This is a genomic window from Scytonema hofmannii PCC 7110, from assembly GCF_000346485.2.
GTDB classification, from domain to species: domain Bacteria; phylum Cyanobacteriota; class Cyanobacteriia; order Cyanobacteriales; family Nostocaceae; genus Scytonema; species Scytonema hofmannii.
Window position 1 is genome coordinate 7,479,625 of record NZ_KQ976354.1, and the last position, 115,343, is coordinate 7,594,967.

At 41.3% G+C, this 115,343-nt stretch carries 111 protein-coding genes, 1 tRNA gene and 6 pseudogenes (2 of these 118 only partly in view); 73 read left to right on the forward strand and 45 right to left on the reverse strand.

Annotated features, from left to right (window positions below):
- The 5 genes and pseudogenes from WA1_RS31320 to WA1_RS31335 form a co-directional block, all read left to right on the forward strand.
- A protein-coding gene (locus WA1_RS31320) for a WecB/TagA/CpsF family glycosyltransferase (RefSeq protein ID WP_017740356.1) crosses the window boundary here: on the forward strand, positions 1-796 show its 3' portion. The gene continues 47 nt to the left of window position 1, outside the view; 796 of the gene's 843 nt are visible here — the last part of the coding sequence; the start codon falls outside the window, past its left edge; its stop codon occupies positions 794-796.
- Between the two features lie 1,237 nt (positions 797-2,033).
- Positions 2,034-2,729 (forward strand): acyltransferase, encoded by a 696-nt coding sequence (locus WA1_RS31325; protein WP_017740354.1) that lies wholly within the window; start codon positions 2,034-2,036, stop codon positions 2,727-2,729.
- Positions 2,730-2,837: 108 nt separating this feature from the next.
- Positions 2,838-3,542, forward strand: coding sequence for an acyltransferase (locus WA1_RS31330; RefSeq protein ID WP_017740353.1), 705 nt, complete (start codon positions 2,838-2,840; stop codon positions 3,540-3,542).
- Positions 3,526-3,666 (forward strand): annotated as a pseudogene (locus WA1_RS53490) (IS607 family transposase); the annotation flags it as partial. The gene WA1_RS31330 and the pseudogene WA1_RS53490, both read left to right, overlap by 17 nt.
- 66 nt (positions 3,667-3,732) lie before the next feature.
- Positions 3,733-4,416 carry an acyltransferase gene (locus WA1_RS31335; RefSeq protein WP_017740352.1) on the forward strand — a complete coding sequence of 228 codons (684 nt, stop codon included), beginning with the start codon at positions 3,733-3,735 and terminating at the stop codon, positions 4,414-4,416.
- Positions 4,417-4,524: 108 nt separating this feature from the next.
- Here WA1_RS31335 and pirA read toward each other — a convergent pair whose 3' ends face one another.
- Positions 4,525-4,680 carry an arginine synthesis PII-interacting regulator PirA gene (pirA, locus tag WA1_RS58285; protein ID WP_017740351.1) on the reverse strand — a complete coding sequence of 52 codons (156 nt, stop codon included), beginning with the start codon at positions 4,678-4,680 and terminating at the stop codon, positions 4,525-4,527.
- Between the two features lie 144 nt (positions 4,681-4,824).
- Here pirA and WA1_RS31340 point away from each other — a divergent pair, with 144 nt between their 5' ends.
- The 7 genes from WA1_RS31340 (at position 4,825) to WA1_RS31370 (ending at position 12,431) form a co-directional block, all read left to right on the forward strand.
- Entirely contained in the window at positions 4,825-5,601 is a 777-nt protein-coding gene (locus tag WA1_RS31340; protein ID WP_017740350.1) for an SAM hydrolase/SAM-dependent halogenase family protein, read from the forward strand.
- A gap of 91 nt (positions 5,602-5,692) precedes the next feature.
- Positions 5,693-6,352 carry a DUF2301 domain-containing membrane protein gene (locus WA1_RS31345; protein ID WP_017740349.1) on the forward strand — a complete coding sequence of 220 codons (660 nt, stop codon included), beginning with the start codon at positions 5,693-5,695 and terminating at the stop codon, positions 6,350-6,352.
- 338 nt (positions 6,353-6,690) lie between these two features.
- Positions 6,691-7,332: an IS607 family transposase gene (locus tag WA1_RS31350; RefSeq protein ID WP_017740348.1), complete on the forward strand. Its 642-nt coding sequence runs from the start codon at positions 6,691-6,693 to the stop codon at positions 7,330-7,332.
- Positions 7,333-8,940 (forward strand): IS200/IS605 family accessory protein TnpB-related protein, encoded by a 1,608-nt coding sequence (locus WA1_RS31355; protein WP_017740347.1) that lies wholly within the window; start codon positions 7,333-7,335, stop codon positions 8,938-8,940.
- A 226-nt stretch (positions 8,941-9,166) separates the two neighbouring features.
- The gene (dprA, locus tag WA1_RS31360) at positions 9,167-10,285 is read left to right on the forward strand and encodes a DNA-processing protein DprA (RefSeq protein WP_017740346.1); all 1,119 of its coding nucleotides are present in this window, start codon (positions 9,167-9,169) and stop codon (positions 10,283-10,285) included.
- Between the two features lie 218 nt (positions 10,286-10,503).
- Positions 10,504-11,394: a DUF4394 domain-containing protein gene (locus WA1_RS31365; RefSeq protein WP_017740345.1), complete on the forward strand. Its 891-nt coding sequence runs from the start codon at positions 10,504-10,506 to the stop codon at positions 11,392-11,394.
- A gap of 443 nt (positions 11,395-11,837) precedes the next feature.
- Positions 11,838-12,431, forward strand: a complete 594-nt coding sequence (locus tag WA1_RS31370) for a DNA methyltransferase (RefSeq protein WP_017740344.1) — start codon at positions 11,838-11,840, stop codon at positions 12,429-12,431.
- Between the two features lie 102 nt (positions 12,432-12,533).
- Here WA1_RS31370 and psb28 read toward each other — a convergent pair whose 3' ends face one another.
- The 8 genes from psb28 to WA1_RS31410 form a co-directional block, all read right to left on the reverse strand.
- Positions 12,534-12,902: a photosystem II reaction center protein Psb28 gene (gene psb28 / locus WA1_RS31375; protein ID WP_017740343.1), complete on the reverse strand. Its 369-nt coding sequence runs from the start codon at positions 12,900-12,902 to the stop codon at positions 12,534-12,536.
- A gap of 13 nt (positions 12,903-12,915) precedes the next feature.
- Positions 12,916-14,529, reverse strand: a complete 1,614-nt coding sequence (locus tag WA1_RS31380) for a serine hydrolase (protein WP_017740342.1) — start codon at positions 14,527-14,529, stop codon at positions 12,916-12,918.
- Between the two features lie 141 nt (positions 14,530-14,670).
- On the reverse strand, positions 14,671-15,441 hold the full coding sequence (locus WA1_RS31385; RefSeq protein ID WP_017740341.1) for an RNA methyltransferase: 771 nt from the start codon (positions 15,439-15,441) through the stop codon (positions 14,671-14,673).
- A gap of 669 nt (positions 15,442-16,110) precedes the next feature.
- Positions 16,111-16,398 carry a Mo-dependent nitrogenase C-terminal domain-containing protein gene (locus WA1_RS31390; protein ID WP_017740340.1) on the reverse strand — a complete coding sequence of 96 codons (288 nt, stop codon included), beginning with the start codon at positions 16,396-16,398 and terminating at the stop codon, positions 16,111-16,113.
- Between the two features lie 610 nt (positions 16,399-17,008).
- Positions 17,009-17,368, reverse strand: coding sequence for a hypothetical protein (locus tag WA1_RS31395; protein ID WP_148662800.1), 360 nt, complete (start codon positions 17,366-17,368; stop codon positions 17,009-17,011).
- Positions 17,369-17,726: 358 nt separating this feature from the next.
- Positions 17,727-18,041, reverse strand: a complete 315-nt coding sequence (locus WA1_RS31400) for a helix-turn-helix domain-containing transcriptional regulator (RefSeq protein ID WP_017740338.1) — start codon at positions 18,039-18,041, stop codon at positions 17,727-17,729.
- Positions 18,013-18,357, reverse strand: coding sequence for a type II toxin-antitoxin system RelE/ParE family toxin (locus WA1_RS31405; protein WP_026134348.1), 345 nt, complete (start codon positions 18,355-18,357; stop codon positions 18,013-18,015). Before WA1_RS31405 ends, WA1_RS31400 begins: the two co-directional genes overlap by 29 nt.
- A 340-nt stretch (positions 18,358-18,697) precedes the next feature.
- Positions 18,698-19,813, reverse strand: coding sequence for an A/G-specific adenine glycosylase (locus tag WA1_RS31410; RefSeq protein WP_017740335.1), 1,116 nt, complete (start codon positions 19,811-19,813; stop codon positions 18,698-18,700).
- Between the two features lie 222 nt (positions 19,814-20,035).
- Here WA1_RS31410 and WA1_RS31415 point away from each other — a divergent pair, with 222 nt between their 5' ends.
- The 11 genes from WA1_RS31415 to WA1_RS31465 all read left to right on the forward strand — a co-directional run bounded on the left by WA1_RS31415 (position 20,036) and on the right by WA1_RS31465 (position 29,823).
- Positions 20,036-20,707 (forward strand): hypothetical protein, encoded by a 672-nt coding sequence (locus WA1_RS31415; protein WP_017740334.1) that lies wholly within the window; start codon positions 20,036-20,038, stop codon positions 20,705-20,707.
- 320 nt (positions 20,708-21,027) lie between these two features.
- Positions 21,028-21,699 (forward strand): hypothetical protein, encoded by a 672-nt coding sequence (locus tag WA1_RS31420; RefSeq protein ID WP_017740333.1) that lies wholly within the window; start codon positions 21,028-21,030, stop codon positions 21,697-21,699.
- Positions 21,700-22,310: 611 nt separating this feature from the next.
- On the forward strand, positions 22,311-22,991 hold the full coding sequence (locus WA1_RS31425; protein WP_017740332.1) for a histidine phosphatase family protein: 681 nt from the start codon (positions 22,311-22,313) through the stop codon (positions 22,989-22,991).
- A gap of 298 nt (positions 22,992-23,289) precedes the next feature.
- Positions 23,290-24,315 (forward strand): glucokinase, encoded by a 1,026-nt coding sequence (locus WA1_RS31430; RefSeq protein WP_017740331.1) that lies wholly within the window; start codon positions 23,290-23,292, stop codon positions 24,313-24,315.
- A 30-nt stretch (positions 24,316-24,345) separates the two neighbouring features.
- A complete protein-coding gene (locus tag WA1_RS31435; RefSeq protein WP_017740330.1) occupies positions 24,346-24,948 on the forward strand; it encodes a hypothetical protein in 603 nt (200 codons plus the stop codon).
- A 194-nt stretch (positions 24,949-25,142) separates the two neighbouring features.
- Positions 25,143-25,694, forward strand: a complete 552-nt coding sequence (locus WA1_RS31440; protein ID WP_017740329.1) for a thioredoxin family protein — start codon at positions 25,143-25,145, stop codon at positions 25,692-25,694.
- A gap of 68 nt (positions 25,695-25,762) precedes the next feature.
- Entirely contained in the window at positions 25,763-26,491 is a 729-nt protein-coding gene (pyrH, locus tag WA1_RS31445; RefSeq protein ID WP_017740328.1) for a UMP kinase, read from the forward strand.
- A complete protein-coding gene (frr, locus tag WA1_RS31450; RefSeq protein ID WP_017740327.1) occupies positions 26,478-27,026 on the forward strand; it encodes a ribosome recycling factor in 549 nt (182 codons plus the stop codon). Before pyrH ends, frr begins: the two co-directional genes overlap by 14 nt.
- Positions 27,027-27,169: 143 nt before the next feature.
- A complete protein-coding gene (locus WA1_RS31455) occupies positions 27,170-28,294 on the forward strand; it encodes a geranylgeranyl reductase family protein (RefSeq protein ID WP_017740326.1) in 1,125 nt (374 codons plus the stop codon).
- A gap of 7 nt (positions 28,295-28,301) precedes the next feature.
- Complete coding sequence (cbiE, locus tag WA1_RS31460) at positions 28,302-29,582, forward strand: precorrin-6y C5,15-methyltransferase (decarboxylating) subunit CbiE (protein ID WP_017740325.1); 1,281 nt, start codon at positions 28,302-28,304, stop codon at positions 29,580-29,582.
- Positions 29,583-29,667: 85 nt separating this feature from the next.
- Positions 29,668-29,823: a hypothetical protein gene (locus WA1_RS31465; protein WP_017740324.1), complete on the forward strand. Its 156-nt coding sequence runs from the start codon at positions 29,668-29,670 to the stop codon at positions 29,821-29,823.
- Between the two features lie 316 nt (positions 29,824-30,139).
- On the opposite strand, the gene WA1_RS31470 is transcribed toward WA1_RS31465, so the two are convergent.
- The 6 genes from WA1_RS31470 to WA1_RS31490 all read right to left on the reverse strand — a co-directional run bounded on the left by WA1_RS31470 (position 30,140) and on the right by WA1_RS31490 (position 32,543).
- On the reverse strand, positions 30,140-30,568 hold the full coding sequence (locus WA1_RS31470) for a type II toxin-antitoxin system VapC family toxin (RefSeq protein WP_017740323.1): 429 nt from the start codon (positions 30,566-30,568) through the stop codon (positions 30,140-30,142).
- Positions 30,565-30,780, reverse strand: a complete 216-nt coding sequence (locus WA1_RS31475) for a hypothetical protein (protein WP_017740322.1) — start codon at positions 30,778-30,780, stop codon at positions 30,565-30,567. The genes WA1_RS31470 and WA1_RS31475 overlap by 4 nt, the downstream gene beginning before the upstream one ends.
- A 115-nt stretch (positions 30,781-30,895) precedes the next feature.
- Positions 30,896-31,120 carry a hypothetical protein gene (locus WA1_RS31480; RefSeq protein ID WP_017740321.1) on the reverse strand — a complete coding sequence of 75 codons (225 nt, stop codon included), beginning with the start codon at positions 31,118-31,120 and terminating at the stop codon, positions 30,896-30,898.
- A gap of 290 nt (positions 31,121-31,410) precedes the next feature.
- Positions 31,411-31,530, reverse strand: coding sequence for a type II toxin-antitoxin system HicA family toxin (locus tag WA1_RS61865; protein ID WP_419183599.1), 120 nt, complete (start codon positions 31,528-31,530; stop codon positions 31,411-31,413).
- A gap of 28 nt (positions 31,531-31,558) precedes the next feature.
- Positions 31,559-31,792 (reverse strand): type II toxin-antitoxin system HicB family antitoxin, encoded by a 234-nt coding sequence (locus tag WA1_RS31485; RefSeq protein WP_017740320.1) that lies wholly within the window; start codon positions 31,790-31,792, stop codon positions 31,559-31,561.
- Between the two features lie 211 nt (positions 31,793-32,003).
- Complete coding sequence (locus tag WA1_RS31490) at positions 32,004-32,543, reverse strand: hypothetical protein (protein ID WP_066613070.1); 540 nt, start codon at positions 32,541-32,543, stop codon at positions 32,004-32,006.
- Between the two features lie 225 nt (positions 32,544-32,768).
- Between WA1_RS31490 and WA1_RS31495 the strand changes: the two genes are divergently transcribed.
- Complete coding sequence (locus tag WA1_RS31495; protein WP_051076993.1) at positions 32,769-34,235, forward strand: NB-ARC domain-containing protein; 1,467 nt, start codon at positions 32,769-32,771, stop codon at positions 34,233-34,235.
- Between the two features lie 429 nt (positions 34,236-34,664).
- Here WA1_RS31495 and WA1_RS60450 read toward each other — a convergent pair whose 3' ends face one another.
- Positions 34,665-35,030, reverse strand: a complete 366-nt coding sequence (locus tag WA1_RS60450; protein ID WP_017740318.1) for a hypothetical protein — start codon at positions 35,028-35,030, stop codon at positions 34,665-34,667.
- A gap of 39 nt (positions 35,031-35,069) precedes the next feature.
- Entirely contained in the window at positions 35,070-35,270 is a 201-nt protein-coding gene (locus WA1_RS31505) for a hypothetical protein (RefSeq protein ID WP_017740317.1), read from the reverse strand.
- 274 nt (positions 35,271-35,544) lie between these two features.
- Here WA1_RS31505 and WA1_RS31510 point away from each other — a divergent pair, with 274 nt between their 5' ends.
- The 4 genes and pseudogenes from WA1_RS31510 to WA1_RS60455 all read left to right on the forward strand — a co-directional run bounded on the left by WA1_RS31510 (position 35,545) and on the right by WA1_RS60455 (position 36,669).
- The gene (locus WA1_RS31510; protein ID WP_017740316.1) at positions 35,545-35,787 is read left to right on the forward strand and encodes a type II toxin-antitoxin system Phd/YefM family antitoxin; all 243 of its coding nucleotides are present in this window, start codon (positions 35,545-35,547) and stop codon (positions 35,785-35,787) included.
- The gene (locus WA1_RS31515) at positions 35,784-36,179 is read left to right on the forward strand and encodes a type II toxin-antitoxin system VapC family toxin (RefSeq protein ID WP_017740315.1); all 396 of its coding nucleotides are present in this window, start codon (positions 35,784-35,786) and stop codon (positions 36,177-36,179) included. Before WA1_RS31510 ends, WA1_RS31515 begins: the two co-directional genes overlap by 4 nt.
- Before the next feature lie 164 nt (positions 36,180-36,343).
- Positions 36,344-36,478 (forward strand): annotated as a pseudogene (locus tag WA1_RS31520) (type II toxin-antitoxin system RelN family antitoxin); the annotation flags it as partial.
- A 59-nt stretch (positions 36,479-36,537) separates the two neighbouring features.
- A complete protein-coding gene (locus WA1_RS60455) occupies positions 36,538-36,669 on the forward strand; it encodes a hypothetical protein (RefSeq protein ID WP_272819265.1) in 132 nt (43 codons plus the stop codon).
- Between the two features lie 156 nt (positions 36,670-36,825).
- On the opposite strand, the gene WA1_RS31525 is transcribed toward WA1_RS60455, so the two are convergent.
- The 3 genes and pseudogenes from WA1_RS31525 to WA1_RS31535 form a co-directional block, all read right to left on the reverse strand.
- On the reverse strand, positions 36,826-37,587 hold the full coding sequence (locus WA1_RS31525) for a Uma2 family endonuclease (protein WP_017740313.1): 762 nt from the start codon (positions 37,585-37,587) through the stop codon (positions 36,826-36,828).
- Positions 37,588-37,983: 396 nt separating this feature from the next.
- Positions 37,984-39,200, reverse strand: a pseudogene (locus WA1_RS31530) (ISAs1 family transposase).
- 97 nt (positions 39,201-39,297) lie between these two features.
- Positions 39,298-39,630 (reverse strand): DUF1016 N-terminal domain-containing protein, encoded by a 333-nt coding sequence (locus WA1_RS31535; protein WP_066613073.1) that lies wholly within the window; start codon positions 39,628-39,630, stop codon positions 39,298-39,300.
- A 190-nt stretch (positions 39,631-39,820) separates the two neighbouring features.
- Here WA1_RS31535 and WA1_RS61870 point away from each other — a divergent pair.
- The 6 genes and pseudogenes from WA1_RS61870 to WA1_RS31565 all read left to right on the forward strand — a co-directional run.
- A pseudogene (locus tag WA1_RS61870) lies at positions 39,821-40,231 on the forward strand (DUF4351 domain-containing protein); the annotation flags it as partial.
- A 425-nt stretch (positions 40,232-40,656) separates the two neighbouring features.
- Positions 40,657-40,884, forward strand: a complete 228-nt coding sequence (locus tag WA1_RS31545) for a hypothetical protein (protein ID WP_051076992.1) — start codon at positions 40,657-40,659, stop codon at positions 40,882-40,884.
- A complete protein-coding gene (locus WA1_RS31550; protein ID WP_017740308.1) occupies positions 40,881-41,315 on the forward strand; it encodes a type II toxin-antitoxin system VapC family toxin in 435 nt (144 codons plus the stop codon). The genes WA1_RS31545 and WA1_RS31550 overlap by 4 nt, the downstream gene beginning before the upstream one ends.
- A 191-nt stretch (positions 41,316-41,506) precedes the next feature.
- Positions 41,507-41,779 carry a hypothetical protein gene (locus WA1_RS31555; RefSeq protein WP_017740307.1) on the forward strand — a complete coding sequence of 91 codons (273 nt, stop codon included), beginning with the start codon at positions 41,507-41,509 and terminating at the stop codon, positions 41,777-41,779.
- Between the two features lie 32 nt (positions 41,780-41,811).
- Positions 41,812-42,144: a clan AA aspartic protease gene (locus WA1_RS31560; protein ID WP_272819266.1), complete on the forward strand. Its 333-nt coding sequence runs from the start codon at positions 41,812-41,814 to the stop codon at positions 42,142-42,144.
- Positions 42,145-42,272: 128 nt separating this feature from the next.
- On the forward strand, positions 42,273-42,878 hold the full coding sequence (locus WA1_RS31565) for a Uma2 family endonuclease (protein ID WP_017740305.1): 606 nt from the start codon (positions 42,273-42,275) through the stop codon (positions 42,876-42,878).
- Between the two features lie 70 nt (positions 42,879-42,948).
- Here the strand turns inward: WA1_RS31565 and WA1_RS53510 are convergent.
- The 8 genes and pseudogenes from WA1_RS53510 to WA1_RS31600 all read right to left on the reverse strand — a co-directional run.
- Positions 42,949-43,131, reverse strand: a pseudogene (locus tag WA1_RS53510) (DUF2887 domain-containing protein); the annotation flags it as partial.
- 295 nt (positions 43,132-43,426) lie between these two features.
- Positions 43,427-43,780: pseudogene (locus tag WA1_RS31570) on the reverse strand (AAA-like domain-containing protein); the annotation flags it as partial.
- A 26-nt stretch (positions 43,781-43,806) separates the two neighbouring features.
- Complete coding sequence (locus WA1_RS60460) at positions 43,807-44,133, reverse strand: PIN domain-containing protein (RefSeq protein ID WP_017740303.1); 327 nt, start codon at positions 44,131-44,133, stop codon at positions 43,807-43,809.
- A complete protein-coding gene (locus WA1_RS60465; RefSeq protein WP_272819267.1) occupies positions 44,130-44,510 on the reverse strand; it encodes a UPF0175 family protein in 381 nt (126 codons plus the stop codon). Before WA1_RS60465 ends, WA1_RS60460 begins: the two co-directional genes overlap by 4 nt.
- 4 nt (positions 44,511-44,514) lie before the next feature.
- Positions 44,515-45,564 (reverse strand): c-type cytochrome biogenesis protein CcsB, encoded by a 1,050-nt coding sequence (gene ccsB / locus WA1_RS31585; protein ID WP_017740301.1) that lies wholly within the window; start codon positions 45,562-45,564, stop codon positions 44,515-44,517.
- Positions 45,565-45,656: 92 nt separating this feature from the next.
- A complete protein-coding gene (locus WA1_RS31590; RefSeq protein ID WP_017740300.1) occupies positions 45,657-47,396 on the reverse strand; it encodes a DUF3352 domain-containing protein in 1,740 nt (579 codons plus the stop codon).
- 145 nt (positions 47,397-47,541) lie between these two features.
- Positions 47,542-48,171, reverse strand: coding sequence for a chorismate lyase (locus WA1_RS31595; protein ID WP_026134345.1), 630 nt, complete (start codon positions 48,169-48,171; stop codon positions 47,542-47,544).
- A 239-nt stretch (positions 48,172-48,410) separates the two neighbouring features.
- Positions 48,411-48,491, reverse strand: a tRNA-Leu gene (locus WA1_RS31600).
- Positions 48,492-48,821: 330 nt separating this feature from the next.
- On the opposite strand from WA1_RS31600, the gene accC reads away from it, so the two are divergent.
- Positions 48,822-50,171 carry an acetyl-CoA carboxylase biotin carboxylase subunit gene (gene accC, locus WA1_RS31605; RefSeq protein WP_017740298.1) on the forward strand — a complete coding sequence of 450 codons (1,350 nt, stop codon included), beginning with the start codon at positions 48,822-48,824 and terminating at the stop codon, positions 50,169-50,171.
- A gap of 181 nt (positions 50,172-50,352) precedes the next feature.
- On the opposite strand, the gene WA1_RS31610 is transcribed toward accC, so the two are convergent.
- Entirely contained in the window at positions 50,353-50,643 is a 291-nt protein-coding gene (locus WA1_RS31610; RefSeq protein ID WP_017740297.1) for a YggT family protein, read from the reverse strand.
- 267 nt (positions 50,644-50,910) lie between these two features.
- Between WA1_RS31610 and psbX the strand changes: the two genes are divergently transcribed.
- The 5 genes from psbX to WA1_RS31625 all read left to right on the forward strand — a co-directional run bounded on the left by psbX (position 50,911) and on the right by WA1_RS31625 (position 53,889).
- A complete protein-coding gene (psbX, locus tag WA1_RS53520; RefSeq protein ID WP_081402975.1) occupies positions 50,911-51,030 on the forward strand; it encodes a photosystem II reaction center X protein in 120 nt (39 codons plus the stop codon).
- Positions 51,031-51,265: 235 nt separating this feature from the next.
- On the forward strand, positions 51,266-52,195 hold the full coding sequence (locus WA1_RS31615; RefSeq protein WP_026134344.1) for a Ycf66 family protein: 930 nt from the start codon (positions 51,266-51,268) through the stop codon (positions 52,193-52,195).
- A gap of 311 nt (positions 52,196-52,506) precedes the next feature.
- Positions 52,507-52,644, forward strand: coding sequence for a ribbon-helix-helix protein, CopG family (locus WA1_RS53525; RefSeq protein WP_081402976.1), 138 nt, complete (start codon positions 52,507-52,509; stop codon positions 52,642-52,644).
- A 115-nt stretch (positions 52,645-52,759) separates the two neighbouring features.
- Entirely contained in the window at positions 52,760-53,323 is a 564-nt protein-coding gene (locus WA1_RS31620; protein WP_017740295.1) for a TolB family protein, read from the forward strand.
- Positions 53,324-53,370: 47 nt separating this feature from the next.
- A complete protein-coding gene (locus WA1_RS31625) occupies positions 53,371-53,889 on the forward strand; it encodes a TolB family protein (RefSeq protein WP_017740294.1) in 519 nt (172 codons plus the stop codon).
- 135 nt (positions 53,890-54,024) lie between these two features.
- Here WA1_RS31625 and WA1_RS31630 read toward each other — a convergent pair whose 3' ends face one another.
- Positions 54,025-55,032, reverse strand: a complete 1,008-nt coding sequence (locus WA1_RS31630) for a succinate dehydrogenase/fumarate reductase iron-sulfur subunit (RefSeq protein WP_017740293.1) — start codon at positions 55,030-55,032, stop codon at positions 54,025-54,027.
- 909 nt (positions 55,033-55,941) lie between these two features.
- Between WA1_RS31630 and WA1_RS60470 the strand changes: the two genes are divergently transcribed.
- The 24 genes from WA1_RS60470 (at position 55,942) to WA1_RS31750 (ending at position 85,360) form a co-directional block, all read left to right on the forward strand.
- On the forward strand, positions 55,942-56,073 hold the full coding sequence (locus WA1_RS60470) for a hypothetical protein (RefSeq protein WP_272819268.1): 132 nt from the start codon (positions 55,942-55,944) through the stop codon (positions 56,071-56,073).
- Positions 56,074-56,269: 196 nt separating this feature from the next.
- Positions 56,270-56,740, forward strand: coding sequence for an AbrB family transcriptional regulator (locus WA1_RS31635; protein WP_017740292.1), 471 nt, complete (start codon positions 56,270-56,272; stop codon positions 56,738-56,740).
- A gap of 293 nt (positions 56,741-57,033) precedes the next feature.
- Positions 57,034-57,927: a CPBP family intramembrane glutamic endopeptidase gene (locus WA1_RS31640; protein WP_017740291.1), complete on the forward strand. Its 894-nt coding sequence runs from the start codon at positions 57,034-57,036 to the stop codon at positions 57,925-57,927.
- Between the two features lie 447 nt (positions 57,928-58,374).
- Positions 58,375-59,592 (forward strand): glycosyltransferase, encoded by a 1,218-nt coding sequence (locus WA1_RS31645; protein ID WP_017740290.1) that lies wholly within the window; start codon positions 58,375-58,377, stop codon positions 59,590-59,592.
- 101 nt (positions 59,593-59,693) lie between these two features.
- Entirely contained in the window at positions 59,694-60,884 is a 1,191-nt protein-coding gene (locus WA1_RS31650; protein WP_017740289.1) for a glycosyltransferase family 4 protein, read from the forward strand.
- A gap of 82 nt (positions 60,885-60,966) precedes the next feature.
- Positions 60,967-63,093, forward strand: coding sequence for a GumC family protein (locus WA1_RS31655; RefSeq protein WP_017740288.1), 2,127 nt, complete (start codon positions 60,967-60,969; stop codon positions 63,091-63,093).
- A 2-nt stretch (positions 63,094-63,095) separates the two neighbouring features.
- Entirely contained in the window at positions 63,096-64,520 is a 1,425-nt protein-coding gene (locus tag WA1_RS31660; RefSeq protein WP_017740287.1) for an O-antigen ligase family protein, read from the forward strand.
- Positions 64,513-65,049, forward strand: coding sequence for a serine acetyltransferase (locus tag WA1_RS31665; protein WP_017740286.1), 537 nt, complete (start codon positions 64,513-64,515; stop codon positions 65,047-65,049). Before WA1_RS31660 ends, WA1_RS31665 begins: the two co-directional genes overlap by 8 nt.
- 56 nt (positions 65,050-65,105) lie before the next feature.
- Positions 65,106-66,107 carry a glycosyltransferase family 2 protein gene (locus WA1_RS31670; protein ID WP_017740285.1) on the forward strand — a complete coding sequence of 334 codons (1,002 nt, stop codon included), beginning with the start codon at positions 65,106-65,108 and terminating at the stop codon, positions 66,105-66,107.
- Positions 66,108-66,146: 39 nt separating this feature from the next.
- Positions 66,147-67,520, forward strand: a complete 1,374-nt coding sequence (locus WA1_RS31675; RefSeq protein WP_148662801.1) for a glycosyltransferase family 4 protein — start codon at positions 66,147-66,149, stop codon at positions 67,518-67,520.
- A 469-nt stretch (positions 67,521-67,989) separates the two neighbouring features.
- Positions 67,990-68,937 (forward strand): glycosyltransferase family 2 protein, encoded by a 948-nt coding sequence (locus tag WA1_RS31685; protein ID WP_017740282.1) that lies wholly within the window; start codon positions 67,990-67,992, stop codon positions 68,935-68,937.
- Positions 68,938-69,186: 249 nt separating this feature from the next.
- Positions 69,187-70,032 carry an ABC transporter permease gene (locus tag WA1_RS31690; protein WP_017740281.1) on the forward strand — a complete coding sequence of 282 codons (846 nt, stop codon included), beginning with the start codon at positions 69,187-69,189 and terminating at the stop codon, positions 70,030-70,032.
- Between the two features lie 20 nt (positions 70,033-70,052).
- Positions 70,053-71,360: a glycosyltransferase family 4 protein gene (locus WA1_RS31695; RefSeq protein WP_017740280.1), complete on the forward strand. Its 1,308-nt coding sequence runs from the start codon at positions 70,053-70,055 to the stop codon at positions 71,358-71,360.
- A 102-nt stretch (positions 71,361-71,462) separates the two neighbouring features.
- Entirely contained in the window at positions 71,463-72,824 is a 1,362-nt protein-coding gene (locus tag WA1_RS31700) for a glycosyltransferase family 4 protein (protein WP_017740279.1), read from the forward strand.
- Positions 72,825-72,915: 91 nt separating this feature from the next.
- A complete protein-coding gene (locus WA1_RS31705) occupies positions 72,916-74,196 on the forward strand; it encodes an ABC transporter ATP-binding protein (RefSeq protein ID WP_017740278.1) in 1,281 nt (426 codons plus the stop codon).
- Between the two features lie 38 nt (positions 74,197-74,234).
- Positions 74,235-75,191 carry a hypothetical protein gene (locus WA1_RS31710; RefSeq protein ID WP_017740277.1) on the forward strand — a complete coding sequence of 319 codons (957 nt, stop codon included), beginning with the start codon at positions 74,235-74,237 and terminating at the stop codon, positions 75,189-75,191.
- Positions 75,192-75,595: 404 nt separating this feature from the next.
- Positions 75,596-76,579, forward strand: coding sequence for a glycosyltransferase family 4 protein (locus tag WA1_RS31715; RefSeq protein WP_272819269.1), 984 nt, complete (start codon positions 75,596-75,598; stop codon positions 76,577-76,579).
- Positions 76,580-76,645: 66 nt separating this feature from the next.
- Positions 76,646-77,377, forward strand: coding sequence for a class I SAM-dependent methyltransferase (locus WA1_RS31720; RefSeq protein WP_017740275.1), 732 nt, complete (start codon positions 76,646-76,648; stop codon positions 77,375-77,377).
- Positions 77,378-77,518: 141 nt separating this feature from the next.
- Positions 77,519-78,469 (forward strand): glycosyltransferase family 2 protein, encoded by a 951-nt coding sequence (locus WA1_RS31725; RefSeq protein WP_017740273.1) that lies wholly within the window; start codon positions 77,519-77,521, stop codon positions 78,467-78,469.
- A 192-nt stretch (positions 78,470-78,661) separates the two neighbouring features.
- Complete coding sequence (locus tag WA1_RS31730; RefSeq protein ID WP_017740272.1) at positions 78,662-80,485, forward strand: glycosyltransferase; 1,824 nt, start codon at positions 78,662-78,664, stop codon at positions 80,483-80,485.
- A 63-nt stretch (positions 80,486-80,548) separates the two neighbouring features.
- Positions 80,549-81,673: a UDP-galactopyranose mutase gene (gene glf, locus WA1_RS31735; protein WP_017740271.1), complete on the forward strand. Its 1,125-nt coding sequence runs from the start codon at positions 80,549-80,551 to the stop codon at positions 81,671-81,673.
- A 35-nt stretch (positions 81,674-81,708) separates the two neighbouring features.
- On the forward strand, positions 81,709-83,007 hold the full coding sequence (locus WA1_RS31740; protein WP_033334554.1) for an ABC transporter ATP-binding protein: 1,299 nt from the start codon (positions 81,709-81,711) through the stop codon (positions 83,005-83,007).
- Between the two features lie 600 nt (positions 83,008-83,607).
- Positions 83,608-84,771: a hypothetical protein gene (locus WA1_RS31745; RefSeq protein WP_017740269.1), complete on the forward strand. Its 1,164-nt coding sequence runs from the start codon at positions 83,608-83,610 to the stop codon at positions 84,769-84,771.
- Between the two features lie 310 nt (positions 84,772-85,081).
- A complete protein-coding gene (locus tag WA1_RS31750) occupies positions 85,082-85,360 on the forward strand; it encodes a hypothetical protein (RefSeq protein WP_017740268.1) in 279 nt (92 codons plus the stop codon).
- Positions 85,361-85,606: 246 nt separating this feature from the next.
- Here WA1_RS31750 and WA1_RS31755 read toward each other — a convergent pair whose 3' ends face one another.
- Entirely contained in the window at positions 85,607-86,218 is a 612-nt protein-coding gene (locus WA1_RS31755) for a CPBP family intramembrane glutamic endopeptidase (protein ID WP_148662802.1), read from the reverse strand.
- 95 nt (positions 86,219-86,313) lie between these two features.
- On the opposite strand from WA1_RS31755, the gene WA1_RS31760 reads away from it, so the two are divergent.
- The 3 genes from WA1_RS31760 (at position 86,314) to WA1_RS31765 (ending at position 87,555) form a co-directional block, all read left to right on the forward strand.
- A complete protein-coding gene (locus WA1_RS31760; protein WP_017740266.1) occupies positions 86,314-86,871 on the forward strand; it encodes a response regulator in 558 nt (185 codons plus the stop codon).
- Between the two features lie 200 nt (positions 86,872-87,071).
- Positions 87,072-87,203, forward strand: a complete 132-nt coding sequence (locus WA1_RS60475) for a hypothetical protein (RefSeq protein WP_272819270.1) — start codon at positions 87,072-87,074, stop codon at positions 87,201-87,203.
- Between the two features lie 133 nt (positions 87,204-87,336).
- Entirely contained in the window at positions 87,337-87,555 is a 219-nt protein-coding gene (locus tag WA1_RS31765; RefSeq protein WP_272819271.1) for an AAA family ATPase, read from the forward strand.
- Positions 87,556-87,674: 119 nt separating this feature from the next.
- On the opposite strand, the gene WA1_RS31770 is transcribed toward WA1_RS31765, so the two are convergent.
- Positions 87,675-89,606 carry a sensor domain-containing diguanylate cyclase gene (locus WA1_RS31770; protein ID WP_017740263.1) on the reverse strand — a complete coding sequence of 644 codons (1,932 nt, stop codon included), beginning with the start codon at positions 89,604-89,606 and terminating at the stop codon, positions 87,675-87,677.
- 579 nt (positions 89,607-90,185) lie between these two features.
- Here WA1_RS31770 and WA1_RS31775 point away from each other — a divergent pair.
- On the forward strand, positions 90,186-90,899 hold the full coding sequence (locus WA1_RS31775; RefSeq protein WP_017740262.1) for a hypothetical protein: 714 nt from the start codon (positions 90,186-90,188) through the stop codon (positions 90,897-90,899).
- A 163-nt stretch (positions 90,900-91,062) separates the two neighbouring features.
- On the opposite strand, the gene WA1_RS31780 is transcribed toward WA1_RS31775, so the two are convergent.
- The 4 genes from WA1_RS31780 to leuS all read right to left on the reverse strand — a co-directional run bounded on the left by WA1_RS31780 (position 91,063) and on the right by leuS (position 98,480).
- Positions 91,063-92,184 (reverse strand): pentapeptide repeat-containing protein, encoded by a 1,122-nt coding sequence (locus WA1_RS31780; protein ID WP_017740261.1) that lies wholly within the window; start codon positions 92,182-92,184, stop codon positions 91,063-91,065.
- A 410-nt stretch (positions 92,185-92,594) separates the two neighbouring features.
- Positions 92,595-93,554: a hypothetical protein gene (locus WA1_RS31785; RefSeq protein WP_017740260.1), complete on the reverse strand. Its 960-nt coding sequence runs from the start codon at positions 93,552-93,554 to the stop codon at positions 92,595-92,597.
- Positions 93,555-93,804: 250 nt separating this feature from the next.
- On the reverse strand, positions 93,805-94,689 hold the full coding sequence (locus tag WA1_RS31790; protein ID WP_017740259.1) for a UTP--glucose-1-phosphate uridylyltransferase: 885 nt from the start codon (positions 94,687-94,689) through the stop codon (positions 93,805-93,807).
- Positions 94,690-95,900: 1,211 nt separating this feature from the next.
- The gene (leuS, locus tag WA1_RS31795; RefSeq protein WP_017740258.1) at positions 95,901-98,480 is read right to left on the reverse strand and encodes a leucine--tRNA ligase; all 2,580 of its coding nucleotides are present in this window, start codon (positions 98,478-98,480) and stop codon (positions 95,901-95,903) included.
- A 196-nt stretch (positions 98,481-98,676) separates the two neighbouring features.
- Between leuS and WA1_RS31800 the strand changes: the two genes are divergently transcribed.
- The gene (locus WA1_RS31800) at positions 98,677-99,096 is read left to right on the forward strand and encodes a gamma-glutamylcyclotransferase family protein (RefSeq protein ID WP_017740257.1); all 420 of its coding nucleotides are present in this window, start codon (positions 98,677-98,679) and stop codon (positions 99,094-99,096) included.
- A 40-nt stretch (positions 99,097-99,136) separates the two neighbouring features.
- Here the strand turns inward: WA1_RS31800 and WA1_RS31805 are convergent, their stop codons facing one another.
- Both WA1_RS31805 and WA1_RS31810 read right to left on the reverse strand, forming a co-directional pair.
- Positions 99,137-99,748 carry an anti-sigma factor family protein gene (locus tag WA1_RS31805; RefSeq protein ID WP_017740256.1) on the reverse strand — a complete coding sequence of 204 codons (612 nt, stop codon included), beginning with the start codon at positions 99,746-99,748 and terminating at the stop codon, positions 99,137-99,139.
- A 158-nt stretch (positions 99,749-99,906) separates the two neighbouring features.
- Positions 99,907-100,566, reverse strand: a complete 660-nt coding sequence (locus tag WA1_RS31810; protein WP_017740254.1) for a sigma-70 family RNA polymerase sigma factor — start codon at positions 100,564-100,566, stop codon at positions 99,907-99,909.
- Between the two features lie 650 nt (positions 100,567-101,216).
- Between WA1_RS31810 and WA1_RS31815 the strand changes: the two genes are divergently transcribed.
- Complete coding sequence (locus WA1_RS31815) at positions 101,217-101,849, forward strand: L,D-transpeptidase (RefSeq protein ID WP_017740253.1); 633 nt, start codon at positions 101,217-101,219, stop codon at positions 101,847-101,849.
- Between the two features lie 63 nt (positions 101,850-101,912).
- Here the strand turns inward: WA1_RS31815 and WA1_RS31820 are convergent, their stop codons facing one another.
- The 3 genes from WA1_RS31820 to WA1_RS31830 all read right to left on the reverse strand — a co-directional run bounded on the left by WA1_RS31820 (position 101,913) and on the right by WA1_RS31830 (position 104,242).
- Positions 101,913-102,446, reverse strand: a complete 534-nt coding sequence (locus WA1_RS31820; RefSeq protein WP_026134340.1) for a late competence development ComFB family protein — start codon at positions 102,444-102,446, stop codon at positions 101,913-101,915.
- Between the two features lie 113 nt (positions 102,447-102,559).
- A complete protein-coding gene (locus WA1_RS31825) occupies positions 102,560-103,462 on the reverse strand; it encodes a M23 family metallopeptidase (protein ID WP_017740251.1) in 903 nt (300 codons plus the stop codon).
- Between the two features lie 210 nt (positions 103,463-103,672).
- A complete protein-coding gene (locus tag WA1_RS31830) occupies positions 103,673-104,242 on the reverse strand; it encodes a Uma2 family endonuclease (protein ID WP_017740250.1) in 570 nt (189 codons plus the stop codon).
- A 203-nt stretch (positions 104,243-104,445) separates the two neighbouring features.
- Here WA1_RS31830 and WA1_RS31835 point away from each other — a divergent pair, with 203 nt between their 5' ends.
- Positions 104,446-106,785, forward strand: coding sequence for a cation:proton antiporter domain-containing protein (locus WA1_RS31835; protein WP_017740249.1), 2,340 nt, complete (start codon positions 104,446-104,448; stop codon positions 106,783-106,785).
- A gap of 27 nt (positions 106,786-106,812) precedes the next feature.
- On the opposite strand, the gene WA1_RS31840 is transcribed toward WA1_RS31835, so the two are convergent.
- The gene (locus tag WA1_RS31840) at positions 106,813-107,028 is read right to left on the reverse strand and encodes an Hfq-related RNA-binding protein (protein ID WP_017740248.1); all 216 of its coding nucleotides are present in this window, start codon (positions 107,026-107,028) and stop codon (positions 106,813-106,815) included.
- Positions 107,029-107,160: 132 nt separating this feature from the next.
- Here WA1_RS31840 and dapF point away from each other — a divergent pair, with 132 nt between their 5' ends.
- The gene (gene dapF, locus WA1_RS31845; RefSeq protein ID WP_017740247.1) at positions 107,161-108,003 is read left to right on the forward strand and encodes a diaminopimelate epimerase; all 843 of its coding nucleotides are present in this window, start codon (positions 107,161-107,163) and stop codon (positions 108,001-108,003) included.
- A 135-nt stretch (positions 108,004-108,138) separates the two neighbouring features.
- Here dapF and WA1_RS31850 read toward each other — a convergent pair whose 3' ends face one another.
- Positions 108,139-111,090, reverse strand: coding sequence for a lamin tail domain-containing protein (locus tag WA1_RS31850; RefSeq protein ID WP_017740246.1), 2,952 nt, complete (start codon positions 111,088-111,090; stop codon positions 108,139-108,141).
- 942 nt (positions 111,091-112,032) lie between these two features.
- Between WA1_RS31850 and bicA the strand changes: the two genes are divergently transcribed.
- Positions 112,033-113,718, forward strand: a complete 1,686-nt coding sequence (gene bicA, locus WA1_RS31855; RefSeq protein ID WP_017740245.1) for a bicarbonate transporter BicA — start codon at positions 112,033-112,035, stop codon at positions 113,716-113,718.
- A gap of 127 nt (positions 113,719-113,845) precedes the next feature.
- Here the strand turns inward: bicA and WA1_RS31860 are convergent, their stop codons facing one another.
- Entirely contained in the window at positions 113,846-114,583 is a 738-nt protein-coding gene (locus WA1_RS31860) for a class I SAM-dependent methyltransferase (RefSeq protein ID WP_017740244.1), read from the reverse strand.
- Between the two features lie 201 nt (positions 114,584-114,784).
- Positions 114,785-115,343 carry the 3' portion of a glutathione S-transferase family protein gene (locus tag WA1_RS31865; protein ID WP_017740243.1) on the reverse strand. The gene runs 101 nt beyond the window's last position, so 559 of the gene's 660 nt are visible here — the last part of the coding sequence; its start codon lies off the right edge, out of view; the stop codon is at positions 114,785-114,787.

Consider the following 115,343-nt stretch of genomic DNA (forward strand, 5'->3'; position numbering starts at 1 on the left):
ATTGCTTAATGTAAACATACATAACATTACCCTTGAGGAGCTATTAAAAAAGCTTCGATTTGGTGGGCTTGTGTTTACTCCTAATGTAGACCACGTTATGAAGTTGCAGACAAATCGGGAATTCTATCGTGTTTATCAAGAAGCTGACTACAGAGTTTGCGACAGTCAAATATTAATGTATGCATCTAGACTTTTAGGTAACCCCATCAAGCAGAAAATTTGTGGTTCGGATTTGTTTCCAGCATTTTACAACTATTACAAACACAATAAGAACATCAAGATTTTTTTACTAGGTGGATTGGGAGATGTCGCACAAAGAGCACAGCAAAACATTAATTCCAAGGTAGGTCGGGATATAGTTGTCGCCACTTATGCACCTAGCTTTGGGTTTGAGAAAAATGAAGAGGAATGCCAAAAGATTGTCAATCTGATTAATGTATCAAAAGCTACAGTTTTAGCGATTGGTGTGGGCGCTCCAAAGCAGGAACTATGGATTTCTAAATATAGAAATCAATTAAAGAAAGTTAAAACGTTTTTCGCTATTGGTGCAACCATCAACTTTGAGGCTGGAGACGTGGAGAGATCTCCTAAGTGGATGAGTGAGGTAGGTTTGGAGTGGTTCTATAGACTTATAAGTGAGCCGAGGCGACTTTGGAAAAGATATTTGCTTGATAGTATTCCCTTCTTTTGGCTGATTGTCCAACAGCGATTTCACCTTTACAAAGATCCGTGGCTTGTTGAAACGACTTACGATCTTAGAATTCAAGAAGAAAGCAGATCCAATCTCTTAAATTGACTCAGGAGGTACATAACTGAGGATTTTGATTTCCAACGCAAATTATCTTGGAACACAGTAGCAAGAGCATTTGACCAAGCTCCCAAGCTGTAAAGACATTTTTCATAAGTCAAGCCGTTGAATCCCCCATTTGAACTCGAATTCGTCTGATTGCTTGAAACTTTTGCATAAAGTTGGTTAGTAGTTAGTGGTTAGAGCCAATGACAAATGGCAAATGACCAATAACCAAGCAAAATCAACTTTGAAAAGTTTGTTTGTATTAGCTGATATTTCCTATATTAAGATTAGTTGACCTTTAGTTACAACATTGTTGTAACTATTTTTACTTGAGGATAATTGATAACTAGAGTTCCGTAACATTTAGGGATTTTTTCTCAAAAATTGTATTAAAAAATACTTTTTTAAGAATTTATTTATAAATTCAGCTAAAAATTTATAAAGATTCTGCATGCTTTATATGAAATTTCTATTAAATATGTCAAAATTTAGCGATTTTCGGCTTGTAATGCATTAGGCTGGAAACCAAATACCTAAAGTTATAGTGTAAAAGCAAGTTGTCAAGTAGTGAGTTTGTGCAGAAAAGAGCGCAACTCTGAATTAGAAACTAGCAGGTTATTTGTATGTTCGGGCTAAGTTTTATTCTATCAACCCTCCAAACTCACACTCAGCAACCACTGCTGAAGGGTAAACTTTTTTTAGGATATAAGCTCGTACTTAAGATAGTTCCTGCTGTACGAATACCTGGTGGTTTGACTCCACCTTAGTTTAATAGATTTGAATTGCTCTCCTGGTAGATATTAAAGGCACGATTTTATACTATCCGTATCTTGCAGGAGAGATTATATATTTGAGTTTTGTTTCTTGGCTAACAAGATTCAGAAGTCTTTAGCGAAACCTGAGTTGATAGTGAAGTTATTACCTGAGTTCTTGAAGTAGCAGTATAAACTAAGGTTAGCTGCTATGCCAGAATCTGCGTTGGCAGCCTTTTCTCCCATACACTAGAGAACTTAAGTCTTCAAGGCTTTGCCCTTGATTGATTTAGTTGAAATATATGGACTCGGCATTTCTAGATTTTTTAGGACTGCCTCACTAACCCACTGCCTCACGTTTTGGCTAAAAAAGCCATTTTTTGATGTTGTGACGGTATGAAACGCGCTCAGATAACGAAGCTAAACAACAGTTTTCCAGAAATATTCTCAGGCTTAATTAACAGCATCCTTATTTAAAGGGAGTATACATGAATTCCGAACTTTTTGGTTCAAAATGGATACGTCTGCAAGAAGTTATAGTCGCTAGTTTACTAGGAGGTCTTCCAACAATTGCGTTGGGACCAAAGTTGCGAAATTTATTGTATCGTAGTACTTTCGCCCATATAGGCAACACTGTTTATATTCAAGAGGATGTTGAATTTCTTGGTACTTCTTGTATTGAAATAGGGAATGAGGTGTATATTTTCAAAGGTGTTCGTATAGATGGAAGAGGACACCAAAACAATCGAATTTCTCTGGACAATGCAGTCGCTATTGAGCGGAACACGACTATAGGTTGCTTGAACGACTCTTATATACAAATAGGTCAAGAAACTTTCATCGGTCCTGATGTATGTATTGCTGGACCTGGAGATATCAAAATTGGCAAGCGGTGTCTAATAGCTTCATACACAGGAATATTTGCCAATAATCATAATTTTACAGATCCTATAGAACCAATCAAATACCAAGGCATTTCTCGTAAGGGAATTGCGATCGAGGATGATTGTTGGCTGGGTCACAAGGTAACTGTATTAGATGGAGTAACTATCGGAGAGGGTAGTGTCATCGGTGCAGGAGCCGTCGTGACTAAAGATATTCCCCCTTATTCCGTTGCTGTGGGCGTTCCTGCACGGGTAATCAAAAGCCGAATTGGCAAGAAACTGGTCAATTCTAGTGACTAAGAAATTAGAAATGATGAATGATAAAATATAAAAATTTTTTATTATTCATATTTCATCATTTCCTCTAAGAAAACTTTTAGTAAGTCATCTATTTAGCGTAACCTCATCATGAAGCACCAACAATCTTTATCAAAGTGGAAGCGTATACAACAAAGTTTTTTAACTAACTTATTAGGTAATATCCCCACAAGGTTTGTGGGTGGTAACTTACGCAATCTACTGTATCGTACTATTTTTACCCGTGTTGGTAATTCAGTTTATATTCAACACGGCGTTATGTTTCTTAACACTTCTGGCATTGAAATTGGCAATGGGGTGCAAATTTTACAAGGCGCTCGTATAAATACAATCGGACACCCAAATAATAGAATCTATCTTGGAGATAGATGTGTCCTTGAGCATGGTGTTGACATTAGGGCAATGAATGATACTTGCATCCATATTGATGAAGGTACGTATATCGGTTCCTATGTTTGTTTAGCAGGTTCTGGAAACATCAAAATCGGTAAAAACTGTTTAATTGCAGCGCAAGTAGGGATATTTGCTAACAATCACATTTTTGATGACCCTATGCGAAATATTGAAGACCAAGGTGTCACTCGCAAGGGAATTGCGATTGGGAATGACTGTTGGCTAGGTCATGCGGTGACTGTATTAGATGGAGTGACTATCGGTGAGGGTAGTGTTATCGGTGCCGGCTCAGTTGTGACTAAAGATATTCCTTCCTACTCAGTTGCTGTAGGTATACCCGCACGAGTCATCAAAAGCCGAAAGTCCAAGGAACTTGTAAATTCTGGTAGTTATTATCAATAAAACCAATGAAGAAATCACTTTTGAGCAAGAGTTAGTACAAGACATGATTGAACTTATCACTGTGTTCTCAGCACGTTTATACGGTTCTCGTAGTAAGAAAAACAAGAAGTTAATTGACGGTTAAGTCATTAATTAAGAAACTGAACCTCATTGAGATTGCGTCCATCTACCTAGTAAAAAGTAAACAACTATGACAGTTCAAGAAGATCTCAACATTAACCAGCTGCCGTCTACCTCACCTACAGTTTTGTCACGGATAATAGAGTTGGCTGTAACTAATCTGATCGGATGGATTCCTCGTCCACTTGGTGTTCTGCTGCGACGACTGGCTTACCGTTTAATACTTGCTCGCGTGGGTCGGGGTCTTTATATTCAGATGGGAGTTGAGTTTCTTGGAGGCTGTTTAGTTGAGATTGGCGATGATGTTAAAATTATGCGAGATGTACGCTTTGACATGAGAGCGCCACACAGCTTACTACGTATTGGTAATAGAGTTTGTATCGATCGCGGTGTTGATATCAGAGCAACTGTTTCTCATTGCTCGATCTCAATTGGTGATAGTACCTACTTAGGACCTTATATCTGTATGTCCGGACCTGGTGATATAAAAATTGGCAAGGAATGCCTAATTGCATCCCATACAAGCATTTACGCCAACAATCACAGAGAGCATGGATTAAGCCGTGAAGGAATTGAAATTCAGGACAATGTTTGGATAGGTTCTGGAGTCAGGATTTTAGATGGAGTGACTATTGGTAAAGGAAGTGTAATCGGTGCTGGAGCCGTTGTTACCAAAGATATCCCTCCCTTTTCCATCGCAGTTGGAGTCCCTGCAAAAGTTATTAAAGCTAGTAAGGGAGTTGGCAGAGCTTGATGGTTTAGAATGGTCACTGGTTACTGGTCACTGTTAATAAACACGAAAACCCGCCTTGGCGGGTTAACACACAACAAAACTATGAACTAAAACAATAAAACTTTATTTTTAACTGAAATAGTTCATTTCAGCTTCCAATTGGCGAACTAAATTTTCATCGCCTTTGTCTCTGGCTACTTTTAAGCGATGCTCTAAAGTTCTTTTAATATTTAGCCTGTGCGTTTCTCGTGCTTGTTTTACGGATTCCAATCTGTTCCTGCTCATTTTAACCAATGTGCCTCTTTAATTTCTCCATTAAATGTCTGACTTTCCTAACATAGCAAATTTTTCGTAACTTTTGCTACAGAAAAACAAACTTAATATATATTATTAAGCGGCAATATCTTGCTGTGGAAGCTTTACAACCCCATGCTTACCTTGCTAACCGATTTTGGAACCCGTGATGTTTACGTTGGGGCAATGAAGGGAGTTATTGCCCAAATCAACCCACAACTTACAGTGGTAGACTTGACACATGAAGTTCCACCACAAGACATCGCGGCGGCTCGGTTCTGCTTAATGGATGCTTACCTCTATTTCCCAGTTGGTACAGTGCATCTGGCTGTTGTCGATCCTGGTGTAGGAAGTATGCGACGAGCGATCGCAGTCCAGTTTGCCAAAGGTTACCTAGTGGGACCCGATAACGGTATATTCGGTGGAGTTTTGAGTGAAAGCACAGCGATAGCAGCAGTAGAACTGACAAACTCCAAGTACTGGAGAACCCCTCAACCCAGCAGAACTTTCCATGGAAGGGACATTTTTGCACCAGTTGCAGCTTATCTTTCTTGCGGAGTACCCCTCAAACAGCTAGGTGAGCCAATCGCTCCAACAACTCTAGTACAATTGGATATCGCCAAATGTACGGCAACGGAAACTGGTATAAGTGGTAGTATTCAATATATTGACCATTTTGGTAACTTAGTGACTAACATTCCAGGAAGTGATGTGCTGGGCAGAAACTGGAATATAGAAGTTGCGGGAATAACTATTCCCAACTGTAGCACTTATAATGAAGTTAACGTTGGTGAAGCGATCGCACTTGTGGGCAGCCATGGTTGGGTGGAAATTGCTGTGAACAATGGGAATGCGCGCTCGCAGTTGCAGATAGAGTTGGGTGTAGTGGTGGTAGTCTATTTTGATTGTTGAAGAATTGAACCGCACCCTTAACGCGGATGTACGCGGATAAAATAGGATAGGGATAATTGGCAGTTATTTAAAATCTCGGATTTCAATTGCTATGGCTCAGCAAACTTTATCTGCACCGTCCGTTTATCAAGGTCAATTTGGGGAGTTTACGATTACTCAGAGCGATCGCACGGGTGTCATTGTCTACCGTACTGGGCTTATGGTAGCTGCACTCAGCTTTGCCACGGGTAGTGCTTTAGTTCTATTTAACCAGAACCCAGAAATTTTCCAAGTACTTACACCTTTATATGCCTGTTTCAGTCTGGCATTAGGTGTCAGCTTACTTACAATACATATATATATGGCAGTGCTGCACCGACTTTTACAAGTTTTTTGGGCAATTGGTAGTGTTGCTGCTATGGTACTAGCACTATATAGTATTGAGCCTTTAGCGGTAACTGTTTACACTCAACCATTGACTTTACTGGGAGTAGGCTTTACCTTTGTAGCGCTGACAGGAATTTATTTTAAAGAAGCGTTTTGCTTTAATCGTTTTGAGACTAAAATACTAACGCCAATAGTACCGTTGCTTCTGCTAGGACATTTAGTTGGGGTGTTGCCAATTTATGGGGAAAAAGTTTTATTAGGTATTTGGGCAACTTTATTCGTGGTATTTGCTGTGCGGAAGGTTGTGCAATCCATTCCTCCAGATATCGGGGATAAATCCGTGTTTGAGTATCTAAAAACTCAGCGATCGGCGCAACTTTCTTGACAGCTGATTCAACCTTTCCCAGAAAAATCCTGGGCGTTGCATAAAATGGGGATGAAGAATGAACCGCCAAGACGCCAAGAGCGCCAAGAATTAAGTTTTTCAACTGACAGAGAAAATAAAATCATCCCGCAAATATGCAACGCCAATTTTTGTTTAAGACCTACTAGTTAACTTTAATAGTACTGGAAAGGACAACACGAATGCCGGACTCTGTTCTACAAGTACTCTCCATATCCGAGTGCATGGGCTTGAAACTGTAAGATAATTATTAGACAAATATTGACATTGTTTCCGAAATAGGTAACTATAGAGGGGTAGTCTATATCAGTTGAGTTGATATGGAGAGTACATCAGAAGTGACGATTAGTATTGGAGATGCTGCAAAAGAATTAGGCGTTTCCACGAAGACTTTAAGACGTTGGGCTGATTCAGGAAAGATAAAGAGTGAACGTTCACCCACAGGTCAAAGAAGATTTTTTCTGGCTGATATTAAACGCATTACGCCAAGAGATCTAAAACAGCTAGATGAACGTATAACCATTAACTATGCTAGAGTTTCAAGCCACGACCAGAAAGCAGATTTAGTTCGTCAATCTCAAGTTTTAGAGGCTTTTAGCAGTGCTAATGGTTGGCAGTTTGAAACCATTCAAGATTTAGGATCGGGTCTGAACTACCAGAAAAAAGGACTTCAAAGACTTCTCAAACGCATAATGCAAGGAGATGTCAGCCGCCTTGTACTGACGCACAAAGATAGGCTATTGAGATTTGGTGCCGAGCTTGTATTTGCTATGTGCGAAGAATTTGAAACTGAAGTGGTCATTATTAATAAGACCAATGAAGAAATCACTTTTGAGCAAGAGTTAGTACAAGACATGATTGAGTTGATTACAGTATTTTCAGCCCGGTTGTATGGCGCTAGAAGTAAGAAGAATAAAAAATTAATCGAGGGAATATCTAATGTAATTGAGGAGGTGAAGTAAATGCCTCAAGTTTATCAAACATATGTGACTCAGATTGACAATAATTTAACGAATGAAACACACACGCTTGAGATGTTAGAACAGTTCTCACCAGTTGCAGCCCAGATGTCCCTTGTGGCGTTAGAAGGTTTACAAAGTGATATGAAAAAGGAGAAGTTAAACTCCCTAATTCAAAACACTTTTAAAGTAAACAAGCGTCATGCCAACAGTGTCATTAATTTTGTTACAGGTGAGTTGGAATCGGCTAAGGAGTCCCATAAAAGACATCTAAATACACTAGACGCCAAAATAAAATCAGTTAAGTCAGAAATTGAAAGGTTGAACAAACGACTGAAGAATCACAGGGAATATGCCCAAGCCGTAGAGAAACATAATTTAGCCATCAAATATCCTCAAAAAACTCAAGCTAGAAAACTGAAAAAAGTTCCTGTACTTAAGAAATTCCCTGAGTTTGATAACGCTTGTCCGATTAACGGTAAACCTCACGGTAAGACTTATTTGCAACTAGCTAAACAGCAATTACATCAGAAAAAGCGCCAATTGAAGATGTACTTAGACCGTAGAGCTAAAGTAATCCAACGAGGGGTCAAAGTAAATCTGGGGAACGTAGGAAAGGTAACATTTGTTGGGAGTACTAACGAAACTAACAGCAATCAAATATGTCAGCTAACACCTGATGTTATCCCAAGTCTAAGAATACGTGTCCCTTACTTTTTAGAGGCAACGTATGGAGAATATCTGACCTTACCACTTTACAAAATTAACAAGCAAGGATACAACAATATAGTTACCGCTTGGGCATTAAACAACGCTCTCACTTATGTATTTAGCAAAAATAAAAAAGGGAAGTGGGTAGTCGCTATTACTTGTTTAGTTGACTTTTCTATTACCAGTCATGATAAATATGCAGGTTGTATTGGTTTAGATATTAATCCCGGTTCTATAGGCTGGTGTGCAACCAACCGTCACGGCAATCCTGTAGCTTGGGGAAAAGTTAATTTAGATCTACACTCTTGTTCAACAGAACAAACAGAAGCAAGATTAGCTGATGCTATTACAGAACTGACATCTAGAGCGCTAGCTACTAAAAAACCAATTGTTATTGAGAAATTAGACTTCTCTCAAAAGAAGAAACAACTTCATAGCGGGCGCAAATATAATCGGATGTTATCAGGTTTTGCTTATGCCAAGTTCAAAGAATTGTTAAAAGCTAGATGCTTAAAACTCGGCATCAAAATTATTGAGGTAAGTCCCAAATATTCTAGCCAAATCGGCGTTGTCAAATATATGAAACGCTATGGTATGGGAAGCGATAGCGCCGCCGGTCTAGTTTTAGCGCGTCGCGGGATGAATATTTACTATGAGAAACTGCCAGCGAGATACGCCTTTCAGAGTTCGATTCAAACCGAACCTCGTCAGCACGTCTTTGCACACTGGCAGCGTTTCCATAAGCATTACTTGAAGCTAGGTTCTCGTAATGCTTGGTTCGGTTTACCTACTCTCACAGGGTCTGCGGGTGACGGCTTGGTGAACACCGGTTTTCTTGGGTTTCCAAAGCTTCAGCACAAGCATGGGAGTCCAACTCCTCATCCGTCTGTGAAGGTGTGAATCCTTCAAGGTAGGAGGAATTGACCGCTATTCCTCTGGTTTGTCCAACATTATCCACTTGTGGGTAACTTTGGGTAAACGTGATCGAGCGGCAAGGTATTACTATAACCCTGATGATGACCCCGATCTAACAGATGTGCAACGTCGTAGATTAAAAACTCCTAGTTTTTATCCCTGAGTCCTTTTTGGGAACAATAAACCCAGAGATGATGAGGATGGGCAATTGGTGGGACAAGAACGTGCGTATTGGGTAGCGTGGTCGCAAATTTCTGGAGTTGGTCCTATCCTGTTAGGACGGTTACAACAACATTTTGGCTCACTAGCAAGAGCTTGGGAAGCAACCGAAGCTCAGTTGAAAAAGGTAGAAGGTTTTGGTTTTCAAACATTATCTAAGGTTATACAACAGCGATCGCGATTGCACCCAGAAACATTTCTCGAACAACATCAACAGCAAAACCCTCATTTTTGGACACCAGCCGATCCAGAATATCCTCGGTTGCTGCTAGAAATTCCTAGTCCGCCCCCTGTTTTGTACTATCGCGGCGAAGTTGATTTGCTGGAAAATATTGGACAGAAACCAACAGTTGGTATTGTTGGAACACGCCAACCCTCAGAGTATGGTTTGCGTTGGACTCGTCAAATTAGTATAGCTTTAGCTAAAAACGGTTTCACAGTTGTTTCTGGTTTAGCAGACGGAATTGATACTGAAAGCCATAGCGCTACTCTTAAAGCCGGAGGACGTACACTAGCAGTCCTCGGTACAGGCGTAGATGTTGTTTATCCATCTAAAAATAAAGAACTTTACAAACAGATTTTGCCTAATGGGTTAGTTTTGAGTGAATATCCCTCAAAAACTCCACCCGATCGCACCCACTTTCCTCGTCGCAATCGGATCATAGCTGGTTTGAGTCGCGCTGTGTTTGTTATGGAAGCACCAATCAGATCGGGTGCTTTGATTACTGCTAGTTATGCCAATGAATTTGGACGAGATATTTACGCATTACCAGGAAGGTTAGATGACTACCCTTCCCAAGGCTGTTTAAAACTTATTAGCCAAGGCGCTGTTCCCATTCTTAAAGAATTAGACGAATTACTAAAAATGCTGGGAGCAATACCGGAACTTGATTCTGTTGAAGCAACCTCGCCACCTCAGCAGTTAAGTCTACCAGATTTGTCCCCAGAACTTCAACAGGTTATGAATGTGCTTTCTTCAGAGGCATTACCCTTTGATTTTATTGTTCAACAAACTGGTATGGCTGCTGGTTTAGTATCCAGCGCTTTACTGCAGTTAGAACTGATGGGTTTAGTTTCACAGCTTCCTGGGATGCGGTATCAATACCGTTAGTTGCAAAATAATCATACTCATTATCTAGTAATTTATCCGTAAGCTTCTCCTTATAATGAGTCTTTTTTAAAACTTAAGAAAATAATATAAATGTATTTACTTTTGTATCATTTATGTATAAAAATATTCTTGTTGAGGAGTACGGAAGAGATAGAATCACCACTTTCTCGTGTTTCTATTACTAGATTCGTCAAAATTACAATGTAAAAAGGTGTAATATGAAACTGAAAAAAGTCAGTAAATTTATTGTGGTTTTTACTGTAATAACCACTTGCCTAGGTTTCAGTGTCAACAAAAGTTCGGCTAACACTGCCGTAAAAACTGTTGCACAGACTATTGATAACTTTTTGGAACCAAAAATTGATATCGCTATTCCTGTACTGTTCACTGATATACCCGCCGTGAAATTTATTGGTTTAACCGCCAACAATACTTTAGTGAATATAAACCTGCGAGGAGTGAGTCAAGTCGTTCAAGTCACAGGAATTAACGGCAACTTACAAGCCATTGACTTTCGTCCAGCAAACCGTCTGCTCTACGGTGTTACAGACACTGACAATGTATATACTATTGACCCCGTCAGCGGTGTAGCTACGTTTGTGAGCAAGCTATCTAGTAGCTTTAATGGAGGATTTCAATCAGGGTTTGACTTCAATCCCGTACCAGACCGCCTGCGAATAGTCGGTAGCAATGAGCAAAATTTCCGTACTAACGTAGATAACGGTCAAACTATTGTCGATGTAAACCTGGCTTATGGTGCAACAGATGCCAATGCGGGAGTTGACCCCAACATTACCGCTGAAGCCTACACCAATTCCTTTGCTGGAACGACAACGACTCAACTTTTTGGCATTGACTACGACCTTGACGTATTAGTGTTGCAAAACCCACCCAATAATGGCACTCTCCAAACAATAGGCTCTCTCGGCGTCAACTTTGCGCCCATAGGCGGGTTCGACATCTTCACAGACGCACAAGGCAAAAATACTGCCTATGCAGTGTCTGATACAGTCCTTTACACCATCAATCTGTCCACCGGGGCTGCAACAAAAATCGCTAACGTACCTAGAGGTAACTTCATCGGTTTAGCTGTCACCTCCAACGACTGAAGTTTTAGCGCGGTGTAGTCGAGTGCTCTTTGCCTTTTAGGGACTTCTACGCCAGTCCAATAGTCAAAAAGTAGGCAAAAAACCCGGTTTCTCTTTGTGGTCAAGCTTGATATCTCGTATGCTCAACTTGAAGAAACCAGGTTTTTGGGATTACTAGACCGATGCTCTAGAAAATAAATTGTCCCAAAAAAACAAGAGACAGCATTTTTTCAATAATAATCATTAAAGGAGTGGGGAGAAAGCAGTTGCCGTCGGTAACCGCTTTCTCCCCACTCAAGTATGTATGAAAAATCTACACACCTCAGTTTGTTGAGTGGTAACATACTGAGCCATCAACGCGCACCTTTACCGCGCTGACTGCAAAAGAGCGTCTAATCTTAAAGGATTTTTTTATAGAATGGGCAAAGTTAGTAGTTCGTGTACTTCGACCGGGCGGTCATGTTTTGATCGCAAGTAATGCTTTTCTTTCCCAGCTAGTTTTCTCTGCTTTAGTTGAAGGGGGATTGGAGTTTCGTGGGGAATTAATTCGCCTTGTGAGAACACTTCGTGGCGGAGATCGACCCAAAAATGCTGAAGATGAATTTCCATATGTCTCCTCTATGCTGCGAGGCTGTTATGAACCTTGGGGCGTTTTACGAAAACCCATACCGTTAGGAATGAAGTTAAGTGACTGTCTCCGACAATTCCAAACTGGTGGGTTAAGACGAAACCTAGACGGTACACCATTGGGTGATGTAATTCCTAGCGAACGGACTTCTCAACAAGAAAGAGCTATTGCTAATCATCCAAGTCTTAAACCACAGTCTTTTCTTCGGCAGATTGTTTATGCAGCGTTACCTTTGGGTGAGGGCGTAGTTGTAGATCCTTTTACGGGTTCTGGTTCAACAGTAGCAGCAGGGGAAGCTATTGGCATCTGCTGCATTGGAGTTGAGCGGAATTTAGAGTATTACGAGATGAGTCGGACTGCTATTCCTAAATTAATAACTCTAGAAACTCCAAAACAGCAAATGAACGATTTGCAGCTAACGTTATGGTAACTGGGAATTTTGATAAATCCAGTTAGACATCATTTTTTGATAACCAGATTTGGTAACAGTAGCAGTGATTGTGCGACGGTGTACTTTTTCTATAGCAATGGTTTAAGACTCTCCGTAAACCAGGCCGTTGGCTTCACTGTAACGTTTCATAAAGCGCATAAACCTTTGCCATTGATCTTCTTGCTCTATTTCAAATTTACACTCTACTCTCTGCAATTCATCTCCTTCTGCGCCTCCAAAAATAAATTGAGTCGAAGAAGGTGTGACACGAATTTCTCCTTCTTCATCAGTTAATAGCATCGAATTCAAAGATTGTTTTGTGAAGCTATTAAATCCATTCAAAGCTTTCACTTGCTTAAAAAGCATCACAACTATGCGGTTACCAGAACGAAGGTTACGACGCAGACTGACATTGTTCAGTTCTTCAAAAATGCCAGCAAAAAATTGAATGGACGGTGTTTTAGAAGTCATGGAATTGGAAAGTTTATCTTTGGTATGGATTATAGTAATATTGCGGTGCTACTTGTGGAGCGATCGCAGGTGCTTGATACCCAGTTGGCGGTAACGTGTTGCTCATGCCATTAGGTAAGGGTGGATTCATCACTGGAGGTTGGTATCCAGTTAGAGGTAAAGTGTTGCTGATGCCATTGGGTAACGGTTGATTTATGGCTGGCGGCGGACTTATGGCTGGTAATGGACTTACGACTGGTGGCTGCTGATAGCCAGTGTTTGGTATGCTGCTTCCCGTATTGTTAGGAACGGGAAAAGTTTGGCTGAGCTGTTCGTAAGCAACGCGAGAAATGGAGGTAATGAGTTTTTCAGCACCAGGATCGTTTCTTGGGCGTTGTACCATTACAGAAACGACATAACGCTTGCCAGTAGGCACATCCACTAGACCTGCATCTCCTAATATTGTCCCAATATTACCAGTTTTATGGGCAATGGTTGCTCCCGGTCCTAAACCAGCTGGTAATAGGTGATTTCTCACAGTGCGGCGCATAATGTCCAGAATGCGATCTCGCGATCGCATACTCACCAAATTACCTTTACCAACCATTGCCATCAAAGTACTCAACTCTTTAGGACTGGTTGTGTTTGTACCTCCCAAATCTGGTAAGATGTTGCGAATTGCAGTCGTTGTCAAACCCCAACTTTGAAAACGTTGATTTAGCGCATCAATACCACCCAATCGAGCAATCAGCATATTAGTTGCTGTGTTATCACTGACTGTCATCATTTTCGTAGCAACTTCCAGCGCTGTAAACTGGGTTCCTACCGGTTTGTACTGCATATTCCCAGAACCGCCTGCTACCATTCCCGATTCTAGAGTTAGACTTTCATCAAGACGAATTTTCTGTGCATCTACATCTTGAAAAAAAGCAACCAGAATTGGAATCTTAATTGTGCTAGCAGCAGCAAAACTTGCAGCCCCATTCAAATCCACATAACCACCGTTATCCAAATCAATCAAGAAAACCCCCGGTGTAAGATTTGGATTTGATGCTGCCAAACTTTGTACAGCCGATTTTAAGGGAATAAGTTCTTGAGATAGAGACAAACTCGTTGCTGTCGGTGTGGGAGTTGGAGTTAGAGTTGGTTGGGACTGCGCTTTTTGTGCAACAGTCGTATCGGATGATACGCTTCCCGGCGTAGCGAGACGAGTGGCTGGATCTAACACAGATAAAACAGTACCGACGATCGCACCTATCCCAACTCCAACAATTAACAACCGCAGGGCATACAAAATTGTTCTTGCCATCGGCTTTAACCGTGTTTTTCGAGATGAATAAGATTGTTTCATCACTGGATGCTTTTGCAAATGAGCAGTTTTTAACTGTACAGTGTTGGGGTTATAAGGAGGAATCCTCCCTTTGAAAGTAGCAGAGTGATTAATGGGTGGAGTTACTCCTCTTGGTTGCCTTCTAGGTACAGTGGCAGGCTTTAATGGTGGAATAACTTTTACACGTGTAGATGTTGGTTTCTTTTGGGGAGGACGTTGCTGATTATGTACCTCCATCTTGTTCTGTGGCAGCTTTTGGACTTTGCGTAAATCGGGACGACGCTGTGAGATAACTTTTATACGAGTTCTTGTATTCATAATATATAATGATGATAAATTTTTATATTATAATTAGCTTTTATAAAAGGCAAACATTAAGGCATACGCGCAATTACATACTAATCCCAATTACGACGGAAAAAGATTTTTTTTAGGTGTAAGTCTCCCAAACACAATGAATTATGAATCTTTATGGTTATGAAGGTTCCCAATAGCCCATTCTACCTGCCTTAAAATACCTCGCAACATAGCAACTTCTTTAGTTTGTAGCTGAGCGCGATTGTATAATTGACGGAACTTTTCCATGCGACTTGCTGATGTATGGGCATAAAGATAACCAATCTTAAGGAGGAGGGATTCTAGTTCTTGGTAGTATGTTTCCACAACATCTAAAGAAGCAGGGTCATTTTCTGAGCCGTTTTTTGACGTGATGAGTTCTTCCTTCACCGTATCCTCTTGATTGTCAGTGTCAAAAAGTGCAAGTTCGTAACAGCAGAGAGAAACAGCCGTGGCTAAATTGAGTGATGGATAGGTAGAATTGGTGGGAATGCGAACAAATCGTTGAGCATAATTAAGTTCTTCATTGCTTAAACCCCGATCTTCTCTACCAAAGATCAGCGCCGCCGATCGGTTTGGTTCTTCAAGCAACCACGGTAATGCTAAGTGGGGATTCTCCAGGGGTGTTCCCCAGTCACGAACACGAGCAGTTGTTGCGATCGCTCGCGTACATCCTTGTAAAGCTTCTGGTAGAGTTGCCAGCGATCGAGACGATTGTAGAATATCCTTAGCATGAACCGCCATTTGCAGTGCTTCTGGTGAAAGCGGATCGCATTGAGGATTGACTAACACTAGATGATTAAACCCAAAATTTTTCATCACTCGCGCCACTGACCCCACATTTATTGGACCAGATGGTTCTACTAAAATGATTCTGACTTGGTCTAGTGTCATTTCTTATTTTTTCTGGTGTCAATTTGGATTTTATCTCAATTACAAAGAAAAAACACGATCGGCGAGGCAAAGCTCTCATGGCATACATAGGCTACCGTGAAAAGCTCTACGATTGAACCTGTCAAGACATAAAAAGCTGGGTTACGCTTTTGACATTTATAATGCAATACGGTTCAGTTAAGGGTCGCCAGGGAAGCACTAAACCCGGTATCTTCAAGATACCGGGTTTCTAAATAACTGCTTAACTGAACCGTATTGATTTATAATGAACTTATCAACACCACTATACCGCTCATTAAGATGAAGTTATCCGGGCAATAGTAGACAAAGCCAATTGATTAAAAAGATTTTTAAAAGAAAATACTATATGCCAAACTGCAAATGTTTAATTTGCACGTTGCTTGAAAATCAAACTCTTGTGGGGTAAATATTTAATCTACACTTGGTCAACCCAACTTTATCTACAAAATCATCTAAAAGCGGGCTGTGACTTGCTGTGGTGAGACGTATCGTGGAGGAACGTAGTGGCAAGCTGTTAATGAAATCGAACTCTGTCGATAGCGTACTATTAATTATCTGTGGCTGCAGCCTTGTTGCGATAAGCCGGAGGCATAACGGCTAAAACCGTATCGCGCTCAATGCGGACGTTGTGTCAATGAGAATCAACTATTAGCAGTAAGCAGTTACGTCTTCACCGCATACGTCTGCAAGATAACACAGAGCGCGGAAACGCAAATAAACAACTTCCTCATAGACAGGATTTAGCTTGCACATTGGAGGAATATGAAACAGCTTGCGACCAAACAATGTAATATCACGCTCAAAGGGACACTGAGCAGGAATAAGCCTGCACAAGAAATGAGCTAGTTTGGCATTATCAATGGCTATTGAATCTAACCATTGACGGACTGGAGAAAGAAGATCTTGTTTTGGTTGGATTTGAGAAAAGCTAGTCATAATTACTCACCATTACATTCAGTATTTCAAGTTAGTGTTTTGTTGGTCGGGTTTTAACCCTTCTCTATTACTTATATAGGTCTGACCTTGTGTTCTTATGCAATTTTGTTCCACTCTTTATACTGGAACACTCTTTACTACAAACCTAGCTTGCAAGATTCCGGATCGTTCTCCAGATTTTTTTGTTGCACTAAAGTCCTACGTACCAGACGAGTACCAACAGCCTTGCTACTTCAAGAATCCAGAATTATTAGGTGTCGAACAAAAGTCTAAATTCCTCTAAAATCGCTCCTATAGGTTAATTACCAGGCAATCTGCTTACGGAAGCCCCTAAACTTTCCTAAATTTCTGTATTATTGCCAACAACTTAATATTAACTTTACAAAACAGTAGAAATTGGTAGATGTGATTGCGGAAAACCGTACTAAATTAGTAGGCTTTCGCGCATCTTTATGCCTGATTTCATAGCAGTTATTTTTATAATGACCAGTCACCTGTACAGTACTTACACCATTCATCTGCGGAACAAAAGAAATTGATTCATGGTTCAAATCCCCTACTTTTCAATACAGAGGATGAACTCACTGGTCACTGGTCACTGGTCACTGATTTAGAGCGTGTCTAAAAGTTTAAGTTGGTTAGCAACACCATTTAAATACCTGCGATCGCTCAGAGCATCAGGTGAAACTCTACCTGCAGTAATACCAGCTTTAACCAAAGATTCAGCACTGGCTTTACCCAATTTCAACTCAGAAAGCAGCAGACTGTATCCTGGAATACCTTGCTGCCCAAGAGAGCCTCTATAAGCAAAGTGGACAAGTTGAAAGGGTGTAAAACTGCGGATTGAAGTTGCACTTACCATTGTTTGTTGAGAGGGCGCAGTAGCAGCAGGTGTTTGAGCATGGGCGCTACTAGCAGCAGTGCAAAATAGTACGAAAGACAAGCTACCAACAAATAGGCGTTTCATCATATTTTTCTCCAAGAAACTTTCGTTTCATTGCTTACAATTAATAGAATGCAACTGCTCACTGAGGCTCATCTGATGAAGTGATGGGAAAAAGCTGAAAAGTTAGTAAATTTTGTGAAATTTGACTGAAAGCAAGCTGAGAACGTTTCAGTATCTCATTAACCTTGCTGTACCGTGCTTACAACATTCAAGTAGCGTGGGCATTGCCACACAAAAACCTTACGTAGTGGGCTTGAGTCCTATCTGCTGGTCTGTTTCATTGATTCTGAAGGGCTGCTAGATCCCCGATTTCTTAAAAGTCGGGGATCTTAGCAAACATACCCATCAAAATTATTTATAAATATTAATAATGCCAAGGTATCTAATCTTTAGGCGCGATTGCAATCCGAAAACCCAATGCATCTAAAAATTCAACTAGAGTATAAATTTCTGTACCTCCTGTTTTTGCAAGAATTTTATCTAGTTTCTCAAAATGTTGTTTGGCTTCTTCAGAAAGATTATCGGATAGCAACCGTGCAGCAACAACATCTTTAAGTGCTGAACGGAGTAGTTCGGGTTCTGGATCTTTTTCTTCTAATACAGCCTCGATATAACCGACAGCCCTTTGCGAGTTTTTCAGAGATTGAATAAGTGCGTCCAGCCAGCTATCACTGGTAGGCGTTTTGACGTTTTTCATAGTCTTCCCAATACTCCTTCGCCTTACGAATATCCTCTGCTTGAGTGCTTTTATCTCCACCACACAGTAAAAGTATGATAGTTATTCCTATTTGCCCAAAATAGATGCGATAGCCGGGACCGCAATCAATTTTAAGTTCACAGACTCCCTCTCCTATAGAACGGTAGTCGCCGAGATTACCTAAAGTAACTCGCTTAATCCTACTATTGATTTTAGATATGGCTTTATTATCGCGTAAACCATCAAACCATTCGGCAAAAGGAATTTTGCCATCTGCTGTCATGTAACGTCGAATCTCCCTTGTGTGGGCTTCCATTATTTGATTAAATGCATCATGAATTAATTTATACTAAATTCTATTGAACGAAGGAAGAAGAAAGAAGAAAGAAGGAAGAAGTTTTGTTTTTATATGTGGATTCTGACCCCAACTCAAAACGGGCAACCCTAAGGGGATGGGGTTTTAAACCCCTATAGAAAGAAGTTTGTTCGCGAAGCGTGCCGTCTATGCCGAATACGGCACGCTTCGCGAACGGCATAGAAATTCCAACTTCGGTCCTTCCTTCAAACTTCTTCCTTCGGATAAATATCATTCTACTTCCTTACCTGTTAGAAGATTAACTATCTAAGTAAACCTTACTAGAACGTCGGTACAGTAATCACAATTTCGAGTTAGGATGACCAAAGGGGCTGACATGAAAAAGCTTGAAAACTTTTTTGTCTAATGAAGTAGAAAGTTTTGTTGCGATCGCCTGACTTGCAACCCAGTAAAAAGGTTGTGGCAAACCGAGTTTCTGCCAAAAATCTTCAACAGCAGCGCTCCAGTAATCTTCAACCTCCTGCACAACAAGAGCTTTTCCTGAAATCCGGTGATGGGTGATATTGTGAGCAAACGTACCAGGTAACTCCACAAGTTGAAACTGTTTGAGAGATTTAAACCTCTTTTTGACTTCTAACACTTCAATTTCAGGAATTAATGGAAAACCAACAGTATTGGCTAAAAATCCTTTTGTTCTTTCTACAATAGCGATTGTATCAGTTGCCTTTCTCCAAATAATCAAAGCAAATAATTCTACATCCACTGCATCACGTCTGGGTTTCTGAGGAGGACAAAGTTCAGTACAATTCTTTTCACTAGCCAAACACTGCGATCGCAACGGACATAACAAACAGAGTGGTTTTGTTTTACGACAAACCGTTGCACCCAACTCCATCATTGCCTGATTAAAATCACCGGGACGTTCATCAGAAATTATACTATTTACAAAATCTCGAATCACTGATTGACCGGAAGAACCCCACACATCTCTAGATAAAGCAAGCAAACGACTAACAACTCGTGTCACATTGCCATCAACACAAGCAACTTTTTCGTTAAAACAAACGCTTGCAATTACAGCTGCTGTATACAGACCACAACCAGGAATTTCCAGCCACTCCTTGCATGACTGAGGAAAACGACCTTCAAGGTGTTCAACAATAAATATTGCCCCTTTCTTTAAGTTACGAGCACGAGCATAATAACCCAGACCCGACCACAGTTGGCGTAGCGTGTCCTCATCACAGACTGCAAGGTCGTCAACAGTAGGGAGTTGCTTGACAAATTCTGAAAATTTGGGAACAACAACAGCTAGAGTGGTTTGTTGACTCATCACCTCGCAGACCCAAGTATGATAAATGTTGATATTCTGACGCCAAGGCAGGGGTCTATGATGTTTGTCATACCAAACTAAGAGTTCCTTGGCATATTGATTTGCGTTCTGACATTCATGCATAAAAATTTCAAGCTACCTCCCTAAATTCCGCCAGAGCATTGTGCTTTCGCATGAAGGTAGAGTTACTGTTTTTCTCTGAAAAAATCTAAAATTACACAGAAAATTTTACCAGAAAAATTCCCTTAATATTGTATTATAAGTAAACGAGGAAGAGCTCGAGTTGACACCAAGAGCACTTCCTCGAAAAAACTAGTTTCATAATAATTCTGGAGTAATCTTAGCATGACTAAAGCACCGGAAACAGATCCTGCTGACAATTTTTCTGAAACAGTTGCTCAAGAAGTTCAACATCTCATCCGTAGACTCGCTAGACCGGGGAAAAACTTAATAGAAGAAGTTAAGAGCGAGATTAGCTACACAAACCCCGTCACATTACTAGGAACTGCCAAAATTGGGCAATTATTGCTTTTCCTCAAAGAAAAACTCAAACCAAAACAATATGAGCAAGCCCTAGCCAACTCTTTAGGATGGATATCGGGTATTGCCAACCAGTTATTGAAGCTAGCACCCATACTTGGAAACTTCACCACAAAACAACTTGAGAAAATCAATCACAACCTCTCTCCATCAGCACTGTATAAATTAGCCACAGGACGGACACCAGTTGACGTTATCGAGTCCATGCTGGAAAAAGCTTGCACCCAAGAGGTTTCCAAGAAAGATATTCAACTCGAAACCAAGAAATACAAGGATAACCAACCCAAAAAAGAGCCAACACCATGGAGATACACAGGTCGTGGCAGAGAATACACTCCACCCAGAATATCTGAAAAAGCAGGCTTGATTGTGGAACAACTGAGCGAACAAAATGAGACGCCACGACGTTTTGTCATCGAAGATGCCGTTTTGTTGCTAGCAGAGAAATTTCAGCAGGTGGTTCTCGCTGTCGCTTAGCTTTTGCTGCCAAACAATATATTGACATTAGATTAACATTTAAAAGAAGCAAACAAGCAGATCCACTTCACATTTGGGGATGAATTATTTCTGGGAAATCGTGGAGTGCGATAAGCTGAGTACAGCTTGCGCTTCGCGATCGCGTCGCGTCGAGCCTGTAGAGTCACTGTTTTTCTCTGCAAAAATCTAAAACTACACAGAAAATATTCCAAAAAAATTTCCGGAATATTGTATTATAAGTAAACGAGGAAGTGCTCCTGACCAACATGAGCGCTTCCTCAAAAAAAATCAAAAAATATTATTTCTGGAGTTATCTTAGCATGACTAAAGCACCGGGAACAGATCCTGCTGGGAATTTTTCTGAAACAGTTGCTCAAGAAGTTCAATATCTCATCCGTAGACTAGCTAGACCGGGGAAAAACTTAATAGAAGAAGTTAAAAGCGAGATTAGCTACACAAACCCCGTCACATTACTAGGCACCGCCAAAATTGGGCAATTATTGCTTTTCCTCAAAGAAAAACTCAAACCAAAACAATATGAGCAAGCCCTAGCCAACTCTTTAGGATGGATATCGGGTATTGCCAACCAGTTATTGAAGCTAGCACCCATACTTGGAAACTTCACCACAAGACAACTTGAGAAAATCAATCACAACCTCTCTCCATCAGCACTGTATAAATTAGCCGCAGGACGGACACCAGTTGACGTTATCGAGTCCATGCTAGAAAAAGCCTGCACCCAAGAGGTCTCCAAAAAAGATATTCAAATTGAAACCAAAAAATACAAGGATAACCAACCCAAAAAAGAGCCAACACCATGGAAATATGTGGGTCTTGGCAGAGAATACACTCCACCAAGAATATCTGAAAAAGCCGGTTTGATTGTGGAACAACTGAGCGAACAAAATGGGACGCCACGACGTTTTGTTATCGAAGATGCCGTTTTGTTGCTAGCAGAGAAATTTCAGCAGGTGGTTCTTGCTGTCGCTTAACCTGACTGAAGAAAGGTAAATCACTTCTTGCTCTGGGAATACTAAAAGCAGCAAATGACTGAAGTTCTCGCTGTGAAAATGGATTTTGTCAAGCTAATTAAAACAGGTGCAGGTTAGCAATTTGCAACTGAAGTGGGTTAGAAAATTTTGTTTGGAAAAATTTAAAACATCTGCTGGGATTAACTCTTTTGAAGCGCCAACACTATGTTAGCGGTCAATTTTGTGATATCTTAGTTTTAGGAGAAAATAAACAGTTATTTGAAAGCTATTGGAAAAACAGAAGAATCCAATTATATCAATGTGGTTTTAAATATTGCTCTAGAAACTTGGCTAAAAAGACTTTAATCTGACATATATAGCAATCCTATTTCAGTTGTGATAATTGAGTGAGTCCAGATCCCCGACTTCTTTAAGAAGTCGGGGATCTCACTTTTCACGAATGATTTATGATTGCTATATGGTATGACTTCTATTTACCTATTTTGATAAAGTCAGGTAATTATTAAAAAAAGTTAAGAACGATCGTATGATTGAATTGATAGCCTGGGAACACGGCTTTAGTGGGCATAGTCTCAGGTTTAAGCCTATGCTGAATGTATAAAATCACCCGCATGAGTCAAGTAATCTGGATAGCAAGACACGCTAACCGTCTCGATTTTGTTAACCCTGATTGGTTTTTAACTGCAGAACGACGCTACGATCCACCACTGTCGGAAGACGGTTTTATACAAGCGCAGCAACTAGCTAACCGTCTTAAGGGAGAAAAGATTGCCCATATTTTTGCTTCTCCCTTTTTACGGACAGTACAAACAGCGAATGCTGTAGCAGAAGTTCTCGATTTACCCATAAAGCTGGAAACGGGTATGAGTGAATGGCATAATGCAGCTTGGATGACAGAAGAACCAAAAAGACTCTCAACACCAGCATTGGCAGAGTTATTCCCCAGAATTGACACAAGCTATACTCCCCAGATAGCCGCCAAGTATCCCGAAACTCGCCCACAAATGCTAGAACGTTCGGGGCAAACAGCTAGATGTTTGACTACAGAATTCTCACCACAGGATATTCTTTTAGTAGGACATGGCGCATCTGTAGTGGGAGCAGCAATGGGTTTAGTTGGTGAAATTGCCCGCACAGAAGTGAAAGCATCGTTGTGTAGCTTAGTAAAAGTTGTCCGTCAAGAACCTGAGTGGCTACTAGAACTTAAGGGAGATACTTCTCATTTAACCGAAGTAGAAGAGGTCATCAGGTTTGATGTCAGTGACCGATTACCAGTGACCAGTAAGCAGTGACCAGTGACCAGTGACCAGTGACCAGTGACCAGTAAGCAGTGACTAAAAAAATAGTTCAATTCAAATCTGGTGTTGGAGAGATGCAAAATAATGAGGAGTTAGTAGTTAGTAGTTAGTAGTTAGTAGTTAGTAGTTTTTTCACTAACCACTGTAGCGCGGCGGCTTTGCGTCCCTACTAACCACTAACTAAGACAGGCGAGACGCCTGTCCTACGCCACTAACCACTAACTAAGACAGGCGAGACGCCTGTCCTACGCCACTAACCACTAACCACTAACCACTAACCACTAACATCGCTATGACATTACTATTGGCAGGAGATATCGGGGGCACGAAAACCATTTTGCGGTTGGTTGAGGTATCAGAGCAACTGCTTTTACACAATGTTTATGAGGAACGACATCGCAGTGGCGATTTTCCCGATTTGGTGCCGATGGTGCGGGAGTTTCTGAAAAACTCAGGTGGATTATTACCACAAAAAGCTTGTTTTGCGATCGCAGGTCCCGTAGTGGACAATACAGCCAAGTTGACCAACTTAGCGTGGTTCCTTGATGCCAAACGATTACAAGAGGAACTGGGTATTGCCCAAGTGAGGCTAATTAACGACTTTGCTGCTGTTGGCTATGGTGTATTGGGTTTAAGTCCACAGGATATCTTAACTTTACAACCAGGTAAACCCAACAGTAATGCCCCCATAGCGATTATTGGTGCTGGCACTGGCTTGGGACAAGGATTTTTAATTAAGCAGGGTTCCAGTTATCAAATTTTTCCTTCAGAGGGGGGTCATGCGGACTTTGGTCCCCGTACTGAGTTAGAGTTTCAACTGTTAAAATACTTATTGGATAAACATGATATCCAGCGTGTTTCTGTAGAACGCGTCGTTTCGGGGTTGGGAATTGTAGCCATTTATCAATTTTTACGCGATCGCCAAACCACTGCTGAATCACCGGAAATTGCCCAAATTGTCAGAACTTGGGAACAAGAGGCAGGCAAGCAGGAGAAAAGCGTCGATCCGGGTGCTGTTATTGGTAAAGCAGCACTACAAAAAAGTGACAGACTTTCAGAGCAAACAATAGAGTTATTTGTAGGGGCATATGGCGCAGAAGCAGGTAATCTAGCCCTCAAACTTCTGCCTTATGGTGGCTTATACCTCGCAGGTGGCATTGCACCCAAAATATTGCCCCTTATACAAGAAGACAAGTTCATGTTGAACTTCACCCAAAAAGGCAGAATGCGTAGTTTACTGGAAGATATTCCCGTGCATGTCATTCTTAACCAAGAAGTGGGATTAATAGGTGCTGCTATTGGTGCAACTAGGTTATAACATCTAGCAGCATCGTTCAAAGTAAAAACTATGACAAATAAAAGTTTGCTGTCACTCTTGACAGCCACTTTCCTATTTAATGCATCTGTCGCAGTTGAAGCCAGCCCATCCAAACGCTCGGTTTCTCAAAATAGACCAGTGGCGGCTCAACCAGTAAAGTCACAGTGGAAAGTTTTCACACCCCCAGATGGACGTTTTACAGTCTTAATGCCCGGTTTGCCAAGAATTGAATCTCAAACTCAGAAAACTCACATGGGCGAGATTCAACTACAAGTCTTTGTGGCTCAACCTCCCAACCAAGAGGTGGCTTATCTTGTGGCTTATAATGATTTTCCTGATAACTACGGTCAAATGGCATCTGCTCAATCCGTCTTGGAAGATGCCCAGCAAATGGCTCTAAAAACGACTCAAAGTAATTTAATCGCTCAGAAGGATATTCGCAGCTCAAACGGTCATCCCGGTAAAGAAATCGAGTACATTAATTCTGGAGGGAAAATAACGAGGAATAGGATGTATTTTGCCGAAGGTCGTTTGTATCAGGTTATGGTAATCACTACCAAAAGGCAGCAAAAAACCATCAATGGTTCCATTACAGGTTATTTGAACTCTTTTCAAGTGGTATTGAAAAAGTAAAATGGCTAATGGCTAATGGCTAATTGGACTATTAGCAATTAGCCTTTATTTCAGTAGTTTCACAATTTACGGCTGCAAAATTAGTATATAAAATGATTAAGTGTCCAGTATCCGCGAGAGTGGTTTGCAGCTGGAAACGGGCGCTGAATAAAAACTTATATTGTCTTGTTACTAGTACTGTTCGGCTTAGGAAGATGACTATAACAGAAATTTATACTCCTGTAGGGGGCTATGCACCAGATTTTGAACTGCCAGGAATTGACGGTCAGGTACACCATCTTAGCAGATATCTGGAAAAGTTCCGTGCGGTCGGCGTCATTTCAATGTCTAACCACTGTCCTTATGTTGGGTTGTATGTAGAAAGGTTGAAAAACATTCAAGCCGAATTTGGCGAGCAAGGGTTTACACTCATCGGCATGAATGGTAGCGATCTCACAACAGAACCATCAGAAACTTTTGAACAAATGCAGGCTTATGCCAAAGCGTATGTTTTGAACTTTCCCTACTTGTGGGACCCAACTCAAGAGGTGACTCGCAGTTTTGGGACTAGCAAAACACCAATGGCGTTTCTTATAGATGCTAAGGGTGTCGTTTGCTACAAAGGACAAATAGACGATCGCCCCCAGAATCCGAAATCAGTGGCGCAGCACTACCTCAAGCAAGCGATCGCCTGTTTGTTAACAGGACAAGAAATTCTTTTGACAGAAACAGAACCTTTGGGTACATCTTTAGTAATAGGTAACTAGAGACAGAGTGTCGCTGTATTGTTATCTTAAATTGGAGGCAATTTCAATTTTGGACAAAACGTAACTTCATGGGAACACATTACCGACGGGTTTTACTTAAACTAAGTGGTGAAGCCCTCATGGGCAACTTGGGCTATGGAATCGATCCGGAAGTGGTAAAAGAAATAGCTGAAGAAATCGCAGAGGTAGCAGCAACTGGCGTTCAAATCGCGATCGTTGTTGGAGGCGGAAATATTTTTCGTGGCGTCAAAGCGGCGTCGGCGGGAATGGACAGAGCAACTGGTGACTACATCGGGATGATTGCCACAGTAATGAATGCCATGACGTTGCAAGACTCCCTCGAACGCATTGGAATTCAAACACGGGTACAAACCGCCATTTCCATGCAGGAGCTTGCAGAACCTTATATTCGCCGTCGTGCTATCCGTCATCTAGAAAAGGGGCGAGTGGTTATTTTTGGTGCGGGTTCGGGCAATCCCTTTTTCACCACCGATACCACTGCAGCCCTCAGAGCAGCAGAAATTGAAGCCGACGTGATTTTCAAAGCAACCAAAGTAGACGGTATTTACGATGCAGACCCCCACATATACCCCAATGCAAAAAGGTATAATAGTTTGACATATGGATACGTTTTAACAAAAGATTTGCGGGTAATGGACACGACTGCGATAGCCTTGTGTAAAGAGAATAATATCCCTATTCTTGTATTTGACTTAACTGTGCGGGGAAATATCCGCAGAGCAGTCATGGGAGAATCCATAGGCACGGTTGTGGGAGGTTCATGTGAAATTAGCTGAAGCTGAGAGTACGATGCAAAAGACCGTAGAGGCAACTCAACGGAATTTTAATACCATTCGCACTGGTCGCGCCAATGCGAGTTTATTGGATAAGGTAATGGTGGATTACTACGGTTCACCAACTTCCTTAAAATCACTGGCAAACATCAACACGCCAGATTCTTCAACTATCTTGATTCAGCCTTACGAGCGGAGTACTTTAAACCTGATAGAAAAGGCAATTTCCTTGTCAGATGTGGGCTTAACCCCCAGTAACGACGGGACTTTAATTCGGCTTAACATTCCACCATTGACTAGCGATCGCCGTAAAGAACTCGTAAAAATCGCTGCTAAGTACGCTGAAGAAGGACGCGTTGGTATTCGTAACATCCGCCGTGATGCCTTAGATACAATTCGCAAAATGGAAAAAGCTGCGGACATCTCTGAGGATGAAGCACGAGATCAGCAAGATAAGCTGCAAAAGTTGACCGACAAGTACACTGCCAGAATTAATGAATTGTTGGCAGAGAAAGAAAAAGACATTACAACTGTCTAAAAAATATACTAAAGTGGGTGCATCAACTACTAAGAAGGGGGAATGGGGACTGGGAACTGGTCAAAAAAGGCGTAAGAGTTCCTGTCTTTCGTTCCCAAAAATATTCCCAATCCAAAATCCAAAATCCAAAATCCAAAATCCTTATGTACGACTGCATTATCGTTGGCGCAGGACCTGCTGGTGGATGTGCTGCATATCATTTAGCCAAGCGCGGGCGTTCGGTATTGGTTTTGGAGAAAGAGTCTCTACCAAGATACAAACCCTGTGGAGGTGGCGTTTCACCTGCGATTGCTCAATGGTTTGACTTTGACTTTAGTCCAGCAATTTCCATCAAAGCAGACACAATCCGTTGTACCTGGAACATGGACGATCCGGTAGAAGCAGAAATCGGAACTGCCGAACCAGTTTGGATGGTAAGGCGGGATATATTTGACCATTTTCTGATTGAGCAAGGACAAAAGCAAGGGGCTGAACTACGAGATAATACGGAAGTAACAAGTATTGAATTTCAAAGCAATTGTTGGCAAGTTAACACCGCTCATGGTTCGGTAAGAGGTCGTTACTTAATTGCTGCCGATGGCGCTAAAGGACCTATGGCTAAATGGCTTGGGTTTAAAGAACGCAAACGTCTTCTAGCAGGGGCATTGGAAGCAGAAGCAAAAGCAGATGTAAAGAATGGTAACGTTGCTCACTTCGAGTTTGGCATGGTGAAAAACGGTTACCTCTGGAACTTCCCCAAAGCAGATGGTTACTCTATTGGTATTGGCACTTTTGTTGGTAGGGGTGGTACTCAAGACTTCAAGAGTATTTTAAGCGAGTATGGTAATGAATTTGGTGTGGACATCAAAACCTGCCAACAATACGGTCATGCTTTGTGTTTGTGGAATGGTAATCAAAAGTTGCACGCTGACAATGCAGTTTTAGCAGGGGAAGCAGCTTGTGTTGTCGATCCATTCACTGCAGAAGGTATTCGCCCCTCGATTTTTAGCGGTTTAAAAGCAGCAGAAGCTATCGATAAAGCAGTTGGTGGCGACATCAACGCATTGGAGGACTACACAAACACCATGAATGAACAATGGGGGAGTGATATGGCTTGGGCGCAGAAGTTGGCAGGGCTATTTTATCGCTTTGCTGGTATTGGCTATAAAGTGGGTGTTAAGCGTCCCTCATCTGTCCAAATTATGGGCAAAATCTTGTGTGGTGAAATGCGTTACGTTGATGTTGCTAGTCGCGCTATCAAGCGTTTAACATCTGGATTGGCTGGTTAGTTGACAAATGACCAAAGTTAATGTTATAGGTATCGGTCTGGATGGAATTGCTGGATTGAGTGAAAAAGTTAGGGAAATTATTGAACGGGCGACGTTGCTGGTGGGTAGCGATCGCCATTTAAGTTATTTCCCCAACCATCAAAGTCAACGGTTGCTACTCAAAAATTTTACTGAAGATATTAGTATAATTCGTGACTATATAGACAAAGGCTGTGATGGTGTTGTTGTTATAGTTTCTGGAGATCCGCTCTTTTTCGGTTTGGGACGCTTGCTTTTAACGGAATTGCCCAAAGATGTGCTGACATTTCACCCTCATCTCAGTTCGGTACAGCTAGCCTTTAATCGCGTGAAAGCAAGCTGGCATGATGCGTGCTTTATTAGCGCACACGGGCGTTCTGTGGAAGAATTAATTCATGCCTTGCAGCAAGGGGTGGAGAAAATAGCTGTACTGACAGATGGGACAAATACCCCAAATGCGATCGCTAAACTTATACAATCTCTGAATTTACCCAGCCAGTATCAGTTGTGGGTTTGTGAAAATTTAGGTGGGGATTTGGAGCGTGTTGAGTCTTTCTCTATAGAAGTATTGTGTAGAGATGTTGCAAAATCTACATTTGCACCTCTGAATGTGGTATTGCTGCTGCGACAGGAGCGAGAAAAACCGCTAAATCTTTCGGCTTTACCGTATTTTGGGTTACCAGATGAGTGCTTTCTCAGTTTTAGCGATCGTCCTGGTTTGATGACAAAGCGAGAAGTGCGGACTTTAGTGTTAGCTGAACTCGCCTTGCGCCCCGGACAAATCATTTGGGATATTGGTGCGGGGACTGGTTCTGTATCCATTGAAATTGCCCGCATGTTTCCTACTTCCAAGGTTTACGCCATTGAAAAAACTGCTGTAGGTAGTGCGTTAATTGCCCAAAATTGCCGTCGCTTTCAAGTGGAGAACGTCATTTCCATTCATGGCAATGCACCGGATATTTTGCAAACTCTTGAAGAAAAGTGTAACACTCCTGGTGCTGGACAAAGCGCAGATCGTATTTTCATCGGTGGTAGTGGAGGTAACTTAACTGAAATTCTTCAGATTTGCGCTACAAAACTCACTCCTGACGGCGTTATAGTTCTCTCTCTAGCCACCTTAGAACATCTCAACACTGCTTTATCGTGGTTTCAATCTCATTCTTGGCATTACCAGTTATTACAAGTGCAGCTTTCCCGTTCTGTACCAGTTGGGCATTTAACACGCTTTGCACCACTTAATCCTGTGACAATTGTTACAGCTTGCCATTGATGACTTCTATTAATATCCTTGCCTTTCAGGTAGCGATGGATACTGTTAGTTTGCTCGCAACGAAATTCTTATTACCCGGAATGTGATGCCTATTGCCCGTATAGTTCCCTTTACGAAAAAATCTGATATACCACACAATTATCCACTGCGGGGAATGCCAATAACAATCTCTGAAGATTTTGACGAAGCTATGCCAGAATTTTGGGGAGCATCCCAATTTGGCACATTACCCTCAGAATAGAATTTTGGGGCTATACAACCCACCTTCCGCACCCTAAAGTGTCACACTACGAATTTTGGACGTTTGAGGATTTGGGCTTGGCGATCGCCATCGATAATTTACCCATTTTTGTATAAAATACAGCTTTTCTCGTTAGTAAAAATCCGAGAAAACCGATTGTGACAGTAGGGGGTGCGGAATGTAGGATACAAACAAAGCCCTAATCCCCACTCCCCTCTTCCAAACCCATGGTTTGATAAAAGCAACAGCCAAAGACTACATTCGGAAAACTCAAAAGCAACTCCTACAGCAACCGTTGCTTGAGCAATTGCTAAGGTTATTCAACCAAATGAATCCAAGGCAAAGCAGAACGAACAGTGTTAAATAGGCGTTTATCACCTGTGTAGAAATCTGCTTGAAATCTTTGAGCTAATGCTAAATAATGAGCATCATAAGCAGCTGTGAGGTTAAATTGTTGCGCGACTTCCCAGGCTTGTTGATGAAGTTGGCGATCGCCATAAAATTGAATGGGTAAATTCAGAGCATTGTTAAGATATTGCTTGGCTTCTGTGTTCAGTAATTGTTTCGCCACTTTCATTCGATAAAATACATTTGTAACTTCGTAACATAAGAGGGTGGGAGCAATAATCTTGGTTTGGGTTTGCTCCCATGTATCCCATAATGTTAGATGGGGTGATGTTTCTGAGGGACTGTTGATTAACTTAACTACAAAATTAGCATCCACACAAATCAATTGCATAGTCATGATTTTTCTTGATTAGAAAACCAATCTGTCATTAATTCTCGATCTCTTTCTTCTCGCATTTGATGAACGATTTCATCAATATCTGGTTCAAAGGGTTGACTACTACGTCGTTGCTGTATGGCTTGAGCAGTGGCTAAAATTGTTGAACGTAAGTTTTGCCAATTCGATTGATGTGTTAATTTTTGGTTTAATAACTCTCGTTCTTCACTCATACAAAGCTTTGATTGCATTGGCTAAAGATTCGACAAGCAGAATGTTCATAGACGTGTCCGTACTTTTATAGGTAGTTTTTTAAGTTGTTTAGATGCCGCATGAGAAAATTCAATTTTACATTGATTCACTGGCTAATTCTCGTTTAACTTGTTCCCAGGGAATAGTGCCATTTTTCTTAATATCTTCCCGTCCTTCGTCTAAAGCTTTAATATCCTCTCGATCTTCTGCTTTACGAATGTCTAAAAGTTCTATGACATCCTCTAAAGTATCTTCATAAGCTTGTTCTAATCGCTCATAAATAGCTTTTATTAGAGCTTGTTTTCTCGTTGTAGTTTCCATTTTTCCCTCTATTACGGAAAATGCCAATGCACACCGTCTCTAGGATACTGTATTTTATGGTCGCTGTGTTGAACTGTCTCAATCATGCTATTAGATATCCGCGTATGGCTTTGGTTACTACACGAACCCAACCAATTATCGAGTCAAGCACAAACTATAATTAATGCAGAAGAACTACAAAAAGTACAGAGTAAGTGGTTACTTACTTTACTCGTAAAAGAAGGGAAAAATTTGTTCTTCAGGAATATATTTACTTGCCTGTCTAAAAATAGCTTTGCAAGTTCCTTCAACTACTGCCGATGATTAGGCACTGTTAAAGTCTCTTTTTGTTCTACACCAGAACGACGCAACTTAACATGACTACCCTTTTGGCTGTGTACCTCAAAGCCAAACTTACTCAAAATGTCCACAACCTCAGCGCCCGATCATCTTTTGAGTCTAGGCATATTCTGGTTGGAGTTCAAAAGTTATCAGTAGAGAAGGTTTATCTATTAAGCCAAATTGAGTTGGATCTTCGTCTTCTAAATGCAAAGCGACTGCTTCACGAAGGTTGTGAACAACTTCATTCAAAGTATCTCCCTGAGTTACTACGGAAACTTCTAGACATTCTGCTACATATCCGTGCTGTTCACCTGGATGAATGACTGCTCTAATATTTTGCTTCAACTCCATAAGTCATCTTAAAAATACAAGAATTTATTAAGTTAGGTTATACTTTTATACTACATCATTAACTATAAATAATTCGTATCCGCTCAATAAATGAGGAATTGTGACTGCATTGATATACTCCTAATGCTGCGTTCTCCTCACCTATCAACCTCTACAAACATTACACTTTTATTAAGTTCTTTTACTCTTTACGGTCTAAAAACGCACGCTACTACTTCGAGCCAACCAAGCTTACTGCTGTGTCTTTAATATCTTTAGCACTTGTATACAGTTGATGCGATAAAGTCCCATAGCTAAAAATCATGTCATCAATTCGCTGCCACAGTTCTTCAAGGTTCATCATTAGCTCTGCTTCGTCTCCTTCTGTACAAACTGAAATAATATGATTTTTATCCCCATCCCAAAAGCTAATTGCGACTAGAAACTCTGTTTCGTCCTTGCCTGCCCATATCTCCGTTAAACTCGCTATAGTCTGTGGTATTTTATCAATTTCCGTACAAGGGTAGGCTATTAATTGTTCGCTTGGTTCTAGTTCAAAGCTGGCGAATAATAAATTGTTAGTTGAGGATAGTTCTTCAAACCTGACTGTATCCTGCTCAACCAGCAATTCAAAATTTCTACTATTGCAGCACGTAAATAAAATGGTGTCCATCAAGGGTGACAACTTGTTGTCTTGTGCTAGAGCAACTCTAGCAAGGGAGGTGACCGTCTGCCCTAGCAATGCCTGAAACTGTCCTTTTAATCTATCCATGCGAGTGCAGCTCCTTTTCTTGCTTCTAAGTTTACTTACAGCAATTGTGGTTTGTGCATAAGTAAACTTTAACTTCATCTAATAAGTTATATAGAAGAGTTAGCTCGACTAAAATAGGCTCATTATCAGAGTTTATTTTATTTGTCAATAAAGATTATTGTTTTTCAACTATCTCCTTCTATTTTCCTCAATTGAGATGCATCTACTTTGTTTTAGGTGAAGTTGATGAAACAAAACAGACGAAGCCGAGGTGTTATTCTCACCCTTAAAGGTTGGGATAAACTTCAAGGTGCCAAAACTAAAGCCATCGTGAGCGATCGCGCTCACGATGGCTTTACTTTAGAAGAACTGAGCTCGCGCATGGGTTTGTCACTGCATACTGTCTCCAGGATACAGGGGCGCTTGGAACCGATAGATAAAAGTTCGTTGCAATCGGCTTTTCCTGCTTTTGGGTTGGAGTTGTGTCAGGAAGATTATACTCGACCAAGTCCTCCTGACGAATTGGAAATGCGACGCGCTTGTCCGCAGTATGATTGGGGACAAGCACCGAATGTCTCTGTATTTTATGGTCGCTCTGTGGAACTGGTGCAATTACGGGAATGGATATTAGAACAACAGTGTCGTTTAGTGGCGTTGTTAGGAATCGGTGGGATTGGCAAAAGTAGCTTAGCTATTAGATTAGGGCTGCAAATCCAAACGGAATTTGAGGCAGTGGTGTGGCGAAGCCTGCAAAATGCGCCACCAGTAGAGGAGACATTAACAAGCATACTGCAATTCTTGCTGTGGGCGTTGCGACTCGATACAGCGATCGCTCAAAGCTTTGATGGCAAAATATCGAAGCTGATGGAATGTTTGATGAACCATCGTTGTCTTGTGATTTTAGACAATGTGGAAACGATTTTATGTAGTGGTGGTCAGGCGGGACAATGTCGTCCTGGGTACGAGGGGTACGATCGCTTACTCAAATGCCTTGGGGAAGCTCCTCACAAGAGCTGTGTCCTGGTGACTTCTAGAGAAAAACCAAGAGCGATAGCACCATTAGTTGGAGAGCAAACAGGGGTGAAATGTTTGCGATTGGGGGGATTGAGTTCTATCGAAGGACAACAGTTATTCCAGCAGAAAGGACAATTCACGGGTACAGAACAACAGTGGCAAATGCTAATCCAGCATTATGGGGGCAATCCCCTAGCACTGAAGATGGTAGCTGCGGGAACTCAAAAGCTTTTTAACGGTAAAATTGCCTCAGTTTTGGAGTATGTGGAACAGGGGATATCGATTTTTGAGGACATTAGCGAGTTATTAGAATGCCAAATTAACCGTTTGTCGGTGGTGGAAGAGGAAGTGATGTATTGGCTGGCAATTCATCGAGAGCCAGTCTCTTTTGCCGAGTTAACTGAAGATACAGTGACATCTTCTTTCAAACGTCTCCTACCTTCAGCAATCAAATCCCTGTTGCAACGCTCATTAGTTGAAAAAAGCGGCGAGCATTTCTTCCTGCAACCAGTAGTGATGGAACACATCACACGGCGTTTTGTTGAACGGGTTAGTCAAGAAAGGAGGGACTCACTCATCCAGAACATCCAAACTTCGATTTCCTACTCCCCTCTTCCAAACCCATGCTTTGATAAAAGCAACAGCCAAAGACTACATTCGGAAAACTCAAAAGCAACTCCTAGAGCAACCATTGCTTGAGAAATTGCTAAGTAAGTCAGCACAATTAAAGTTGAGCTTATCATATGCATCAACGAATAATGGTCGTTTCAGACTTGTAGGGGCGCAAGGCATTGCGCCCCTACGGTAGGTGGTAATGGTTCTTGATACAGAACTACCAAAAATACTGAGAGAAATTTAAAAAAGTAGCACAAGAAGAAGGATTCTCCAAAGCCTTGCTTATGCTAAGCGAATCAAACCAAGACCAAATTGCAGGCTTCTACACACTAAGCAATTCATCAATTCCCGCACAAGAACTGCCTGACGAGTTTATGAAAGAGTTTATCTTTCCATGCCCTGCTATCCTTTCACTTTGTTTTCGGAGTGTCATCAACCCTCTACGAACGTCAGTATGCATTGGACTATCCTTCTGGACTAGACGTAATAGAACATTTGTATCAATTAAATAACTCATAATTGCTTATCTTCTCGTTCGCGATAAATACTCTCGCGGCTGATGGCTTCATCCGACAGAGGCAGCGTTTTACTAAAAAAGGAACTATTTGCCAGTTCCATGAGTGCTGCTTCCCATTCATCATCTGTTGCCGTTTCAAAAAATGGCTTCTCTATTGAAGATACAGTTTCATTCAACCCATCTTCTAGATTCATCTCAATCGTCACCAACTTACCCGTTGCTAATTGAGATTTTAGAGCAGCTTTTGCCAAGGCGATCGCTTCTTCTTCAGTTGTACCTTCAACCGTTAAGTTTGGCATACCAACAACAGATGCAACGAAGTGGCTTTCGGCGCTGCTCCTAACAAATACCTGATATTGCATTGTTCTAACCTCCTGATTCTTTATAGTACTAATTCAATTTTATATTTCTTCGCTGGCTAATTCTCGTTTAACTTGTTCCCAGGGAATAGTGCCATTTTTCTTAATCAACTTAATAAATGCCCAACTTGCGTAGGCACTCTGCCTCTTGTCGCCAGACATCGTCTGATTTTCAGCATTGAGATTGACAGAACCAGATCGGACTCTGTATTTAGCAGTTCGATAGATAAAAGTTCGTTGCAATTTGCTTTTGCTGCTTTTGGGTTGGCGTTGTGTCTCGCCAGCGACAGACTTGACATAAATGTTAAATTAAAGCAAGGAGGTTAAAAAAATGCTGAATCGCAGACTGAAGTCAAGTTTACTGTAGCCCTAACTGAAATACATGAAGGACTTAGAGTTGCAGATCGGTGCAAGGCACGTGAAGCGTTTGTCATGGAATTACTCCTTCAAGGTGAGAACTGATGAACAGTTTACGCTCGCACAATAGTACAAGAAAAATAACGTGGGTAACTTTAAGATGAAACACCTTGAAATAAAAGAAGCAGATACGGCTCTTGCTCTTCTACTTGATGAAGTAACTACAACTCACAACGAAATTCTTATTACCCGAAATGGGATGCCTATTGCCCGTATAGTTCCCTTGACGATAAATTCTGATTCTGATACACCACACAATTATCCACTGCGCGGAATGCCAATAACAATCTCTGAAGATTTTGACGAAGCCATGCCAGAACTGTGGGATACACTGTCTCAATGATTCTATTAGATACCCACGTGTGGCTTTGGTTACTGCACGAACCCAACCAATTATCCACTCAAGCACAAACTATAATTAATGCAGAAGAACTACAAAATGGTTTATTAGTATCGGCGATTTCGGTATGGGAAATTGCTGTCAAGTCAAGTATTGGGAAATTAAATTTACCATTACCTATCGAGGAGTGGTATAAACTAGCGCAAACTCATTCGGGCGTTGTAATTGAGCCTTTGTCGCCTATAGATGCCATAGCCAGCACCCAACTACCCGGTGATTTTCACAAAGATCCAGCTGACAGGATTATAGTAGCAATTGCAAGGCGATATGGAATATCTTTAGTGACTTGCGATACCAAAATTATAGATTATCCTCATGTGCAAACTATTTGGTAGTCCAGTGAATCTTTTCAATTAAATGAAACCTGTTTGCGGGATTGAAACTTGAGCGTCGATTTGAGAAAACATTATATCTTTAGTTTCAAATATAATGAAACCCGTTTGCGGGAGCAAAACAGGAATTATAGACTTGATTTTTGATAAAACGAGGTAAGCACTTGATGAAAGCGATTGAAGTTACTGGCAAAATTGATGATGAGGGAAACCTGATTTTAGATAAACCGATAAAAGGAGCAACTTATCCTCATCAAGTTCGGGTCATTATTTTGGTTCTAGAATCAACAGACGAAGTCGAGGAGTTATCCTCACTCTCAAAGGCTGGGATAAACTTCAATCTGCTAAAACTCAAGCTGAGTTGACCGATCGCGCTCACGACGGCTTTACTTTAGAAGAACTGAGTTCGCGCATGGGTTTGTCGCTGCATACTGTTTCTCGGATACAGGGGCGCTTGGAACCCGTAGATAAAAGTTCGTTACAATCTGCGTAAGTTAATAAATTTTGCCAAATTTTCTTATAAATACAAATTTATCGATAGTAATTGGGATTATCAGTGATGAGTTTTTCGGCTTGAGCAACCGCTAGCAAGCGTTCATCAGCAGTGAGAAATGTGAATGTTATCGTATTTGTCCTAGAGAATTTTTCACTACAACAGTGCATCTGGATCTACACCTAAGGCACGTAATTGTTCCCGCAAACGAGCATTTTCTTGTTCTACTGTTTGTGTACGTTGACGTTCAACTTCGGCGCGTTGATGTTCAGCTTCGGCGCGTTCATCGCCTGTAGGCAATAAATTCCCAACTGAATCCCACCACCTTAGCCAAGGTATCTCTTCTTTGGTGAAAAAACTCCCTTGCCAAATACCTAACTCTACACCCATTGGCGCAATTGGGTAATGTCCTCTACTATTGGGACTTATCTTTTCATATCGTCCACCAACTAATTGATAAACTTCTACTGACGCTTTTTTGACTTCATAAATCCCGTAGTAAGACGCATGGATGACATTTTCATAGATCCAAAACTTACCCTCATAGGGGGTTTTGTCCCGTTCTTCTTCGCCATCACCACTGACGAATTCTAGAACAATTCTCGGTGCAATCAGTTCTTTCCACAGAACATAAGAACGTCGCAGTTCACCGTTAAAAGTCGGTGGGACATTTGGCACATAAAACCAGTCTGGCGCTTCTGCACCCCGTTCTGGTGGTTCGGTTAACCGCCAGTAGATCCCGCTGTCTTGCCCAATGCAGTATTGTCCATCTGAATGCAGCTCTTGCAAACGCGGAAGGATCGAGTCTGTGAGTAAAATACTCTGGGGATGCTCTTGGAAATTTTTCACAAACGTACCATCTGACTCTGGTAACTGGGTGTGATCTGGTAGGGTTAGGTTTTTGGCTTCGATAACCATCTGATTACCTCACTGCTATGAGGGCGCAAATCTAGTGTAGCTAAAGACTTGATTTGCTGTAGATAATGTATACTTTAGCCTAAGTAAAGCGGATCTTCTATAGTTAGGGTAATAAAAAATCTAAAAATTATTGCTGAGAGCTTGTGATACACGGCTTGTAGGTTGGGTTTCGTACCTAAATGCAACTTATTAGTCTTAAACGGCTAGGTTGCCCAAATTTATCGCTCTAAGTACGGGAGAGCCGTCTTGGCGATCGCCAATCACAACCGACTTGATAACTTCTCCAGTGATATTCTTTCAGGGAGATGCATTGTCTGTTGAGAGGATGTTTGAAAAGTTATTAAGGGTAAGATTTTATGCAGGGTTAGCGCGTCTCAAATTCTGTTGACAGGCGGATCATAGTATGGAGTTCGAGTTTGAGACAGCCGCCGCCAGTACAGAAAGCATATACTGATCGTTCATAGCGGCTCGCCGTGACTTTTGGCGAATACTGCGGCGAAAAGATGTTTCTTGTTCTAAGGCATTGAGTGCAATGCGACGTAGTAAAGCAAAATTTTGTGGGCTGTGTAGAGAACGAATCCGACATTCATCTTCATGGAAACTTGATCTAATGTCCAATGAACAGAATTTTCAATTCCCCAGTGTTGTCGAATTGCGCTACCAATCTTGTTAGCATCACTGGTGAGACTAGAGATGTAAAATTGCACCTCGTGGGTAGTTTTATTCCAATGCTGAATTGAACGCACTACCATCACCACTGTTGTCAGTCCTACCCAATCATCTTGTTCATGAAGTGCAGGAAGTTGTGACACTGACACAGTGTAAACTTGACGATTTTCGATTCTGTGATGTCCCTTTTCTACCCGTTGACTAATATTCACATCAACACCTTTAAAACCAAGAGATAGGGAAGTTTCAAACCAATTCTTCACTTGTTGGTGTAGTGTGGGATGATTATCTTTGAGGCTCAAAATATAATCAGAACCACCTTCTCTAATTTTTTTGGCAATTGATTTCTGTGTACCCATTGCATCAATAGTAATGATGCAGCCAGATAAATCTAGCATTTCTAAGAGTGCTGGTATGGCCGTGATTTCATTCGATTTGGCGCTCACCTTCGTTTGTCCCAAGACCAAACGGTGTTCTTGAGACCAAGCACTGACCATATGTAAAGCTTTCAGCTGAGATGTTCGGTCATATGAGCCTTTGAGAGCTTTGCCGTCTATGGCGACTACTTCTACTCCTAAATTCTCAACTAACGATTGCACCCACACTCGAAAACATTGCTCAAATTCTTTGGGGTTAATTCTCTCAAACACTCTCCTAAAAGTATCGGGGCTGGGGATTCCGAAGGGCAGTTCTAGAAATGTCTCCAACCATTCTTTTTTATTTATTCCATATTCTTCAATATCTTCCCAACCTTGAGCACCGGCAATGACTGCCAAAATAGAAATGGTGATAATATCAGTCAGTAAATGCCATCTCGTCCTTTCTGCTCTTGGGTCTTTTACTTGTGTGAAGTATTCTTGAAACTTACTGGTAATGTCAAAACTGTCTACGCTGGGTGTCAAAGATTTTTCAGTTTTACTTTTCTTTTCAAATCCTGTTGGCATGACGACAGATGTTGCAGCTAGATGGATTAAATCTTACCCTAGCTCAGATAGTGCCACTTTGTTTTAAACCCTATTACCGCTCAAGTCAGTCCTCTTGTCAATAGGGTTTGAGACGCGCTGACCCTGGTAAAAAAGCCGATATATTTTCATCTTTTGCTAAAGCTGGATAAGCTAGCGCAAATTGGCGAAAATTTTTCAAGTTACGGTCAGATAATCCTTCAATTTTTCTACTTTTTAAATCCTCAGCAATATTTTTAATGAGTTGCGTGCCGTAAGCTGCTCTATCCACCCCGTTTTGCTCGTACTCAATAATATAAGCACCTATAAACCAGTTACGAATAGTCAGAGTTTTGTTAATTGCTCGTTCAACTGTAGTTAAAGTTGAGTTATTAATATTACTGATATCGTTGATGAGTTCTTCGTATTTCACCCTAATTCCTTCACAGCCACAACAACAGACAATAAATTCTAATATTTAGTCACCGAAACATGGATAGAACTTCCAGAACATTTAAAATTTCCTTTTTTCCCTTGGTTCTCGTAATTGTTCCTTCTCTAGTTTAACTGCTTCTGGTTTGGAGGCATTGCAAGCGCTAGATCGGTTCATTCCTAATGTGCTGGCATTATTACCATTTGTGCCGATTTTGCGAGGAGGAGCAGAAGCATCAGTCGTACAGCAAGCGTTACAGCAACTGCGAGCTGATGAGCAACTCAATCAGTTAGAACCATTGTTAGCATTTTTTGCTAGTTTTGTACTAGATATGCCGTTAGTGCAATAAATCATGAGGTGGGATATGGCTGTTTTACGTGAATCACCTTGATATCACGAAATTCTCAGCTTCGGTGAGCAAAAAGGTTGACAGCAGGGTGCGCGACGACAGTTAAGGCGAGTATTGCAACGGCGTTTTGGCGAAATTCCCCAACAAGTACAAACAAGGCTTGAAACTCAGAGTATTGAGCAACTAGAAAATTTAATGGATACTGCGATCGCCGTGAGTTCTTTAGATGAATTTCTCCACAGTCTTTTGTAAACAAACAACAGCGTTCACGTGGTAGCGGCTGGGCGATGCTCCGAAGGAGCCGCTACGCGATCGCTAGCGACAGGCTTGACATAAATGTTAAATTAAAGCCAGAAAGTTAAAAAAATGCTAGAATCATTGACTGAAGTCAAGTTGACTGTATCTCTAACTGTAATACCTGAAGAACGTAGAGTCGCAGCGAGAGTGCAAGGCACGTGAAGCATTTGTCATGGAATGACTCCGTCAAGCTGAGATTAGCGCTCTTCGGGTAGCAGAATTACTAGAAGTCAATCGCTTGCAACTGTCGGAATTGATGTATAAGTACAAAATATCTCCTTTTGATGACACAATGACTGCTGAAGATTTGCAACAAGAGGTAGCCGAATATCTTGAAGATTGAGTTAGCAATGGTAGGGTTTACTTGATTGGGAGGTTCCATGATGACTTTACAAGAAATTATTAATTCTATTGAAAGTTTGCCTACAGAAGAACGAGACTATTTGTTTGAGCTTCTCCGCAAAAAAAAGGAGGAATCTAGAGGAGATAATTTTTGGCAGGGATTACAAAAATTTAGAGAGGTAATTCAAAACGAGGCAATTATCTTTACTGATGATGATTTCGCTGATTTACGAGATCGCAGTGTGGGAAGAGAAATCGATCTATGAGCTTGAGATACTTACTCGATACCAATATTCTTTCAGAGCCAGCACGTCCTATTCCTAATACCAATGTTTTACACAAACTAGATATTCACAAATCAGAAGTTGTCGTCTCTAGTGTTGTTATTCATGAACTTTTACATGGCTGTTTGCGATTACCAGAATCTAAGCGGCGAGAGTCTCTTTGGAATTATATTCATGAATCAGTCTTAAATTTACCAGTTCTCGATTACAATTTAAAGGCGGCACAATGGCACGCAAAAGAAAGGGCTAGATTATCCAGGATCGGCAAAACTCCTGCTTTTGTAGATGGTCAAATTGCAAGTATTGCTTGCTGTAATAATTTAATTTTGGTAACTAATAATGTTTCTGATTTTAAGTTTTTTAATGATTTAAGAGTAGAAAATTGGTTTGTTAATAGGACTGAATTTATCTAAAGCGGTGACAACTTAAGGAGTAGAATTGGTCGTCGGCTAATTCTCGTTTAATTTTTTCCCAGGAAATAGTGCCATTTTTCTTAATATCTTCCCGTCCTTCGTGTAAAGCTTTAATATCCTCAACATAGAATAGCCTATTGTTACCATTAGAGATGCTGATAAAGTTCTGACTTACCTGAGAGGTTGTGTATATGCCTTACCCTAAACTAAGTGACGAAGAAATTATCCGACGCGGTAAAGAACTATACGAGAAGCATATTCGTCTCCAAGTTGAGACAACAGAGAATATTGGGAAACTGATCTCCATCAATGTTGAAACGGGTGAATATGAGATAGGCGACGATCTGCTAGTAACAAGCCGTCGTTTGCAAGCTAAACAGGCTGATGCGGCAATTTGGGCAGAAAGAATTGGCTATGATGCCGTGTATGCTGTTGGTGGTTCATTAGTTAGGACTATAAAGTGATACATGGAATGGTGATTGGACTTCAGGCAAGAATGAGTGTTCTTGTTTTTTCAGAAGGAAATTCATATGTAGAAATCGAGTTCGTTGTCGATACAGGTTTTGAAGGTTTCCTCACCTTACCACCCAATATAGTTGCAGAACTTGGCTTGCCCTACATTGCTAAGATTCAAGCAAATCTTGCCGATAACTCCAAGATAGCGACAAATGCTTACGCCATAAGAATTCTATGGAACGGTGTTGAGCGTGATGTTGTGGTGCTGGCGATGGGTCGTCGTCCCCTAATCGGAACGGCGCTACTTGAGGATTATCACCTCAGTATAGATTTCTGTGAAGGTGGTACTGTTTTGGTTGATGAAATCTTGTAACCTCCTTTAAAGGAGAGGTGTTAGCGATGTCTACGACGGGCTACGCCTACGCAAGCTGATATATCTATAGCCAGGAGCGATGCTCCGAAGGAGCCGCTACGCGAACGCTTTATAGAAAGGATATTTTTATGACGTATATCTCGCAAAAAAACCTCACTAAAGAAGATTTTCTTTCCCAATACCGAGATAATTACCGCTATGAACTGGCAGATGGAGAACTGATTGATATGGAACCCACTGGTCCTCATGAAGCAGTAAGTGGTAAGCTTGCAACCCGAATTGGTATCTATCTTGTCGCTGAAAATTTTCCCTGGTTTATTCCTCGCACTTGTTTAATTTACCCTTTTGCAGATGCTGCTACTGCTCGTCGTCCCGATATTGTTGTTCTGGATGAAACCGTTCTAGATCGCGAACCTCTCTGGGAACGAGAACCTGTAATTACCCTGGGGCGATCGCTAAAATTGGTGGTTGAAGTTGTTAGTACAAACTGGGAAACTGATTATGCTCGCAAAGTTGAAGAATATGGGCTTTTAGGTATTCCTGAATATTGGATTGTGGATTATCGCGGTCTGGGTGGCACAGCATTTATTGGTAAGCCTAAACAACCGACTTTTACTGTCTGTCAATTAGTTGAAGATACTTACATTCAACAACAATACCGATTAAATCAATTTATCAACTCACCGCTTTTACCCGGTCTTAAACTTCGCTTAGATGATATTCTTCCTCGTTAAGGACTGTAGGATTAACTAAAGTATGTTGACAACTTACAGATTTAACTGTTATTGAACGCTCGAGCAAAGGGACTTCAGCGAAAAAGATAATTTTAGGTGTGATACCTTCTAGAGGTAAAAAGACCCCATCAATGCGAAAAGAGGTTTCTTTCACTTCAACTGATTCAAATCGGTAGTTTTGTGCTTGAGATGGAGATTGATCTATTAGTTCAAAGAATAGCCCAGGAAAGCGTTTGAAAATCTGATAGTAAATGGAGTCTCATTTCACTAAAATATCCTAAATTTTGTATCCTAAATTTTGCGATTTTTTCTGCTATTAATTGCCAATCTCTACTAATATCTTTATATATTGTCTTTCGGCAATCCCCTTTAAATAAAAAGTCAGGTCTACAAGTGGTGATATTTTGAGAGGCTTCATTCTCTATCTACCACTCTCCTTTGCTGGCACACCTTAAGTCTTTCCCATAATTCTGGATGAGTAACAAAGTAATCTTTCAGCCAATCGCAACCGCGCACGAGTAGCTCATCTAACCCACCCACAGACCATATACGATGCGATCGCGAATTGTTTTCAGATGCGGTGGCTCATCCTGTGATTCCCAATTTTTGATAATTTGGTATTTTACAATACTTTTCACCCACTCCTCTATTAGGAAAGATGCAGGTAATGGATTGGTTTGCAAGGAGGACTTAGGGATAGAGTTCTGAGACAAATAATTCACTAGCAATTGACACAACTTTTGCGTTAAAAATGGCTGTCCACCTGTCCATGACAGTACTGCTTGCATCACAACCTGAGGATTGTCTACTTTTCCCTCCAAACCCCTTGACAATGGACTCGTTTCATGAATTTTAAATCTATATAGTTGAATTGCTCGCCCAACATTAAACGGCAATTTCTCCAGCTATAACTCAGATAACAGCAGGGTTAGATGGAATTGTCGAGTTCCGCAGACAGTTCCATGTTATCCAGAATCCTCACACAAGTTTCTGCTTTCCTAACTGCTTCCGCCTTTGTTTCGAATATAGTTCCCTTATCTCCTTCTTCCTCTGTCACACCTGTACAAAGTTCGATAAATCGCGTCTCGACAACACCTGCTTCTTTTACTGCACCAGGAACAACCTTATCGACTTTCACCATCTCATTATAAACAGCTGTAGGAATAATAATACTGCCATAAAGTTGCTGCAATATATCTAGTTGACCAATTGCAGCTAAATTCGTAATGGGTGATGTATCACAAACAACAATCACAGCAAATCCATTGATTGCAACGTTCTAAGATCTGCCTGAAAATCTTCAACATCATAGTTGATATAAAGTCCTCTTTTTGCCAATTCATGTTGGAATTCAATAACTGTGAGTCCAGTCCAAGCACGAACTTTGCCACTGCTTATTTTTTCTTGCTTATACAGCATAATAGCAATTTCTAGCTTCAGTTCATCCTCAGTCATTTTTGTGGCTCGGATGATATCATCAGGAATTAGAAAACTCATCGTTTTTGATTTTAGCAGACCTTTCACTCCTAAGGTATCGAAAATATTAGAGATTTGTCCACCTGTAATTCTTGAGGTAACAAAGGACGGGCGAGGACGCCCATCCCACAATTGGGGATAATTTATTTCTGACAAATCCCTAAAAGAACCAACCGTATGAGTGTAAACCTTTACCCAAAAGATTAACTCCCAAGTAACAAATCCAAACAACAACAAAGCCGCTAGCTGCTAAAATTGCAGGGCTACGACCTTGCCAACCGCGAGTGATGCGGGAGTGGAGGTAAGAAGCAAAAACTAACCAAGTGATGAGCGCCCAAGTTTCTTTAGGGTCCCAACTCCAGTAAGAACCCCATGCTTCATTCGCCCAAACTCCACCGGCAATAATACCAATGGTTAGCAAGGGAAAACCCAAGCCAATAACGCGATAGCTAATGTTATCTAGGGTTTCCGCAAGACTAAGGCGTTGGGGTGAAAGCGGTTCGGCTGTTGCCATAGTTGACGACTGAGGAACAGTCACTAAGTCTAAAACCACAGTTTTCCCGTTAGGGTTGCTCTCAACACGGGTTACTCCATTATTCTCACCAGTAAATGCTTGTGCGTGAGAGACTGCTTCACCAACTTTGTGCAATCGATAGCCATTGCTGCGATAACCGCCAGTTCCTACAGAACTACCCTGTAGTTGAATGTCTTGACCGCGAGTTACCAACAGAAAAGCGATCGCCAGTAGCGAACCTACCATCAAAGCTGAATAACTCAACATCATAACGCTAACGTGCATCATCAGCCAATTTGACTTAAGTGCAGGAACCAAGGGTGCAGATGATTGCATTTCTGATGGTAGTGACAAAGTCGCAAAAGCTGTGATAGCCATGGCGACGGGTGCAGTCACAACTCCGACCAAATGACTGCGGCTTGTATTTTCTGCAATCAGATGGACGGTGGTAATTCCCCAAACGAGGAAAAATAGCGATTCATACAAATTACTTAGGGGAAAATATCCCGCTTCCAGCCATCTTGCCCCTAAAAGGGTAGCAATGCACAAGTTAGCGATCGCCATCCCGGCTGTTCCCAAAGTAGGAAGGGCGGGAATATTTGGAAATGCTGTCCCAAACCAATACACGAGCATTGTTATAAATAAGACAGCAAAGGAGGCATTATCTAGCCAATTCTGGAGTGCAACCAGATTCATAATTTAAGTTATCTCCAGTTAAATACGTATTTTTATTTCTTAAATCCTAGCGCTCAATCAGTAACCAGTGACCAGTGACCAGTTAACCTTTCTCATGTGCCAGGTGAGGTACTAGCTGTAGGAGTTGGTAGTGGACCGGAATTTTCAACTTTTTTCATTGTAATAAAAATGTCATAGCGAATACTGCGGTTATCGCTGACGGCTGATGTCACACCCATTGAACGTGTTGCGTCTATCCAAGTTTGTTTGATAGGTACAAAGGATGCTAAAGGAAAATTTTTAGCTGTTCGTTCCACATCTATAAAAAATTGCCCATTTGTAGGGTTGGGTTCTTTGGGTACAGTTGTTTGGAAAATTGTCGTGCTAGCAAAGGGGTAATTTGGTTTGGGCAGTATTCTCTCGCTGACAGGCGCACCCAATGCTAAAAAAGCAACGTTTCCATCTAACCAGCCGCGTGTAGCAGTTAAGGTTCCAAAGGGTCCCACCCAATTGACAACAGGTCTATCTGCTACTGTTGTGTACTTGATTTGAAACTGGTATTGATTTTTGATCACTTCATCTAGCTGTTTGAGAGCAGTTTCAGCACGATTGCGATCGCTTGCTTCTACCATAAAGACAAAAGCTGCCCTAAAGTCTTCTGATGAGCCTTCTTTAGCAATATTTGGAACAATTGAGAGCGAAAATTCTCCGCCCATCCAACTCAGAAGATCTCGCTCTAAATCAAGCTCGGTTAGAGATTTGACTCCTTCTCGCAATTGTTCTGGTGTCATTGGCGATCGCGGATTTCCTTGAGAAGTTAAAGCATAATCTGCCCACAATTGCTTTAAATTCCCTCCCGACAGCATCAACAAAGTTTCTGCGGGGAGGCGATTTTGCATTTTGCCTGCACTATTTTCTGTTACCAAAACTCTTTGAGAGTTTGGATTCAACCAGGAAACACCTTTGATCCTGATTCCTTCTGATTCTAAAGAAAGACTTCCTGCCAAACCTTGGTTATTTTGAAGTTGAGAGAGAACGGGTGAGGGTAAAGAGCGATCGCCAGATGCGGCTATTTTGGCAGAGAAAGGTACATTAACATAAAACTGAGCAAAGGGCTGATAAATGGCAATTTTTGGATAGTTTTCTGCAAAACCTGGAGAATCAGCCAAGGATGTCTTCCGTTTATAGGCATTAATTGCCTTTTCTGTTGCTTTTGGGTTGTCAGTAATAACTAAAAAATTATCATCCACTACGGCTGCTGAGAATTTTTCCCCAGCTTGTCCTTCAGTTTCTTTGATGGCAATATTCTCGTAAGAACGGTCAATCCATTTGCCGCCTTTGGGCGCTTTGGGTTGTGACAGTATACTTTTAGCAACTTCTTTATTTTTGATAGGCAAAACCATCACAAGCGACTGTTCGTTACCAATTACATTTGCGTTAGTCGTTACTGGTTTAGACGTGGCTTTGCTCACCTCAGGCGCAAGAACTGCAACTGCAATTTGGTCACCCACCCAAGGACGAATATCTTTCTGGAAATCGTAGCCGTTACTTATCAGAAAGCGTTCCTGAAGCTGCACTATATTAGTATCCAGTTCTGTTTGAGTTTCTTTGGTTCCAAACTCTCGCAACTTTTGCCATTGACTGGAGTCGGTCGTAAAAGAAACTGCAAATAGAGCATCTTGAGGAATAATATTTGCTCCTGGTAGCAAATCTCTAGAGAATGGTTTGTCTTGAGTCAACAGCCAATATGCGGCTGCACCCCCACCAATCAGCAATCCTGCTGATGAGAGCGTTAACACTAAAGACGGTTTCTTATCTTTTTTCATCAAAACAGACACAATAGGCAGTGTCACTGAAACAAAGGTTTTGCCATGCTAGTTTTTTTCTAGCTGTTTGTAGATATTTATAATACAAATTTTGTGGGACGGGCATCCTTGACCATCTTAAATTTAAAGACAGGAATGACGCTCACCCTACAAGAAAAAATTTAACAAAAGGCTAGACCTTGCCATTATTAGAACCCAATTCCATCGAGCCCAAATATTTTGTTAAATATGGTGAAAAAACCTCATAAATTAGGGTAAGAGGCTGCCCGTGATGCCAAAACAAGTAGTGGCGACCCCAAAAAGGTCCGGTCTCATCAAAACCCGCTTCTAGCGCCGTGGAGTCACCATAATAGATTCCCTGTACATCCCGATATAACTCCGTGCGGAGACGTGCCAAACTAGCCCAAATAGGTAATGCACGGTTTTGTAAATACTCATCTACGTGAGAAGCTTCCCACCAAGAAGTCGCATATGCCAAGCGCTGACCGGAGGCGGTACGCAACCAAACCTGTCGTCGCAGTCGCGGTCCTGGAACAGCTTTGATTAGGTCAGGTGCATTATCCAAATCCGCACCAACCAATGACATATCAATAACGTCCACTTCTGTGGGTTCACCTGTTAGCAATTGTAAGTGTCGTGTCGGAGACCCGTCACCTAACAAAAGGAGTTGCCAAGCTGGTGCGAGTTGAGTGTGAGGCAAACCCTGTTGAATGACTTCCTCCCCACCCTGCCAAATTGAGGTGAGACGATGCCACCCCAATGGCAATGTTAAATTGTTTGTCGGCGTAAAAGTCGCTGTCAAGGTTCTTTACAAAACTTCACTTATTTATATAATTGCATAAAAATTGGGTAAGGGGCAAGGGGCATTGGGCATTGGGCATTGGGGACTGCTCACTAGTTAATTCCCAACTTGGCTGGAGGGAAAGCCTTCTTGCAACTTCTCTCGAAAATAAATTAATTTCTAATTAATTCTCTTAATCTTAATAACGAGTGCTATCCAGCCACTGGTTACTGGTCACTGGTCACTGGTCAGGTGATTAATGCGGATGGCGAGACTCGAACTCGCAAGGGAAGCCCACACGCCCCTCAAACGTGCGCGTATACCAATTCCGCCACATCCGCAAGGTTTATCGTAATGAGTATAGCATAACAAAAATCAATTTGGTTGAGATGCGACCCAAAATATAAAAAATTTTTGTTGGGGAATGAACTAATTTTGTTGTTAGTGTAAGTGCCATCAGGCGCACAATACTCTTACACTTATAAACACTATACTGGGAGGCTGATATGCACTCTCAAGTAACCCATAGAGGCAACAAGCCAAATCCTCGCGCTAACTTGAGGATGTGATTTGGTCCTATCCTGGCGTCATAGTGAGATGAGGCTCTGCGTAATTTCAACTTTGACGGCTCCTTAATGTCAATCTACCGAACTTATATCATTAGCTAGAAGATGAAGTTTGACAAAATATTAATTGCCAATCGGGGAGAAATTGCTCTTCGCATTCTCCGCGCCTGTGAGGAAATGGGGATTGGGACGGTTGCGGTACACTCCACCGTTGACCGAAATGCTCTGCACGTTCAATTAGCTGATGAAGCGGTTTGCATTGGAGAAGCAGCTAGCAGTAAAAGTTATTTGAATATTCCCAATATTATTGCTGCTGCTTTGACACGTAATGCTAGTGCTATTCATCCTGGTTATGGCTTTTTAGCAGAAAATGCTCGATTTGCAGAAATTTGTGCCGATCATCACATTGCTTTCATCGGTCCTTCTCCCGAAGCGATGCGGTTAATGGGTGATAAATCCACGGCAAAAGATACCATGCAAAGAGCTGGCGTACCCACAGTACCGGGTAGTGATGGCTTACTAGAGTCGGAAGAAGAAGGATTAGCTATTGCCCAAAAAATTGGCTACCCTATCATGATTAAAGCTACAGCAGGTGGCGGTGGTAGGGGGATGCGTTTGGTGCGTTCTGAAAGTGAATTTGTCAAATCTTTTCAAGCAGCGCAAGGCGAAGCAGGTGCTGCATTTGGTAATTCCGGAGTATATTTAGAAAAATTTATTGAGTGTCCCCGCCATATTGAATTTCAAATATTGGCTGATAACTACGGTAACGTAATTCATTTGGGCGAACGCGATTGCTCAATTCAGCGTCGCAATCAGAAACTTTTAGAAGAAGCACCTAGCCCTGCTTTAGACTCAGAGTTACGGGAAAAAATGGGACAAGCGGCTGTTCGAGCATCTCAGTTTATCAATTACAGTGGGGCGGGAACTGTCGAGTTTCTCTTGGATAGGTCGGGTCAGTTTTACTTTATGGAAATGAATACCCGGATTCAAGTTGAACATCCCGTTACGGAGATGATTACTGGTATGGACTTGGTAGCCGAACAAATCCGTATTGCTCAAGGAGGAAGACTTCCGGTCACGCAAGACCAAGTCATCTTGAGAGGTCATGCAATCGAGTGCCGTATTAACGCTGAAGATCCCGAACATGATTTTCGCCCCTCAGCCGGACGTATCAGTGGTTATCTCCCCCCTGGCGGTCCCGGAGTCCGAATTGACTCCCACGCGTATACCGATTATCAAATTCCCCCGTACTACGACTCCCTCATTGGCAAGTTAATTGTTTGGGGTCCAGACCGTGCTACTGCCATAAAGCGCATGAAGCGTGCATTGCGAGAATGCGCTATTACGGGCTTACCAACCACAATTGGTTTCCATCAAAAAATTATGGAATATCCCCAGTTTCTACAGGGCAATGTCTATACCAATTTTGTACAGGAGATGAAAGGACTTGGATAATAGTTAGTTGTTAGTTGTTAGTTGTTAGTAGTCTTGAAAGAACTGCTTACAATAGGACGTATGAAAATGAGCATTGGACATTGGGTATTGGGTATTGAGTTCTCCCCTAACCCCTATCTCTGTTCTCTATTTTCAAGCTAGTCAGTAGTTCCACTGCCCACTAACCACTAACCACTAACCACTAACTGCGATCGAGCATAGTCAGCAGCCCTTGTTGACCCAACAAAATTTCTCGCAATAAGCTGCAAATGCCAACCCAAATGATAGGAGTGATGTCTACTCCACCTAAAGGTGGTACTATCTTTCGCAACGGGGCTAAAAAAGGTTCAGTAGGCCAAGCTACCACGTTGAAAGGAAAACGATTCAGTTCTGCTTGAGGATACCAAGTCAGAACAATGCGAATAATAAACAAAAACGTCATCAGTCCTAACACCGGACCGAGAATCCAAACAGCAAGGGTCGTACCAGTCATGATATCAGCTTGACTATTCCATCAGAGTAGAGAAAAAATAAGAGCAAAAGCAGTAAGATTTTAAGCTTTGTAAAGCACTCTCTATAATTCTAATTCTTTTACTTCCGTTTTTTCCACTTCTTGATTCCCCACTCCCAACCCCCTACTCCCACTTCTTGCTTACCCCTACTCCCCACTCCCTACTCCCCACTCCCTAACAAGTAGCTTCTCAAGAATCTGGTAGAGTATTAAAATTGAAATAACGTATGTAAAAAAAGGTTGAAATCTATGACACCGTCTTTATCAAATTTTCTTTGGAGTTTGGTTTGGGGTACTGCTATTGTCGTTATCCCCGTGATAGCAGGATTAGTTTTTGTTAGCCAAAAAGATAAAATCGAGCGTTCATAAAAGATTTCAACAAGCGTGAAACACTCGCTCGTTTAAGTGAGAGAATGGCTTGGGAGACGCAGGTGACTGCGTCTCTTCTTTAAATTTGCTCCAATTACAGGGAAACTGTCATCAGGAAAAAATTTTCTTGAACGGGTTAATTTCGCTTTGACACAGCAATAATATATAGTAACTAGTCACACTAGAGTTTTAAATTTTAACTCGTTAACATAGATTTGTTATTAGGTAAACAGCAATGCTAATGTTCGGGCTGAACTCAGCCAGTGTTCTGGCTCAGGTAAATTTTGGGGCGAACTCAGCCAGTATTCTAGGAATCTTCCTGGCTGTGGCTGGGGCAGCACTCTATTTTCTTCGCTCAGTGCGCCCAGAGCTTTCCCGCGACCAAGATATCTTTTTTGCGGCTGTGGGTTTGCTGTGCGGCTTTATTCTCATATTCCAAGGATGGCGTCTCGACCCAATTCTACAATTTGGTCAGTTGCTTTTGGCGGGATCGACTGTATTTTTTGCAGTTGAAAGCATTCGCTTGCGGGGGATTGCCACGCAACAAGCCAAGCGCAACACTCCTATTGTGGATGACGAACGAGAGGTTAGCGATCGCCCTTCATACAGTAAAAGATCAAAATATGGTCAGGCAGAAATGGAAGCCGATCTAGATACCCTGCCTTATTATGAAGAAGACGAAGCGCCACCAAGACGAATTCCAGGTAGTAGAGATTCTCGCTCATCTCGTGATGATTACTATGACGATCAAGCCCCACGCCGTTTAGAACGTCGCAGTAGTAGCGAAAGACCAAATACGGACAAACCTCGCCGTCGGAGCAATTCTCGCCCAGTACGTACATCTGAAAGATTTGAAGATGAAGATTGGGAGACTTCCTCCAAACCACCAGTAGATGATTGGGATAACTCTCCCGGTGAAGAAAAAAGACCTTCTCGCCGCAGTACCAATGGACCGGTTCGCCCAACAGTGACTGAAGACGATGTTCCTCCCAGACCAAGAAGGCGTCGTCCACCCAGTGATTCAACTTCCAGAGTTGAACGCCAAGATGATGATATTATTTCCACAGATTACGTAGACTACAAACCTCTTGACCGCCCGCTTGACCGATCAAATCGCTCAAGTGATGAACAAGATAATTCAGTAAATTTTGACGATGATGTTTAATTGAACTCTCCACGCTTTTAAAACGCGTGGATTCTGAACGTTCGTACTCAGGGGTAAACCCACACTTCGTAACGTTGTTCTGCCCTTACGGGCTTTACCCGGTTCAAACACGGGTCTACCCGCCTTAACCCAAAGGCTGTACGGCTACTTAGGCTTCCAACCATGAAAATTTTACGTGTTGATGGCTCAAAAAGACTTCTCAACACAACGCCTTACTTTCAGTTGTCATGGTTCAGTCTACTAACACGTTTTGTTTTTGGAGTTTTTCATCCTGTGTTAGCATGATGCTATATTAACGTATTTTTAGCGTCATGACTAGATTTAGTGCTAGATTTTCCGAAAAAGAGTATGAAGATTTGGTGAAATTAAGCAAGCAAAAAGAGAGGTCAATAAATGAGGTAATTCGAGAAGCTGTGAGACAATACGTGGAAAGAGAGACAACAGGTTAAAATCTGTTGAGTCGGGTTTCATCCCCTGACTGAAGTTCAGAGGTTCTCACCCTCCCATGCTGTTTTGATAGATCTGGAGAAAAGTTGCAAACTCAAGCAACAGAAAACGGTTAAGGTGAAAAAAATTACACCTAAATTTCGGCTCCAAAGACAACTTCGTTGGAGTCTTTGTTTAACATTGGCAGGGATGCTTGTATCCTGCGGTTATAGTGATATTCCTATAGGACCAACTTCCCTCAACAGTCGCTCTACCGAACAGCAACCAGCGTTGAGTGGAAACGGTCGTTTTTTGGCGTTTGTATCCAATCGCAATGGCAGTCATCAAGTGCTGTTGTATAACTTGCAACAACAACAGTTTATGAGTACACCGGGCTTAAATCGACCTGAAACTATTGTCGAAAGCCCCAGTCTCAGTTACACGGGGCGTTATATTACTTACATTACCAGTGACCAAGGCAGACCAGTTGTAGCACTTTACGATCGCGCAACGCAACAGTCGCAAATCCTCACACCAATCTATCGCGGTTGGGTAAGAAATCCAAGTATCAGCCCCGATGGGCGCTATGTTGTCTTTGAATCCGCAAGTCGCGGTCAGTGGGATATTGAAGTCCTAGACCGAGGACCAGATATTGAGTTAGATATTGATAATGGAGCTACTGTAACAGGGAGTGGGGAGTAGGGAGTGGGGAGTGGGGGGAATGACAAATAACAAATGACAAATGACAAATGACAAAACCGTTAATTATATTTGCTGTTGTAAGTTTGTTGGGTGGTTGTGTTGGCTACCCCCGTTTGTTGAATTATGCTGTCGATCCTGGTGGGCGCAGTCTTAACAGCTTGGGATCGGAGTTAAATCCACAAATTTCCAAACGCTATGTTGTTTTTACAACTGACCGTAGGGGTAGCCAAGATGTGTATATGTTTGACAGGCTAACGAATACTTTGGTTGATTTGCCTGGGTTAAATTCTTTTGATACGATCGCTTCTCATCCCTCTGTTGCTGAAAATGGTCGCTACATTGTTTTGTGTGCTAATCGTCAGGGACGATCAGGAATTTTTCTTTACGATCGAGAAACGCGTCAATTACGTAATTTAACTTCTAACTTGCAAGCAGAAGTTCGCAATCCAACTATTAGCGCTGATGGAAGTCGGATTGCCTTTGAGTCCAGCGTGAATGGTCAATGGGATATTTTAGTTTATAACCGTTCCGGGCAACCTTTAACTATACCTCAAGAACCTCAGTAGATTTTGGATTTTGGATTTTGGATTTTGGATTTTGGATTTTGGATTTTAGATTTTAGATTTTGAATTTTGGATTGGGGATAAGGAAGAAAGTTCTACCTTGTCCCCAATCGTTGGTCACTGGTCACTGGTCACTGGTCACTGGTCACTGGTCACTGATTTCTGCACTGCTTCAATAAGAGATCTCACTTGTTCAGTACCTTCAGAAGGTTCAAATGATAGTGGGAATTTTCTGCGGGCGATCATTCGCAGACCGAGAGGGGCAATACTCAACAATCCTTTTAAGTCTCGCAGGTAATTACCAACAACTTGTAAACCAAAGGATCGCTCATCGATCCAGCCTCCTTCTTTGACTAACTCCACTAGCACTTTGCGGTGACGAATGGAACGGCTGTCAGATGCTTCTTTGCGATCGAGAAGTTCTTGTTTGATTTTAGTAATTTGATCTAAAGGTGCAACATCCATCGGACAAACAGAATTGCAGTAAAGACAGCGAGTGCAACCCCAAACTCCTTTAGTTCCTTCGTTATATTCTTCTAAGCGAGTTTCGGTTTTGCTATCGCGAGAATCTTCTACCATGCGGTATGCTTTGGCAAGAGCATGGGGACCAACAAAATCTGAATTCACTTCACGAGCGTTACATTCCGAGTAACACGCTCCACACATGATACAATTTCCTGTCTCATCAAGGCGCGATCGCTCTAGCGGTGTTTGTAAGAACTCTCTTTCTGGTACGCTTCGCCCTGCTGTACTCACATAAGGAGTCACTGCTTCTAAGTTGTCCCAAAAGCTGGTCATATCAACCACTAAATCCTTGATAACAGGCATATTACCCAGTGGTGCTATTGTTATTTCTGGGATAATATTTGTAGGGCTTCCTGGTGTTTGATCTGGTTGCTTCTTGGAAATTTCACTACCAACATTTTCTTTACAAGCCAAAGCCGAACGCCCATTTATCCGTATAGCACAGCTTCCACAAATTGTATTGCGGCAATTTTTGCGAAATGCTAAAGTTCCATCTTGCTCCCACTTAATCCGATTCAGGCAATCGAGGATGGTATTTCCTGGTTCAACATCCAAAACGTAAGTTTTTACCAGAGGGGAGGAATTTTGTTGCTGCCGTATGACCTTAAAAAGAACTTCCATTACCACTTTTAATAAAGAACTTCTACCTAGCTTATGAAATTCTTCCCACTACAAAGTGCTGCTTCAACAAGTGCGCTACACCAAGGTGTCCTTAATTCATAGCTAGCTGTTAATAGACTGACGATTGTAGAGACACAAAATTTCGGTTCTCCACAATCATAAGGATAACCGTGAAAATTTGAATTGTAACTTTCCCGAATAGGTTAGCACCTATTGGGTCACAGAGAGAGGGGTTAGGGGACAACAGGGATATTGAGGATAAGGACTTATGCTATCCCCTAACTAAAAATATCAGTTGCGAAATGCCTCTTAAGTTATAACTGTATCTTCATGTAAACACAAGTGAGAGCCGTTAACCTAAAAAAACGTACTTTGCAATGGCACACAAGTACTTTTTTGGTTATATAGAATTGTTAAACCACATGAGATGAACATTGTGACCTCTTAATCAAGAAACTCTTGGTTTTAACTCACTGCACAAAACCTTATGTCTAAATTCAATGAATTTTTATAAAACTCGTACAGGAATACTCATCCCAAGGGGAGGGCATTAAGATAAAAGTATATCAGCAAGTTTAATTCAAAATTAAACAACTATTTTGCTATTATTAAACCATGCTAGTATTTAATATGAAATTACAAAGCAACAAAACCAGTATCAATCGCCATAGATGTGCGGCTGTTACGGCTTTGTTTCTTCGTAATATTGTAGAGAACGGAAATTTCTTGTCTCTACTGGCAAGATAAAAGGGTGTACATCTGCACAACCTCCCAAAAGCTACTTATGCTGTCAAAAGCTTGAGAGTACGAATGGGTAAAACCTTTCGTCTCAGAGCCAAAAAAGCAAAGCTAGAAAAGTGGAAAGACCGCTTTTTCTTGGGTTCATGACTTATTAGGGGTCAAACGAGCGTGGCAATAAAGTTGGAAGAAATTCCTCACCACGTTTTGCCTCCCCAATTTGTAAAGGTGGACAAAAGTGACGCCGCTACAGCAGTGCCAAAAGAAAGATTAATTTCATTTCTGATGGCAAATGATGGCTAAAAGTGCCGTAAAACTACCAAAATAAATGCCTGTGACAACCGCGACATTTCTGGAGTGTTGGGGATTAACCATAATAAAGGTTCTTAGGCAACCCGTGTAAAGGTTTTGAGTAGCGCTGTGCAGATGTAAGAAAGCCAAATACTGGCAAAAAGACAAATTTTATCAATTCGGAGAGAGTGAGGATCTTTGGAGCATAATGACTGAAACTGCAACCGCACCATTAACCGGTAAAGCACTGCTTGCTAAGGTTAAAGAACTATCCAATTTACCACGGCGAGAAAGAGCCAAGCAGTGCGGTTACTACACAGTTACCAAAAATAACCAAGTCCGTGTCAATCTTACTGATTTTTATGATGCTTTATTGTCAGCTAGGGGAATTCCCTTAAGCCCAGAAGCACCAAAAGATGGTCGAGGACGCGAACCGACATACAGAGTCAGCGTACACCAAAACGGTCAGATTGTTATTGGTGCAACTTACACCAAAGCAATGGGCTTAAAGTCAGGTGATGAGTTTGAAATTAAGTTAGGATACAAGCATATTCACTTAATTCAAATCGATGCTGATAAGAAGTTGCTCTCGTCAGATGATTCAGATTTAGACGAAGAGGACATCGAAGACGAAGAGGACTTTGATGAGGATGAGGATGAAGAGGAAGAGGAAGATTAAATTTTTTTATAGTAGAGGCACGTTTAGAGCAAAAGCTTGATGACTTGTCCCGATGTAGAAAAAATTTAAATTTTCTTGAAAAGATAAAAAACTTCGTACAAAATAAAACGATTAGACTGTTGCTGGTTTAAGAAATTTTGGTCAGAGAAGAGGCAAAGGCTGAAAAAGGGTGAAGTTTGAAGGATAAAAGAAAGATGAAGTATGATACAAAAGTATGAAATACTTTATGTTTCACCTTATAATTCATACTTGCTCATTGTCAAGTTTTTGTCCTGCAGAGCGAGAAATCTGATATGCAACAAGTCTGTCGTATTTTTTTGCGCGATCTCATAGCGTTATTTGAGCCATCAGCCAACTTCTCGCTACCATCATTACAAGATGCATCTGCGTTAGTTGTGGTGATGGCTTTTTTTCTGGCGTGGATTCTCTGTTGGTTACCACTAGCGGTAATATCAGCGATCGCTATTAAATGGAAACCCTTTCAACCTCTACAACCAGAACAAAAGTTACCCCTACTTATTCCTCTCTACCTCCTAGCTCCCCTCACGCTTTGGGGTATGAGTTGGTTGACAAAAATTTCTTTTTCTGAATATGGCTTTTCTGGAAATCTTGCAACTTTTTATTCTTTAACCTTGGGTTTAGCGTTGGGAGTGTTGGGTATTGCAGTGGTATTTTCTTGTCAAATATGGTTGGGGTGGTGCGCTTTTCAAGAAACAAACCTCAAGCAATTGCTACCTATTTTACTACCTATATTGTTAGTTGCTTTATTGGTAGGTGGTGTGGAAGAGTTAATTTTTCGCGGATTTCTCTTGACTGAGTTGGCTAAAGATAGCTCTGTTTGGATAGCAGCGATCGCCGGAAGCTTAATTTTTGCTTTGCTACATCTAATTTGGGAACAGCAAGAAACAATACCACAATTACCGGGTCTTTGGTTAATGGGTATGGTGTTGGTATTAGCACGGTTTACGGATAGGGGTAGTATCGGCTTAGCTTGGGGACTACATGCGGGATGGGTTTGGGCGATCGCATGTTTGGATACAGCACAACTCACGGGTCCTACGGGTCATGTCTCTGAATGGGTGACTGGTAAGAATAAAAAACCTTTGGCTGGTGTGGCGGGTGTTGTTTGTTTGTTGCTGACAGGAGGAATTCTCTGGTTGATGTTTGGTTATAACTTTTTTCTATGAAATATTAAATTTTATGTAAAAATTTTTATATTAAATATACTAATGTACTCTATTTTTGAGAAAAAGGATGTAAAAATAATGACAAGGGTTGTGAAGATTTTGTGAAGATTTGACCTTGTCTATGAAATTTAATGGTAGAAAATACTAGATTATTGAAGACAGGCATCAAATTTTTTTATTAGACACAACCTGCGATCGCATCCCTTAGTTTAAGTAAAAAATTTCTCTACGTGTGACACGTAAAGAAAAGTTTGAGCTTCAGTGAAGTATACAGGGGGGCATGAAAGATTTTTACAATTCAATTATGAGATTACTACTATCGGAGGAATGCAAAAACTCACAAATTTATTTAGTTTGTAGGAGGAAATGGTTAAACTTTTTTAAGTTTTTTAAAAAATAAAAAATAATACTTAGAGAGATTGCACTTAACCGTGCAAGGCGGTCATAATGCGTAAACCTGTTCTCACGATTTTTTACCAGTTCAATCCTTGGAACACAACCATCGGAGGAATTCAGACACTCATCAAGACCTTTATTAAATACGCTCCAAGCGAGTTTGAAGTAAGACTTGTAGGAACAGGAGACTACCGGGCAAAACCTGTTGGTGTATGGCAGCAAGCAGAATTTGCAGGCAAAGAAATTAGTTTTCTACCTTTATTTACATTGCAAAATGATAATGTTAGGAACCTGATACCAACAACACTGAAGTATACGGCAGCTCTTTTAGGAAAGCGTTTTGAGTCAGACTTTATGCACTTTCACAGGATAGAGCCAACGCTAGCAACTTTTTATTGGACAGGAGAAAAAACGCTTTTTATACACAACGATATTCGGACACAAATGCAAGCGAGTGGTGACAAAAAAGCTATTCTCTGGCGAAGATTTCCTGTGGCATATTTTGCCCTAGAAAACATATTAGTTCGCCAATTTGACCAAATTCTCTCTTGCAATACCGATGCAACCAAGTTGTACAAACAGCGATACCCCAACCTGCAAGACCGTGTTAAATATATTAAAAATTCTTTTGACAGCGAAATTTTTTATCCCTTGACCGGAGAGCAACGTCAAGCTGAAAGGCGGGAACTAGTGTCCCAACTTGGTTTGGCTGAAGAGACGCGTTTTGTCTTATTTGCCGGTCGGCTTCATCCCCAAAAAGATCCCATTTTGCTTGTACGTGCAATTGCTGCATTAAACGATCCCAATGTTCACCTACTGATTGCAGGTGATGGGGAGTTGGCAGCAGAGATTCGTGCAGAACTTGTGAGATTGGGGCTATCTAGTCAAGTTACGATGCTCGGAGCAGTGACCCAAAAGGAAATTGCACGGTTGCATCGTATCTGCAATGTTTTTGTTTTAAGTAGTGAATATGAGGGTTTGCCTTTGGTAGTTTTAGAAGCGCTTGCTAGTGGAACACCAGTTGTGACCACTCAATGTGGTGAAACTCCAAAGCTGCTAGGAGCTAAAAGTGGAGTTGTCTGTTCGGAAAGGACTCCAACGTGTATAGCAGAGGCTATACGCAAAGTTCTCATACAACCGGAAGATTACCCAACAGATGCTTGCGTGCGGGCGGCGCAACCTTATGCAGCCCGTACAGTTATTCGTGATGTTTACAGCGATATGTTTAGTCGTTGGGAGCAAAAAGCGAGTTTGGCTGTGGGAGTGTGAATAGTTAAAAGTGCTGGAGTTTTTTGACTTTTGACTTTTAACGTTTGATTGAAAGCAACCGCCATTAACCCTTTTAGATGACAGGTAAAGACTAAATTCTTATGAAAATTGCTGTAATTGGTGCCAAAGGTTTACCTCCTAAACAAGGAGGAATTGAACATTACTGTGCGGAACTTTATCCTCGAATGGTAAAACAAGGGCATTCTGTTGATTTATTTGCCCGTTGTTCTTATACAGACTGTTCGTGGCTCGATCGCTATGACTATCAAGGGGTGCAAGTCATTTCCGTACCGGGTTTGAACTTGAGAGGTGTCGATGCTTTTATCACGTCAGCTTTGGGAGCGGTGGCTGCGAGTGCCAAGAAATATGATATCATCCACTTCCACGCTCTCGGCCCCTCTTTGTTTACTTGTTTGCCAAGAGTTATCAATTCTGCAAAAGTTGTTGTAACCTGTCAGGGTCTCGACTGGCAACGCGCCAAGTGGGGTAGTGTTTCAACTCGCGTCATTCAAATGGGTGAAAAAGCCGCCGTGCGTTTTGCCCACGGATTGGTTGTTGTCTCAGATGCACTGCAAGACTATTTCTCACAAAACTATGGCAGAAATACAGTCTATATCCCCAATGCACCGGCTAGCTACGGTGCATCAGACCCAAACTTTGGTTATGGTCGTCAGTTAGGTCTGGAGAAAGGACGCTACGTTGTGTTTCTGGGTAGGCTTGTACCGGAAAAGCGTCCTGACTTACTGGTTGACGCCTTTAATGCTTTGAAACCTTTGGGATGGAAACTTGTCTTGGCTGGAGGTGTGAGCGATACGAAATCCTTCACCTCACAGTTATTGGAAAAGATAGCCCACAATCGAAATATTGTATTTGCGGGCGAACTTCGAGGACCTCGTCTTTGGGAAATAGTTAGGGGTGCAGGGTTATTTGCTCTTCCTTCTGATTTAGAGGGGCTACCTCTAGCCATGTTGGAGGCTATGCGGGAAAGAGTACCAGTTTTGGCTAGTGATATTCCCCCTCACAAGCAACTGCTGAGTGGAAGTCGAGGAGCACTGTTTGCCACTGGAAGTGTAGATTCTTGCATCCAATCTTTGGATTGGGCGATCGCTCATCCTCAAGAACTAGCATCTATGGCAGTGCATGCAAAAAGGCACGTGCAACTGAACTATAGCTGGGAACGCATTACTACTGACAATTTGAACCTCTACCAAACACTTTTAGAATCGCCCGCATCTTTGAGGGGATTGGAGCAAAACCAGACAGAGTTAGCCGAAGTCTTAAGTAAAAAGTAAGTGGTTAGTTGTTAGTTGTTAGTTGTTAGTTGTTCTTGACTACTAACCACTAATCACTAACCAATAACAAAGAAGGTACTTTATGGAAAAAAGTGTTTCATCTGTTCTATCCGTGTTAAAGAGGCGAAGTTTGCCTGCTGTTGCAGCGTTTGTGGCGGCGATAGGTGGTGCGATCGCATACCTTGCGGTTACCCCAAGTCAGTATGAAGCCTCAGCGCGATTGATGCTTGACAACAAGCAAACAAGCATTTCTGAATTGGGTCGCGATCTCTCGCAAGTGTCTTCAAATACACCAGGTGGTCCCAGTCCGTTGGCTGACCAAGCAGAATTAGCTAAGTCTCAACGGGTTTTAAACCGCGCCCTGCAAATTTTTCAAAGTTCTCATAAAACCAACACTCAGGTCAAAACTCCAGACCTTAGTAAAGGTTTAGGAGTGAAAATTGTCCCTGCCACTAACATTCTGCAGTTGAGCTATCAAAGTAAAGACCCAATACTTGCTGCTCAGTTGCTGAATGCTGTTTCTCGAGCAATGGAAGAAGAAAGCGCCAACACGATCCGCCAAGAAGCTGCTAACGTGCGGAAGTTCTTGGCAACGGAAGTCCCAAAGGCTCGTCAGAACCTAGAGGATGCCGAACTGAAGGAAAACAAATACAGGCAAAGTAGTGGGATCATTTCTTTTACCAAGCAAAGCGAGAGTTTGGTTGATAGTCTAGCAACTTTAGAAAACCAAGAGCGTACTTTGTCTGCTCAACTTCAAGAGTTGCGATCGCAAGATGCATCACTGCGGCAAATCACCAATTCTACAGCCGTCAAAAGTGCCTATGCATCTGTACGCGGCGGTCAAGACGAACAACTCAAAGAGTTGCGAACTAAGTTGACAGAATTTGAAACAAAACTGGCTGAGTCCCGTGCAAAGTATACAGAAAATCATCCAGATGTCCAATCGTTACTTTATCAGAGAAACAGCGTTCGCAATTTGTACATTCAGGGACTCAATCGCATCTCTTCAGAAAATCAACCTGTTTCGCCAAACAATGTAGCCGCCGACCAGGTGAGCCAAAACTTCTCCGCCCAACTCATTGCCAATGATATTGAACGCACAGCAGTGGAAAATAAGCTTAAAAGCGTTCAAGCTCAACGAGCTAACCTCCAAACTCGCTTTGAACAACTCCCATTTAAACAGCAACAGTTGACTCCACTTACGCGCCAACGAGAAGAGGCGGCAGAGACTTTAAAATTGCTACAAAGCAAATACGAGGAAGCACGGATTGCGGAAGCCCAACAAGTCGGAAATATCCGCATTATTGAAGAAGCCCTTCCCCCAACTGTAGCCACATCGCCCAGACGCTCATCTGTACTGGTACTTGCAACTGCATTGGGAACCTTGCTCGCGACTTCCATAGTACTGCTTCTGGAGATGATGGACAATACCCTACACGATGCATCGGAAGCGGAAGACTTACTCAAGCTATCATTGTTAGGAGTTTTGCCACGGCTACCTTCTAAGACGCTTGTTCTTGAACCATCTCACCGATTTTTAGATAATGTCAGCTTGGTTGAGCCATACCGCATGCTCTTTAAAACCCTGGAGTTTCGCAGCGACCAGATGCGGCTGATTGTTGTTAGCAGTTCCATTGCAGGAGAAGGTAAATCTATCGTCGCCTCGCATTTAGCAGCTGTAGCAGCCATGCTGTCTTGGCGGACATTGGTGATTGATGCAGATTTGCGAAGACCGGAACAGCACACGCTCTTTAATCTCTCTGGTAAGCCAGGGGTGACGGATGTGCTGGAAGGAGATATATCTCTAGCAGATGCAGTGCAATCAACGGATATTGAAAACTTGGATGTACTGACTTGTGGCGAACTGCACGGACGCCCCTCACAGCTGTTAGAGTCAGTTGCCATGAAGTCTTTGGTGGCAGAAGCGGCTGAAAATTACGATTTGGTAATTATAGATACGCCCCCCCTCAGTGCTTGCGCTGATGCAGCAACCCTAGCCAAGCAAAGTGATGGAGTCATGCTAGTGACACGTCCCGGCTTTACCTTGAAGGAAATTCTTTCACGGAGCGTATCGGAGTTAACGCGAAATCGCATACCTATATTAGGAGTTGTGGTCAATGGAATAACCAGTCAGACGGAAAAATACTACCAGTATTCTGTTAACGGTTACCAACCGCGAAAGCAATTGGCAAGTTCGAGGTCTAAGTAACAATGTGGACGCATCAAAGCTCAAGTCGTTCTGCTCGTTTGGGTCTCTTGATTGGGTTAATGGGTGTAGGGATTGGTGTAGTAACAGGATTTCTTGTTGGCACTAAGCCCCTATACCTGATATTAGCTTTGGGTGCAGTGCCAATTCTTTTCTATTTTTTTGCTCAGTTCGAGCAAGCAGTTATCGGTTTATTAATCCTGCGTAGTTCTCTAGATGCTTTCTCATATCTACAATTACCGGCTGTTTTTGCGATCGCACTTGACGCTCTCACCATACTTTATGTAACAGTGAAGTTATTAACAGGTCAACCTGTAAGGACAGATAAGTTTTGGTGGTTCTTTGTAGGCTGGTTAATAATACAGAGTCTGTGGGTCATACTTTTACCGTTAGGAGCGTTGGGGCTAGGCACTCCATTTTTATCAGAGGCTATTCGGGAGTGGGTGCGTTTATTTACCTGGGCATTGGTATACTTACTCGTGATGCAGCTGAAAGATAAAATCTCCCCAGAGAAGTTTGTCTCCGGGCTTTTTTTGTCTTTAATCATACCAATAGCAGTTGCGTTAATGCAGATGTTTGTGCCTTCTCTGCTACCCCCCATGCTTTCAATTGGTAGCGGAGGTGACTTCGGTGCATTGGTATCTGAAGGTGCTCGAATTAGAGGGACTTTCGGTATGGCAAATACCTTTGTCACCTTCTTATTATTGTTTATTGGTCTAACGTGGTGGAAACTGAAATGGGTGCAGCATCGCGCTTCGTGGCTGGTATTACTTGGCGTACTGACTTTATTGTTTGTCAGTACCAAGTCCTTATTTAGCTTGATGATGCTTGCCATTTTTGTCTTGGTTTTGATTGTTCCCAGATTGAGCTTGCTGAATTTGATTGGTGGAATATTGCTATTTGGTCTCGTTATTGTCTTATTTGCCAGTTCGGAATTTGGGCAACAACGCCTTACCTCAATTGCTAACACACCTCTTCTCAATCCTGATATTGACATATCGCGGGCAATTCTTCTGTCAGAAGGAGATCACAATAGCTTTAACTGGAGGCTTTCTCAGTGGAATTTACTACTCAATCGGTGGCAAGAGTATCCTTTTTTAGGATACGGCTTGGGTTTGAGCGTTCCAGTCGCTGGGAATGGATTCTTACCCCACAATGACTACATTAGGGCAGCTATTGAGGGGGGAATCATCGGTTTTGTAACTTATGTAGGCTTTTTCTTAGCTCAAGGAGTACGTCTTGTTCAGTTAATGTATCAGACACCCCGTAACGGTCGGCAATATGAATTGTGTTTTATTTTGTTAGCTATTCTAGCATCTCTTCCTGTAGGAATGATTACAGAAAATATCTGGAGTCATACAACTCTTTTCTTCTACTGGTGGGCTTTGTTTGCAGTCGTTGGTTGGAATTGGAGTGAAACATATGAATGAATTTATGAAGGACATACTACAAGATTGGCAAATCAATCAAGACACAAGCTTGAAATCCCGTCTCATATTATTAATGTTTCGGATAGCACAAAAGCTTGATTATTTACCAACTCCCTTGTCTTGGATTTCCAAGTTTTACGCTGGTATATATCTATTCATTGTTGATTGGATATTAGGTGTTGAACTGCCCTGGGATACCCAAGTAGGAAAAAAAATAAAACTGCATCATGCGCGGGGATTAGTTATCAATCGTGAGACCATAATTGGGAACAATTGTATTCTCAGACATTCTACAACAATAGGGAACAAAAAACTTCTAGATGGGTCAATCAGTGGTTCACCAAAAATAGGCAATAATGTAGATATTGGAGCAAATGTTGTCATTCTCGGTGAAATTACAATTGGCGATAACGCAGTCATTGGAGCTGGTTCTGTTGTTGTCAAAGATGTTCCCAAAAACGCTGTCGTTGCAGGCAATCCGGCAAAAATAATTCGTATGCAAAATAAAAAATTGTTAGTGGTTAGTTGACTAATTAACAACCAACAACTAACAACTAACAACCAACAACTAACAACCAAAAATCTATGCCAAAAATTTCTGTTGTGATTCCAGCATACAATTCGATGCAATATCTCCCAGAAACTCTGGAGAGTGTTTTGCAGCAAACCTTTACCGACTTTGAAGTCTTAATTATTAATGATGGGAGTTCTGACAATATAATTCAATGGGCTTCTGAGATAACCGATCCGCGAGTGAAATTGATTTCTCAAAAAAACCAAGGCGTATCGGTTGCTCGTAACACGGGTATTGCCCAATCTCAAGGAGAATATATAGCATTCTTGGATGCTGATGATTTATGGGAGCAAACCAAACTAGAAAAGCAAGTCCGTTATTTGGATGAGAATCCAGAGGTGGGTTTGGTACATACGAGTATGGCTTTAGTCGATCGCAATGGCAAATCTACAGGAAGAGTTATGACTTCTGTTGCAGAAGGAGAAGTCTGGAAGGAACTTGTTGAGTCGAATAAAATAGCTTGTTCTTCAGTGATGGTTCGTCGCCGTTGTTTGGAAAAAGTAGGAGGATTTGAACCAAATTTACATTTTGCTGAAGATTGGGATTTGTGGATTCGTATCTCCTCTCATTATTCTTTTGCCGTTCTCAAAGAACCTCTTTATTACTATCGACAAATTCCTACTAGTTTGTCTAAAAATTTGGCAGTGCTCGAACAATCTTTTAATTTTGTGATTGAGAAGACATTCCGTTGTGTACCTCAAGAGTTACTGTACTTAAAAAACCGCAGTTACGGTCATGCTAACCTCTGCTTGGGTTGGAAAGCTTTGCAAAGTAACGATAAGGATTACAAGCGAGCAATTCAATTTAGTCACTCAGCTCTTGTATACTATCCACAGTTACGTTACTCTCGCGAGTACATCCGCTTGAGTTTGGCAGCAAGGGCATTGCAATTGTTTGGTAATAATGGCTATAGCAAATTACTAGAACTAGTGTATGCTTTGCGGCGCAAAATTTTAAGCGTGACGGCTATTCGTAGTTTCAAAATTTTTGATAAATCTACTTATTCTGTATAATTTCCCCCAATCCCAACTCCCAACTCCCCACTCCCTCAGATGATGCGTGATGTAATTCAACAGCAACCGCTAGCCACAAAGAATCAAGCAGAACCTGCGATCGCATTATTGCATTGTATGGATTTGATTGATGATTTTTTAGATCATATTGATATTTCTTTTGATACGTATTGTCATGAGTTTGTCGGTAGCTGGATGTTCGGCTACATAAAAGCTTTGAAAAGAGTAGGTGTCAGGACGGTATTGTTCTGTATTTCCGCTCGTTTTACTGAGGTTTCACGTTTTACCCACGTGCCTAGTGGTGCTACGATTTGTGTATTACCTGCTTCTAAAAGCTATCTTACTTATCGTGCGGTTCGACGGAAAGCACTCAGCTTTTATGGTGGGGGTGAGGGACAGGCGTTTAAAGACATCCAAGACTCGAATGTCACTCGTCGTTCCTTGCTGACAAAGTTTAAGAATCTCGCCCAGAGTACGGGAACATACCTGTCTACTCCGTTGGCTTTGCTGGCGCGGGAGATCCGACGTGAGGGCTGTCAGGCTATTTTATGTCAGGAGTATGAGTACGCCCGCTTTGATGCTTGCGTACTTTTAGGACAGTTGATGCGTTTGCCAGTGTTTGCTACTTTTCAAGGAGGTGACAAGACTCATAGCTTTTTAGAGTATCCTTTGCGACAACTCGCGTTTCGAGGATGTACGGGAGTAATTATATCTGCACAGAGAGAAATCGAGCGGGTTCGCGATCGCTATAAAGCCCCATCATCTAAGATAGCCAGAATTTTCGATCCAATGGATACCATGTCATGGTATGCTATGGACCGATTGGAAGCACGGGCTGCACTTGGCATTCCACTTAATGCACGTGTGGTGGTATGTCACGGAAGGATAGATTTTTATCGCAAGGGCTTAGATATTCTGACAGCAGCTTGGCAGCTGATTTGTTGCGATCGTCCAAATCAAGACCTGCGACTGCTACTTGTAGGCACAGGACCAGACTCAGACAAACTCCGCGAGTGTATTGCAAAGATGCAGTTGCGGGGTGTCATGTGGCGCGACGAATTTGTAAATTCTCGCGACGTGCTTCGACTTTACCTATCGGCGGCTGACGTTTATACCCTTTCATCCCGACAGGAGGGCTTTCCCATAGCACCGCTTGAAGCTATGGCTTGTAGTTTACCCGTTGTTGCTGCGGATGCGCCTGGAGTACCGGACATCCTTGAGGGAGGCGAGGCTTCCGGTGGATTTGTTGTTCCACGAGAGGATGTCAAAGCCCTGACGAAAACACTCGGTTCGATTTTAGATGATGAAGCTTGGGGGCGCGAGTTAGGCAAACGTGCGCGTCGTCGAATAGAAGAATACTTTGCGCCGGAAGTTATTGGCAAGCAATTGCGTGAGTTTTTAATTAGGGAGTAGGGAGTAGAGGATATGGGGTCTAGGGTGTCGCAAATTGGATTTACCCCCCTTAGTCCCCCCTTGGAAAGGGGGGAGATTCGGACTTCCAGTTCCCTTGGAAAGGGGGGAGATTCGGACTTCCAGTTCCCTTGGAAAGGGGGGAGATCGGACTTCCAGTTCCCTTGGAAAGGGGGAAGATCGGACTTCCAGTTCCCTTGGAAAGGGGGAAGATCGGACTTCCAGTTCCCTTGGAAAGGGGGGAGATCGGACTTCCAGTTCCCTTGGAAAGGGGGGAGATCGGACTTCCAGTTCCCTCCCCTTTCCAAGGTCCGGGTTAGGGTGGGGTGGAAACCACGCAAAAACCTCAATCGATCAGCTATTTCAGACTTGTGCGTACACCGTAGGATACGAAGTAGGGAGAAGTCTTAATAACCAATCCAAAATCTAAAATCCAAAATCCAAAATTGATTAATCCAAAATCATAAAAATTATGCCAAAAGTTACTGTTGTTATCCCTGCCTACAATGCTATGGCTTTTTTGCCAGAAACTATAGATAGTGTTTTGAAACAAACATTTACTGACTTTGAAGTCTTGATTGTTAATGATGGGAGTACAGATAACGTTGTTGAATGGGCTTCTCAAGTCGCAGATCCGCGAGTGAAACTTATTACCCAAGAGAACCAACGCGTATCTGCAGCACGAAATACGGGTATTAGCAACGCTCAAGGGGAATATATCGCATTTCTGGACGCTGATGATTTGTGGGAACCCACTAAGTTAGAAAAGCAAGTCCGTTGCTTGGATGAAAATCCAGAAGTAGGGTTGGTATATACTTGGACGCTTTTAGTTGATAAGAATAACAATCCTATAGGAAGAATCTATGCTTCCGATGTTGAAGGAAAGGCATGGGGTAAGATTCTTGAAAATGACATGATTTCTAGTGGAAGTTCGCCAATGGTGCGTCGTTCTTGCTTTGATACTGTCGGATTGTTCGATCGCACTTTAGCATATGCACCCGATTTAGATATGTGGGTTCGCATTGCTTTTCAATATCCTATTGCAGTCGTTAAAGAACCTCTACTCCGCTATCGACAACTTCCTAACAGTTTTTCTAGAAACCGTCAAAAAATGGTTCAGGATCTGCGCCAAGTGATTGAAAAAACATTTCAATCTGTCCCTTTGGATTTGCTGTACTTGAGAAATCGGTGTTACGCGAGCATTTTCCTGGGTTTAGCGTGGCTATCTATAGATGACGGAGACTACAAAAAAGCGGCTCACTTCCGAGAGCAAGCTATATTACACTATTCACAAGTACGGTTTTCTGAAAAATATCTGCGATTGAGTTTAGCGATCGCAATGATCCGTTTATTTGGTTCACAAGGTTATGATGGAGTGCGAAGCTTGAGCCGTTCCCTGCGCCTGCGTATTTTACAGTGACCAGTGACCAGTGACCAGTGACCAGTGACCAGTGACCAGTGACCAGTGACCAGTGACCAGTGACCACTAACAACTAACCACTAACAACTAACCACTAACAAAATATTCCTAAAAGTCGATTTGTTTTTATGAAAAAAAAAGTAAATAAATGAATAACAACATAATGGTTTCTTCAAGGATTGCAGTTTGACTTACGATCCGAAAATTTTACTGTGTCTAATTTAAAAAAACAAAAAAATAGGTAAGTTAATGAACACAGATAAGTTAGCAAACAGAGAAGAACTCATTATTGAGGCAGGTCGGACTGAGAGCCAGTACTGGAAAGACTTATGGAGATACAGAGAGTTATTCTACTTTCTGGCATGGCGTGATATTTTGGTGCGCTATAAGCAAACTGCGATTGGGATGGCATGGGCATTGATTCGCCCCTTTTTAACAATGGTAGTATTTACAATTGTGTTTGGAACTTTAGCGAAGCTACCTAGTGAAGGTAATGCACCTTACCCAATTCTCGTTTATTCCGCTATGTTGCCTTGGCAGTTTTTCTCTAGCGGGCTGAGCGAATGCAGCAATAGCTTAATTAACAACGCCAACTTGCTTTCTAAAGTCTATTTTCCACGTCTCATTGTGCCAACAAGCGCTGTCATTGTCAGCTTTGTGGATTTCATGATATCTGGCATACTTTTGCTAGCGCTGATGGCATGGTACAACTTTGTACCCGATTGGCGGATATTGACACTACCGCTATTTATTCTCATTGCCTTTGCAGCATCGATGGGTGCGGGATTGTGGCTAGCAGCTTTGACTGTGGAGTACCGAGATTTCCGCTATATCGTGACGTTTCTAGTGCAGTTTGGTCTGTACATTTCGCCTGTGGGTTTTAGCAGCAAGCTTGTTTCCGAAGAGTGGCGGTTGGTGTACTCACTTAACCCAATGGTAGGGGTGATCGACGGTTTTCGTTGGGCAATTTTGGGCGGTGAGTCTCAGATATATTTACCAGGCTTTGCACTTTCTCTGCTGATTGTGGCTCTACTTCTGTTAAGTGGTATTTGGTACTTCCGCAGGATGGAACGCTCTTTTGCTGATGTAATTTAGGTGTGGGTAATTTTTAATGTATGAAAGTTTTATGTGACATTTCATGGCTTGGAACTGGATTCTATCATCCTCCTTGTCGCACGGGAATTTTTAGAGTTATTGAGAATTTGGCTTATGGTCTGAAAAATTCCCAAGAGTGCGATTTAATTTTCTGCACGCAAGGTGCTTCTATAAGATTATGCGAGGTTCTCGGTTACTTAGAATCCAATCCAGAACTAGCGGAAGTCCCTCTAAGTTATGACAGCAAAGACGTAAAATTTAGGCGAAGTTTCTACACAGTCTATCGCGAACTCAACCAAAAACTTGACAAGACTCCAGATTCACGAAAATTAGCACCTGAGATATTAATGCTTAAGGTCTTAAGAAAGATTTTGACTTACGTAGCACGAAGTGCCGAATTCTTTTATAGATCGATGACACCCGATAGTCTTGCTGAAGCAGACATATACCATTCACCTTATGAGCCAATTCCTGATGAAATCAGAAAAGCTGCAACTCAATTGGAAAAGTTTCTTACAGTACACGATCTGATTCCGATTATACATCCAGAATTTTTTGAGTTTAGCAAGGATACAGTCGAAAAAGCTATATCGAGTTTAGACCTGGAATCTTGGGTTTTCTGTGTTTCTCAATCAACTAAAGATGACTTATGCAATTACTCAAGCATTATCGACCCGGCTAGAGTTTTTGTCACCCATCTAGCCGCATCAAAACTTTTCTATCCCTGCTTCGATTCTCAAAAAAATCAAGTGATTTGCAGTAAATATAATATACCAAATGCACCTTATATTCTTAGTTTAAGTACCTTAGAACCGCGCAAAAATATTGACCATACAATTCGATGCTTTCTTCAACTCATTCAGCAAGAAAAAATTCTCGATTTAAATCTCGTGTTGGTCGGTGCAAAAGGTTGGAAATATGACAAAATTTTTGCGGAAATTTCCAGTCATCCTATCTTAAAAGACCGCGTTATTCCCACAGGATACGTTGCTGATGAAGACTTGGCGGCTGTGTACAGTGGTGCGATCGCTTTTGTTTATCCTTCCTTCTATGAAGGTTTTGGTCTACCACCGCTAGAAGCTATGCAGTGTGGTGTTCCTGTCATCACCTCAAACACCTCCTCTCTACCTGAAGTGGTTGGTGATGCGGGAATCCTGCTTGACCCCAAAGACTCTGATGGACTTTGTCAGAGTTTATTTGAACTTTATAATCAGCCCGGATTGCGTCAGTCTATGTCACATAAATCTCTAGAGCAGGCGAAAAAATTTAATTGGGAAAAATGTACCCAACAGACGCTCGCTGCTTACAAAACCGCCTTGTCATCCTAAGTTTTTCATGATGATTTAAATAACAGACAATTATGAAAACAACCCTTGATTGTAGACAGTGAATTAAATTTTTATACTCAATAAATAATAACTAAATAATTTATGGCTAGTGTAAAAAATGTGTTCCCAAAATATATTCAACGACCTATCAAAGTTCAGATTGTTAGCAGAGAAATTCCTGTAGAGAATACAATAGGCAATGCCACTTATATTCTAAATTTTCTGTGCTACTTACGGCAGGCGGGTTGCGAAATTGAATACATAATACCCAACTCATCACCCAATGGTAAAGCTCCTTGGTGCGTGATTTCACCAACCTTATTCAAACTTGCTAATCTATCGGTTAAGGATAACTGGAAGATAGGTCGTCTTCTGCTGAGATTTAACTCATTATCAGATTGGTTCATTGAGTCATTACGACTCATTTACGATAGATTGCCAGAAACTCTAAAAAATATGTATCGTTCTGCTAGAGAGCAACGACAGTTAACGCCCCTGTATGCAGTCGCCTCTGATGTGTGGAATGCTCCAATTATGGGAGAGGAAAGCGATTTTATCAGGTCACAATTTATTCGATTTAAACCAGATGTCGTCATCGCTAATTATGCCTTTTTAGCAAATGTTTTAGATTCTCCTGTTTTAGATAAGAACGTAGTAAAAGTCATACTGACTCACGATGTACGCCACCAAAGAGGTGCTCAATTCAAAAAACTAGGGCTTGCTTCTTCTGAACCTTACTGGAATCAGGAACGGGAAACTCTAGAGTTAAGTAAAGCACAAGTACTGTTAGCCATTCAGCAAGAAGATGCTAATCTTTTTAAAGAAATGGTACCGCAGTGTGAGGTGATTTGTATGCCGATATCTGTGAAATGTCACTCTCATGCGATCGCGCAAGTCCCTGGTCGTTGCTTATTCGTTGGTAGTAGAGTAGATCACAATTACTATGGTCTACAGTGGTTTCTGGAAAATGTGTGGTCAAAGGTCATAGAGTTAAATCCACGTAGCAGCCTTTATATATGTGGAACTGTGTGCGATTTAATTCCAGAAAGTTTTCCTAATGTTCGTCTTTTAGGTAGGGTAGACGATTTAAAACCTGAATACGGTGCTGCTGAAGTTTGTCTTGTTCCTTTGCTGGCTGGTAGCGGTTTGAAAATTAAACTTGTGGAAGCAATGTCCTATAGTCGCGCTTGTGTTTCAACCAGCGTCGGAGTTCAAGGATTGCGTGACATAGTAGGTACAACAACACTCGTAGCAGACACTGCTGAGGATTTTGCAATGGCGGTGCATACGCTTTTAACTCATCCAGATAAACGCCGATGGATGGAGGAACAAGCTTATAGATATGTGAGCGAAAAGTTTTCTCCGGAAGCCACCTACCAACCTTTTGTAGACTACATTCACCAGCACTTACAGCAAGTCTCAAACCAACCTCCGATAGTTCACTTTAATGTAGTTAGGAGTTAATATTTATCATTATTTGGATTGAAAATGCCTCACTTGGACTTGATTCTACCCAACTATCTGTCACAAAAATTTTTGGAATTGGTATAAGTAAATGTCAAAAACTGTCATTCAGGTTGAAAATTTAGCTAAAAAATACGTTATTACCCATCAGGAACAAGCTGGAAATTACAAGACATTTCGTGAAGCAATGACTAATGCAGCGAAATTCGTTGCTAGTTCGCTAAAGCTTAATGGGAAAAAGGAATCAAATATAAGTAGGGAAGAGTTCTGGGCACTGAAGGATGTCTCATTTAAGATTCACCAAGGTGATAGAATTGGCATTATAGGTCGGAATGGAGCAGGGAAGTCAACGCTCCTAAAAGTTCTGAGTAGAATAACAGAACCAACAAGAGGCTCTATTCGGATTAAGGGGCGAGTAGCCAGTTTATTGGAAGTGGGAACAGGATTTCACCCAGAGTTGACAGGACGGGAAAATATTTTTCTGAATGGTGCAATTCTGGGGATGAGCAAGCTAGAGATTCAACGCAAGTTTGATGAAATTGTAGCCTTTGCAGAAATTGAGAAGTTTTTAGATACACCTGTTAAGCGCTACTCTTCAGGTATGTATGTACGATTAGCTTTTGCAGTAGCTGCTCATTTGGAGCCAGAAATTTTGATTGTAGATGAAGTGTTAGCGGTGGGAGATGCCCAATTTCAGAAAAAGTGTTTGGGTAAGATGGAGGATGTAGGTAAGGAGGGAAGAACAGTTTTATTTGTGAGTCACAATATGGCAGCTATTAGAGCACTTTGTAGTCGGGCGCTACTCATGCGAAACGGTCAAGTCTTATTGGATTCAGAAATTGAAGCTGCTGTTAGTCATTATTTGGCTGAAGATGATGCTTCAGATGCTCGTATAGTTTGGAATAAAAAAGACGCTCCTCAATCTCCAGAACTTCGTTTTCTTGAAGCTTATATTTTAAACGACCGGGGCGATTATGCCTCGATCATTGATTGTCGTAAAGGATATTCAATAGCGGTGAAATATGAGGTACTAAAGCCTATAAATGGTTTAAGAATTGGCTTCTTCATGCAAAATTCCGAGGGAATTCCCATCTGCGGTTCTAACGATCCAGTCGCTTGGCAAAAGTTAGAAAGAAGCCCAGGTGAGTATACAAGTCAATGTTTTTTCCCTGGATATGTATTAAATGCAGGTAAATATTTAATCTGTTTTGGCTCGGATATGCCACCATATAATAAATCTCTAGTTACAACTCCATACTGTTTGGGTTTAACCATTGAAGATGTTGAGGGACATGGTTCAACGAATGAGAGACTTCCAGGAATTGTTCGGCCAAAATTAGAATGGAATATCAAGCAAATTGCCTATAAATAAAAATAATTTAAGCGGTTGAAAGAGGAGGCTATTTAGAAATGTCATTACTTGAGAAAATTAAATTAATTAGGAATAAATTTTTATCTCCTATTACTTATATGCTTGACTATATAGAAAAACGTCAAGTTGATATAGAAAAACGTCAAGTTGGTATAGAAGACCGTCTCGAGCTTATTCAAAGAGCTTTAGGAAGAATTGAACTTAGACAATTAAGACATAATACCAGTGATAATTTACTTGATTATGAATACCAAGTTTTTTCTCAATGGGGAGAAGATGGAATAATTCAGTTTCTCATAAATAATGTTGAAATTGAGAACAAGATATTTGTGGAATTTGGTGTAGAAGATTATCTGCAAGCAAATACGAGATTTCTCTTAGTAAACAATAACTGGGCTGGTTTAGTAATTGATGGTAGTGATGCTCACATCTCTCGAATCAAGAGTGCTCATTTTTATTGGAACTATAATTTAAAAGCTATCAAATCTTTTGTGACAAAAGACAACATTAACAATTTGCTTCTGGAGCAAGGTATAGCTGGAGAGATTGGTCTACTTTCTATAGACATAGACGGTAATGATTACTGGGTTTGGGAAGCTATTAATGTCATTCACCCAGTTATTGTCATTGTTGAATATAACTACAGATTGGGTAGTCAGGCTGCTGTAACGATACCATATAGCGAGGATTTTGATCGAGCAAAAACTCATCATTCAATGATATATTTTGGGGCTTCATTAAAAGCTCTTTGCTTACTAGCAAAACGGAAAGGTTATGTGTTTGTTGGATGTTGTAGCAATGGTGTAAACGCTTTTTTCATTCGTGCAGATAAAAAACCTTCTAGCGTAAGAGAGATGACTCCTGAAGAAGGATACAAGTCAGGACAGTTTTGTGAGACCCGGAATCAAAGTGGAGAGCAGATAAAAACATCACCAAAAGATGAAGTACTTTTGCTGACAAGTTTAAATTTACCATTAGTCAATGTTGAAGAATAAAAGTTGAGTCGCATCTCTTATAGATGATTGTCAACTCTCATTCTAGTTGTTTTTGTAAAATTAGAAATATGTAATGTATGAAAGTTTTATATAACATCTCAGTGCTTGGACTAGGGTACTATAATCCTCTCTGTCGCACAGGAATTTTTAGAGTTATTGAAAATCTGGCTTACGGTCTGAAAAATTCAAACGAATGTGATTTAATTTTCTGTACGCAAGGTCCCCCTTTTATATTATTCGAGGTTCTCGACTACTTAGAATCAAATTCAGAACTAGCGAGAGTACCTCTGGGTTACCAGAGCAAAGACTTGAAATTTAGGCGAAGGTTGCAAAACGTTTATCACAAACTTAATCAGAAGCTTGACAAGACTCCAATTTCACGAAAATTAGCGCCTGAGATATTAATGCTTAGGGCGATCAGAAAGGTTTTAACTTATGTAACGAGAAGTGCAGCATCCCTGTATAAACCAATTTCATTGCGTAGCCTTGCTGAAGCCGACATATACCATTCACCTTTTGAGCCAATTCCTGATGAAATCAGAAAAGCTGCAACTCAATTGGAAAAGTTTCTCACAGTACACGATCTGATTCCGATTATACATCCAGAATTTTTTGACTTACAGGACAAGGATACAGTCGAAAAAGCGATATCGAGTTTAGACCCGGAATCTTGGGTTTTCTGTGTTTCTCAATCAACTAAAGATGACTTATGCAATTACTCAAGCATTATCGACCCGGCTAGAGTTTTTGTCACCCATTTAGCTGCATCAAAACTTTTCTATCCCTGCTTCGATTCTCAAGAAATTGAATTGATTTGCAGTAAATATAATATACCAAATTCACCCTATATTCTCAGTTTAAGTACCTTAGAACCGCGCAAAAATATTGACCATACAATTCGATGTTTTCTTCAACTCATTCAGCAAGAAAAAATTCTAGATTTAAATCTCGTATTGGTCGGAGCAAAAGGTTGGAAATATGACAAAATTTTTGCAGAAATCTCCAGCGATCCTATCTTAAAAGACCGCGTTATTACGACAGGATACGTTGCTGATGAAGACTTGGCGGCTGTGTACAGTGGTGCGATCGCTTTTGTTTATCCCTCTTTCTATGAAGGTTTTGGTCTACCACCGCTAGAAGCTATGCAGTGTGGTGTTCCTGTCATCACCTCAAATACCTCCTCTCTACCTGAAGTGGTTGGTGATGCGGGAATCATGCTTGACCCCAAAGACTCTGATGGACTTTGTCAAAGTTTATTTGAACTTTATCACCAGCCCGGATTGCGTCAGTCTATGTCACATAAATCTCTAGAGCAGGCGAAAAAGTTTAGTTGGGAAAAATGTACCCAACAGACGCTCGCTGCTTACAAAACCGCCTTGTCATCCTAAGTTTTTTGTTTAGGATTACCTAGATAAATAGTGAAAAAGGAACTTTAATCTATTTGGTGCAACTCTATGTTTTCTACTAATTATGTACGCAGAAAAGACTACGGAACAGCATCACCTCAAGATGAATTTATAGTTTCATTATTACGACACCACATTGAAGAAATTTTGCCTACCTACGCCAAATCTAGTTCATTGAATCCCCGTGCTTTAGATGTAGGATGTGGAAGTCAACCCTTTCGGAAAAATTTGGAAATTCTTGGATACACATATACCAGTATTGATGCTGAGCAAAATCCGGAAAACTCCGTAGATGTGGTTTGCAGAATAGACCAACCGTTACCATCTGAAGCGATCGCTAATGGCACTTTCGATTTTATTCTTTGTACCGAAGTCATGGAACACGTAGTAGATTGGAACATGGCTTTTAGCAATTTTTCTCAACTTCTAACTCCCGAAGGTCGGCTATTCATTACCTGTCCCTACTTCTATCCATTGCATGAAGAACCTTATGATTTCTGGCGTGCAACTCCTTACACATTACAGCACTTTGGTAATAAATTTGGACTGAAAATTTTGTACCAGGTAAATGCTGGAGATGGTTGGGATGTGCTTGGGACATTACTTGGAAGTATTTATTCCGAACCGAAAAGTCATAGTTTGGGCGATCGCATTTTAAGCAAAGTTATTTCTCTCTGCCAAAAAGTTGTCCTGAAACTCCTTCTTGCTCGTTTTCTTCAACGATTTGCACATTTAAAGGGAAAACTGTATTTAGCAAATATTGTAGTTTTTGAAAAATGAATAACAGTTTTTTGCTTTTGAAGAAAATGAGGACTCAACTTGAATCGCGCAAGAATATTGCTCATCTAATTCGTTGCTTCTTGCGGTTGTTATCTGAGCAGCCCAATCTCAACATTAATCTGATTTAGGTTTTTAATAAATATGTTTGTCAAACCTAAAGTATCTATCATTACTCCTGCTTACAACACTAGCAAGTATGTTGAAAAAGCAATAGAATCAGCCTTAGCTCAAGTCGAGCAGAATATTGAGGTCATTGTAGTAGATGATGCTTCCACTGACAATACAGTAGAAGTTGTTAATAGCTTTTCCGACCCTCGGATTAAACTTTTAGTCAATGAATCAAATCAAGGACCGAGTTACTCAAGGAATCGTGCATTAAAAGAGGCAAAAGGTGAATGGGTTGCCTTACTTGATTCAGATGATTGGTATGCACCAAAAAGATTAGAAAGACTTTTGCAGGTGGCTGAGAAGGAAAATGCCGATCTCATTGCAGATGATTTGTATTTAATTCTTGAAGGGCAAGATACTCCTTGGAGTATAACATTTTTTGAAAAAAATGGCATAAAATTAGACAAGCCCAAACAAATCGATTTGATTGACTTTGTTGAGCGATACCTTAGTATTACAAAGCCCCTCATCAGGCTTAACTTTCTAGTTGAGCACAATCTCGAATTTAATGAATCTTTGAAATACGAAGAAGATTTTGTCCTCTTTTTTTCATGTTTATTAAATGGCTGCCGTTTTATTATCTTGCCAGAACCATATTATTTCTATCAAATACGTATTTATTCCTTAATGAAGGAGTACGTTGATTTCTACGAGCAAGCCTGCAAAACGAATTTGTCTCTTTTACACCAAGATTTTACCCAAAAAAATCCACAACTAAAGCGTACTTTACGGAAACGGCTGAAAAATATGAAACAAATGAGAGCTTTTTACCGAGTTAGACAGTCATTTAAAGAAGGAGGATTTTTAACTGCATTGATTGAGGCTATACTTAATCCTAATTTCTTACCTGTGCTATGGGAAAAGTTACCAGGAATTCTCAGGTATCGCCTTTTAAATCGCTTTAATGCCAATGTATCTAACTAGCTATCATGAACTGCGTACACCAGAACAAATAAAAATTTTTCTTCCCCCAATCCCTACTAGAGTGTCAATTTTGTTTTGATGGATAGTCCGTTGTTGAGAAACCCGGTTTCTTAAAGAAACCGGGTTTCTGACTCCCCTCAATTCAAACTTGACAGAGTACTACTCCCCACACATATAAAAGGAAAGAAGTTCATGCAAGTCATCAGCCGAGTTCGATTTCCTCAGACTGTTGAAACATCTGACCTATACTTCAATGTTGATAAAAGTAGATCTTTAGATTTTCATGCAAGCGAAAGTCATATAACTTTACGTAAAAGTAGTACCCTATCTTTCAACACTTATTTCAACTCAATTTACGAAAAATTATACACCAAGTATACAAGTCTTAGTTTGCTCTATTACTTACTGAAGCTTGAAGGCGATTTTGAGGTTTTTGCTTATCGAGAAACAGAAGCCAATACCAAAGAAATTCTTTTCCATAATAAATTTGAGCAATGTCAACTATCAGATCCTGTAAAAATATTACTACCAGAACTCAAACACAACCAAGAATCTGGTCGCATTTATCTAGAGATAACTTGTTTTAGTGAGAAAGGATTGTTTGCTGAAGGGCTAGTTGTCACCGAACAAGAAAAGCCCAGAGATATTTCATTGGCTATTATCACTTGTACTTTCAAAAAAGAAGTTTATGTAAAAAAGACAGTTAATACTATTCTGCAAGACAGGTTTTTACAAGATAAAAAGTTTAAAATTTTTGTAGTAGATAATGGAAAAAGTCTAAGTCATAGTGACTTTGAAGACTTGAGAATTCAGCTTATCTCTAATCGAAATGTCGGTGGAAGTGGTGGTTTTACCAAAGGGCTGATTGAGGCTTTGCAAGAAAATAATTATACTCATTTCTTGTTTATGGATGATGATATAGAGTTAGATAGCGAAGCTATTTACAGGCTTTTTGCTTTGTATGAGTATACAAAACAAGATTTTGCCGTAGCTGGCAGTATGCTAGATTTAAATAGAAAACACATTTTGTATGAAGCTGGAGCAATATACAACAAATCCATCAATGACGAAGGAAAGATTAAAGAGAATCAATATACTGGCTATCCTTTAAAGCATAATCTTGATTTACTAAACACCACTACGCTTAACTCACTTTTGTTAGAAGACAAGATAGATTATGGAGGATTTTGGTTTTTTGCTTTTTCCAAAAAAATTGTTTCAAAAATTGGATTGCTGCTACCCTTATTTATCAAAATAGATGACATGGAATTTGGTTTAAGAATAAACGAAAATTTTGAGAATGGAATAATAACTTTTCCTTCTGTAGCTGTGTGGCATGAACCTTTTTATGCTAAAAGACCTATTTGGGATTTTTACTATTATGTTCGCAATCACTTAATAGCTAATTCAATTCATAGCTCATTAGAATATATTAAGACAGTTCAAATTTTTACACGATGTCTGCTTTATTACTTGTTTATCTTTGACTACAACTCCGCACAAATGGTAATCAAAGGTTTTGAAGATTATATGCAAGGCCCGAATTTCATTACAAATAACGATCCAGAAATCTTACATTCTAAGATTTTTGAATTTAGTAGAAGTTATAAAAATCAAACTATTCTGGATAATACCAGTTTAATGAGTGAAGGTCATCCAATAATTAAAGTTAAAATAATACAAAAGTTAATCAGCTTGTTGACACTTAATGGTCATTTACTACCACAATTTTTAATTGCAGAACAAAGTATTATCATTCGCTCTGGGATGAAAGAACGTGAATCTATTTGTAAAGGATTTGCTAAAAAAAGAATTATTTATATTGTAGAAACCAGTCCTAATGCTTATCAGTACGAGTTAGACCAAAAAGCTGGTCTTCAGATTTTATTAACCTGGGTTAATTCTGTTATTAAAAATTCTTTTAAATGGTCAAGTGTCAAGGCAGATTGGAAAAAAGCCTTCAAAGATTTTACCACTATACAATTTTGGCAGCATTACCTTGAGCCACAAAAGTAATACGATTTTGGATTGGAGGATTTTGGATTTTGGATTAGGGGATTTTGGATAAGGAGAAACGTTATGAGAGTCGATTGGTTGATTGTAGGGGCTGGATATTCTGCATGTGTTCTAGCTGAAAGAATTGCTAACGAATTAGGACAACGAGTACTGATTGTAGAAAAACGAGATCATATTGGCGGAAATGCTTATGACTATTACAACGAATATGGCATTTTGGTACACAAATACGGTCCTCATATTTTCCACACTAAATCTAAAAAAGTTTGGGATTACTTATCCCAATTCACTGAATGGCGACATTATTACCACCACGTACTTGGTGTAGTGGAAGGGAAGAAGGTTCCCATACCATTTAATTTAAATACCCTCTACGCTCTTTTTCCTCCTCGCTACGCTGAAAAGCTAGAGGAACAGCTTTTAGAACACTTTGGTTTTGGAGTGAAAGTGCCAATTCTTAAGTTGCGAGAAACTGCTATTGGAGATTTGGAGTTTCTCGCTAACTACATTTATGAAAATGTTTTTGTCCGTTATACAGCCAAGCAGTGGGAACTGAAACCAGAGGAGCTCGATCGCGGAGTCACGGGACGCGTTCCAGTTTATATCAGCCGCGACGATCGCTACTTTCAAGATCCATACCAAGCTATGCCAAAGCAAGGTTACACAGAAATGTTCCGACGGATGATTGCTCACCCCAACATCAAAGTACTTTTAAATGCAGACTATCGAGAAGTTGTCAACGACATCAAATTCAACCGGATGGTATATACAGGTCCCGTTGATACCTTCTTTGATTATATGTATGGTGAGCTACCTTACCGCAGCCTGCGCTTTCACTTTGAAACCTTAGACCAAGAGCATTACCAAGAAGTAGGTACAGTTAACTACCCTAACGACTACGATATCACCCGTATTACCGAGCAAAAGTATCTATCAGGGCAAACTTCACCCAAAACCACCTTGGTTATGGAGTATCCTCAAGCTTACGTACCGGGTAAAAACGATCCTTACTACCCCATCCCACGTGAGGAAAACCGCGAGCGTTATGACCTCTACCTTAAAGAAGCTCAGAAACTCAAAGGTACAGTCGTTTTTGTGGGACGACTTGCTGAATACAAGTACTATGATATGGATCATGCAGCTTTACGCGCTCTAAGTTTGTTTGAGAAAGAAGTGGCTACAAGTTGAATGGCTTACTTACAGAGCAGGAGGAAATAGATCTAGTGTCTGACAAGGTGATTCGAGTTGAAAATCTAGGCAAAAAGTATATTCTGAGTCACCAGCAAGAGGGAACCCAGTACAAAACTTTGCGCGATTTGATTGCCAATGGAGCAAGGGGACTGAGTGAAAAATTGTTTAACCCCTCAAAAAAGGATAAATTCTCTCCATCTAGTCAAGAGTTTTGGGCTTTAAAGGACGTGTCCTTTGAAATCGAGCGGGGCGATCGCGTTGGCATTATAGGCCGAAACGGAGCAGGAAAATCAACGCTGCTAAAAATTCTGAGTCGGATTACGGAACCGACAAAGGGAAGTATCCGAATTAAAGGTCGAGTTGCTAGTTTATTGGAGGTTGGAACGGGTTTTCATCCAGAACTCACTGGTAAAGAAAATATTTTTCTGAACGGGGCAATACTGGGAATGAGCAAGGCAGAAATTCAACAAAAGTTTGATGAAATTGTTGCCTTTGCAGAAATAGAAAAGTTTTTAGATACGCCAGTTAAACGTTATTCATCGGGAATGTATGTACGTTTGGCGTTTGCAGTTGCAGCCCATCTAGAACCAGAAATACTGATTGTAGATGAAGTGTTGGCAGTGGGAGATGCACAGTTTCAAAAGAAGTGTTTGGGAAAAATGGAGGATGTATCAGCTAAGGAGGGAAGAACAGTTTTATTTGTCAGCCATAGTATGAATGCGGTGGAGTCGCTTTGCAATCGAGGGATTGTGCTCGAATCAGGCAGATTGTATGTAGATACCGGAGCACAGGAGGCAATCGGCGCTTATTTAGAAAAAACTGACAAACTAATGTATGAAACTTCTCTGGCTGAACGAACAGATCGGAGAGGATCGGGCAAAGTAAAAGCAATTAGCTTCAAAGTTTTAGATGCAGAAGGTAACGAAGTAAATATCTTACAGTCAGGTAAAGATTATTATTTTGAAGTTGGCTACGTAAACAATACAGGAAGTACTCTTAGTAATGTTGTTTTTAGCTTTGATTTTTTAGATGAGAGAGGCAATACGATTCTATTGTTTCGGACTAATTTTACCAATAATAATATAACTGTGGAGCCTGACGCTGGTTATGTGAGATGTAGGGTAAATAATTTACCGCTAGCCAATGGTTCTTACCACTTTTTGATTTTTATTTCTCATGGCGAGCAAGAAATATTAGATTGGGTTGAAGATGCTGCATATGTTAAGGTAGAAGGCGGAGACTTTTTTGGAACTGGAAATCCTGGATTGTCAAGTATTTGCAAGATTTTAGCAAAGCCTGAATGGTCTGCTCTATCCGCTAAATTCTTCTAGAGCATCGCTTCAGAAATCACCAAAACCCGGTTTCTTCAAGTTGAACATACGAGATATCAAGCTTTGCAACAGAGAGAAACCGGGTTTTTTGCCTCCTTTTTGAATACTGTACCGACGCTCTAGTCAACCGATACCCGCTAGACTGCGAACAATTATACTAAAGTATTTTTTCTATTTTCAATAAATTTGAGGCTATTCGACATTGCTGGAGTTACACGCCATCAATGTTTTAATTTAGACCATAACAGTTAATTCATGATTTTTCTTCCAAAAAAATAAATATGAATTTATCTGCTGAAAAGCTTGTCAGCAGTCATTTTCCAAAATGGAAAATTTCAATTTTTCAATTTAAATCGCCTATATTATCGGTAATTACGGTTGCGATTGTGGTCGTTCACCTTTAGTCTATACCAGTTAGGTGAGTGGTGCTGTGTTTCCTCAGACAAACAACGAATTTTGTTTGTCAGACTTAGGCTGATTTGTACAGCGCCTAAAATATCCTGTCAAATTGCTTGTTCAGGGTTTAGCCTCCATCACATTTGAGTCAGAAAATTCATCAAGTGTGTGTGAACCGAATATGAATTTAATATAAAGAGGCAAATGATTATTTTCAACTTCATTATCGCAACTGCCATTAGCTATGCTCTCAATAGTGCTGCCGCGATCGGCTTTAGCACTCAAAATCCATCAAGGTTGAGTGTGAAAGAAGAGAGCAAGAATCTTACCGCCCAAGCAACCCCAGCGACCCCAAACATCAACTGCGGTCCCGGTAAACCACGAGACAAACACTTGTGGCCTTTCGCCTGTGACAGTATTTGGAATGTACCAATTGGCTCAAACGCAAATTACGTTGATGCCTATATTGGTTCAAATGGCGCTGGAGTTGACACTGACTGGTATATACCGACCAAAAATACTGACCAATTGCAACATGTCCATATGGTAGGTGCTTGGGGCAAAGGTCGCTGCATCGGTACTAAACCCCAGGAACAGGCGCAGTGGCATCCCAAAGCTGGTGAGCAATTGCATATTCCCCACGAGCTAATCATTCCAGATGCAAGGGAGAATTTCACTCCAAACAACTCCTCAGCATTTTTGAAACCAGATGGCAAAACTTTAGTGTCGTTTAACGTTACGACTCGATGCGAAAAGGGTGGTCCGCTTTACGGCTACTGGTTTGGAGAGCAAGATATCTATGGCGATGGCATTGATGGTGGACATGGTGGATCGGGAATGTCCAGCATTGGTGGTAGTATTCGTCAAGGCGAGTTAGTGGACAACAACCCTATTCGTCACGCACTCAAACTAGTTATTTGGGGCAAGTGGTTGCACTACAATTCCTCATCTCCTACCCCTGGTCGTCGCTGGCCAGCTCGTGTCGCTGATGCCTATGCATCAAATCAATACAAAGGCTCCAACCCAGCACTAGTCATGGGTTCCTTGTTAGCTGTTCCACCTCACGTCTCTGCAGAAAGCTTGGGCTTGACCACCAAAGCAGGCAAAAAGATTTTCCAGGCAATGCAAGACTACGGTGCTTACATCGTTGACGATTCAGGCTGGGATTTTAACTACATCTGTTTGGAAAGGGCAGCTGAGGAAGAATATGAAAAAGTCACAGGGCGTCACTTCAACGACGATAAACACCTCCAAGATGACCTCACAAAGATTATTGGTGCCTTAAAAGTTGTGGACAATAACGGACCGAAGAACATTGGTGGAGGTGGTACACCTCGCCAACCGTTAGCACCACCAATTGAAAATTAAAAGCCACGACTTCAACGGCAATAATAATGTCGAGACTAGCCATCCTGAGTCTTTATTCATGACTTGCTATTGTGGGATGGGCATCTTGCCCGTCCTAACTTGCTATTGTGGGATGGGCAAGATGCCCGTCCTTGATTAATTGCGGGCGAGGACGCCCGCACCACAAGAGCATGAATTTATTAATTTCTTGTAGATGGACATCTTGCCAGTTTTTTGATTAACTATCTTCAGATACTGAAATTTTGAAAAGCAGTTTGTAGAGTAGAGATAGAAGCTTCAAAAAACAAACTGCTCTTCAAGAAGAAGTGATATGCACGACAGCATGGGAATTATTGAACCATTCAAAGACGGATTTGTAGAAATTATTCCTGAAGGTGAGAAAAGCGATTACTGGCAAATAGCGGCAATACATATCAACGGAGAAGTCTTTTGTCCCAGTCCTCGTATATACCCATCAACAAATGTCGCCTTAGCAAGAGCACGGAAAATTTACAATTGGATATGCGATCGCGAAACAGAAACTCGCGGCTGGGGATGTTACTGCGAGGAATTGAACATTGTTCTATGGCGCGTTAACAGTGACCAGTGACCAGTGACCAGTGACCAGTGACCAGTGACCAGTAGGGTGAGCCATGTCCACCAAAATTTAGGTATATTTGATAACTTTTAACTGTACGCAGGTAAAAATCAAATTAGATTCCTATCGTTCTCCACCCTTTTTTTGACGCTTAAGTATACGGCACTTGCACCATTATTTTATTTATGGAAAAAAAGAAATTGATTCATTATTCAAATCCCCTAATTTGAAGTATGGGGATTAACTGGTCACTGGTTACTAGTCACTGCTTACTGTTAAACCAAGCCGACCCTTTGTTTTCAAAACCAAGCCTGTTGCCACAATCAACATAGGAATGACCAAATTAATTTCTGTTAAGAGGTAGACTGTATAGCTATCTGATAAGATTTGACCAGCCAATCTGACTGAATCATTTGAGATACCATGCATGGCGATCGCAATAATTGTTGTTCCTCCGACTTGATTAAAGAAAAACGTCATAATGATTGAAAGTAAGACAAACTTAATCATCAGAATGAAAAAAAGCTTTAGGGCGTTTCCAAACCCATAGAAGAATATGTCAAATTTCACAGGAATATGCCATCCAAACCACATCAGTCCCAGTACAATGGAAGCTTTTAGGGGATTGAAGCGGCTTTGCAGTAAAGGTAGGGCAAATCCTCGCCAACCATTCTCCTCAAATACTGCACCAGCATCTAAAAACGTGGCAATCAAAAAGCCAATCAAAAAGTTGGTGGAAAATAAGTTAGCATTCCACGTAAAATCACTAGAAGCAAAAACAATGCTATTCAATGCGCCAGTTGCTAAATTCATAGTACTAAAAGTGAACAGACAGGTTCCCCAAACTGAGATAGTATGTTGCCATTTCATTCCCTTTCTCCAAAAACGAAAGCGATTTTTGAGGTCTGCTAAACCTTTTTGTCCATAAGCTATTTTGGCAACAACCAAAACAGCAATATCAACTGATGCAACTTGGACAAGCGAGTCACGGACAAGAGGCCATTACCTTGACTCAACGCCTGCGCCCTGATATAACTTTGATGGATGTACGAATGCCAATTTGCGACGGGGTTGCGGCGACTCGTGAAATTATTCAGCGATCTCCTTGGATACGGATTTTAGTGCTAACGACGTTTGATGATGATGAGTATGTTTTGCAGTCCTTACAAGCAGGGGCGTTAGGTTACTTACTAAAACATACTCCCATCGAACAGATTGCGATCGCTATTCGGTCAGTTTATTTAGGATACTGTCAACTTGGACCAACTATTGCCCCTAAAATCGTTCAACAGTTAAAACCTAGCCTCTCACACTCAACAGGTAAGTATCGTCACCTGCTAAGTCAACGCGAACAGGAAATCCTGAAGTTAATGGGACTGGGAAAGAACAATCGAGAGATTGCTCGAGAACTTTATTTGACAGAAGGTACTGTCAGAAATTATGTCTCTCAAATTTTTAACCAGTTAGGAGTTCGAGATCGAGTTCAAGCTGTGCTTTGGGCGCAACAACATCTGCCCGATTAGCTAGCCCCGTTATTGCCCCAAAATTCATCCCACACTTTATAAAGTCTCCACAACTTCTTTATTTTTTCCATCTATTAATAGATGTGTTCGGTGAAAGCAAGATACTTTCATTTCTACACAAGGTGTAGTTCTCTCTCTATCTGCACCTTTTTCCAGCCCTTATATGTTAAAAGTCATCTTTACAGAAAAGGTTATCAATTATGCAAGCCTACATGTCATTTGATTCCGCGCTTCAGTTCTTTGTAATAGTAGATTTAGCATCAATTCTTTTTATTATGTTAGTTTCTACAGTGGGTTTAGCAGTAGCTGAAACAATTGAAGCTAAAGATTAATTTGTGGTTAGTGGTTAGTGGTTAGTGGTTAGTGGTCACTGATCACTGAGCGCTGAGCGCTGGTCATATTTTTTGTCTATAAAAGCGAATAAGTGTACCGCATTACAAGCAAATAACTTCGGTATTTCCTATTTTGTACGAGTTTGTGAGGCAACAGATTGCTAACTCAGTAGTACTGATTGACGAAATTGACCTTAATCTTCATCCCCCAGCAGCACAAAGTTTGGTGCGCCAACTTCCCAAACTCAGTCAAAACTGCCAGTTTATTTTTACCACTCATAGTGATGCCGTAAGTGACGTAATCGGTGAGGATGATACTTACCGCTTCCTAGGGGGGTCGCTGTGCCTGTAAATATTCTTTACTGCGAAGGAATATCCAAAAGTCCAGATGTAGGGGTTTTCGGAGCGATACTTCCCCCCGGTTGCGTAGTTAGGGTCTGGGTTAGGGTGGGGTAAAAATAATGTGCAGCTTTACAGAGAATTGGTATAAGATGCGACTATCACGCGATCGCGACCTTCTTTTTTAGCGCGATACAGTGCTGCATCAGCTGCTGCGATCGCCACTTCCGGTGTTTTACCGTGTTCTGGAAACGTTGCTACTCCCAACGATACAGTAAGAGCACCAAACACTTGAGAATGATGTTCTACCAACAGATGCTTTACACCTTCGCGTATAGCCTCTGCACGGGATTTAGCAACCTCCGTAGGCGTTTCCGGCAGTATCAGCGTTATTTCTTCTCCTCCGTAGCGACAAGCTATATCACTATTGCGGATTTGTTTTTGCAAAAATGCACCCAATTCCCGCAGTACTATATCTCCTGCATTATGACCAAACGTGTCATTAAATCGCTTAAAGTGATCGACGTCAAGCATGATAATAGACAAAGCTTGCTGTAAGCGTTCTGCTCTTGCAAATTCTCTTTCTAGAGATTCTTCCAAGTAACGGCGATTGAACAATCCAGTGAGGGGATCGCGAACACTCTGATATTGAATGGCTGCGTGCAACTTCATGTTAGCTAGTGCTAAAGCAATGTGTTCAGCAACAGTTGTTGCCAAGTTTTGTTTGGCAGTGTTAAGTTTTCCCTGAACTTGAGAGCTTAAATGCAATACGCCCATTGCTTCTCCCTGTGCCATCATAGGTACACACAGGGACTCTGTAATGCACGAGTTGTGGTGTACGTGCTTGCACGGAACGTTGCAGTTGGCGTTATCAACCCAATGAACTTGTCCCCGTCGCAGCGCCCAACATTCATTTGGTGTAAAGAACTGACTTGCGTTAGATATTACATCGCCCCAAGTTGCAACCGCCTCAACTAATCGTTTTGAGGAATTGATAATAAACACGCCGCCCGATACATCTGGAAATAAAGGTTGGACTAGTTTAGAAATCACTTCATGTGCTTCTTCAATGCTCAAACAAGCTTGTAACATATCGCTTAATTTACTCATTTGAGCAGTCTCTTGATTGCGACTTTCTAATTCTTTCACCCAATTGCTAAGTTGTTCGTTAGCAGATTGTAGTTCTGAATCCACACGCTTGCGAGCAGTTATATCATTGCGAATAGCTATGTATTGATATGACTTTTCATCCACCTTTAAAAGTGGCACAATGGTTGTATCCACCCAATAATTAGTTCCGTCTTTCGCTTTATTCTTAATTTCACCTTTCCAAATCCGTCCGGAAGAAATGGTTGCCCACATTTGCCTGAAAAATTCTTTTGGATGGTACCCAGAATTGATAATGCGGTGGTCTTTTCCCACAAGTTCTTCAGGAGAATATTTTGAGATAGAGCAGAATTTATCATTGACGTATGTGATGATTCCCCGATGATTTGTAATAGCCACAATCGCAGATTCATCTAGGGCAAATTTAATATCTGATAAATCTTTTAAAGATTTGGTTAACTCTTGAGTACGTTCTGCCACCCTGATTTCAAGCTCATCAAGAAGCGATCGCAGTTTCAATTCAACTCGCTGGCGTTCTTCTATCTCATTCAACAGTTGGTTATTAGCTGCTTCTAATTGTTCGGGACTGGGAAGAGCTAATGCTAGCGGGATTAATGGCAATAAAGACAAAGCTGTCAAACAAGAGATGAAAGCTGCGATCGCTTTGACTAAACCCGATAACCAGTACATTGGGAACCAAAGCGTCCAAATATCCATGACATGAGTCATACCGCAAGCGACAATAAAAGCTCCAAACAGCAAAAATATCGAATGAAAGGGAAGATCGTGCCGTTTTTTGACAAAATAAACAAGCATAACTGGAATTGAAAAATAAGCAATAGCTGTTAGTGCATCGCTCAAAATATGCAATCCCACCAATCCCGGCTTCCAAAGATAACAATGTCCGTGAGGAATAAACTGGTTTGTAAATAAAAAATTATTTATAAAATCAAGCATATAAATTCTGACTTCATTGGTACATCCAATTTATTTTAACTTTAGTTAAATTTTTTCATAAAATGAGCAAACAATACTTTAATTTTTTTGTCAGTTTATCGGATGAATTGTCAATAGACATAGAAGTGAAAAACGATGTAAAGACGCGCATGGCTACAAGGGTTGTATACACTGTTCACATTAGTTTCTGGAGATGTGTAATGCGATAAAGAGTTGACTGCGCGATCGCTCATCTATGAAGTAACCTTATCTAAATCAAAAAAGCCATTCTTGTTACAATTATTGATAAATCACAAACAGATGAATAAAGTCCATCTTGAGTTAGATGCAAAGTCATATTTGTAACCCACGTAAGTCACTAACTTATTTTTTAAGCAAGAACCAAAAGCGTGATTAGTGAGCTTAGTAAAGTCTTTTAAGAAGTAAAAGTCACCTATGTGAGAGATATTGGAGGAAATGGAGGTTTATGTTAGCGAGCGACAGAATTTCATGTTAAATCTAAATTTAAATTTAAATGGCAAACAAGTAAGAAAACTTAGTTCTATTTAATACAACAAGCACAAAACACAAGGAGTACTTATGCGATTTTCTCAGCTTGCAGCTTTTGGGTGTGCGACAGCAATCTTTGTATCGGTTGTACCTATGCAAGCAAAAGCTAGTATCTTTCAGGTAGATTCTGGAGTCACCAGTGTCTATCACGATCTCAGCTTTCTTAGCAGTATTGGGCTAGATTTAACAGGAACTAACAACACAACCAAACCAATTAACAACAATTTTGTGGTTGCTTTTAATATTACCCCAAGCACAAACTTCACTTTCAGTGATGCCAATGGTTTGACTCCCTTATCAGGGACAATCGAACATACTGGTACTGTCACCTTTAATAATCAAATCACTGTTGGAAACTTTTCAATTGGTTTCGATCCGAAACGTGCCATTAACAATGCCAGTGGGCTGTTTCTAAAAGACACTGTTTCTCTCAATACAATTTTGTTTGATTTAAGCGCTCCAGAAACTGTCGCACTTGATGACAAAAGTTTAACTCTCACGTCAGTTAAATTGCTGTTTTCCTCTGAGTTTGCAGGCATACTAGGCAATTCAAACTTGATAGGTGTTGTGGGTGGAATTGCACAAGTTAATGCCAACATTACCCCATCAATATCTGTTGCACCTCCTGTAACTTCACCTGTAAAGGTACCCGAACCTGCAAGTGTGTTAGCAATTTTGACAGCAGGTGCAACTTTCTTAGAGCGTCGGTATAGTAATCTCAAAAACCCGGTTTCTTCGAGTTGAGCATACGAGATACCAAGCTTGACCACAGAGAGAAACCGGGTTTTTTGCCTCCTTTTTGAATACTGTATCGGCGCTCTGGTCAACAAGCGCGGAGTGGCAGTTTTAGTTTCTCCGCCAGATCCCCGGTTTCTTTAAGAAACCGGAGATCTAAGTTTTAGATTATCTAAATTAAATGAAATAATCTATTAATTTCTTGTTCTTGATTCTCAACTTGAGTATGAGATGGTATTTCCAATGCTTTTAGAGCATTATCATAACCTTTTCTTAAATCATTATGAACTTTGAACTTATCTCCAATAGAAGAAACTTTCACCTGTACTATAAGAATGCCATCTTCTTTTTTTTCAATGTTTAAAATATCTAGTTGTGCGCCTTGATTTTCAAGTTCTGCGTTCTTAAAGGCAGTAGAAAAAGCTTTCCAATTAATACCGTGATAGAAAACTAAATTTATTGTTTCCAAAGTTTTGCGAAGAATTTTGCTAAAATCTCCAGGCAAAAAATTTCCGTAAATAGGACAACGTTCTTTATGAGCGTCTTGTAGATAAACATAATCGCAGACTATATTATCAACATTCGTGGCTGTGCTAATATTCCAGTCTTCCAAACAAGCTTCTGTAAATAGTGCCTCAGAAAAGTTTGTATTCAGTGCTTGAACTCTAATCAATTTCGCTGCTTTCAAGTTAGCCTGACTGAAATTAGCCCTGCTTAGGTTAGTTTCAATAAGTTCAGCACTATCAAAGTTAGCCTGACTAAAACTTGCTTTGTACAAATCAGCACCACTGAGATTAGCCCCTGAGAGGTTAGCTCCATCAAAATTTGCTCTCCTTATTTTAGACTCTCTTAGGTCGGCTCCACTTAAATTAGCACCACTCAAATGAGCGCCACAAAGATTAGCGCCTCTGAGGTAAGCTCCGCTCAGATTCACTTCGCTAAGATTGCGGTTATCTGCTCCTTTATTAAAAATTTCCCAAACCAAATACCACTTCTGACCGATAACTGTTTCCCGGTTAATCTTAGCTCCTTTCAAATTTGCTCCACTAAGATTAGCCCCATCAAGGTTAGCCCCACTCAGATCCACTTCGCTAAAATCTGCCTGATACAAGTCAGCACCACTGAGGTTAGCCCTACTCAGATTCACTCCTTTAAAATCAACCCCACAGAGATTGATGTTAGGTATGTCAACATTAGCGAGGTCTGGTTTGATTTCAGGATTTTCCCTTCGCCACTTATTCCAAACCGTTTTTACGCCTTGCCTTAGCAAAGCCCAATGTTCGTCATTTGCCATTGTTAGCTCACCTCTGATAAAACTTTAACAGTGACCAGTGACCAGTGACCAGTGATCAGTGACCAGGTAATTAGAAATTAATTTCTTTGACCTGACAAATTCCAGGACTTTATTAAAGATTGAGATATCCGCACTTATTATCTACAGCTTGAGCATTCAATATTCCAGATTTGGTCATAAGCACCAACCACTAACAATGACAGGCGAGACGCCTGTCCTACACCACTAACGATAGCGATTCTCACTTGAATGAAGTACAGATTTATCTGCGTTCGTCTGCGTGTATCTGCAGTTCCATAACTTTTTTATGTATTGCACCCAATTGAAAAGCGCTATGTTAACAATGACAGGCGAGACGCCTGTCCTACACTACTAACAACTAACAACTAACTACTAACCACTAACCCTTATTAATTTCTATCTGCCCAAAAATCTGTCTTTAACTCATTGGTTATATCAATTATTTGCAGGGGATATTTTGGTCTTTTTCCATTGTGTACCACTTCCGTTTTAAACTTTTCTACATTAATTTTAATCTTGACTAATTTCCAGATAGCTTCTTCCCGTACATATTGGAGGTCAAAGTCCAGCATTGAGGGATAGCCCATAACGTCAGGAACTTGTCCTCGCAATTGCAGCCAATTATTTTCGTTAATGTCTGGAGCCTGTACAAAATGAATCCGACCTGCAACAATACCTGATAAGCTAAACCTTTTCCCAAGAAAATCTTTAAAAGCTGATTCAAGTTCGACAATGCTAGTTTGCTGTTGCCATAGGGATGAGATAGAATCGTAAAAGCGTGTAAAGTTATTTGTTTCTACAGTGTCATAGAAAGACATTAAAGTATCGTAAGCAAGTTGCTTAGCTTGAATTTCTGTAGGTATTACAGGCTTTATACGTGTACCATCTTCAATCAACCCACTCAGGATAAACTTTTCTCGACGGTCTTTAATGATACCAAATTGAGTTTTTTCGAGAGCGTAAATCTTCCAAAATCCATTTTCTTTAATAAAATGAACTTTGATTGGTATTTTTGCACCGGATTGAGTTATAATATCTCCTTCTATCCAACTTTGATGATTGTGACAAGAACGCGATAACCAAAAAGCCCGCTTGTAATTCATTAAAAAGTTGGCTTGCAAAAAATCAACCAAATCTGCTTGAGAGGTGTGATCTTGAAATTCCAGAGCAGTACTTTGGTATGCTTCCTTAATTTTGCCAAGAGCAATCAAGTAGAAAAAGGTATTGGCTACTTTCGGCAGTTGTCTAGTAGCTAAACAAACAACCCCGATAATCAGACCAGTCAGCAGTATAGGAAGTCCGACAATCAGGGCAATACTAATTCCTATATACAACAATATTTGAGACATATACAGTAAACTTTCCTACACATACTGAAGCTAATCTAAAAAGACTTACGGTTACATCAGAACTTCTTCGGAAATTTTATCTTTTCACTTCACAATTCGTAAATTCGTAATTGCGAGTAAACCGCAAACTCTTAAGAAACATGGGGAGTGGGGAATAGGGAGTAGGGAGTAGGGGAAACATTCGTCGCGGATGGTGCGCCGCCCGTGGGGCTGCTCCTAACGATGTAGGGGCGCAAAGCCTTGCCCTCTACTAACCCCTAAAATCAATCATCGTTTGCCAATAAGCGTTTGGCATACCGATATCAAAAGTTTTACCTTTCACGACATAACCTGTCATCCCCTCATCCTGACGCAATTGCTCAAGACAAGATGTCAATTGAAATTCACCCCGTTCCCGAAAATTTCTCTGGATGTGTTCTTCTAGAAAGTCAAATATTTTCGGCGTCAGTACATATAGCCCAAATATACAAAGAAAGCGGTCTTCTGCTATTCCTTCCACGCGCAGGTTCTGGCGTGCGTATTCTACAGATGGCTTTTCGTAAACTTGGGTAAGTGTCAAAATCTCATTCCAGGAGCGCCAAACTCCTGTAACACAACCAGCTTTATGGATTATTGTCTCTGGCATTTCTATTAATCCGACAACATTTTGATTGACTTGTTCGTAAACATCTAAAACTTGACGCGCACAGGATTTTTCTAGATCTGATGAGTAAATGTGGTCTCCCAGCATGAGTAAGAATGTTTCATCTTTTACCCATTCTTTGGCGCAGTATACTGCATGACCGTAGCCTTCTTGCTCCTCTTGGGTCAAAATTGTAATTTTCTTACCTAATTCTTGAAGATAACTGCAATATTCTTGACTTTCTGGAGAAAGTTTATTAAAAAGCTCTAGTTTCGGTGGATTTTGAAAAAAATCTGCAAAAATGTCGCGATCGCTTGGTTGCACCACAATCCCAATTTCTTCAATTCCACCTGCGATCGCTTCTTCAACAATGGCTAGAATCACAGGTTTTGCCACACCATCGCGATCGACGATTGGGAAAAGTTCTTTTTTGACAACTTTAGTGGATGGAAATAGGCGAGTGCCAAAACCTGCAGCTGGAATCACAGCTTTTCTGACTTTACTTCTTTGCATAAAAAGTTAGGGTTTCATCACAAAAAGAGGTATCAGATCCCCGACTTCTCTAAGAAGTCAGGGATCTTGTATGCAGCCATGCTCAGTCAGTATGTTCACCGAACAGACAAAGATATCCGGTAACCAAAATTTGCATTAAATTTATACTACGATTTAACTGCCATCTAGTAATTTTCTATTAAAAATTAAAAATTAAAAGCTAATTTTGCATTTAAAATTATACAAGCACTATATTAACGTCAATCTGCCAAACTACAAACCATGAAAAATTCTATCAAAAACATAGTGGGAAGGTGAGAACCCCCGTGATTTATCCGGGGGATGAAACCCGACACAACAGGATTTATCCTGTTGTATCCGTTCTAAACCGTGGTATAATATTCTGACTACTGGCATAGGTGAAAAACCCATAACAAAAAATGTGTTGGTAGACTGAACCATGACAATCGAAGATATGGGGTTGTGTTGAAAAGTCTTTTTTAAAGAGCCATCAACACGTAAAATCTTTGCGGTTGGAAGAGATCAAAGTATCTGTACAGCTCTTTGGGGTCAAGGCAGATAGGACTGTTTGAGCCAGTCAAAGCCCGTAAGGGCAGGACAACGTCACTACGTGGGACTTGTCCCGCTTCGTGACAACGTTCAGAATCCACGTTTTTTAAAGCGTGGAGAGTTCAACCGTATAGTTGGCTAAACTAATGACTCTAAAGTTAGGGTCAGTTGACAAACTGTCACTCACTAGATTCCCCGTATCATTCTAGAGGCGATATTCTTTATTAGTGCAAGGAGTGATACCACTTCACCATATGTTTGCCACAAGTTATAATCACAAAACTCCTAGATCTAGGATATGTTGTGAGTCTCAAATGTTGCATCAAACAAGTGGATTGGTATAAAGTTATACATAAAGAGTGCTTGGATGAGCAAAACCAAGCGCTTTTTTGTGTATAAATTGAACAAAATTTTATCTAAGTATAAGCATAAATTGCAACAACTACCTCTTTATATTATCTGGATTTAATTGCAAAAAAAGAAAAAGATCGAAGGTAACAAATATTACAAAAAAAAAGGGGCGGGCAAGATGCCCGCCTAAAACGGGCGTCTCGCCCGTTCCACCAATTATTTAATGTGTTGCAGTCAACTGAGAAGCGCTTATTGCCAATGCAACTCTATTTACAGACGAAATTATCGAAGCATTTGCATAAGCCACGTTATCAACCAACCACAAAGTTTACCAACTTTCCTGGTACTACAATCACCTTTTTAATTTCTTTGCCCTCAAGGTGACGCTGGACAATTTCTGATTCACGGGCATACTTTTCCAATTCGGCTTTATCCGCTTGGGCGGGAACTTGTAGATCTGCACGCTTTTTGCCGTTAACTTGAATCACTAACGTGATTTCATCAGCAACCAAAGCAGATTCTTCATACTTAGGCCAAGCTTCCGTATGGATCGATTCCACATTACCTAATTGATGCCACAATTCCTCAGAAATGTGAGGTGCAAAAGGTGCTAACAACACAATTAAAGTTTGAATACCCTCTGCATAAATTGGTGAATTTTTACAACTTGCTTCAGTCAAAGCATTGCTTAATTTCATCAATTCAGATATTGCAGTGTTGAACTGATACTCACCTTCAACATCTTCTGTCACTTCTTTGATAGCCGTATGGATTGCCCGCCGCAAATCCTTTTCAGGTTTAGTCAGTTGAGTTTGATTACCTCCAACCGCCCTTGGTTGATTCGCATACTCGCTAACCAATCGCCAAACCCGGTTCAAGAAGCGGAACTGACCTTCCACGTCAGTTTCTTCCCACTCCAAATCTTTTTCTGGTGGTGCTTTAAACAAAATGAACATCCGGGCAGTATCTATACCGTATTTGTCAATCACATCTTCCGGTGCAACACCATTGCCCTTAGATTTTGACATGGTAGCGTAAAGACGTTGCAGTGGCTCGCCAGTTTGCGGATCGCGAGGATCGTTTGGATTAACAAGATGAGAAGGAACCCACTTATCTTTTCCAGATTTATTGGGATTCATATAAGTTAACCCCTGTACCATGCCTTGAGTCAACAAGCGTTGGAAGGGTTCATCAAAGTTCAACAAGCCCCTATCGCGCAGAACTTTTGTAAAGAAGCGCGAATACAATAAATGCAAAATCGCGTGTTCAATTCCACCAACATATTGATCCACTGGCATCCAATCATTCACTTCCCTTGAATCAAAGACTTGCTTTTCATTCTTAGCATCAGGGAAGCGCAAGAAATACCACGAGGAATCAATAAAGGTATCCATCGTGTCTGTTTCTCGCAATGCTGGTGTTCCACAAGTTGGACAAGGTACGTTAACCCAGTTTTCTAACTTAGCCAAAGGAGAAGGTCCGCGCCCGCTAAATTCTACATTATCTGGCAACAAGACGGGTAAATCTTCCTCTGGGACGGGTACAATGCCACAATTGGGACAACGAATCACAGGAATGGGTGCGCCCCAGTACCTTTGGCGTGAAATTAACCAGTCTCGCAAGCGGTATTGGACTCTTGCTTTGCCAAAACCTTGCTTTTCGGCATATTCCACCATCGCTTGTTTTGCGTCTGTGGATGGTATGCCATTAAATTGACCGGAATTAATCACAACGCCCGGTTCTGTATATGCTGCTTGTAACTCTTCTTGTGAGGTGGTTTTGTCCGCCTCTTCTGCAGGCACAATAACAACTTTAATGGGTAATTTTTTTTCTTTAGCAAACTTAAAATCCCGTGCATCATGTGCCGGAACACCCATCACCGCACCCGTACCGTATTCATACAGCACGTAGTCAGCAATCAAAATCGGAATTTCTTCTCCGGTGAATGGATTAATTGCTTTGCCACCTGTGGGAATACCGCGCTTGGGTTTATCCTCCGCAGTTCGTTCCAATTCGCTTTGATTGGAAACTTCTTTCACAAAGGCTTCCACGGCTGCTTGATTTTCTGGCGTGGTGACGCGCTGTGTCAAAGGATGTTCTGGCGCTAACACTACATAGCTGACACCATAAACTGTATCTGGGCGAGTGGTGTACACGCCAATTTTTTCTTCCAATCCAACAATAGGGAATTCCAAGTACGCCCCTGTCGATTTACCTATCCAGTTTGCCTGCATCAACTTAACACGTTCGGGCCAACCGGGTAATTTGTCGAGGTCGTTCAACAATTCTTCGGCGTAGTCAGTAATCTTGAAGAACCACTGTCGCAAAAGTTTACGCTCAACTTTTGCCCCACTGCGCCAAGAATTTCCTTCGCTATCAACTTGTTCGTTAGCAACGACAGTTTGGTCAACGGGGTCCCAGTTAACGGCTGCTTCTTTTTGGTAAGCCAAACCTGCTTTAAAAAATTGCAAGAAAATCCACTGCGTCCATTTGTAATAGTCTGGCGAACACGTGGCCACTTCACAATCCCAATCGATGGAGAAGCCCAAGCGCTTTAATTGCTGCCGCATTTGGGCAATATTTTCATTCGTCCACTTCGCTGGTGGTACACCCCGGTCGATCGCAGCGTTTTCTGCAGGCAAACCAAAGGCATCCCAACCCATAGGATGTAAGACCCGATACCCTTGCATCCGTTTGAGGCGTGCGATCGCATCGGTAATTGTATAATTACGGACGTGACCCATGTGCAGGCTGCCTGAAGGATAGGGGAACATGGACAGGGCATAGTATTTTGGCTTGTTTTTCTCTGTTGGCTTTTTATCCAAGCCTTGTTCTGTCCATGTTGTTTGCCATTTTTCCTCAATTTCTGCTGGGTTGTATCGGGACTCCACCGAAAATACTCCTACTACAATTTGTAATCCTTGTCTTCTTCCATATTTTAAACGGTAGTCTAAAGATTCGATTGATTATATGGTTTATTTTGATTTTTAACCGCAGATGTACGCAGACAAACGCGGATATTTCTTTATACATTCAGCGTGCATCCGCGTTCATCTGCGGTTGCAATTTTTTATTGTGGATTGAGACATGGTCAGCAATTGTTCCGGTTTGTTAAAAGTTTTTGTTTACGGTACTCTCAAACCTGGTGAAGAAAATTATGACAGATATTGTATTGGGAAAGTCGTAGATGCTATTGGTGCGATCGCAGTGGGGAAATTGTTCGCTCTACCCATGGGATATCCAGCGATGGCATTGGGCGATCATTCTGTGCGCGGTTATTTGCTCTCGTTTGCTGACTCTCAGGTTTTAATAGATTTAGACGAGTTGGAAGATTACCACCCTGCAAGAGACGAGTCAGAAAACCTTTACAATCGACAACAAATTGAAGTCCACGATTTACAGGGACATTCTCTTGGTTGGGCTTGGGTCTACGTAATGAAAGAAGAACTTGCCACCCAACTTGGAGGCATCTTTCTCCCTGATGGTTGGTGGAGTCACTCTAAATAGCGTTTGCTAATTGTTTGTTGCCATTAGCCATTAGCTAACATCAGTTAATATCATCCAATTCCAGAAGAAGGTCTGGTGGTTGCACTTCGTCGTGAACCGATTTTTCAGGAGCAACTTCTGCTGTTTTCGGTATGGGAATCACCGGGTTGTTTATAGCAACCATCAGCGGTGAAGCGACAGCAGTTGGTGTTTCTTGAGTTCTTTCTATTCGCTGTTGTGCGAATTGCGACATTCTCGATTCACCAAGCAAGCCAGACATTGCTCCGATCGCACACGCAGCAACAGCAGCACCACCCAGCCAGACTAGCCGAGAACGCCGTTGTACGCGTGCCAATACTTGTTCGGCTGTTTTTTGTGATGACTGTTGCAGCAGTTCTGGCACTGGAAGAGTCCGTACTCCTTGCCTCAGTTTCAACAGTCGCGCATATAAGTACTGCACTGTCTGGTCAGTAGCCAGCCATTCTTCAACTTGCTTACGTTCGGCAGCTGTCACCTCACCATCAAGGTAAGCACTTAATAACTCGAAGCGATCGCGCTTCACCATATCTATAGCACCCGTTAATTCATTGGTATACCTGCCATCCCTAGATTGCAAATCTTTTTGAGGATTTGCCGAGTGGGAGCGGTCATTAAATTGAGAATCAGTAGTCATTTTAACACTAATTACCAATTCCTACACGGGTAAACAAAGCGGACAATTTGGGAAAATTATTCAACTCTTCCCTAATGACAGAAGCTCTCTGGATTTTTTTGACAATTCGTAACAAATTTTTATATTTGTCATTTTCCAAAAGATAGACTGTGCAAAGGTTATGCATCTAGATAATTTTGCAACTGAGATTGCAATCTCGCTCTTGCGCGGGCAATTCTGGACTTGACTGTTCCCAAAGACACCCCAGTGATTTCGGCAATTTCTTCGTATGCCAATCCCTCGATTTCTCTAAGAACAATCGTTGTACGGAACACCTCTGGCAAATCGGCGATTGCTTCACGCAGTTGTTCGTAAAATTCTCTAGTAGTCAGTTCTTCTTCTGGTCCGGGAGTATCTCCTGCAATTTCCCAATCCATCTCGCCATCGTCTACCGCTCGGGGAGCGTCCAGCGACAGGGGACTGACAACCCGCTTGCGTTTCCGCAACTCATCGTAAAACAAGTTGGTAGCAATGCGGCTCAACCAGCCCCTGAATTTGGAGGGTTCTTGTAATCGGTTAATATTCCGATACACGCGAATCCAAACCTCTTGAGCCAAATCAGCCCTATCAGACCAATCAGGAGCCAGATGGTATAACACCCGGTCAACTTGAGATTGATAGCGCCGCAGTAATTCTGCAAACGCAGCACGATCGGGACGTAGTCCAGCTTGACAGCGCAGAATTAGATCGTGATTTGAGAGTTTGTCAACTTGCAATGACGCTTCAGGAAGCCTTGCATCAACTGTTGACCAGGATGATAAAGTAATTGATTGACTCATAGATCGCACTGGCTTTAAATCTTCCCTTTCTATTAGACCCTCTAATTGGTAAGATGTTCCCCGAGTAAGTGACGGATTTATGACTGTAACAATGACCAGTGACCAGTGACCAGTGACCAGTGACCAGTGACCAGTGACCAGTGACCTACTCCCTACTCCCTACTCCCTATTCCTTGATTCCCAGGGTAGCCTCATGACAATGTTTGGTGTTGACCCTGTTCGTTGTTGGTAGTTAGTCTCTGAACTGCTTCTGTCAGGTATATGAACTTGCAAAAACAAATTTAAAGAAAAGGTAATTGTAACTGCTAAGAATAATTTTTCCAACATAGCTTTTCTCCCGCCCACTCCTAATAATGATTGATGGCTGCATTTTGAAAGAGTTCCAGGGAGCAAAAGTTCTCTCAACAACGTTTTTCAAATATAAGCAGTGGCACAATCTTCTCTATAGCCCTAGTTTGCCCAGGACTTTTGAGAAATTCATGAGGGAACTGATAATTGTTTATAAACTTTTGGTAATCATAGTATGAACGTATAAAAAATTTGCCAGTATTTCTGTGTAATTTACTAATGAAGAGATTTAATAGTTCAAGCTAGACTGGGTTTAGTGCATAGCTGAGTAAAAGAGTTGAATGTGGTGGAGAAGGTAAACAATGGCAATGGCAAAAAATGACTCTTTAACGCGTATAGTGATGCTGCTTTGTTTTGGGACGGCATTTCTATCTCTCATTGTCCATTGGCGCATCACGACTTCTACAACCGCTCAACCCAATCTAGCAAAGACATCCAAAACAGCGTTGAGAACAGAGAGTCAAGGACAAAAGCCAGATGCCCAAAATCGCATAACTTTGCTGTCAGCATTCGCACCCACAAAACAAACGACGAATGCTGCATCTCGAAATAGACAACTCGTCGTTGATTTAAGCGATCGCCGTGTATATGTATATAATAAGGATACAGTGATAGCGAGTTACCCAATTGGTGTTGGTAAGAGAGGTTGGGAAACGCCCACAGGTTCATTTCAAATCTTACACAAGCAACGCGATCCTATTTGGCAACACCCCATCACAGGTAAAATTTTTTCGTCTGGTACTGATAGCCCTTTAGGAGACCGATGGATCGGTTTTTGGACAGATGGGCGAAATCAAATTGGCTTTCACGGAACCCCAGATGATGAAGTGATAGGCAGTGCCATCTCCCATGGCTGCTTGCGTATGCGTAATCCTGATGTTCGCTTGCTCTACAAACAGGTCAGCTTAGGAACACCAGTAGAAGTACGCCAGTAAGGTCAGTGACCAGTGACCAGTGACCAGTGACCAGTGACCAGTGACCAGTGACCAGTGACCAATTCATTTTTGCTCAAATTGGGGTGCGTAAGATTCGAGTAGAGCACTCACTTGTCGCAGAACTTCATTGCTTGTGTTTCTAGTTCCTACTGGTGTGTTACCAACGGTAGGTCTATCGAGACTGCGAGCAATTGCTTCGTTGACTTGTTCAGCAATTAATTCCTGAAGTTGTGCTCTAGCTCGTTGGCGCTGGTAGCTAGCACCTTCTTCTGTAGTCGCGTACAAGGGTGGTAGGCGGTTGAGGGCGTAAGCAGCAATATCCCCAACATCCAGAGAACTTTCGCTAGTCGCTTCAATTTCTGCAACGCGGGCTATTGCCTCGGTGAGTACCAACTCTTCCATCACGTTGATAAACTGTTTGCGCGGTACCGCCATCACTTCTCCAGTTAAAAGCGACCCCATCAGCCGATCCAACGCCATGTACTCTTCTATTGATAGTTCGCTAGCGTTATCACAAATTCGCCCGACTTCTGCTTCCATTGCTGGTGTAAGATAACCATCCTGGAGAGCTTGTTCCACAATTTTTTCTATACTCATAATCTTAATCATCTTATAAGCCTTCCAAGCAAGGTTGGGACGGTGCCAATCCTACTTATTCTGCCCAATTAAGAGCTAAGTAGTACGCAAAAAGTTACGATTCTCGAAAATTTTTATCTAACTTCTTGTTTTCGCCAGGGTACTGGGTCAATAGACTTACCATTGACATACAAACCCCAGTGTAGATGAGGTCCCGTGGAAGCGCCTGTTGAACCAACCGCACCAAGAACTTGACCGGGTTGAACAAAATCACCCTGTTTCACATTAATGCGGCTTAGGTGCAAAAAAACGCTTGTTACACCTTGCCCGTGATCGATACCAACTACATTACCGTGAACTCGAAATCCTTCCGAGACTCTACCAACCAATGCGACTCGCCCAGCCGCCGGAGCAACGACAGGTGAACCTGCACCTCCAGCATAGTCAAGACCTCGATGGTAGTAATCCTTAGCAAATTTACCATTATAGTAGCGACGTATGCCATAAATTGTGCTAACTCGTCCTCTATTTGGTGCTAGGAAAGGACCTTTCCAATATTTTTCTGGTGTTTGCAACGCCTTAAAAGCCCCAACACGTTGAACTTCGTGTTCTGTGGCTTTGACTCCTGCTTTTGAGGGAGGTAAATTAATTCGTTGAACTGGAAACTTGCGAGACCGTACTTGTAAGGTCAAATTCTGTACCTGTCCTTCTCCCGATACTTGGATGTTTCTATTTCCAGAGGTTTCTAATGGTGTGGTAGGGATTAAAGCACGATATTGATTTGGTGCAATTTCATATGCAGGATACTTTTCATTCCCACTGGTAACGGTTACATTGTTACCGGGATCGGCATTATCTAAATTCACGATAACTGATATGGTGTCTCCCAATTGAGGAGATTCTGGGCTAACTTGTACTTGCAGAGCCCGTGCAGGTGACGCGAATACAACAGGTAAAGCAGCAAAGACCCCAAGGAGAGCATTGGTTACACGGCTGTTGGTTTTTGATTTGTTCTTAAAATGGCTAACGCTATACACGGTTATTCTGGAGGAGTAAAACAACTTGGATCGTTCTGTTGAACAACAGACTCAATTATCAAGAAAGGGAGTTCCCCATCTTCCATGTTGTTTTTAGCATAAAAATCTTTAGACCAATTTGAAAAAAGAATGTGACAGATCGTTAGGTAATATTAAGCCCAGATAAAGCTTTCTCAATCCAAAATCTAAAATCTAAAATCCAAAATGGTATTACTCGAATTCTGGAGGCCAAAGTTCTGATACTGAGATTTCCCATCCCGGCAGCAAGTCTGGTAGTGTCAGTTTATCATCATCTTTCAGTAGTGCGGGGTCTTGGTTGTGTCGGTAAACACTCACCGTCAATTTATCGGGGTCAATCAGGATACCAACACTACATCCAAGTTGCAGGAATAGCTGAATTTTCTCTACTAATGGCTTGATGCGATCGGATTTAGATTTGACCTCTACCATCAAATCGGGTACGAGTTCTACAAAATCGCGCTTAGTTTTCTTCAAGCGTTCAGCTCGTACAAACGATACATCAGGAGCACGCAAATTTGTACTAGCTCCATTATTAGCATTTATGTCAAGACCGGGCAGGATAAATCCAGCACTCGAACCAGTCACTCGTCCCAATTTTCTAGGCATAACCCACATATTTAAAAATGTGAGCAAACGAGAGCCAATTTCTTCTGACTCATAATCCGACGGACCCATAACCACAATACTCCCATCTACTAGTTCCATTTGCCACTCTGGATGCTCTACTTGCAATTGCTCTAAATCTTTAACAGTTAACATAAGACAACCAAGAATGCGTCTGTTTCTATCATAAGCCGTGGGGATTTTGGATTTTGGATTTTGGATTTTGGATTTGGCATTGAGTATTAGTTATCACCTCACTCCCTCACTCCCTCACTCTCTTTTCTTAATTAACTATCCAGGCTGATGAAAAACTTTGTATCCTGAATGTTAATAGGTCTTAACAGTGTGTCTCAAAACTCGTGCAGGAAGATTTTAGGCTGATAGTTGATTTAGTTTCGGTTTTGACCGTAGCTGCTTGTGGTGGTCTGCTGGCTGCGCTTTTGCGACAACCCGTTTTACTGGGGTATCTCATTGGCGGAATGGTCGTTGGACCAACCGGACTGGGACTGATTAAAGAAGTCATTCAAGTAGAAACTTTGGCTCAGTTCGGAGTTGCCTTTCTATTGTTTGCTTTGGGTGTGGAGTTTTCGTTTGCGGAACTCAAAAAAGTCAAAAATATTGCCCTTGGAGGTGGTGGGCTACAGATTGCCCTGACAATTTTAGTTACAGTTGTGGTTTGCGGGGTGACTGGGGCTTGGGCAACTTTGCCGGCTAAGGGTATATTTTTAGGGGCAATCTTATCTCTATCTTCCACAGCAGTTGTCTTGAAATGCTTGATGGAGCGTAATGAAACAGAAACGCCCCACGGACAAGTAATGTTGGGTATTTTGATAGTACAGGATTTGGCACTGGGGCTGATGATTGCGGTCTTACCAGCGCTCCATCAACCAGGGGAATCTATTGCTGTAGCCGTACTCTTAGCGCTGTTAAAAATTGGGTTATTTGCTGCAGGTGCTATTGTTGCTGGAATTTGGCTGATCCCACCTTTGTTACGATTGCTAGCCCGCACTGAAAGTCGAGAATTATTTTTGTTAGGAGTGGTGGCGCTGTGTTTGGGTATCGCTCTGCTAACAGCGTATTTGGGGCTTTCTATTGAGATGGGGGCATTTGTTGCAGGTTTGATGATTTCGGAGGTGGAATACGCTGACCAAACTTTATCATACGTGGAGCCACTGAGAGATATTTTTGCCAGTTTGTTCTTTGCTTCTATTGGGATGTTGATTGACCCAATGTTTTTATGGAACAATTTGGAACTGATTCTGGGGCTAGTGGCACTAGTATTTGTAGGAAAGTTCATAATTATAACACCATTGGTAAGATTGTTTCGTTATCCGTTAAAAACGGCGTTAATTGCTGGATTGGGATTGGCTCAAATTGGAGAATTTTCCTTTGTGCTTGCCAGTGAAGGACAAAAACTGGGGCTGGTTTCCCGACGGATATATTTATTGATATTGGGAACAACTGCAGTGACACTAGTGCTTACCCCATTTGTGCTGCGTTCGGTTCCGATTTTATTTGATTGGATAGAGTCAGTCCCTTGGCTAAAGAGCTTTTTAAGTGATGAGGGTAAGCCTTTAGAAGTTACCAAAGAATTGTCACTGAAAGATCATGTGGTGGTTTGCGGTTATGGGCGAGTGGGACGAAACTTAGTTAAGTTATTGCTTTCTCGCGAGTTGCCTGTTGTCGTGATCGATCAGTCGGAAACAAGAATTCAGCAATTGCGGGACGCTGGAATTCCTTACGTATATGGCAATTGTGTGAGTCTTCACGTTTTAGAAACTGCTGGGGTAAACACTGCACGAGGAATGGCGATCGCACTACCTGACCCCATGAGCACTCGTCTTTGCCTGAAACGGGCTTTGGAATTATCTCCCGATTTGGATGTTGTTGTTCGTGCCACTAATGATAAGAGTATAGAGGTACTTTACCAACTTGGCGCAAGAGAAGTTGTGCAGCCAGAATTTGAGGCTAGTTTGGAAATGGTAGCTTACATTCTCACAGAAGTGGGCTTATCACCTGTACTGGTGCAGCGACAAATGCAAGAAATTCGCAACAGTCATTATTTAGACCTAAGACCCGTGCGTACTGCTTTTGAGGTTTCTCGCGATTTGCAACAAGCCACTCAAGACCTCAACAAGCGCTGGTATCCCCTACCATATGATTCACCTCTCATTGGTATGTCCTTGGAAGAAGCCGATATGCGTTACTTAACGGGGGTTAGTTTGATGGCTATTCGCCGCGAAGGAGGTGAAGAAATTGACTTTCCTTCTCTGGAAACCAAATTGGAAGAGGGCGATCGCTTGTTAATCGTGGGTTCTGATAGTGAACTTGCTGCCTTAAATGAATTTGCCAAAGGACATGTTGCTGTTCCCGGTGAAAACAGTGCCTGTCAATGGGTTGCGGTTAGTACTGACTCTTCAGTGGTTGGTAAAACCCTAGCAGATTTGGATACCTACAATCAATATGGGATCAAAGTGCAGGCAATGCGACGAGATGGAAAATTTATCCGCTTTCCTAATGACAGTATGGATTTACAAGCTCGCGACCAAGTTTTGGTCTGTGGTAGCTTAGTCGCTGTCAATCAACTCGTACAGTTGCTTGCACCGGAAACTTTAGCACCTTTGCCCTTACCAGTGGTAAAAGCTGGTGAAGCGGACGCACTTAAAGAGTTTCTCCCCACGGATAGCTTACTGGATTAAGCTGCAAAGACTAGCCATGGCACGTCTCTACATTATTGGTTTGATATAGGAGATCGCCTGCTTCCAAACAGTTATCTGCTGGTTGTGGTCGTCTACATAACACAAACACTGCACGTCTTGCCATATCATTTTCCCGGTAAGTAAGTCACCAGTTAGCAGTTTGATTTGGACAGACGCACCTTCCTTAATCAGGTTTTGTACTTGTCGAATACTAGGCAGAGAGGTATCAAATTCAGTAATCATAGTTATTTGTTATTTGTTATTTGTATTGGTCACTGGTCACTGGTCACTGGTCACTGGTCACTGGTCACTGATCACTGGTCACTGGTCACTGGTCAAATGACAAAACACCAATATAATTCACGGATTTGAGAAATGGCAATCGAATTTACTAAGTATCATGGTTTGGGTAATGACTTTATCCTGATTGACAATCGCTCGTCATCTACGCCCGCGATTACACCAGAACAAGCAATTAAGTTATGCGATCGCCACTTTGGTATCGGTGCTGATGGCGTCATTTTTGCATTACCAGGAGAAAATGGTAATGACTATACCATGCGGATTTTTAACTCCGATGGTTCAGAACCAGAAATGTGTGGTAATGGTATTCGCTGTTTGGCTGCTTTCTTAGCTGATTTGGAAGGAACTCAGAGGAAAAGTGACAAATATGCCATTCATACACTGGGTGGTGTGATGACACCTCAACTGATGTCGGATGGTCAAGTTAAAGTAGATATGGGGCTTCCGAGATTACTTGCTGGTGAAATTCCTACAACTCTCGCTCCCGATGACGAAAAAGTTATTGCTCAACCGATACAAGTTGCAGGAAAAACTTGGGATGTTACCTGTGTTAGTATGGGTAACCCTCACTGCATTACTTTTGTAGAAGATGTCGCTGCTATTCCTCTGGAAGCGATCGGTCCGCAGTTTGAAAACCACCCCGTATTTCCTCGACGGACAAATACAGAATTTATTGAAGTTGTCAGTCGTGACTACGTGAAAATGCGCGTGTGGGAACGCGGTGCTGGTATAACTTTAGCTTGTGGTACTGGTGCTTGTGCATCATTGGTAGCTGGGGTGTTGACAGGAAGATGCGATCGCACAGCCACTGTGGAACTTCCTGGAGGACCCTTGTACATCGAATGGTCAGAAGTAGATCGACGGGTTTACATGACCGGACCAGCCGAGCGAGTTTTTACCGGGAAAATCGATTAAGGGATGTCCAAATAAAAAAATATCCCAAAATTGCTTGTGGTGCGGGCGTCCTCGCCCGCCACTCATAGAAAACGGGCGGGGACGCCCGTCCCACAATATGAGATAATTTGTTTACTGGAAATCCCGATATGTTATTTAAAACACAAAGTTATTGACATCATTAAGAGCCACAGCTGAAACATTCTCTAGAGTGATAAACGCTCTTTGATGGTGTTTTCCAAAACCACTAGGATCGAAAAGAACCACAGCATTTGCACCTTTTTGCTCAAAACCCAAAAAGCCATCAGCAATTGCATTAGTTCCGTTGTAGCCAACTTTGTCAAGCAACTCGGTGAAGACAAGTTTGTCAGCACCAACTGTAAAGTCAGTAATGGTATCGCCTCTATCCCCAAACTTTGTATAGACAATCAAGTCACTACCAGTACCAGTAGTAATGGTATCCTTATTTAGGAAGCCAGTAATGGTATCACCTTTAAAAGTTCCTACTAAGGTGTCTTTTCTCGGTGTTCCATTAATTATGCTCGGTGAGAGGTGAAACCGTGCCACACTGGGATCGTGGTCGCTCGTTTGATCGGCAAACTCGGAGTTGATATGAACCACATCAAACCCATCCAAGTTATGCAACAAATTGCTACTTACCAAAATATGGTCAAGAACTTGGGAGTTGCCATCAAAGACGTAAGTGTATTGTTCATTAAGAGGTAGGGTTTCAATGAGATTTGTTAGCCCAGCGCTTTCGATGGTGTTGACGGGGTTGGAGAACTGAAAATCATTCAAGTCACCTGCTACCACTACATTAGCATTGGGGTCACTTGCCAGAATACTTTGGACAAAGTCTCTGACTATCGTGGCTTGTTGATTGCGCTGGACTTCACTAGTCAGTGTTGGTGGTTGATTTGCTCCAAATAGAGGTTGGTCACCACCTTTTGAGTTGAAATGGTTGCCAACAACATAGACAGTTTGACCGTTGAAAACGAATTCACCAACCAGAGGCTTGCGGCTGTTGTCGAAGGCGGGGTTGGTGGGATCGATCAAACCAGGGCTGTCGGAAAGTAAGGGAAAACCATTGGCGTTGCTGACTGTAGTGTTGGTCGTAGAACTACCACCCGGACGATCCACAAAACTGACTCGGTTGGGATTAAATAGGAAGCCTACTCGGATATTTCCACCAGGTTCTCCACCATTGGTATCGTCTACTGGATTAATCTGGCGAAATTCATAGGTAGGACCACCAGTAGATGTGATCGCACTAATCAATTTTTGGTAAGTTTGGCTGGCATCAACAACGCTGTCATTTGTTGGTCCGTTATTGTCCTGAATCTCTTCTAAAGAGATAATATCTGGTGACTTGAGGTTATTAACAATAGCACCAGCAAGGCTATTGAACTTAGTATCATTATCACCGGGATCGAGATTTTCTACGTTGAAAGTGGCAACTGTCAGCTGATGAGCAGTGGGAGTCAGATGCGTAACTTCACGCTGCAAGCCTCCAGAAGTTACACTGGGCAAAGCTTGGGTATTCAACAGCTTAAAGTTCCCAAAACTGTAGTCAATAACCCCAACAGTTGCTCCGTTAAATGTATCTCCCACATTCACCTGCGGTTCGTTGGAGATAATCTCATCATCAATAATAATTCGCTCTGGATTAAAATCACCAGGTTGAATTATAATTCCACCACGAGACGTGCGAACGCTAGCATTTGCGCCATTGTCTGCCAATACCGGAATTTCGCCAAAATTATTCGTTGGTCCAACCGCCACAGCATTATTGACCTGCACTTGCATTCCTTCTAAGCTTTCATAGAAGTCAATGCCGTCTTGTGCAGGGTCAAACACCGTACCGGAGTTTTCTACATTGCCATTTGCAGCGTCATCGCTAATAACTTGAGTAGGAATTGCACGTCCGCCATTACCTAGAATTATCGGAGCAGGTAACGCGTTACCTGTAGAGACAGTAGTAATTGTTGGGCTGGAAATTTGAGTGGTAGTTAGGTTACCAGTACTAGCTCCACCAGGACGAAACTCCGACACCCTACCGCTAACTAACACAGAATTTCCTACAGCTATTGTCGGTGTAGAAGAGGTGAAGACAAAAATGCCTTCTGAAGTAGCATCATTATTATCTGGGTTGGGGTCTTGCAGGTAGAAACCGTTGGAACGTAAAGCTGTAACGACACCAGCTACATTACTTACTAATTGACCATTTAAAGGTGAAGTATGTGCTGTGCCTTGAATGTCACGGATGCGTACCGCAGGTGCATCGTTATCTGTCACAGTAACGTTAGTTGTACTACTACCAAATTCAGTTGCAGTAGCAGTCAAAGAGACATTTTGGGAACCATCTGCGATCGCATCATCAACAGCAGTCACTGCAAATGTGGCAGAAGCTTGTCCAGCCGCAATTACGACTGATGTGGGAACAGTTGCCTCAGTTGTGTCACTGCTAGTTAAAGTGACAGTGAGTTCATTTGTTGTACTTCCCGTGCGGGTGACTGTTGCTGTAGCTGCATTATTACCTGCTGCTTCTGAAAAGCTTGTCGGAGAAACACTCAAACTCAAAGTTGATGGAGGTAGTCCACCGTAGGTTCCTAAATTGTCGAACGTATCTGTGGGGAAGCCATCCCATTCAGTGCTTGGATCGAAGGCATCATTAGGGTTGGTATCGCCCATTGTCACACTTGTTTTGCGGCGCAAGGTGTTGTCAGCTGTGCTAGTCAGTCCAGTACCCCATTCAGTACCTGGATCCATACCTATCTGACCAATAGAATCAATTATTGTACCATTAACACCACCTTTACGCAACACAATTGCATCATCGCCATTAAACCATCCCGCACCATTAGTTAGATCGGCTTGTGCAAGAATCGTGGAATTAGCGCTACTTTGAGCAAGGACAAAGACATCACCGTTTGCCACTGTGCCAGTGAGATTGATTGTCAGACCAGCAGTAGTGGAGCCATTGAAATAATATTGTACAACGTAGTTTTCCACTGCCAAATCGATAGCAGATCCTGTACTATTGTAAATCTCTAATGCTTTGTTGTTACTACTACCCTCAATGTACTCAGAGAAATATAAGTCTGCCATCAATGCCTCCTTAAGTTAGGTCAAAATAAATTGGGAGCCAGCACCAAAATAGAGCCATCTCTTGCGTTTCTGAAAGGCAAATTGCAAAACCTGATACGTATTTGAACATATGATTGATATAGGAATGCTAAATGATTTATGAAAAACTTTAAGTACCGTAGAGCATTGCCCACCCTACGTGTAGTTCAAAAATCAAATAGGATTGCTATAGTCTTATAGCGGTAAGGGAATAGAACTAGGGTAGATTCCGTGGATGATTAATGTACACATCCTCTTACACATTTAGTACAACGCGTACATGATTACTTAATATTATGGGAAATTCATAGAGATTTGCTCATTAAATTTTAAAGTTTTTGTAAATTCAGAACAGTCTAAGTTTTGAACATAGTTAACAGTCTTTTTTTTAGTAAAAGACTTATTATTCATGTATTTTGAGATCATTCATATATCGTTAATAAACTAAATATAAATGAAGAAAAAGTTAAGCTGAGTTTAAAAGTAAGAGATTTCTTAGAAATAAATAGTTTGACTTAAAGTCAGGCCTGCTGAGTTTAAAAGTAAGAGATTTCTTAGAAATAAATAGTTTGACTTAAAGTCAGGTCTGCTGAGTTTAAAAGTAAGAGATTTCTTAGAAATAAATAGTTTGACTTAAAGTCAGGTCTGCTTAGAGTTTAAAAGTAAGAGATTTCTTAGAAATAAATAGTTTGACTTAAAGTCAGGTCTGCTGAGTTTAAAAGTAAGAGATTTCTTAGAAATAAATAGTTTGACTTAAAGTCAGGTCTGCTGAGTTTAAAAGTAAGAGATTTCTTAGAAATAAATAGTTTGACTTATATATATTTCGTGGTAATTTAATTGAAGTTCAAATCGAGTTCCCTTGGCTTTGGTCTAGAAATCTCAAATACAATTCATACTGTGAAAATCAGGTGGGCATCTCGTACCATGCAATTGACTAACCGTATTCACTTGAGAAACCTTCGTGGAGATCTATTCGGAGGTGTTACTGCTGCGATTGTTTCATTGCCTATGGCACTAGCATTTGGTGTAGCCTCCGGTGCAGGACCTGTAGCTGGTCTTTATGGTGCAGTCTGTGTTGGCTTTTTTGCTGCTCTTTTCGGAGGGACTCCAACCCTGATTTCTGAACCTACGGGACCGATGACCGTAGTGATGACAGGAATTATAGCAAATCTTGTAGCTACCAATCCAGAGAATGGCATGGTCATGGCGTTTACTGTCGTCATGCTTGCTGGGCTTTTTCAAATCATCTTCGGCATATTTCGATTGGGTAGATATATTACCCTCATGCCCTACAGCGTGATTTCAGGCTTTATGTCTGGAATTGGTGTCATATTAGTTCTTCTCCAAATAGCTCCATTTCTCGGTCAGGCTTCTCCTAAAGGTGGCATAGTCGGTATACTGCAAAATCTGCCCCAGCTTCTAGCAAACATGAAGCCGGCGGAAACGATTTTGGGATTGCTAACACTGGCAATTCTTTTCTTGATGCCATCGAAACTGAAGCGCATTCTTCCACCACAACTGTTGGCATTAGTTCTAGGAACGGTTGTTTCCCTTGTCTTCTTTTCTAGTGCTGACATCCGAAGGATTGGCGAAATTCCCATGGGGTTGCCTAATCTACAACTGCCAGTTTTTAGCCCCAACAAAATTACAACGATGGTGCTTGATGGGGCGGTGCTGGGATTGTTGGGATGTATTGATACCTTACTGACTGCAGTAATTGCTGATAGTTTAACTCGCACACATCACAAATCTGACAAAGAATTAATTGGTCAAGGGATTGGCAATTTGATTTCAGGGCTTTTTGGTGGATTGCCTGGTGCTGGGGCAACAATGGGTACGGTAGTTAATATTCAGACAGGTGCTCAGACAGCGGTGTCTGGTCTGACTCGTGCATTAATTCTGTTGGTTGTTGTCTTATGGGCAGCACCGTTGACTCAGCCAATTCCAATGGCAGTGCTAGCAGGTATTGCACTTAAGGTTGGTATTGATATCTTAGATTGGAGTTTCCTAAAACGCGCTCACAAAGTTTCTTTCCAAGCCATGCTTCTCATGTATGGCGTGTTACTCCTGACAGTTTTGGTTGACTTGATTGTTGCAGTTGGGATTGGAGTTTTTATTGCCAATATTGTCACAATCGAACGTCTTTCCAATCTTCAAGCTCAAGAAGTCAAGATCATTACTGATGCTGACGATGATATTGTCCTCGGTGATGAAGAGAAACTGTTACTGAATAAAGCAAATGGACGGGTGTTATTGTTCTACTTGAGCGGACCGATGATTTTCGGTGTTGCTAAAGCGATCGCCCGCGAACATACTGCAATGCAAGAAGCAGATGTCCTCATTCTGGATTTAACTGATGTACCGCTTTTGGGTGTGACAGCTTCTTTGGCTATAGAAAATGTTGTCAAGGATGCTTGGGATCGCGGTCTTCAGGTCTTCATTGTTAATGCTAATCCAACAATCCAACAACGGCTGGAACGGTTGGGTTTGATCTCACTGATTTCACCAAAGCACATTTTGAACAGTCGCTTAGAGGCACTACAACAATCTGCTAGCCTAATTAGGGGAAGAGCAGTTATGGTAGATAACACTACTCTATCGACTGTGTAAACGATTAAAGGCGATCGCACTTCTAAAACATCGATCCAGGAGTCAAAAAGCAGGCAAAAAACCCGGTTTCGCAGAATTTACCGGGTTTCTTGACCTTAACTATCGTGCTTCCGACAAGTATTGGGAGTTAAAGGACTTGCATTAAATAAAAAACATACCCATACCAGTCGGAATACTTCCGATAAAATTCTATTTCCAATAGAGAATTATCTAATTCTTTATTCATTGCTTCGCTGTCTTTGTATTGCTCCCTTAAAAACCTTATCCTTTCCTCTAAAGGAGTATAGTAACTATCCCACCATCCCGACGCAGGAAGAACAAAATGTCCTACTTTTCTGTATCCTAAATCTTCCACAATCCTAAGATTGCTTTCAATTGTTTGTATATTGGGGTAATTAGCTTGCCAATATTCCTGAACTTCAGTAGGGGGATTGGACTTCAACCAAGAAATTTCTGATACAACTAAATACCCTTTAGCTTTTAAAAAAGGTTGCCAAGTTTGAAGACCCTTTTCAAAGCCAATGATATAAATAGCACCTTCTGACCAAATAACATCAAAACTCTTCGCTTCAAACTTCAGAGACAACATTGATGCATTAACAGTCACAACTTTCTCTGCCAATCCTTCAACAAGTAACTGGCTTTTTAATTGTTCTAAATATGGTTGATGGTTATCTACAGCAGTAATGTTTCCATCTGTCAGTTTAGCTAATTCAATGGTTTGCATTCCAGTTCCGCAACCAACATCTAAAATAGATGGGTTTGGTGATAAATCTGTTAGCAGTGAAAACACCTTTCGCGTTGATTCGTTATTACCCGGACCTTGTCTGGGCAAGTCTTTATAAATCTCAAAAAAAATGTCCATTTTAGGCTGACTCTTAGAGGATGTTTGAAAAATCTCAATTAATACAGCCTTGGCGATGTTCGTAATCGCGGCTATACAAGCAAAACCCACCTACGTGGGTTTTAATATCTTAATTTCCCGTTAGTCCTTGCCTTGCGGACGAGCGTTTGTATAGTAGCTCATTATATGAGACCAAAACTTTGCTTTTTCTTCGTTTCATCCTTATTTATAAATCTCCTCAGCATGAATAATTTCCGTCTCAAGTGAAGCCGCCTTCAGCCACTCCTGCATTGCAGGTAGGGCTAACACGGCTTCAACATATGTGTTACAAACAGCATCTAACTTCACACCGTAAGTTGTAAAGCGTGCAACGACAGGAGCATACATGGCATCGGCAATAGTAAAATTGCCAAACAACATATCTCCTCCTGTTCCCAAATTTTGACGGCATTCCCGCCAGATATTGGTAATTCTGTCAATCTCTTTCTCCACTTCAGGAGTCCTTCCCTTGCCAGGAAATCTACTCCGACAATTCATTGGCATCTTTTGCCGCAAGTTTGGAAAACCGGAGTGCATTTCCGCACTGATACAACGGGCTATTGCTCGTTTAGCTTTTTCTTTGTGCCACCAATGCAGATTGGGATATTCTTCTGCCAAATATTCACAGATAGCTAGGGAATCCCATACAGTTAAATCGCCATGCAATAACACTGGAACCCTCCTGGTAGGAGAGTATTTCTGCATTTGTGCGGCAGTCTCTGGCGTGTCAAGAGGAATGCGA

Bases quoted from the DNA above. Each gene is read 5' to 3' on its own strand.
- WA1_RS31495 (WP_051076993.1), top strand. From the start codon at position 32,769: ATGAAACAAAACAGACGAAGCCGAGGTGTTATTCTCACCCTTAAAGGT.
- WA1_RS31470 (WP_017740323.1), bottom strand. From the start codon at position 30,568: ATGACTATGCAATTGATTTGTGTGGATGCTAATTTTGTAGTTAAGTTA.
- WA1_RS31550 (WP_017740308.1), top strand. From the start codon at position 40,881: ATGAGCTTGAGATACTTACTCGATACCAATATTCTTTCAGAGCCAGCA.
- WA1_RS31860 (WP_017740244.1), bottom strand. From the start codon at position 114,583: ATGGACATTTTTTTTGAGATTTATAAAGACTTGCCCAGACAAGGTCCG.
- WA1_RS31340 (WP_017740350.1), top strand. From the start codon at position 4,825: ATGCTTACCTTGCTAACCGATTTTGGAACCCGTGATGTTTACGTTGGG.
- WA1_RS31515 (WP_017740315.1), top strand. From the start codon at position 35,784: ATGATTCTATTAGATACCCACGTGTGGCTTTGGTTACTGCACGAACCC.
- WA1_RS31335 (WP_017740352.1), top strand. From the start codon at position 3,733: ATGACAGTTCAAGAAGATCTCAACATTAACCAGCTGCCGTCTACCTCA.
- WA1_RS31475 (WP_017740322.1), bottom strand. From the start codon at position 30,780: ATGAGTGAAGAACGAGAGTTATTAAACCAAAAATTAACACATCAATCG.
- WA1_RS31555 (WP_017740307.1), top strand. From the start codon at position 41,507: ATGCCTTACCCTAAACTAAGTGACGAAGAAATTATCCGACGCGGTAAA.
- psb28 (WP_017740343.1), bottom strand. From the start codon at position 12,902: ATGACTTCTAAAACACCGTCCATTCAATTTTTTGCTGGCATTTTTGAA.
- WA1_RS31630 (WP_017740293.1), bottom strand. From the start codon at position 55,032: ATGGAAGTTCTTTTTAAGGTCATACGGCAGCAACAAAATTCCTCCCCT.
- WA1_RS31480 (WP_017740321.1), bottom strand. From the start codon at position 31,120: ATGGAAACTACAACGAGAAAACAAGCTCTAATAAAAGCTATTTATGAG.
- WA1_RS31490 (WP_066613070.1), bottom strand. From the start codon at position 32,543: ATGGATAGATTAAAAGGACAGTTTCAGGCATTGCTAGGGCAGACGGTC.
- WA1_RS31775 (WP_017740262.1), top strand. From the start codon at position 90,186: ATGCGATTTTCTCAGCTTGCAGCTTTTGGGTGTGCGACAGCAATCTTT.
- WA1_RS31465 (WP_017740324.1), top strand. From the start codon at position 29,668: ATGCCTATTGCCCGTATAGTTCCCTTTACGAAAAAATCTGATATACCA.
- WA1_RS31410 (WP_017740335.1), bottom strand. From the start codon at position 19,813: ATGCATGAATGTCAGAACGCAAATCAATATGCCAAGGAACTCTTAGTT.
- WA1_RS31330 (WP_017740353.1), top strand. From the start codon at position 2,838: ATGAAGCACCAACAATCTTTATCAAAGTGGAAGCGTATACAACAAAGT.
- pyrH (WP_017740328.1), top strand. From the start codon at position 25,763: ATGGGAACACATTACCGACGGGTTTTACTTAAACTAAGTGGTGAAGCC.
- WA1_RS31695 (WP_017740280.1), top strand. From the start codon at position 70,053: ATGAAAGTTTTATGTGACATTTCATGGCTTGGAACTGGATTCTATCAT.
- WA1_RS31805 (WP_017740256.1), bottom strand. From the start codon at position 99,748: ATGACTACTGATTCTCAATTTAATGACCGCTCCCACTCGGCAAATCCT.
- WA1_RS31780 (WP_017740261.1), bottom strand. From the start codon at position 92,184: ATGGCAAATGACGAACATTGGGCTTTGCTAAGGCAAGGCGTAAAAACG.
- WA1_RS53525 (WP_081402976.1), top strand. From the start codon at position 52,507: ATGACTAGATTTAGTGCTAGATTTTCCGAAAAAGAGTATGAAGATTTG.
- dapF (WP_017740247.1), top strand. From the start codon at position 107,161: ATGGCAATCGAATTTACTAAGTATCATGGTTTGGGTAATGACTTTATC.
- WA1_RS31665 (WP_017740286.1), top strand. From the start codon at position 64,513: ATGAATGAATTTATGAAGGACATACTACAAGATTGGCAAATCAATCAA.
- glf (WP_017740271.1), top strand. From the start codon at position 80,549: ATGAGAGTCGATTGGTTGATTGTAGGGGCTGGATATTCTGCATGTGTT.
- WA1_RS31730 (WP_017740272.1), top strand. From the start codon at position 78,662: ATGCAAGTCATCAGCCGAGTTCGATTTCCTCAGACTGTTGAAACATCT.
- WA1_RS31815 (WP_017740253.1), top strand. From the start codon at position 101,217: ATGGCAATGGCAAAAAATGACTCTTTAACGCGTATAGTGATGCTGCTT.
- WA1_RS31400 (WP_017740338.1), bottom strand. From the start codon at position 18,041: ATGAAAAACGTCAAAACGCCTACCAGTGATAGCTGGCTGGACGCACTT.
- WA1_RS31650 (WP_017740289.1), top strand. From the start codon at position 59,694: ATGAAAATTGCTGTAATTGGTGCCAAAGGTTTACCTCCTAAACAAGGA.
- WA1_RS31710 (WP_017740277.1), top strand. From the start codon at position 74,235: ATGTCATTACTTGAGAAAATTAAATTAATTAGGAATAAATTTTTATCT.
- WA1_RS31385 (WP_017740341.1), bottom strand. From the start codon at position 15,441: ATGACACTAGACCAAGTCAGAATCATTTTAGTAGAACCATCTGGTCCA.
- bicA (WP_017740245.1), top strand. From the start codon at position 112,033: ATGCAATTGACTAACCGTATTCACTTGAGAAACCTTCGTGGAGATCTA.
- WA1_RS31830 (WP_017740250.1), bottom strand. From the start codon at position 104,242: ATGTTAACTGTTAAAGATTTAGAGCAATTGCAAGTAGAGCATCCAGAG.
- psbX (WP_081402975.1), top strand. From the start codon at position 50,911: ATGACACCGTCTTTATCAAATTTTCTTTGGAGTTTGGTTTGGGGTACT.
- WA1_RS31545 (WP_051076992.1), top strand. From the start codon at position 40,657: ATGATGACTTTACAAGAAATTATTAATTCTATTGAAAGTTTGCCTACA.
- WA1_RS31800 (WP_017740257.1), top strand. From the start codon at position 98,677: ATGGTCAGCAATTGTTCCGGTTTGTTAAAAGTTTTTGTTTACGGTACT.
- WA1_RS31755 (WP_148662802.1), bottom strand. From the start codon at position 86,218: ATGAAATGGCAACATACTATCTCAGTTTGGGGAACCTGTCTGTTCACT.
- WA1_RS31355 (WP_017740347.1), top strand. From the start codon at position 7,333: ATGCCTCAAGTTTATCAAACATATGTGACTCAGATTGACAATAATTTA.
- WA1_RS31510 (WP_017740316.1), top strand. From the start codon at position 35,545: ATGAAACACCTTGAAATAAAAGAAGCAGATACGGCTCTTGCTCTTCTA.
- WA1_RS31350 (WP_017740348.1), top strand. From the start codon at position 6,691: ATGGAGAGTACATCAGAAGTGACGATTAGTATTGGAGATGCTGCAAAA.
- WA1_RS31690 (WP_017740281.1), top strand. From the start codon at position 69,187: ATGAACACAGATAAGTTAGCAAACAGAGAAGAACTCATTATTGAGGCA.
- WA1_RS31625 (WP_017740294.1), top strand. From the start codon at position 53,371: ATGACAAAACCGTTAATTATATTTGCTGTTGTAAGTTTGTTGGGTGGT.
- WA1_RS31770 (WP_017740263.1), bottom strand. From the start codon at position 89,606: ATGCTTGATTTTATAAATAATTTTTTATTTACAAACCAGTTTATTCCT.
- WA1_RS31425 (WP_017740332.1), top strand. From the start codon at position 22,311: ATGAGTCAAGTAATCTGGATAGCAAGACACGCTAACCGTCTCGATTTT.
- WA1_RS31645 (WP_017740290.1), top strand. From the start codon at position 58,375: ATGCGTAAACCTGTTCTCACGATTTTTTACCAGTTCAATCCTTGGAAC.
- WA1_RS31685 (WP_017740282.1), top strand. From the start codon at position 67,990: ATGCCAAAAGTTACTGTTGTTATCCCTGCCTACAATGCTATGGCTTTT.
- accC (WP_017740298.1), top strand. From the start codon at position 48,822: ATGAAGTTTGACAAAATATTAATTGCCAATCGGGGAGAAATTGCTCTT.
- WA1_RS31720 (WP_017740275.1), top strand. From the start codon at position 76,646: ATGTTTTCTACTAATTATGTACGCAGAAAAGACTACGGAACAGCATCA.
- WA1_RS31705 (WP_017740278.1), top strand. From the start codon at position 72,916: ATGTCAAAAACTGTCATTCAGGTTGAAAATTTAGCTAAAAAATACGTT.
- WA1_RS31365 (WP_017740345.1), top strand. From the start codon at position 10,504: ATGAAACTGAAAAAAGTCAGTAAATTTATTGTGGTTTTTACTGTAATA.
- WA1_RS31435 (WP_017740330.1), top strand. From the start codon at position 24,346: ATGACAAATAAAAGTTTGCTGTCACTCTTGACAGCCACTTTCCTATTT.
- WA1_RS31715 (WP_272819269.1), top strand. From the start codon at position 75,596: ATGCTTAGGGCGATCAGAAAGGTTTTAACTTATGTAACGAGAAGTGCA.
- WA1_RS31850 (WP_017740246.1), bottom strand. From the start codon at position 111,090: ATGGCAGACTTATATTTCTCTGAGTACATTGAGGGTAGTAGTAACAAC.
- WA1_RS31560 (WP_272819266.1), top strand. From the start codon at position 41,812: ATGAGTGTTCTTGTTTTTTCAGAAGGAAATTCATATGTAGAAATCGAG.
- WA1_RS31790 (WP_017740259.1), bottom strand. From the start codon at position 94,689: ATGCAAAGAAGTAAAGTCAGAAAAGCTGTGATTCCAGCTGCAGGTTTT.
- WA1_RS31655 (WP_017740288.1), top strand. From the start codon at position 60,967: ATGGAAAAAAGTGTTTCATCTGTTCTATCCGTGTTAAAGAGGCGAAGT.
- WA1_RS31675 (WP_148662801.1), top strand. From the start codon at position 66,147: ATGATGCGTGATGTAATTCAACAGCAACCGCTAGCCACAAAGAATCAA.
- WA1_RS31430 (WP_017740331.1), top strand. From the start codon at position 23,290: ATGACATTACTATTGGCAGGAGATATCGGGGGCACGAAAACCATTTTG.
- WA1_RS31660 (WP_017740287.1), top strand. From the start codon at position 63,096: ATGTGGACGCATCAAAGCTCAAGTCGTTCTGCTCGTTTGGGTCTCTTG.
- WA1_RS31405 (WP_026134348.1), bottom strand. From the start codon at position 18,357: ATGGAAGCCCACACAAGGGAGATTCGACGTTACATGACAGCAGATGGC.
- WA1_RS31750 (WP_017740268.1), top strand. From the start codon at position 85,082: ATGCACGACAGCATGGGAATTATTGAACCATTCAAAGACGGATTTGTA.
- WA1_RS31440 (WP_017740329.1), top strand. From the start codon at position 25,143: ATGACTATAACAGAAATTTATACTCCTGTAGGGGGCTATGCACCAGAT.
- cbiE (WP_017740325.1), top strand. From the start codon at position 28,302: ATGACCAAAGTTAATGTTATAGGTATCGGTCTGGATGGAATTGCTGGA.
- WA1_RS31345 (WP_017740349.1), top strand. From the start codon at position 5,693: ATGGCTCAGCAAACTTTATCTGCACCGTCCGTTTATCAAGGTCAATTT.
- WA1_RS31810 (WP_017740254.1), bottom strand. From the start codon at position 100,566: ATGAGTCAATCAATTACTTTATCATCCTGGTCAACAGTTGATGCAAGG.
- WA1_RS31725 (WP_017740273.1), top strand. From the start codon at position 77,519: ATGTTTGTCAAACCTAAAGTATCTATCATTACTCCTGCTTACAACACT.
- WA1_RS31615 (WP_026134344.1), top strand. From the start codon at position 51,266: ATGCTAATGTTCGGGCTGAACTCAGCCAGTGTTCTGGCTCAGGTAAAT.
- WA1_RS31325 (WP_017740354.1), top strand. From the start codon at position 2,034: ATGAATTCCGAACTTTTTGGTTCAAAATGGATACGTCTGCAAGAAGTT.
- WA1_RS31525 (WP_017740313.1), bottom strand. From the start codon at position 37,587: ATGGTTATCGAAGCCAAAAACCTAACCCTACCAGATCACACCCAGTTA.
- WA1_RS31485 (WP_017740320.1), bottom strand. From the start codon at position 31,792: ATGGAGTTGAAGCAAAATATTAGAGCAGTCATTCATCCAGGTGAACAG.
- WA1_RS31760 (WP_017740266.1), top strand. From the start codon at position 86,314: ATGCAACTTGGACAAGCGAGTCACGGACAAGAGGCCATTACCTTGACT.
- pirA (WP_017740351.1), bottom strand. From the start codon at position 4,680: ATGAGCAGGAACAGATTGGAATCCGTAAAACAAGCACGAGAAACGCAC.
- WA1_RS31380 (WP_017740342.1), bottom strand. From the start codon at position 14,529: ATGAATACAAGAACTCGTATAAAAGTTATCTCACAGCGTCGTCCCGAT.
- WA1_RS60450 (WP_017740318.1), bottom strand. From the start codon at position 35,030: ATGCAATATCAGGTATTTGTTAGGAGCAGCGCCGAAAGCCACTTCGTT.
- WA1_RS31820 (WP_026134340.1), bottom strand. From the start codon at position 102,446: ATGAGTATAGAAAAAATTGTGGAACAAGCTCTCCAGGATGGTTATCTT.
- WA1_RS31415 (WP_017740334.1), top strand. From the start codon at position 20,036: ATGACTAAAGCACCGGAAACAGATCCTGCTGACAATTTTTCTGAAACA.
- ccsB (WP_017740301.1), bottom strand. From the start codon at position 45,564: ATGAATCTGGTTGCACTCCAGAATTGGCTAGATAATGCCTCCTTTGCT.
- WA1_RS31395 (WP_148662800.1), bottom strand. From the start codon at position 17,368: ATGATGAAACGCCTATTTGTTGGTAGCTTGTCTTTCGTACTATTTTGC.
- WA1_RS31745 (WP_017740269.1), top strand. From the start codon at position 83,608: ATGATTATTTTCAACTTCATTATCGCAACTGCCATTAGCTATGCTCTC.
- WA1_RS31670 (WP_017740285.1), top strand. From the start codon at position 65,106: ATGCCAAAAATTTCTGTTGTGATTCCAGCATACAATTCGATGCAATAT.
- WA1_RS31610 (WP_017740297.1), bottom strand. From the start codon at position 50,643: ATGACTGGTACGACCCTTGCTGTTTGGATTCTCGGTCCGGTGTTAGGA.
- WA1_RS31785 (WP_017740260.1), bottom strand. From the start codon at position 93,554: ATGTCTCAAATATTGTTGTATATAGGAATTAGTATTGCCCTGATTGTC.
- WA1_RS31390 (WP_017740340.1), bottom strand. From the start codon at position 16,398: ATGACTAGCTTTTCTCAAATCCAACCAAAACAAGATCTTCTTTCTCCA.
- WA1_RS60475 (WP_272819270.1), top strand. From the start codon at position 87,072: ATGCAAGCCTACATGTCATTTGATTCCGCGCTTCAGTTCTTTGTAATA.
- WA1_RS31455 (WP_017740326.1), top strand. From the start codon at position 27,170: ATGTACGACTGCATTATCGTTGGCGCAGGACCTGCTGGTGGATGTGCT.
- WA1_RS31420 (WP_017740333.1), top strand. From the start codon at position 21,028: ATGACTAAAGCACCGGGAACAGATCCTGCTGGGAATTTTTCTGAAACA.
- WA1_RS31640 (WP_017740291.1), top strand. From the start codon at position 57,034: ATGCAACAAGTCTGTCGTATTTTTTTGCGCGATCTCATAGCGTTATTT.
- WA1_RS31635 (WP_017740292.1), top strand. From the start codon at position 56,270: ATGACTGAAACTGCAACCGCACCATTAACCGGTAAAGCACTGCTTGCT.
- WA1_RS31700 (WP_017740279.1), top strand. From the start codon at position 71,463: ATGGCTAGTGTAAAAAATGTGTTCCCAAAATATATTCAACGACCTATC.
- WA1_RS31565 (WP_017740305.1), top strand. From the start codon at position 42,273: ATGACGTATATCTCGCAAAAAAACCTCACTAAAGAAGATTTTCTTTCC.
- WA1_RS31840 (WP_017740248.1), bottom strand. From the start codon at position 107,028: ATGATTACTGAATTTGATACCTCTCTGCCTAGTATTCGACAAGTACAA.